Genomic DNA, 115343 nt, shown 5'->3' with positions numbered 1-115343 from the left:
CCTGATCGGGCCGAAAAATAGCCGACACGCACACCGTAGGCACGCCCTGGCGCTTCAGCTCGGCCAAGTGGTGGTACCAGAACTCGTACTTCACAAACACGGCTAGCTGCGGGCGCACGGCCGCCACAAAGGCGCGGGCGTTGGCGGCGGTATCGAGCGGGAGGTAGTAAATGTAATCGGCGCCGGGCCACTGCCTGCGCACCTCGTAGCCCGAGGGCGAAAAGAACGTGAGCACGATTTTGTGGTGCGGGTGCTGCCGGCGCATGGCCTCCATCAGCGGGCGGCCCTGCTCAAACTCGCCCAGCGAAGCGCAGTGCACCCACAGGCGCGGGGCGGTATCGGTACCTAGGTCGGCGGCCATGCGGGCCTGCCAGTTGCGGCGCCCCGCCACCCATTGCCTGGCCTTCGGGATGAAAGGAGCTACTGCGAGCAGCAGCAGGCCGTAGAGGCGAATAGCAAGCGAGTACAGAAAAACCAAAACGGGCAGGGCAGAAGCGCAATAAAAAAGGCCAGCACAACCGTTGCCGGTTGCTGGTGCGAGCGGCAAAGTTAGTCAGGCGGCACCTAGGGTACACGCGGCCGGGCCGCCGCCGGGCACCTAGGGCCAAAAGAAAACAGCCCCGGCACGGCGGCCGGGGCTGTTGCTAAGCTTGCAGGGGTGGGGCGCAATTAGCGCGTAGCCTCTTGCTTGGCCAGGTAGTTGGCCACGCCTTCGCGGGTAGCCGACATGGCCTCTTTGCCTTCTTCCCAGTTGGCGGGGCATACTTCGCCGTTTTTCTCGAAGTACTGCAGGGCATCAACCAGGCGCATGGCTTCGTCGATGGAGCGGCCCAGCGGCCCGTCGTTCACCAGCTGGTGGCGCACGATGCCGTCTTTGTCGATCAGGAACAGACCGCGGTACGCTACCGGCGAGCCAACGAAGGTCATTTCGCCGGCGTCGTTGTAGTCGTAGTGGCCGCCCAGCACGTCGTAGTTGGCCGCAATGGTTTTGGTAGCATCAGCCACCAGCGGGTAGGTTACGCCAGCAATGCCGCCGTTTTCGCGCGGGGTTTGCAACCAGGCAAAGTGCGAGAAGTGCGAGTCGGTGGAGCAGCCCACCACGGCTACGCCTTTGGCCTCAAACTCGGCCAGCTTTTCCTGAAACGCGATGATTTCGGTGGGGCAAACGAAGGTGAAATCGGCGGGGTAGAAGTAAAAGATAACGTGCTTCTTGCCCAGGTAGCGGTCGAGGTTGAAGTCCTCTTCGAAGTCTTCACCGTTTACGACTGCCATTGCCTTGAACGAGGGGGCACGCTTGCCTACGAGAACTGCCATTTTAAAATGGGTTTGTGTGTAAGTGGGTAGTGGTGTGTCTGATGGGGGTGCTGGGGCCTGGGTACCTAGGCTAGCGGGGCTTCACATCCTTGCGGCTGTCGAGCTTGTTGCCGCTGATGTGAAGGGAAAAAGATTGCGGCTGGAAGTTGTCGAAGCCGCGGGCAGCGAAAAACTCCTGCAGCAGCTGATCCAGCTTCGGGTCGCAGTAATCGATGATTTCCTGCGTTTCCTGGCAAAACAGGTGGTGGTGGTTGGAGCAATCCGTGTCGTAGCGGCGGCGGGTGCCATCGGCATCGGCCACGCGCTTGAGCAGCCCGGCGGCCACAAACGAGTCGAGGGCTTTGTACACCGTGCCCAACGATACCGTGGGGTTGGCCGGGCGCACGCTCCGGAATACCTGCTCGGCGGTGGGGTGGCCCGGCAGCACCAGCAACGCCTCCAATATGGCAATGCGCTGCTGCGTAGCGCGCAGCCCCGCCGCGGTAAGGCGCTGGTGCAGTTGGTCGCGGTTCGGGGCAGGCATTAACTCAGTCGGGCTCACAGATAGGAATCATTCTCCAGTGCAAAAGTAGTCCTATAAGCGTATCCCAAGCAAAAAGGTTTAATTCAGGTAACAGGTGATAGGTGACAGGCAACAGGGAAGTAAGCTACAGTGAGACTCGTGAAGCCGTCCCCAAGCTGGTGCTGGCACCCAGATGTCTCGCTGCCGCTCGACATGACAAACGAGGTGTTACCTGTCACCTCATCACCTGTTACTTGTTACCTCCCCTTAAACGCCGGTTTGCGCTTCTCCACGAAAGCCGCCATGCCTTCTTTCTGATCTTCGGAGGCGAAGGTGAGGTAGAAGTTTTTGCGCTCGAAGTGCAAGCCTTCGTCGAGGTGCGTTTCGAAGGCGCGGTTTACCGATTCTTTGGCCAGGCGCGCCGCCACCGGCGACATTTCGGCAATGCTGGCAGCCAGCCGGAAGGCTTCTTCGAGGTACTGGCCCACGGGAACCACGCGGTTTACCAGGCCGGCGCGGTACGCTTCCGCGGCCCCGATGGGCTGGCCCGTCAGCACCATTTCCATGGCGCGGACCTTGCCCACGGCGCGCGTCAGGCGCTGCGTGCCGCCGGCGCCGGGCATAACCCCAATCCGAATTTCGGGCTGGCCAAACTGGGCGGTTTCGGAGGCCACAATCATGTCGCACGTCATGGCCAGCTCGCAGCCGCCCCCTAGGGCAAAGCCCGATACGGCCGCAATCAGGGGCTTCTTGGTTTTCCGAATCTGGTCCCACACCGTAAACTGGTCCACAATCAGCATATCGATGGCCGTGCGGTTGGCCATTTGCTTGATGTCGGCGCCGGCCGCGAAGGCGCGCTCCGAGCCCGTCAGCACAATCACGCGCACCGCGTCGTTGTCGTCGAGCTCCTTCAGGGCCGCGGCTACTTCCTGCATCAGCTGCAGGTTCAGGGCGTTCAGCTCTTTGGGGCGGTTCAGCTCGATCAGGGCAACCTGCGGCCGCGCCTGCGGCGTTACTTTAATGAATTCCATGGAAGGGTAGGTGGTGGGTAGTAAGGCAGAAGGAAAAACCTAGGCGGGTTGCGCCGCGGCCGCGCGCGCCACAAACTGAAACGTTTGGCGGGTGCGCTGCTCCAGCAGCAGCTGGCGGCCGTCGGTAAGCTGGGCAATGGCCTCGGGCGTGTAGTTTTTGATGGTGTACAGCTCCAGCCCGGTGTTGTAGTAAATGGTAAAATGCTCGCGCAGGTGCTCCAGCAGTTTGCGCAGGCGGTACTCGTGCCAATCGGTGCACACCGAAAACGAAATGGCCGAGTTTTGCATCAGGTTGATTTTCAGGCGCACCTGCGCCAGCGCCCCAAAAATCACCTCCAGGTTTTCCTCCGAAATAAAGGTGAGGTCCTTCGACTCGAAGGAAATCAGGCACTGGTTGGTTTTCAGGATCAGCGCCGGGGCCAGCGTGCCGTGCTTGCAGTCGTGGATTTTGGTGCCCTCGGCCTCCGGCTCCACAAACGACTTGACGTAGAGCGGAATGCGCTGCACGGCCAGGGGCTTGATGGTTTTGGGGTGAATCACCGAGGCCCCGTAGTACGCCATTTCAATGGTTTCCTGGTAGCTGATTTCGGGGTAGCGCACCGTGTTCGGAAAGATTTTGGGGTCGGCGTTGAGCAGGCCCGCCACGTCCTTCCAAATCGTTACCGACTCCGCACCTAGGCAATAGGCCAGAATGGCGGCCGTGTAATCGGAGCCCTCGCGCCCCAGGGTGGTGGTTTGGCCGCTGGCCGTGCCGCCCAAAAAACCCTGCGTCAGCACCACGCCCTGCTGCAACAGCGGCGGCACCTGCTCGCGCACGTTGCGCTCGGTGGTGGGCCAATCCACGCGGGCTTCGCGCCACGAGTGGTCGGTGCGGATCAGCGGGCGCACATCGAGCCACCGCGCGCCTACGGCCGCGGCCACAATGCAGGTGGCCAGCAGCTCGCCGTAGCTTACCACCTGGTCGTACTGCCGGTCGTACTCGCCCTTGCTGAGGGTGGCCAACCTGTCGCCGAGCTCCTGCAGCAGGCAGTGCAACGAGCCCGCGCCTTCGCCGCACACCAGGCGGCCCTGCTCGTCGCGCGGGGCCCCGGGCAGCAAGCCCTCGGCTACGCCTAGGTGAAAATCGCGCAGCTGCGCCAACGGCTGGGTATAATCCTGGCCGGTATGCGCCAAATGAAATATGTGTTCGAGCGCGTTGGTGGTTTTGCCCATGGCCGATACCACCACCAGCAACGGCTGGTTGGCCGGGCGGCGCTGCAAAATGGCTTGGAGGTTGCGAATGGCGGCCGCGTCCTTCACGGAGGCCCCACCGAACTTGTAAACGCTAAGCGAATGCGACAGATGCATGCGTCAAAAGTAGAAAGCAGCCGCTAACTAAGGCTGAAATCCCTTAGTTTTGCCTAGCTTACTACATCCCGCCCCGTTTTCTACTTGCTTTTATGGAACACAACTCTGACCGCCTTGCGCTACCCGTCGGCACGACCCTCGACCGCTTTATCATGCGCAAGCAGGAGGACTTCCCGTACGCAACCGGTGAGTTGTCGCAGCTGCTGCGCGACATTGCACTGGCGGCCAAAATCGTAAACCGCGAAATCAACCGCTCGGGCCTGATCGATGTGACGGGCGCGTACGGCCAGCAGAACGTGCAAGGCGAGGAGCAGCAAAAGCTCGACGTAATTGCCAACATCCGCTTTATCCGGGCGTTGCGCAACGGCGGCGAAGTTTGCACGGTGATTTCCGAGGAGGACGAGGACATGATCCAAACCGGCAACAACCAAGGCAAGTACGTGGTGGCCATCGACCCGCTCGACGGCTCGTCGAACATCGACGTGAACGTGTCCATCGGTACCATCTTCTCGATTTACCGTCGCCAGTCGGGCATCGGGCAGGAGGGTACCCTCGCCGACTGCCTGCAGAAAGGTATTCACCAGGTAGCGGCCGGCTACGTTATCTACGGCTCTAGCACCATGCTGGTGTACACCACCGGCGCGGGCGTCAACGGCTTCACCTACGAGGCCTCTTTGGGCGAGTTCTTCCTGTCGCACCCCAACATCACCACGCCCAAAACCGGCAACCTCTATTCCATCAACGAGGGCTCGTCGAACTCCTTCACGGCCGGCGTGCGCGACTTTGTGCAGTACTGCAAGGACCAAAATTTCTCGGCCCGCTACATCGGCTCGCTGGTGGCCGATTTCCACCGCAACCTGCTGAAAGGCGGTATTTACATTTACCCCTCCACGGCCAAAGCGCCCAACGGCAAGCTGCGCCTCATGTACGAGGGCAACGCCCTGGCCTTTATTGTGGAGCAAGCCGGCGGCAAGGCCAGCAACGGCACCAAACGCCTGATGGAAATTGAGCCCACCTCCCTGCACGAGCGTTGCCCGCTCTACATCGGCTCTACCGAACTGGTGAACAAGGCCGAGGAGTTTCTGGCAAAAGAGCGCCAGGCTGTATCGGCAGCCCAAGAGTCCTAGGCCCTAGGTAAGCCCACCAAAAAAGCCCGCGGCAGCAATGCAGCGGGCTTTTTTGTTGGAGCGGCCTGGCCAAACCGGGCCAGGAGCTCCCTAGGCTTTTTCGCCAGCAGCGGCTTCGGGCGAGCCAGCGGCATCGTCGGAGGAGCCCTCTGCGTTTTGGGCCGGAATGGCGCCCGCCGTGCTAAGCGTATCGGTGGTGGCATCCGTTTCCTCGGCGCGGGCCGCGGCCTCGTCACCTAGGGCTGCTTCGGCCGACTGGTAGGGTAGGCGGCTGCTTACGGCGCCGTACCACGTAATCAGCTTGCGGATATCCGACATGTACACGCGCTGACGGTCGTAGTCGGGCAGCACCTCGGCCATAAAGCTGCTGAGCGCAGCCTCGTCGGATTTGCTCGAAACGGGCAGGTTCTGGCCGTACTTCTGGTGAATCTGGTCGAACACCTCCGTCAGCGGCACCGTGCGGTCCGGGTCTTCGGTGTAGATGGAGATTTCGTGCAGCAGCGAAACTTTGTTGCGGGCCGAAGCCACCGAGCGCCGGGCTTGGGCATCCAGGGTCTCAACCAGCACGCCGTTGTTGGCCGGGCGCACCAGGCGGTACAGGCCGCTCATGCCGCTGATGGCAGCAATTTCCCTCAAATCGTAGGGCATAGAAACGGAAAAAGGTTAGAAAATATGCTTAGCTAGGGGTGACTACTCGGCTACGTTGTTGCCGGCCGCGCCCAGCTTAAACGCAATGGGCAAGCTCGTGAGAATGGGGTACTCCGGCTTCTTGAACTTCAGCAGCTTTACTACGCGCAACGCTTCCTCGCCGCAGCCGCCGCCAATTTGCTTTACCAGCTTTACGCCGCTCATGCTGCCGTCGGGGTTCAGCGTGAAGCTCACGATGCAGGTGCCCTGAATGCGGTTGCGGCGCGCCATCAGCGGGTACTTCAGTTCTTTGTAGATGAAGTCGTACATGGCCTCCTGGCCGCCCTCGTAGTAATCGGCTACGGGGATAACGGCCGATTTGGTGTGGGCAGCGGCCGGGGCGGCCGGGGCATCGCCTTCGGTAGCGGGTTTCACTTTCACAGTCTGCTGCGCCAGGGCTGGCGTAGCCGCTAGTGCCAGCAGGGCCAGGGCCAGCGTGAAGGTGTACTTTTTCATGGGGGTAGAAGAGGAAATGAAGAAGAAAGGGTAAGGAAAAAATGGCGGCTTAGGCCCGGCAATTACAGGGCCAATCTACGCATTCCTGCCCGCTTCCTTTACCTGCCGGTTCACGCCGTCGATAAAATTCAGCAGGTCGTCGCGGCCTTCCCGAGCTACTGCCGAACTAATAAACCAAGTGGGCAGCTCATCCCAACTTTCGCGCATCTTCTCCAAAAACACCTCCACATTTTGGCGCGTGCGCGAATTCGATTGCTTATCGGCTTTGGTGAAAACCAGCGCAAACGGTACGCCCATTTCGCCCACCATGTTTATGAACTCCAGGTCGACGGCCTGCGGGGGAAGGCGCGAGTCAATCAGCACAAATAAACAGGTCAGGGTTTCGCGCTTCGCCAAGTAACCCCGAATCATTTTGCCCCATTTCTCGCGCGACTCTTTGCTGACGCGCGCATATCCGTACCCCGGTAAATCCACCAAATACCATTCGTCGTTGATTAAGAAATGGTTGATTAGCTGGGTTTTTCCCGGCAGGGAAGAGGTTTTTGCCAAGGCGCTACGCCCCGTCAGCATATTTATCAACGACGATTTGCCTACGTTGGAGCGGCCGATGAAAGCATATTCGGGCAACGTGCCGCCGGGGCACAGTTCCACGCGGGTATTGCTCATCACGAAGCGGGCATCGCGAATAACCATAGCTGGGGAGCGGGTAATTGAGGAATTAAGGAGCCACAAAAGTAAGGCATCCGGAGTTAGCGCTCAGAAAGTCCTATTTTTTCTGAGTTCGAATTAAATTTTGCCCTTGTGCCATTGCAGTTATTAACCTACTTATATATTTGTGCGGGCCAGACTAGAAAATTTCGGCTTTTTGCATCCGGCAAAATGATTGAAGTCTGCTGCTGGCCTAGCTAAGTAAATAGGATGCGGCTAAGGCCGTATTATATAAATTCTATCTTTGCCCGCAGTTCGCTCACTTTTTGTGCGCTTATATGCAGGATTACCAATACATGGCTTTGTTTTTGAAGCGGTGTGTTTTCTCAATTTCCTTCGCGGCTGACTAACCTTAAACTGGGTTTTAAGTATACAGGGACGCTTTTGCCGCCCTAGGTGCCCCAAAAGGCATTCGGTACGGCCAAAGCTCCTCCCTTCTCTGCAACTCCTTATTCCAAACTCCCCTTCCAATGGACAACTTCGTCAGAAGGTTACTACAGGCCTCTTGCGCAATGGCTCTGGCCGCCGCCGTGGCTCAGCCTTCGATGGCCCAAAGCACGCGAAAGACCTTAAAAACTGCTAACCGATTCTTCGATCAGGAGAACTACCGGGCTGCAATCCCTTTTTACGAGCAAGTGCTGGCCAAAGAGCCCAACAACGCTCAGGCTCTGTTCCGCGCGGGTATCTCGTACATGTCGTTCGACAAAGAGAAAGCCAGCGACTACATCTACAAGTCGCAGCGCATCAAAAAGAACGTTTCGAAGGACGTTGAATACTGGCTGGGCCGTGTCGACCACCTGAACTACAACTTCGACGAAGCCATTGCGCACTTTCAGGCATACAATGCCTCGCTGAAAAAGAAGGACACGCGCAAGGCTGAATTGGGTTTGCTGATTCAGCATTCCAAAAACGCCAAGATTCAGTTCAACAGCCCCAAGGATATCTTCGTGAAGAACCTAGGGCCGTCGATCAATACGGCATACTCGGAGCACAGCCCGGTAATCTCGTCCGACGACAAGCTGCTGCTGTTCACCTCGCGCTCCGAGAACGTAACCGGTGCCAATGCCTCGGGCGATGATGCCAAGAAAGGCAAAGGCAACGTAGCCGCCGACGGCGAGTACTACGAAGACATCTTTGAAGCCAAGCGCATTGGCGACGACGAGTGGGAAAAGCCCCGTTCGCTGTCGGGCGCGCTCAACGGCAAAGGCCACGACGCCTCGATTCAGATCTTCGACAACGACACGAAGATGCTGATGTACCGCCAGGACGAAAACGGCGACATCTTTTACACGGAGCGCACCGGCGGCGACTGGACGGCGCCGAAGAAGCTGAACGGCAACATCAACTCGAAAGGGTTTGAGTCGGATGCTTTCATTACGCCGGACGGCCTGACGATCTACTTCTCGACGAGCAAGCACTCCGAGGACAACACCCTCGACATTTACTACGCTACCCGCAAGCCGGGCGGCGACTGGGGCGAAGCCAAGCCGGTGGCGGGCGTAAACTCGAAGTACGACGACGACAGCCCGTACCTGAGCCGCGACGGCAAGACGCTGTACTTCTCGTCGCGTGGTTACAACACGATGGGCGGTTACGACATCTTCAAGTCGGACTTTGACTCGGTGGCCAACAAGTGGGGCCGCCCCGAGAACATGGGCTACCCCATCAACACCCCCGACGACGATACCTACTACCGTCTGTCGCCCGATGGCTCGTACGCCTACCTCTCGTCGTACCGCATTGGTGGCTACGGCGAAAAGGACATCTACACCATCAACTACATCAAGAACGTAACGATCCGCGGCAAGGTATTCTCGGCCCGCGACAGCGCTACGGTTATTCCGGGTGTGGAGCTGGTGTTCAGCGGCACGCAGGCCGACAAAACGGCCATCAGCTTCCGCGACGTAACCAAGCCCGAAACCGGCGACTACTCGGTAAACGTGCTTTCGGGCCGTACCTACCAGGTAGCCGTATCCAAGGATGGCCAGAACATCACGACGGAAGAGTTTGCCGTGCCGGTAATCACCAACGACACCTCGTCGATCGTGAAGAACTTCTACGTGCCGTACACCGACACCACCAGCGCGTCGATGTTCGCCTTCAAGAAGATCTACTTCGATACCGACAAGTACAACCTGCGCCCCGAGTCGGTGCGTGAGCTGAACAACATCGCCGGCATTCTGAAGGCCAACCCGGGTGTGAACATCTCGATTGAAGGCCACTGCGACTCGCGCAACACCGACGAGTACAACATGGTACTCGGCCAGAACCGCTCGAATTCGGCTTACAACTACCTGAAGAAGAACGGCATTGGCGAAACGCGCATGGTGACGGTAAGCTACGGCGAGCGTCGTCCGTCGGCTCCGAACGATTCGCCGGAGAACATGCAGCTGAACCGCCGCGTGGAGTTCCGCGTGATTCTGAAGGAAGGCCAGACCATGGCTGACCTGAACAAGAGCGCCAACCCCGGTGCTGCCAGCGGCGCTGGCACGGGCACCGGAACGGGTACGGGCACTGGTTCCGGCACCGGCACCTCCAACACCTCGGCTACGGGCACCGGCACGGGTTCTTCTACCCGCACCACGGCTCCGCTGCAACCCGGCAAAACCAAAGTAAAAACCGCCGACGGCACCAAGGTGAAGACCAAGGTTGACGAAGACAGCGACAAGGTGAAAGTGAAAACCGAGTCGGAAACCGGCGAAAAATCCAAGACGGTAACCAAGGAAGGCGAACTGGACTCGAAAGCCAAAGACGAGGCCGGCGACAAAACCAAGGTGAAAACCAAAGTAGAATAGCGCCCTAGGTGCTAGCGCCAAAAACGGGTCGGGCCAGTAGCCCGGCCCGTTTTTTTTAACATTATGCGCGTCGGCCCGTTGTTATTGGGCAATTTGCGGCCTGTTTGGCCGTTTGTACCGCACCCCATGACCGTACTTCCCTACAAAGACGACCCCACCGGCAAGAAGTCGCAAGTGGCCCAGATGTTCAACAGCATCGCGGGCAAGTACGACTTCCTCAACCACTTCCTGAGCGCCGGCACCGATATTTACTGGCGCCGCAAAGCCGTGGGCGAGCTGCGGCAGCTGCGCCCGGCGCGCATTCTGGACATTGCCACCGGCACCGGCGACTTCGCTTTTGAAACCCTACGCCTGGGTGCGCAAGTAAAAGTCACCGGCGTCGACATCTCGGAGGGCATGCTCGAGGTGGGGCGCCGCAAGGTGCGGGAGCGGGGCCTGGGCCACCGCGTGGAGCTGCAGCTCGGCGACTCCGAAAACCTGCCCTTCGACGACAACACGTTTGATGCCGTAACGGCCTCGTTCGGGGTGCGCAACTTCGAGAATCTGCAACAAGGCCTGGCCGAAATGCACCGGGTGCTGAAGCCCGGCGGCAAGGTGGTGATTCTGGAGTTTTCGAAACCCCGGGTTTTTCCGTTTAAGCAGGCATACAATTTTTACTTCCGGCATATTTTGCCGGTATTCGGCAAACTGATTTCCAAAGACCGCGCCGCGTACTCGTACCTCCCCGAATCGGTGCAGGCTTTTCCGGATGGCCCCGCATTCCAGGCCATCCTGAAGCAAGTCGGCTTTAACTCTCCCCAATGGCAACCGCTCACGTTTGGCATAAGCTCCATTTACACCGCCACCAAGTAACCCTGCGCCTCGGCGTGCTGCTGCTGCTGGCCCTGCCCACGGCAGCCCTAGGTCAGAAAAGCAGCTACAGCAAAGCCAGCCGCGGCAAAAACGGCCGCGTAAAGTCGGTTACGGTAAACAACCTGCCCGGCTACGATACCCGCTGGTTTCATCCGGGCTTTTTCGTGGGCGTGAACGGCAGCCGCTACCGCCTCGAGCACTCCCAAGCGTACGTTAATAACCTGCAGAACGGGCAGGGTATTGCGGCCAACGCCAAGTTCAGCCCCGGCTTTGCGGTAGGCTTTATCGGCGATGCCCGCCTGACGGATTATTTGAGCATCCGCTTTACGCCGGGCGTTTCGTTTCTGACGCGGCAGGTGGAGTTCAAGAAAATCGGCAGCGTGGCCGATACCATCGTGGATCAGGAAATCAGCTTCACGCAGCTTGATTTGCCCTTGCTGTTCAAGCTAAAGTCGGAGCGGCGGCGGAATACGCGCGTGTACCTGGTGGGCGGTGTGCGCCCCAGCGTGAACGTGGGCACCCGGCGCCGCGACCCGGTGAGCAGCCAGCTGAAGCTGGGCAACTCCGATCTGGCCATTGAGTATGGCGTGGGGTTGGATTTATTTTACCCCTTCTTCAAGTTTGCGCCCGAGCTGCGCTTCTCGCACGGCTTACCGAACATGCTGCAATCGGGCAACGACGTGTACACCAACAGCTTTCAGCGGGTGCGCAGCAGCACCGTAACGCTGTACCTCAATTTTGAATAACGCCTAGGTGAAATGCTGCGCGGCTTGCCGGCCACCTGCTCCCGCAATGGGGCAGCTGGCGGCAAGCCGCGCAGCATTTCGACTTTATACTACACCCATGAAAACTGCTTTGGTTACCGGCGCTTCGTCGGGGATTGGCCGGGCCACCGCCGTGGCTTTGGCGAAAGTGGGCTACCAACTGGTGGTTACCGGCCGCCGGCGCGAACGGCTCGAAGAGCTGGCCCAGGAGGTAGCGCCTGTGCCGGTGCACATCCTTACGTTCGACGTGCGCAACCGCGCCGAGGTGGAGGCCGCCATCGGCAGCCTGCCCGCCGAGTTTCGGCAGGTGGATGTGCTCATCAACAACGCCGGCAACGCGCACGGCCTGGCGCCTATTCAGCAGGGCGACGCGCACGACTGGGACCTGATGCTGGATACCAACGTGCGCGGGCTGCTGAACGTAACGCGCGCCGTGCTGCCCGCCATGCAGGAGCGCCGCAGCGGTTTCATCATCAACATCGGCTCCATTGCCGGACACGAAGCCTACGCCAATGGCAATGTGTACTGCGCCTCCAAGGCCGCCGTGGCCTCGCTCAGCAAGGGCATGCGCATCGATCTGGTGGCCCTAGGTATCCGGGTGGCCGAGGTAAACCCGGGAGCCGTGGAGACGGAGTTTTCGGAGGTGCGCTTCAAGGGCGACAAAGCCCGCGCCGCCAGCGTGTACCAGGGCTTCGAGCCGTTGCGCGCCGAAGACGTGGCCGACCTCATTCAGTTTATGGTGACGCGCCCGCCGCACGTAAACATTGCCGAAGTGCTCATCTTGCCGAGTGCCCAAGCTGCTGCCACCGTGATAAACAAACAGCCCGCTAATTAAGCGGGCTGTTTTGCTACCTGGGGTCGGGCTCCTGCGTTAGTTGCCGCAGCACGGCGGCGTCAAGCTGATGGCCACCTACGAAGCGCAGCACCCTAGGGCTGGCGCCGAGCTGGGCCAAATGCGCGAGCTGCGCCTGCAAACGGGCCTCGGTAATGTACTCGTCGGCGTCGCCGCACACGTAGCTCAGCTGGGGCAGGCGCCGGAACAGTGCCTGCGCGGTGGCGGGCTCCACGTCTTCGGGAAACGCGCCGGCCCACAGCACCAGCCGGGCCGGGGTGAAGGCGCTGCGCATAAGCCAGCGGCTGAGCGTGGACGCACCCTGCGAAAACCCCAGGAGCGTTACCTCCACGCCGGGCGGGCAAGCGGCTACCAGCTGCGAGAGCAGCAGATCGAGGTACGCCGAGTAATCCTCGATTTCGCTGAGGCGGTCTTCGCGCGTCATCCAAGTGGCGCCCACGCGGCCGCTGGTGCCTTGCAGGTAAAACCGCGAGAGGCCTTCGGGAGCCACCACGGCGGTATCGGGCGCCTGCTCGAGCACCACCCGAAAATGCCGCACAAAAAACGAGGCCAGCTGCCCGTAGCCGTGGCACACTACCCACAGGCGCTTGGCCGTGGCCAGGTTGCCCAGCTGAAAATAGCGGGCCGTGCGCGGCACCACCAGGCTGTGCTGCTGCGCTTCGAGCGGTTCGGCGGCCATTACGCGCGCGGCGGCAGTACGTCGGGCGAAAACTGGAAGGGCAGCAAATCGGCTAGCTGCTTAAAGCGCCAGATGGTGCCATCGGGGCCGGGCAGCAGCAGGGCAATGGGCTCGTGCTGCCGGTTTTCGAACTCAATCATTACCTGGCGGCAGGCCCCGCACGAGGTTACGGGCACAAACTGGCCGTGTTGGGGGCGGGCGGCCACGGCCATGCACCTGATTTGCTGTTTGGAATGCCCGTTCAGGCCAAACAACACGGTGCGCTCGGCGCACAGGCCCGAAGGGTAAGCGGCGTTTTCCTGGTTGGTGTTCCAGACAATGGTGTCATCGTCGAGCAGCAGGGCCGCGCCTACGTGGAAATGCGAGTAGGGGGCGTAGGAGTGCTCGGTAGCGGCTTTGGCAGCCTGCCAGCACTTGGCTTCTTCGGCGGAGAGTTCGGCCTCGGTCAGTACCTCGGCGGAGATGGTCAGGTTAAGGGTTTGTGCCATTGGAGGCGCAAAAACGGCGGGAATGTGTGTAAATCGGCCACCTGACGGTGGCCCCGTTGGGCCACGGGGGACGAAAATAGTACATTTCAGCGGAAAATGGTTGCTGGTAGCCCGTGGGCTGTCGTCGGGGTTGGTAATTACCCATGATGCACGGCCCGGAGGGTACCGCAACTGCTCGCTCACCACCCATCCACCCACCTGCATTCTCCCATGACGCGAATTTTGCTGCTCGGGGCCGGCCGCTCGGCCTCGGCTCTTATTCAGTACCTGCTCCGCCAAACCACCCAGCACCAGTGGCACCTCACCATTGCCGACGTAAACCCTGCGCCGCTGCAGCCCCTGGTGCAGCCCTTTGCCGAGCGGGCTACGGCCGTGCCTTTCGAAATCAGCGAACAAGAGAAGCTAGGGCAGTTGGTAGCCGGGCACGACATTGTTATTTCGATGTTACCGGCGCTGTTTCACCCGCTGGTAGCCCGGGCCTGCCTGCAGCACCGCCGCCACCTGGCCACGGCCAGCTACGCCACCGAAGAAATCAGGGCCTTTGATGCCGAGGCGCGCAGCCTGGGCCTCACGCTGCTGATGGAATGTGGCCTCGACCCGGGGCTGGATCATATGTCGGCTATGCCCATCATCAACGAGATACGCGCGCAGGGCGGGCAGCTTACATCCTTTAAGTCGTACTGCGGTGGCCTGATGGCGCCCGACTCCGAGGGCGACAACCCCTGGCGCTACAAGTTTACCTGGAACCCCCGCAACGTGGTGGTGGCCGGGCAGGGCACCGCGCGCTACATCGAAGGCGGCCACCCTAGGTTTATTCCGTACCAGCAGCTGTTTCGGCGGGTAGAGCAGCTGGAGGTGCCCGGCTACGGCCAGTTCGAGGGCTACGCCAACCGCGACTCGCTGAGCTACCGCCCGCTGTACGGGCTCGAAAATATCCCTACGATGCTGCGCGGCACGCTGCGGCGGCCGGGCTACTGCGCCGCCTGGCAAGCCCTGGTAACCCTGGGCCTCACCGACGACTCGTACCGCTTGGGCAACCGCGCCGAGCTGCCCTGGGCCGAGCTGATTGAATCGTACTTGCCGCAGGCCCCGGCCAACGCTCCTTTGCCCGCGCGGGTGGCCCAGTACCTAGGGCTAAGGGCCAATGGCGAGGAAATGCAGCGCCTGGCCTGGGCCGGGTTGTTTTCGCAGGAGCCGGTGGGCCTGCCCGATGCCACGCCCGCGCAGCTGCTCGAGCGGCTGCTAACGGCCAAGTGGCAGCTGCAACCCACCGACCACGACATGATCGTGATGCAGCACCTGTTCGAGTTCGACCTCGACGGCGAGCGGCGGCAGCGCACGTCGTCGCTGGTAGTAACCGGCGACGATGCCGTGCACACCGCCATGGCCAAAACCGTGGGGCTGCCGCTGGGCATGGCCGTGCGCCGGTTGGCCCTAGGTATGGTACCGCACCAAGGCGTGGTGGTGCCCGTGCACGCCGATTTGTACGAGCCTATTCTGGAAGAGCTGCAGGCCGATTATGGCATCCGATTCGTAGAAACCGAGTACGCGCTGGCCTAGGCGGTGTTCTCAATTAACCAGCGGGCAAGGATGCCGTAGCAGGTTAATTTGAGGCTATGAACGCAGACCGCACCTTGTTGAGTGATGCCGAGTGGGCCCTGTTGGCCCCGTTGCTGCCGGGCCGGGTGGGCACGCGCGGGGTGACAGCCGCGGACAACCGGCGCTTCGTGGAGGCCGTGCTTTGGGTAGGCCGCACCGGGCTGCCCTGGCGCGATTTGCCGCCGCACCTGGGCCAGTGGCACCGGGTGTTCGTGCGCTTCGCGCGCTGGCGGCAGGGCGGCGTGTGGGCGCGGGTCTTGGCCACCTTGCAAGCCCGGGGCCGCGCCGTGGCCAGCCCGCGCAGCCGGCAGGTGCAAGTGGACTCGACCACGGTGCGGGCGCACCAGCACGCGGCCGGAGCGCGCAAAAAACGGCCCGCAGGCGCTGGGGCGTAGCCGCGGCGGCTTCTCCACCAAGCTGCATTTGGCCGGCGACGCCGGCGGCTACCCGCTGGGCTTCGTCCTGACGGCCGGCCAGGCCGGCGACGCGCCGCAAGCCGCCGCCCTGCTGGCCCCGCACCTGGCGCCGGGCCGCCTCGTGCTGGCCGACGCGGCCTACGACGCCGACGCGCTGCGCGCCCAAATCAGCACTTCCGGCGCCGTAGCCGTGATTCCGCCCACGCCCAACCGCCGTCAGCCCCCGCCGCTGGACCGCGCCGCCTACCGCGACCGAAACCAAATCGAGCGCCTTGTCAACCGCCTTAAGCAGCACCGCCGCATCGCCACCCGCTACGACAAACGCGCCGACAGCTACCTCGCCTTTGTCTACGCCAGAGCCATGTTGATGTGGCTTAAATGAGAACACGGCCTAGTGTTCAGCAAGCGCAAAAACGCCGCGGCCCCGCGCATGTAGCTGGGGCCGCGGCGTTTGCGGGTTAAAAAGCCAGGTAAAAGTCGCGCATCAGGCTTCGGAACTCCGCGGAATATTCTTCGGAATCGGCCGCGTGAATGGCCAGCTCGTAGTTGGCCGTGGGTTGGGCCACGAACCCGAATTCGGTGAGGTGCCGCAGGGCCTTGCTGCCGGGCCGGTGGCGCACCACCAGCCGGGTGGTGGGGTAGAGGCCGGTGCGGTTGGCTTCCAGCTCAAATACCTGCATCTCGGGAGGCGGCAGCAACACCGTTAAGCGGCCATCGGCAGTTAAATGCTGCGCGGCAAAAGCGGCCAGCTCCGCAAACGTGAGGGTATCGGGGGCGGTGTGGCGGGCGGTGGTGCGGGCCGCATCGGGCGAGCGAAGCGAGTACCGAAAGAACGGCGGGTTGCAGAGGATATGCTGGTAGGGCGCGGGCTGCGTGGCGGCAAACTGAGCCAGGCTGCCGGCGTAAACGCCGATGCGCCCGGCCCACGGGCTGCCATGGGCGTTCTGCAAGGCTTGCGCCGCAGCCGCAGCATCAATCTCCACCGCTTCGATGCGGGCCGTGGGGTTGCGCTGGGCGGCCATGAGGGCCAGCAGGCCGGTGCCGGTGCCCACATCAAGGATGCGCGGCGCAGCCCCTAGGTTGGCCGAGGCCCCCAGAATGCAGGCATCGGTGCACACCTTCATGGCGCAATGAGCCTGCTCTACGCGGAAGTGTTTGAAGCGGAAGTAGGAATTGGCCACCGACGATGCGAAATCAGGGAGCGAATAAAGCGGTTGGCGGGCTGCTCTACGAGGTAGTACAACCCGATGGAAAGCAGCAACAGCAAAGCAAAGTTGCCGAGGTAGCCCGGCCAGGTTTGCTCGTCGAAAAACGCGAGCAGGCTGTGCGTAAAGCCCATGTGCACGAGGTACAACGCGTACGAGCTTTTGCCCAACACCCCGAAAACGCGGCTGCCCAGCAGGCGCGCCAACCCGCTGCGCTCGGTAAGCAGGCCAGCTATGGTGGCGCAGATGGCCAGCGGCAGAAACACGTTGTTTACCAACACCCCCAGCGGGTGCGCGGTGCCGTAGCTGAGGCGGTAGCGGTGCGTTACCAGCATCAGGCCCGCCACGCCCAGCCCGCACAGCGCCACGCCCAGGTACGTAAGCCAGGGCGTGGCGCGCAACGGCGCCGCGGGGCGCAGCCACAGGGCAAGTACGCAGCCGGCCAGAAACTCGAAAAACCGCCCAAGAAACGTGTAGGAGGCTACAAAAGGCAGGTTCTCGAAGTACGGCCAGCCGGTTTGCCGGCTCAGCACCACCAGCCCCACACCCAGCAGCGGCAGCCCCAGGCAGCAAAGCAACAGCGTTTTAAGCCGCGTGCGGCGGCCGCCTTGCAACGCGGGCAGCAGCACCAGGGCAAACCCGTAGAAACTTTCCTCTACCGTGAGCGACCAGCCCTGCGGCAGCCCCGTGCCGAAGTACCGGTACGAGAAGCCCCGCAGAAAGCTGATGTTCAGCCAGTACTCGTGCAGAAGCCCGCCGGCAAAGCCGCGCTGCCACACCAGGGTGGCGTACAAGGCCGTGGTCAGCAGAAAGTACAGCGGGTAAATGCGGGCAAAGCGTTTGGCCAGGTATTCGGCCACAAACCGCCGCGTTGGTTGCACCCGGCCGTAGTAGCGCGTGGTAATCAGAAAGCCGCTGAGCGTGAAAAACACCGTAACGCCCACGTGCAGCTCGCGACCGAGGGCGTACAGCCACTCGCTGCCCAGCAGCGTGAGGCCGGGGTTGTAGTGGTGCAAGTACACCAACAGCGCCGCCACGGCCCGCAGGCCGGTAAGCGGGTGGTAGTAGGGCTTGGTGGGCATGAGGGGCCGGTCGGGAATAACGGCGCCGCGGGCACCTAGGGCCGCGGCGCGCGGGGCCCAGGTGCCGGCAGGCTACAGCAGCCGCGAGGCCTCGATGCGTTCGTAACCTTCGTCGACGAGCAAGGGGCCTTGCAGGGCGCTGCGCACCGCGAGCTGGTCGCAACGTTCGTTTTCGCGGTGGCCGGCGTGGCCTTTAATCCACTTGAACTGCACGTTGCGCTTGCGGTACACTTTCAGGAAACGGCGCCACAAATCTTCGTTGGCTTTCTTGCCGAAGTCGGGTTTTTTCTCCCAGCCGAACACCCACTTCTTGTCCACGGCTTCCACCACGTATTTCGAGTCCGACACCACCATCACGGGCAGCTCGGGGCGGGTAATGGCCTCCAGGCCGATAATCACGGCCAGCAGCTCCATGCGGTTGTTGGTGGTCAGCCGAAAACCCTGGGTAAGCTCCTTTTCGTGGGGGCCGTAGCGCAAAATGGTGCCGTAGCCGCCGGGCCCCGGGTTGCCGCGCGACGAACCGTCGGTAAACAGGTAAATCAAGTCAGTTTGGGAGTTAAGGAGTTAGGGAGTTTAGGAGTTTTGGGTTTATGAGTTAGTGAGTTAAGGGGTTTAGCTGAATGCGCATTTGGCTGGTGCCATGAGCTAACGCTAGACCCCGTAACTCACTAACTCAAAACTCTTAAACTCCCTAACTATCAAAAGTTTGCTTTAAAGAGTTTGATGGCAATGGCCAGCAGAATCACGCCGAACACGCGGCGCAGAATGTCTTCGCCGGCCTTGCCCAGCTTGCGCTCAATCCAGGCGCTGCTTTTCAGCACCAGGTACACGAACACCAGGTTGGCCACGATGCCCACCAGCACGTTGGGCAACGAGTAAAGGGCCCGCAGCGAGAGCAAGGTTGTCATGGTGCCGGCGCCCACAATCAGCGGAAACGCCAGGGGCACAATGGAGCCGGTGCCGCTGGCCAAGGTGTTGTGCTTGAAAAGCTCGACGCCCAGAATCATTTCGAGGCCCAGCAGAAAAATAATGAGCGAGCCGGCCAGGGCAAACGACGGGATATCGACGCTGAACAAGGCCAGAATGCTTTGCCCCAGAAACAGGAAGGCAATCATGAGCACGCCCGCCACCAGCGTGGCCACCTCGGAGTTGATTTTGCCTTCGCGCTGCCGGATCTGGATGATGATCGGGATGGAACCCAGGATGTCGATGATGGCAAACAACGTCAGGGTTACCGACGTGATTTGTTTCAGCGAAAACATGGCGGCAAAATCGGTCATGGCAGGCAGCAGCGGTGGCGGTAACAATGCAAATGGGCCCGAAGCCCGCGGCGCCGGGGCGCCCGGCGCCGCAAAACTACGGCCCGCGGTGGCTTAGGCCTGCACCGCGGCCAGCATTTGGGTAAGCTGCTCGAAGGCGACATCGGGCAGGGCCGGGAAGTTGGCAATCCGGAACGTGCTCTTGGCCCACTTGCCGTAGCCGCTACCTAGGGTGAGGCCCGCGGCCGCGGCCCGGCGCTTGGTTTCGTCGATGAGGGCCGCGGGGGCCTGCACCGCAATTACGGTGGTGGAGCGGGTTTCGGGGTTTTGCACCAGCGGGCTGAACTGCGGGTTTTCCTCGAAGAACTGGTACAGGCGGGCCGCCCGGTCGCGCAGGTGCTGGTCGATGGCCTTGATGGGGGCGCGGTCGAGCAGCACGCGGCAGAGCAGGTAAATGTTGAGCACGTTGGGCGTGTGCGTGGTCTGGAAGTTGAGCATCTTCTCGTACATGCTCACCAGGCTGTTGTAGTGGCCTTTTTCGCCCAGCTCGCGGGCCCGCGCCACGGCTCGCGGCGAGCAAATCAGCAGCCCTAGGCCGGCGGGCAGGCCAAAGCACTTTTGCACCGAGGCAAACCAGATATCGGCCTTGATGTGCTTGAGCTGAATGCCACCCAGGGACGAGGTAACATCGACGGCCAGCAAGGCACCGAGCTGCTGGCAGCGGTTGTACAGGTTCAGCACGGCGCCGTCGCGCAGCTGGGTGGCGGTGCTGGATTCGTTTTGGGTGATGCAGACCACCTCGGCATCGTCCGGAATCAGCGCGGCATCGGGCACTTCCTCCAGCTCGAAGCGGTGGCCCCGGCTGCCGGGCCGGATGGCGCGGGCGTAGTCGAGCCACTTTTCGCCAAACGACCCGTTGTAGAGGTGGAAGCTGCTGCGCTCGGTGAGGCTCTGGGCAATAATTTCCCAGCACTCCGTGGCCGAGGAGGTGAAGAAAATAAAGTAATCCTGCGGGATGTTCAGCTTGGTTTTGAGCTCGGTTACGGTTTGGCGCACCAGGGCCGTAAACCGGTCGCCGCGGTGCGGCGCCGAAAGCCAGCCTTCGTCGAAAGCCGCCGTGAGGTACTGTCGCACAGCTGGGTATACTTGCGACGGACCCGGATTGAACGTATACATGGTTGGGAAAGGCTAGGTGAGGGGGCGGCCCGGCAAAGGTAGACCGCCCCGGCGTGGAAACGAAGGCAAAAGCCCCGGGCCGTGGGGCCCTAGGTCAGCAAAAAGCCCTACCGTAACGGCAGGGCAGCGGGTTTTCGTGAGCCGCGGGGCACACATTCCCGGAAGCGCATAAGCCTTAGCGGCTTAGTTTCTGCCCGGCTATACCGCCGCCGGTGCTACACCTTAAAGCCCACGCGCTTGGGGCGCATGTTCTGGAAGTACTGCAGGGCCAGGCGGTAGCTCTCGAGCTTAAAGCCGCTGATAGAGCCCGTGCAGTGGCGCCCGATAAGGCTGCGCTGCCGGAACTCCTCGCGCGCGGCCAGGTTGGAGAGGTGTACTTCGATAACGGGCGTGCTGATGGCGGCAATGGCATCGGCCAGGGCCACGCTGGTGTGGGTGTAGCCGCCCGCGTTCAGGATAACGCCGTGGTAGCTGTAGCCTACTTCGTGCAACTTGTCAATCAGTTCGCCTTCGTGGTTCGACTGAAAGTGCTCGATGGCAAAATCGGGGAAGGCGTCTTTGAGTTCGGGGAGGTAGTCGTCGAACGAGCGGGTACCGTAGATGCTGACTTCGCGGCGGCCCAACAGGTTGAGGTTGGGGCCGTTGAGGATAAGGATTTGCATAGCAATAAGGGGTGTGCCGCGGCAAGGTACCCCAATGCGCGGCACAACGGCAAAAGCTAGGCCGCATTTATTGCCCGCTGCCGGGCCACAAACCCCAGGTGCCTGTGGGCCTGCCACCCAACAACCGGTACTTTTGCGGCCGATGAGCTTGAACTGGACCCTCTGCCTAAAACAATTTCAGGGCTACCTGCGCCTCGAAAAGTCGCTTTCGGGCCATTCCGTGGAGGCCTACGTGCGCGACGTGGACAAGCTGCGCCAGTACCTCGACATCAGCAAGCTGCCCGCGCGGCCCGACCAGGTTACCAGCCGCATCATCCGCGACTTTCTGGCCTGGCTGGGCGAGCTGGGCATGACGGCCACCTCGCAGGCGCGCACCTTGTCGGGCCTGCGGGCCTTTTACAAGTTTCTGCTGATCGAAGACCTCGCCACCCAGGACCCCACCGATACCGTCGATTCGCCCAAGCTCGGCCGCAAACTGCCCGATACGCTGGCCTACGAGGAGGTGGTGCAGCTGCTGGAGGCCATTGATTTGAGCACCAACGAGGGCACCCGCAACCGCGCCATGCTGGAAGTACTGTACTCCTCGGGCCTGCGCGTATCGGAGCTGACGGGCCTGCGGTTGTCGAATATCTACGTGGACCAGGGCTTTGTGCGGGTGCTGGGCAAGGGCTCCAAGGAACGCCTGGTGCCCATTGGCCGCGACGCGCTCAAGCACCTAGGGCTTTACCTGGAGGGCGTGCGCTGCCACCTCGATATTCAGCACGGCTCCGAGGACATCGTGTTCCTGAACCGGCGGGGCGGGGCCATGTCGCGGGTGATGGTGTTCAACATTATCAAGGACACGGCGGCCAAAGCGGGCATCCGCAAAACCATCAGCCCGCACACCTTCCGGCACTCGTTTGCCACGCACCTGATTGAGGGCGGCGCCGATTTGCGCGCTGTGCAGGAGATGCTCGGCCACGAAAGCATTACCACCACCGAGATTTACACCCACCTCGACCGCGACTACCTGCGCCAGGTGATTACCTCCTTTCACCCGCGCAGCTAGCCGCGCCGGCAGTTGCCAACCGGGTGCCTGTTGCCGCGACCTTCGGCCCACACCACCTAGGGCGTAAGGCCCCGGCCCCCGACCTTTGCGGCCCCCATGACGACCCGTTCCCGAATCCTAACCGCCGCCCAAGCGCCCTGGCTGTTGGCGCTGCTGGCTTTGCTGCTCCTGTGGCTGCCCTGCGTGTTGCGCGGCCCCGATAGCTACGTGCTGATCGACGATAACCTCGATGCGGAAATCAGCGTGCCGTACCTGCTGCAGCACTTTGGGGTAGCGCTTGACTACCGGCCCGCCGCGCAAGTGCCCGCCGTGATGAACGGCTTGCCCCGCAACGCCCTGCGGCCGGGCCTGAACGCTACCGTGGCTTTGTTTGGGGTGTTCGGGCCGCTTACGGCCTACTGGGTAAATCAGCTGTTGGTGCGCGTGGTGGCGTTGCTGGGCATGTACTGCCTGGTGCGCCGCTATGGGCTGGCTGCCCAGCCGCACCGGCCATTGGCCGCCGCCGTGGCCCTGGCCTGGGCCGTGTTGCCGGCCTACACCATCTACGGGTTGTCGGCGCTGGGCACGCCCTGGCCGGTGCTGGCAGTGCTGGAGCTGCGCCGCGGCAGCCGCGCGTGGTGGCCCTGGCTGGTGCTGGTGGCTTTTCCGCTGTGGTCGATGCTGGTGCTGGGGGGCTTTTTTGTGGTAGCTGCGCTGAGCCTGCTGCTCGCTGCCGACTGGCTGCGGCACCGCCGCTTGGCGCTGGCGGCCTGCGGTGGGGTAGTGGTGCTGGGCCTGGGCTACTGCGTTACCGAGTGGCCGCTGATCAGCTCCGTGCTGCTGCGGCCGCAGTTTGTGCCGCACCGCGTGGAGTTCCGGCTGGCCGAGCTGGCGCCGCAAGGCCTGGCTGCCGGGCTGCGCAGCACCCTGCAGTACCTAGGGTGGGGGCAGTACCACAGCAGCCGGTTTTTTCATGGCGGCGTGGCCCTGGCGCTGGTAGCGGCCGCGTGGCAGCTGCGGCGGGCACCTAGGCCCGCACGGCAAGCCTGGCGGCAGCGGGTAGGAGCGGGGCTGGCGGTGCTGGTGGCACTGTCGGTTTTCTGCGGATTTTACCCGCAAGCCATGGGCCCCATCCAGCGCGTGGCGCCCGCGCTGGGCGCCTTCAACCTCACGCGCTTCCATTTCCTGATGCCGCTGTTGTGGTTTGGCCTGTGGGTACTGGCCCTGCGCCGGTTGGCCGCCGGCCCGCTGCGCACCGGCCTGATCGTGCTGCAGCTTGCCATTGGCCTGGGCAGCAACGCCGAGTGGCTGAACAACCTGCGCTTGTGGGCCGGCCGCCCCGCCCCACACGAGCCCACGTGGCGGCAGTTTGTAGCCCCCGAGCTGTTCGGGCAAGCCCGGCGGCAGCTGGAGCAGCGCAGCGGCCAGCCGGCCGCCGCGTGGCGGGTGGCGTGCCTGGGCCTGCCGCCCGCCGTGGCGCAGCTCAATGATTTTTACACCCTCGATAGCTACCAGAACAATTACCCCTTGCCCTACAAGCACCGGTTTCGCCGCATCATTGCGCCCGAGCTGGCCAAAAGTCCCGAGCTGCGGCGCTATTTCGACGACTGGGGCAACCGCTGCTACCTGTTCGCGGCCGGGCTGGGGCGCAATTTCCGCGTGGGCCGCACCGATGGCGTGGTGGTACAGGACTTCCGGCTCGACACGGCGGCCTTTCGCGCAATGGGCGGGCGTTATGTGCTGTCGGCCGTGCGGTTGGCGCATCCAGCCCGCGCTGGTTTGCAGCTAATTGCGCAGCCCGATAGCCCAACCGCGTACTGGGCCCTCTATATTTACGAAATACGGCCCTAGGTAATAGCCCCTTCAGCGGGCCGTTTCAAGTGTTAGTTCTCGTCGGCTACCGGCGAAAAACCCATAATTTTGGCCCTTTGGCGCGTCAAATGGCAAAGAATACGTACAAACCCGCGAATGCCCCGGCTCCTCGGGCCACCAACGAGCCCCGCCCGCGCAACCAACCCAAGGCGGCCGCGGCCGAGCCGGTGCGCGAACCCAAACGCCCGGCCCCGCCGGCCGCTCCCAAAGCGCCGCGCCAGCCCCTGAAGCTGCCCAACATCGGGCTTTCGTTTGCCTTCCTGCGCGACCGGCGCTTTCAGCTGTTCGTGGGCTTTTTCTTCCTGCTCACCTCGCTGTACCTCACCATTGCCTTCCTCTCGTACCTGTTCACGGGCCACGCCGACCAAAGCGTGGTGGAGGGCCTCGACCAGACCTCGGTAAAAGAAGCCGGGCAGGAGTCGGGCAACTGGCTGGGGCTGCTGGGGGCCTGGGTTTCGCAACTGCTTATTCAGCAAGGCTTTGGCATTGCCGCCTTTGCGCTGATACCGGTGGCCTTTGCGGCCGGCTACAAAGTGGTGTTCCGGCGGGCCGAGGTGTCACTCAGCTTTGTGTCGGCCGTGTGCATGTTTGCCATGCTGTGGCTTAGCATGCTGATGGGCTACCTGGTGCTAAGCATTCAAACGCCCGACGCCGACCCGCGCGTGGCGCACAGCCTCGACTTTTTGAGCGGCGGCGTGGGCTACGAGGCCGCCCTGTGGCTCGATAGCCTGATTGGCTGGGGTACGGTGCTGCTGCTGGCTTTCCTGCTGATTTCCTTTGTGGTAGGCTTCTTCAACGTTACCACCCTCAACCTGCCGCGTCGCCTAGGTGCCGCGGCCGACGACGACGCGGAGGCGCCAGCCAACATGCCCGAGCCGGCCCTGTACGGCCAAACCGGCCTAGGTGTCAACCACGCCGCCAACCCCGGGGCCTCGCTCGATGGCGACGACGCCGACGACGATTCGATGGGCTTTACGCTCCGCCGCGTAGGCCCCCTGGCCGAGCCCGAAAAGCCCGCTCCGGCCAAAGCCGCCAAGCCCGAGCCGAAACCCGAACCCGCCCGCCCCGCCTTGGCCTTCGCCCTCGACGACGACGGCGAGGAGGAGCAAACGCCCGCGGCCATCAGCCTCAGCCCGGCGGCTTCGGCGGCCGGTGTGGCGGCCTCGTTGGCCATGGGCGGCGTGGCGCAGGCCGCAGCCCCGGCCCTAGGGGCGGCAGCAGCCGCTACGGTGGCCAGCAGCGGCCCCAGTTTCTCCTTCGAAGCCCCGGCCGCCGAGCCCGAGCCCGCCCCGGTATTTGCGGCGAGCAGCATTCCTACGCCGCTGTCGTTGGCCGATTTGGCCGATAACGACGCGCCGCTGCCCGCGCCTACCGCTGCCAAAGGCCCGGCGTTTGAGGTAGAGATGCCGCGCGAGCCCGAACCCGCGCCGGTGCTGGCCATCGAAACCGACACGGATGAGCTGGACCCTGCCGCCGGCGCCGCCGTGGCGGCCGTGGTAGAGGAGGACGAGGACGCCATGCCCATGGTGAACTACGACCCCACGCTCGATCTGCCCCGCTACCAGTACCCCACGCTCGAGCTGCTCAACGATTACGGGCAGGCCAAAGCGCAGGTAAGCAAGGAAGAACTGGAGGCCAACAAAGACCGCATCGTGGAGACGCTGGGCCACTACGGCATCAACATCGCCTCCATCAAAGCCACCATCGGCCCCACGGTTACGCTCTACGAAATCGTACCCGATGCCGGCGTGCGCATCAGCAAAATCAAGAGCCTCGAAGACGACATTGCCCTGAGCCTGGCCGCCCTGGGTATCCGCATCATCGCGCCCATTCCGGGCAAAGGCACCATCGGTATCGAGGTGCCGAACACCAAAAAGGAAATGGTGTCGATTCGCTCGGTGCTCAGCACGGAGAAGTTCCGGAACAGCGAGATGAGCCTGCCCATCGCCTTCGGCCGCACCATTACCAACGAGGTGTTTGTGGCCGACCTGGCCAAGATGCCGCACTTGCTGATGGCTGGTGCCACCGGCCAGGGTAAGTCGGTGGGCCTGAACGTGATTCTGGCCTCGCTGCTCTACAAGCGCCACCCCGCCCAGCTGAAGTTTGTGCTCGTCGACCCGAAGAAGGTGGAACTCAGCATCTTCAACAAGATTGAGCGACACTACCTGGCTAAGCTGCCCGATACCGAGGAGGCCATCATCACCGATACCAAAAAAGTGGTGAACACGCTAAACTCGCTGTGCATGGAAATGGACCGCCGCTACGACCTGCTGAAGGACGCCGGCTGCCGCAACCTGAGCGAGTACAACCGCAAGTTCACGGAGCGTCGCCTGAACCCCAAAAAGGGGCACCGCTACATGCCCTTCATTGTGCTGGTAATCGACGAGCTGGCCGACCTGATGATGACCGCCGGCAAGGAGGTTGAAACCCCGATTGCCCGCCTCGCGCAGCTGGCCCGTGCCATTGGTATTCACCTGATTGTGGCTACGCAGCGCCCCTCGGTAAACGTTATTACCGGTATCATCAAGGCCAACTTCCCGTGCCGCATCAGCTTCAAGGTTACCTCCAAGATTGACTCGCGGACCATTCTGGACACGGGCGGCGCCGACCAGCTGATCGGCCAGGGCGACATGCTGTTCTCGGCCGGCTCCGACCTGATTCGCGTGCAGTGCGCATTCATCGACACGCCCGAGGTGGACCGCGTGTGCGACTTTATCGGTGAACAACAAGGCTACTCCGATGCTTATATGCTACCGGAAGTAGCCGGCTCCGACGGCGACGCCGGCGGCGGCAACGAGGACATGGACCCCGCCGACCGCGACTCGATGTTTGAGGAAGCCGCCCGCGTAATCGTGCAGCATCAGCAAGGCAGCACCTCGCTGCTGCAGCGCCGCTTGAAGCTGGGCTACAACCGCGCCGGCCGATTAATCGACCAATTGGAACACGCGGGCATCGTTGGGCCGTTTGAAGGCAGCAAGGCCCGCGAGGTTTTGATACCCGACGAGTACGCTTTGGAACAGTTGTTGAATAGCCTCCCCAAGTAAGAGAACCAACCGAGCCGAAATCAGCGCTTAGACTTTTTTTGGCCCGAAACCACCAACCCGCTTTAAACTAAGTTCTCTGCTTTCGTATCTAAGCGCTGAAACCCCACTCTCCCCCATGAAAAAATTCGTTGCCCTGTTGGCCATTGCCGTTTCGTCATTTCAGTTGGCCGTGGCGCAGCAAGACCCCAAAGCCGCTAAAATCCTGGATCAGATGAGTGCCAAGTACCAGGCGATGAAAGCGTTCCGGGCCTCGTTCACCCAAACGCTGGAAAACCAGTCGGCGAAGGTGAAGGAGAACATGAACGGCGACATCATCGTGAGCGGCCCCAAGTTCCGGCTGAAGCTGAATGGCCAGGAGGTCATCAACAACGGCCAGACGATGTGGACCTACATGAAGGCCGAAAACGAGGTGAATATCTCGGATTACGACCCCGAGGACCAGGAAATTTCGCCTTCGCAGATCTACACGCTCTACAAAAAGGGCTATAAGTATGCCTACGCCGGCGAAACCGTGGAAGGCGGCGTGCCCTGCGACGTAATCGAGCTTTCGCCCGAAGACCACAACAACCAGGTGTACAAAGTGCGCCTGAACGTGAGCAAGAAGGATAAGTCGGTCAAAAGCTGGAAGATGTTCAAGAAGAACGGCAACCGCTACACCTTCGCCATCAAGAAGTTCGAGCCCAACCCGCCCGTTGATGGCGCTACCTTTAACTTCGACAAGGCCAAGTACAAAGGCGTGAAGGTCGTTGACCTGCGCTAAGCTGCCCTAGGTGCCATTGCCCGCGGCCCGCTTCTGCCACCTAGGCAGGGGCGGGCCGCGGTGTTGTGGGCCGAACGCCGTAATTTCGTCGGGTTATCCTTGGGTATAATATCAGGTATGCAGGAAGATTTTATTCACTACGTCTGGCAGCATCAGTACTTCGATAAAACCACGCTTTGCACCGAAGCCGGAGAGCCCATAACCGTGCTGCGGCCCGGCTACCGCAACGCCGATGCTGGCCCCGATTTTTTGAACGCGCGCCTGCTCATTGGCGAGGTGGAGTGGAACGGCGCCGTGGAAATCCACTTGCGCGCCTCCGATTGGCGCCGGCACAACCATCAGACCGACAAGAAGTACGATCAGGTGGTGCTGCACGTGGTGCACACCGCCGACGCCCCCGTGCACCGCACCGATGGCAGCCCCGTGCCCACGCTCCACCTAGGGCCGCGCATCGAGCCGGCGCTGCTGGCTGCCTACGAGGCCCTCACCACGGCCCCGCTGCCCACGCTGTTGCCTTGTGCCGGCGCCCTGCCAGCCGTGCCCGAGCTTACCCGCCTGATGATGGTGGAGCGCGTGCTGCTCGACCGCGTAACCGAGAAGGCCACCGCACTGCAGGCCCTGCACGCCCGCACCGGCCACGACTGGGAAAGCACCGCCTGGCATGCCCTGGCCGCCGGCTTCGGGTTCAAGAAAAACACCGAGCCGCTGACCCGGCTCGCGCAGGCCTTGCCGCTGGCCGTTTTGCGAAAGCACCGCCACGACGCGCGCCAAACCGAGGCCTTGCTCTTCGGGCAGGCCGGCTTGCTGCCTCCGGCCGAGGCGGCGCCCGATGAGTACTGCGCCGCCCTGCGCCGCGAGTACGATTTTCTGGCGCACAAGTACAAACTGGGCCCGGCGGCCATGGCCGCGCACGAGTGGAATTTTCTGCGCCTGCGCCCGGCTAATTTCCCGACGGTTCGTTTGGCGCAATTGGCCGCCTTACTGCACGCGCAGCCCCGGCTGTTTCAGCCCCTGCTCGATGCGCCCGACGTGCGCACGTTGGAGAAGGTGCTGCTGGCCCCCGTTTCGGCGTACTGGCAGCAGCACTACCGGCCCGGCGTGCCGGCGGCCAAGGTGCCGGGCCTGGGCAAAAGCAGCGCCCACCTGCTCATCATCAACGTGGTGGTGCCGCTGCGGGTGGCCCACGCCCGCTCCATCGATAACCAGGCGGGCGTAGAGGCCGCGGTGGATTTGCTGACGCAGCTGCCGCGCGAGCAAAACAGCATTTTGGCCGTGTACGAGGAGCTGCAGTTTCGGCACCGCTCGGCCGCCGACTCGCAAGGGCTGCTAGCTTTGCACCACGGCTACTGTGCCCCCCGGCGCTGCCTGCACTGCGCCATCGGCAGCCGCATTCTCCAACGAAACGTTTCGGCTACGAAGTGAAGTTGCTGCTGGCCATTGCCGGAAACCTTGGGGTAGTTTGGCTGCTCTGGCGTTGGCTGCGCGCCCAGCGCCACGTGGCGGGCTTTCGGTACGCATTGCTGCCCGCACTGGTGCTGCGTTTGCTGGCAGGGGGCATCAGCGTAGTGCGCCCCACCTCCGATGCCAGATACTACCACGAGTGGGCGCAGTGGCTCAACGATCAGCTGTGGCACAGCCCGGCCGCCTGGCTAAGGACATTGGCAGGGGAAGAGTTTCGCTTTGCCGGCAACGAGCTGGTGTTCCACGGGTACTCCAACACGTTTTTCTTTATCAAGCTGCTTTCAGCCCTCAACCTGCTTACGGGCGGCTCCATGTTACTCACGGCCTTGTACTTGTCGCTGATCAGCTTTGCGGGTTGCTGGCTGGCGGTACAAGTGTTTGGCAGGGTGCTGCCCGGCACCAAGGGCGCGGCCATGCTGGGCTTGCTGTTCTGGCCGTCGGCGCTGTATTGGTCGGCAGGCATTACCAAGGAAAGCTTGCTGATGGCCAGCAGCGCGGGGCTGGTGGCTGCCGCAGTAATGCTGCTGTACGGCTCACCTAGGCGGCCTTGGCTTTGGGTGGCAGCGGGGTTGCTTTGCGCTTTCCTGAACTTCAAGATGCGTTTTTTCTACGGCGGGACGCTGTTGGCGGCGCTGTTAGCGTTGGGAGTGGTGCGGGTAGCGCAGCATTTGTTTGCCCTTCGGAAGCTGTGGCAAGTGGCGATTTTTGCCCTTACGCTTGGGGTAGGTGCTTTTGCCGCCGGCGAGGTAAGCCCGGTGTTTCGCTTCAACAAGTTTGCCAGCCAGCTCACGCGCACTTATTCGGCGCTGCAGCAAAAATCGGTGGGGCGCCCGCACATTGCGTTGCCGCACCTTGCGCCCACCGCCGAAAGCATTGCGCGCTACACGCCCAAAGCGGTAGCCAGCGCGCTGCTGCGGCCTTTTGCCTGGGAGGGCGACAGCATGTTCTACGGGTTTGCGGCCCTCGAAAACCTGGGTTTGCTGCTGCTGATGGCATTGGCCAGTTGGGACCTAGGCCGCCGGCACCGCCGCGAGGTGCTGCCGTTTGCGTTGGGGCTGGCGCTGCTTGCCTATTGCTTTGTGCTGGCTGCCTTGCTTGGCCTGAGCACCCCCAACCTGGGCACGCTCAGCCGCTACCGGGCGCCTATGCTGCCCATGCTGGTATTGGTGCTAAGCTGCCAGCCAACGGTTGCCAACGTGCTGCGCCGCTTGCGCGTGTTTGTGCTGCGCTAACCCTGAGGAGGCCCGCGCCGCCGCTTTGCCGGGCCTGGGCAATGACTTTCGGGAGCGGGTGCCGTATCTTTGCGGCTTGTGGCGCCTAGGTGTGGCGCACCCCCAGAAGCTTCGCGCATGGAAAATCCCGTTATCATCCTCGGTGCCCAAAACGTTGGCACCGCCGCCCTCGATGCCTTCAACAGCAACGAAGTGGTGGTGTACTGTCTGCTCGACGACAACCAGAACCTGCAGAACACCGATCTGCACGACATTCCGGTGATGGGCAGCACCGACGACGAGCAGTTTCTGAAGCTGCTGGGCAAAAAATGCGAGGTGTTCGTGGCTACCGAAGACACGGCCAGCCGCCGAGCCCTCACCAACATGCTGCGCCAGGAGTACGAGCAAGTGCCCGTAAACGCCATTCACCGGGCGGCCAGCGTTTCGGAGCACGCTTGGCTGGGCCACGGCAACCTGGTGTCGGCCGGCGCCGTGCTCAGCTCCGATTGCAAAATCGGCAACGGTTGCCTGATTGGCGCCCGGGCCGTGGTAGATGTGCGCGCCCAGCTCGCCGACTACGTGCAAGTTGGCGCCGGGGCCATCATCAACAGCGAAGTCGTGGTGGAGGAGCAAGCCTTTATCGGCTCGGGCGCGGTGGTTGTGTCCGGGGTTAAAATCGGGGCCAAAGCGCGCGTAGGAGCCGGCGCCGTGGTAGTGGCCGATGTGCCCGCCGGCCAAACCGTTTTCGGCAACCCAGCTGCGAAGGTGTAATTCTGAATTCTGAATGCTGAATCTTTTCAGCGCCAGAGGTGTAGCCAAGCAGCCATCCGGTCAATTCATAATTCAGAATTATTAATTCATAATTAACAAGATGGACTACCGCGTACTGCTTTACTACTGCTACACGCCCATCGACGATGTACTGGCGTTTCGCGAAGAGCACCACCGCCTCTGCCTGAAACTCGATTTGCGCGGCCGCATTATTGTGGCCGAGGAAGGCCTGAACGGCACCGTTTCGGGCACGCAGGAAAACTGCGAGGCCTACATGCAGGCCGTGAAGGCCGACGCGCGCTTCGATGCTTTGGAGTTTAAAATCGAGGAGGCGCCAGCCCATGCCTTTCAGAAACTGCACGTGCGCATCAAGCCCGAAATCGTGCACGTGGGCTTGCCCGCCATCAAGCCCTACGAGCGTACCGGGGTGCACTTGTCGCCGAAAGAATTCCGCGACATGAAAGACCGCGACGACGTGGTAATTCTGGACGTGCGCTCCGATTACGAGCACAACCTGGGCCGGTTCAAGAATGCTGTTACCCTCGACATCGGCAACTTCCGGGAGTTTCCGGAGAAGGTGGAGGAGTTGCGGAAGTATCAGGACAAGAAGATTCTGACGTATTGCACCGGCGGTATTAAGTGCGAAAAGGCCTCGGCGTACCTGCTCGAGCAAGGGTTCGAAAACGTATACCAGCTCCACGGCGGCATCATCAAGTACGGCCTCGAAGCGGGCGGCGAAGACTTTGAGGGCAAGTGCTACGTGTTTGATGGTCGGGTGGCCGTGGATGTGAACTCCGTAAACCCCACCGTGCTAGCGCACTGCGTATGCTGCGGCCAGCCCAACGAGCGGATGGTGAACTGCGCCAACCCCCATTGCAACGACCACGTGGTGCAATGCGAAAGCTGCGGCGAAAAGCTCGACGGCGCTTGCTCCGAAGCCTGCCAGCAGCACCCCGACAAACGCCCCTACGACGGCACCGGCAACTACCCCAAGCTGAGCAACCACTACAACCCCGAGCAGGGCCTGCTTTCGTACTGCCCGCCGGTACGGTAACCCCGATGGGTAATCAATAAACAACGCGGAATGCGTTGCCGGCACCCGTGCAAGCGCGGGCTCAGCAACTTACCCGAACAATTGCCCTGCGGCGCGGCGTAAACCTTGTTTACGCCGCGCCGTTTTCAGTTAATCTGCGTACTTCGTCCTTCCTCATTCTTCATTCCCTTCCTGCTATGCCGATTCCTTCGTCGGAGCTCATCCTGAACCGCGATGGTAGCATCTACCACCTGAACCTGCTGCCCGATCACATTTCCGATACCATCATCACCGTGGGCGACCCCGACCGTGTGGCGCTGGTAAGCCAACACTTCGACTCGATTGAAACCGAGGTTGCCAAACGCGAATTTGTGACGCACGTGGGGTACTACCGCGGCAAGCGCCTTACGGTGCTTTCCACAGGTATCGGTACCGATAACATCGACATTGTGCTGAATGAGCTGGACGCGCTGGTAAACATTGATTTTGTAACCCGTGAGCCCCGCCCGCTCGAAGAGCGCATTTCGTTGCGCATCATCCGGGTGGGCACCAGCGGCGCGCTGCAGCCCGATGTGCCGGTAGGGGCGCACTTGGTTACTGAGCACGCCATCGGCCTGGAGTCGTTGGTGCAGTTCTACCCCCTGGTGGAGACGGGCGCGGAAGTGGAGTTTGCCACCACCGTGCAGCAAGCTGTTGGCCTCGATTACCGCCCGTACTGCGTGCTTGGTTCCGACTTGCTGCGTGAGCAACTGGGCGCCGGCATGCTCAACGGCAATACCGTAACGTGCCCGGGCTTCTACGGTCCGCAGGGCCGTTCGCTTCGGCTCGGGCTCCGCTACCCCGATTTGCTCGAGCGTCTGCGCAGCGTGCAGTTCAGCAACCCCGAGGGCACGTTCCGCCTCACCAACTTCGAGATGGAAACGGCCGGCTATTACGCCCTAGGTCGAATGCTGGGCCACGAGGTGGTGTCGTTGAATGCCATTGTGGCCAACCGCGCCACCGGCGAGTTTGCCGAGAACGGCGACCAGATTGTAAACGACCTGATTGCCAAAACGCTGGACCGCGCCTAGACCACGGATTCGAGCGGAGTTTTCGGATTCCGCGGATTTTGGGGACGTTTGTAGCGTGGCGCGATTTCGCCAGACGTTGGTTAATTTTAAGCTGGGCCGCAATTGCGGCCCAGCTTTTTTATGCTATCAGATACCCGATTCAACCCGATAACGCACCGCATCATCGGCTGCGCAATGGCCGTTCACCAGAAGTTAGGCAATGGTTTTCCCGAGAATATTTATCAGCGTTGCTTGGCAATTGAGCTAGAGGAAAACGGGCTGGCTTTTCAGCGAGAAGTTGCGCTTCCGATCTTCTATAAAGGCCAGGAAGTGGGTGCCAGGCGCGTAGATTTCTTGATCGAAGAAAACGTTCTGGTCGAGCTTAAAGCTTCGAAAGAATTAACCCAGGTGCATTTCGCCCAGACGATAAATTATTTGGAAGCGTACAGATTAGAAGTTGGGTTGCTGATCAATTTTGGCGAAGCAAGCCTGAGGTTCAAGCGCTTTCTTAAAAACCAGCCGCGGCAACTTCCTACAAACTCGTAGGAAGTTGCCGCGGCTGGTAACACAACCGAGAAATTAGCCTTCTACCAAATCCGCGGAATCCGAAAAATCCGCTCGAATCCGTGGTTAGTAGAAGTCAAAGCCGATGATGGCGTTCAGCGGAATGGTAATGCCGGCTTTAAGGGTGATGTAATTTTCGTGCACGGCCCACACGGTGGTTTGCACGCGTTTTACACGGCCGTCCTCTGTCTGAAAGTAGATGTCGAGCTTGCCGTGGTAGTTGTTACCTAGGGCACAAGCTCGCTCGGCATCGAAGCGGCGAACTTTTTGTTCGGCAACGGTGGGCAGCACGTCTTCGTGCGGAAAGCGGAGGGTCGGAATCGTTTCTTTCGCAACGGTTTCGGCCGATTGGGTGACGACTTGCATAGGCGTACAAAATCGGTGTAGTGGGTACACACTTAACAAACAACCGTGCTAGAAAGTCTGCAGCAAGTGAATTCCGCGTGAAGAACGACCTTGTGGAGCGCGGCTCCTATAAGTTAAGCTAAAGCCGTCAGAAATGCCATAGTATCTACGCCGTCGGCATAGTCGCTGATGCTGGGTTGCTGGGCCCGCCCGGCCGGCACGCTGCCCGGGTACCAGCCATTTACCGACACTACGATTTGCGTTTTCGGGGCCGCTTCGGCCAATTGCTGGCGCAGGTCGTCTTGGTCCTGGTATTGGCTGTAGTGCACCACCGAAATCGGCGACACCAGCTGCATGCTTTCCGTGAGCATCAGAAAGCCCGAATCGAGGTGCGGTACCCGGTTCACGAGCAGCAGGCTTTTCTGGTAGTCGTAGTTGTTGTTGTACCGGTTATGATCCAGCACGTTGCTCCACGCGTGCATGGCGTTCAGGAAGGGTACGAAGTCATACCCGGCCGGCACCAGCAGTTTAGAAACGTTGCGGCAACCCAGGCCATAGTATTGGAAGATATCGGGCCCGAACTGCGCCAGCTCGGCTTCGGGCTCCAGGCCGGCAATTACGCCAATGCTCGAGCGGTTGCGGCGGATGAGATGGGGCTTTTTGCTGAAATAGAACTCGAAGTACCGGGCCGTGTTGTCGGAGCCGGTGGCGATGAACGCATCGGCCTCGCGCAGCATCTCCACAAAGCGCAGGCTTTCCTGAAACCTAGGCTCGATTTGCAGCAGCTCGTCGGCAGCCCAGCGCAGCAGGATGTTGTCGTCGGCCGAAAGCTTGGCCAGCAGGATGTGGCCGCTGAGCAGCACGCACAGCAAGTCGTGGAAGCCGACCATCGGGATGTTGCCCGCCATTACCACTCCCACGCGGCGCGGCGTGCCCAGGGGCTCGGCCGCGTAGCGGCCTGCCCACTCGCGCAGGGCCTCTTCCTCGAGCAGATGGGCTACGCCCTGTACGGCGGCGCGCACGTTGCCTTCGTCGAACCAGGGGTTGTGGCTGCGGGCGCGCCGGGCCAGCGAGGTCAGTTCATCGTCGGGGAGGGTGCGCAGGCGCTGGCCTAGGCGTACGAAGGCAGCAAGACGTTCGGCTTGGGTCATAGGGGGCATAAGCGGGAATCAGGGCCGAAAGTTCGTAAGAAACCGCGGGCAGTACTACTTTTGCCCGACTGTGTCAGAACCTACCGCCGAGCTTCCGGTTGAATCCAACAACCCCAAGCCCCGGCGGCTGCGTATCAGAAACACTTCCCTTACCAAACCTGACGACCTACGGCCATGGCCATCATGATTACCGACGAGTGCATCAACTGTGGTGCCTGCGAACCCGAGTGCCCCAACAACGCCATCTACGAAGGCGGCGCAAACTGGCGCTGGGCCGACGGTACCACCTTGAAAGGCACCATTGAGGTGGATGGCGGCAAGCAAGTAGATGCCACCAGCCCCCAAGTACCCGTTTCCGACGAGTACTACTACATCGTATCGGACAAATGCACCGAGTGCGTTGGCTTCCACGAGGAACCCCAGTGCGCGGCGGTGTGCCCCGTCGACTGCTGCGTTGACGACCCCGATTACCGCGAGTCGCAGGATCAGCTCCTGAAGAAGAAAGACTGGCTGCACATCGCCTAGAAGACTTTTTTCGGTCATCCTGAGCCCAAGCGAAGGACCTTATCGCGCCTAGGTAGTTTTTACTATCGGTGCAATAAGGTTCTTCGCTTTGCTTACCGCAGATGAGTGAAACAGCTGTTTAAGTGCCGCAGTTGAAATACTTATCGTAAGCCGACTCGGGCAGCAGGCGCAGCTTGCTGGCAATTTTGATGGGCCAGCGCAATAGCCGGATGAGTGCGTAGTTGTTGGGGTAGTCGCGGAAGGTTTTCACCGGCGCGGCCACAATCTGCTCAAACTCCTCGCGCGTGAGGCCCAGGCGTTTGATGCACAGGTTGATGACTTTCTCGTCCTCAATGGCATTTACGTGCTGGCAGCGCTCCAGGGCTTCGGTGCGCGTCATCTGGCCCGAGCGCACCAGCGCCGAGTAGTTGAACAAGCGCCGGTCGATGTTGAACTTGGTGCGGTTGAGGTAGTAAATCACGCTCTGGTAGAGGTCGTCGAAGTAATGGGCGCCGGGGTTTACCCAATCCAGCTCGCGCTGCAGCAACTCATCCACCTCGGCACGCACGTAGGGCACGTGGTACAGCAGCGTTACCGTACGAATACCCCGGATAACTGAGTAGTAGAACATCTCCTTCAGATCCAGATTGAAGCCCGGATCATTGGGCGTCCATTTACGCAGCGGCACGGTACCAAACTGCCGGTGCACAGCCTTCAGGTACTTGCCGTCGAGGTAGTTCCACGACAGGGGGCAGATGCCTTCGGTGCGGAAGCTTTGCCCGATGATGATGCGCGTGAGGCCCTCTTTGGCCGCCACACCGTACAGCGCGGTGGCAATGCCCACATCGGTGCCTTCCTCGATATCCGGCGTCGAAGCTTTCAGGAAAGCAATTTTCAGGTCCTTCGATTCGCGCCAGTCGGAGGTGATGGTACGCAGCTCTACGCCCAGCTTGCGGCAGGCTTTCACCATGTTTTCGCCCGCCACCGGGTTGCCAAAGCCGTCGTTGAAGTGCACGGCCAACGGCCGCAGGCCGAGCTTCACCACGCAGTACCAGAGGGTAAAGCTGCTGTCGCGGCCGCCGCTCACGCCCAGCACGCAGTCGTATTTTTTACCCCGCCCTAGGTGCTTCAGCTCGGCGGCTACCTCCTGCACGTACCGCTCTCCCGCCGGACCTAGGGGATTTTCGCGGTCCATTTTATCGTGCAACGCGCAAAAGTTGCACTCGCCATTGGCCTCAAAGCTAATACCCGGAACGGTGGTATCCATAATGCAACGCGTGCAGCGTTGCCCGGCTACCTGCGAGGTAGCTGATGCCAAAGGGACCGAATGAGTATGAGGCTGTGCGAGGGGTACTTTCATGGAGTAGAACTGTTTCAATAGGCGCAGCTGAAAAGTGAGGGATTACAGAAGTTCGTCGAAGCGGTAGCCCAGTTGCCGCAGTTTGTCGCTGATGGCCGTGCCGCGCTCGGGGCGGTGTGGGCGCGGTAAGTCGGCCACAATCAGCTCGCCGGCAAACTCGTTGAAGGTGCCCTGGGCTTTGATGCCATCGGCCGCTACGGCCAGCGAGCAGCCCACGCTCTTTTTGCCCTCGTAGGGCCCGCCCACGATGTAGCCCACCGAGGTAGTGCCCACTACCACCACGTTGTAGAGCGAGGCCAGAATCTTGTAGGGCTTCACCCATTTTTCCTGGTACGGGTCGTGCTCTTCGGTAAGCGAGTAATCAACCGTCCAGGAAGAGGGCGAGAGGATGATTTCGGCCCCCATGCGCGCCAGCGTGTGCCCAATCGACAAGCCATCGAGGTAGTTGTCGGCGCAGATGTTGACGCCGATTTTACCTAGGGGCGTATCGACGACGTTCAGGGTTTGGCCTACCTGGTAAAACGGCTGCTCTACAGCCAGTAGGTTGATCTTGTGGTATTTAAGCAGGATTTCGCCTTGGGGGCTGATGAGAAGGGCCGCGTTGAAAATGCGGCCGTCGGCGGCGCGTTCGGTCAGGCCGGCGCACACGTAGATATTGTGCGTTGCGGCCTCCTGGCAAAGCCGGTCGGAGTGGGGGCCGGGAATTGGCTGGGCCTCGGCGAGGGCGCTGGGGTGCGTCCAGGCAAAATCAAGGGTTTCGGGCAGGAGTACCAACGCGCAGCCTTGCTGGGCAGCCTGGGCAATCATTTGCGCCGCGCGCTCCAGATTGCGGTGCGGTTCGCCGCCTTCCACCAGCAGCTGCGCCATGCCCACGCGCAGCGTGCCCTGCGTGGGAGCTGCTGCAGCGGGCGCACTTGAAGGAGTAGGAGCCGGTGCCGGGGAGGCGGGCTTCTTCCACCGACTAAAAAGCGAATTCATGAGCAGAGGAAAGCTTCAGATCCGGAGCCTTGCGTTGGGCAACGCGCCAAACCTTAAAAATAGGGGATTGACGCGTTAAACCTTTGAGTAGCTCAGTTGTCGGGGGCGAAAATACGGGCCCTGTGGCACACGTGCGCAGCCGCACCCTTGGCCCGCGCTTCCGCCCCCGGCCCGAAATGCCTACTTTTGCCGCTTCCGAACTGATTCCAGAGCGACTATGTCCATCCCAAAAACCTACCAGCCAGCCGAGGTAGAAGATAAATGGTACCAACGCTGGCAGGAGCAAGGCTTTTTTAACTCGAAGCCCAATCCGCGCAAACCTGCTTACTCGGTGGTGATTCCGCCCCCGAACGTAACCGGCGTGCTGCACATGGGCCACATGCTGAACAACACCATTCAGGATGTGCTGGTGCGCCGCGCCCGCATGCAGGGCAAAGAAGCCTGCTGGGTGCCCGGCACCGACCACGCCTCCATCGCCACCGAAGCCAAAGTGGTGCAGATGCTGAAGGAGCGGGGCATCGAGAAGAAAGACCTCTCGCGGGAGGAGTTTCTGAAGTATGCCTGGGAGTGGAAGGAGAAGTACGGCGGCATTATCCTGGAGCAGCTGAAAAAGCTCGGCGCCTCCTGCGACTGGTCGCGCACGCGCTTCACCATGGAGCCCGACCTGACCGAGGCCGTACTGCGCGTGTTCGTCGATTTGTACCGCAAGGGCCTGATTTACCGCGGCATTCGCATGGTGAACTGGGACCCGCAGGGCCGCACGGCCTTGTCGGATGAGGAAGTAATTCCGAAGGACACCGTGGCCAAGATGTACCACCTGCGGTATGAGGTGGTGACAGGTAACAAGGGACAAGCAACAGGTGAAAATGAAGACGTGTCACTTGTCACCTCATCACCTGTTACCTACCTAACCGTCGCCACCTCGCGCCCCGAAACCATCATGGCCGACGTGGCCGTGGCCGTGAACCCGAACGATGAGCGCTACAAGCACCTGCACGGTGCCAAGGTGCGCATTCCGCTCCTAGGTCGCGAAATTCCGGTTATTCTTGATGAGTACGTAGCCATTGATTTCGGAACGGGGGCGCTGAAGGTAACGCCCGCGCACGACCTGAACGACTACGAGCTGGGCCTGAAGCACAAGCTGCCGGTAATTGATATCCTGGACGACGGCGGCTTCCTGAACGAGAAGGCCGTGCTGTACGTGGGGCAGGACCGCTTTGCCGCGCGCCGCAACATCGTGAAGGACCTAGGCGACGCCGAGCTGCTCGACAAGGTGGAAGAGTACCAGAGCGTGCTGCAGACCTCGGAGCGCACCGGGGCCGTTATCGAGCCGCGCCTGTCGTTGCAGTGGTTCCTGAAAATGGAGCACCTCGCCGGCCCCGCCCTGGAGGTAGTGGAGAACGACGCCGTGAAGCTGCACCCGCCCAAGTTCAAGAACATGTACCGGGTGTGGATGGAGAACGTGCGCGACTGGTGCATCTCGCGTCAGCTGTGGTGGGGCCAGCGCATTCCGGCCTATTACCTGCCCGATGGCACCTTTGTGGTGGCCCTCACCGACGAGGAAGCACTTCAACTGGCGCGTGAGCAAAGCGGCAACAGCGAGCTGCAAGCTAGCGACTTACGCCAGGACGAAGACGTGCTTGATACCTGGTTCTCGTCGTGGCTGTGGCCCATCTCGGTATTCGACGGATTTAAGGATCCGGATAACCCCGACGTCAACTATTACTACCCGACCGACGACCTCGTAACGGCCCCGGAAATCCTGTTCTTCTGGGTAGCGCGCATGATCATGGCCGGCCTGGAGTATCGCAAGGATGTGCCGTTCCGCAACGTGTATCTCACCGGTATTGTGCGAGATGCGCAGGGCCGCAAGATGAGCAAGAGCCTGGGCAACTCGCCCGACCCGCTCGACCTCATTGCGCAGTACGGCGCCGACGGTGTGCGTACCGGCATGCTGTTCTCGTCGCCGGCCGGCAACGACTTGCTGTTCGATATTAAGCTGGTAGAGCAGGGCCGCAACTTCACCAACAAGCTCTGGAACGCCTTCCGCCTCACGCAGGGGTGGGAGGTAAGCGAGGAGCTGCCGTTCGTGAACGAGCGGGCCACGGAGTGGTTTCAGGCGAAGCTGCAGAGCACCCTGGCCGAGCTCGACGAGCACTTCGACAAGTTCCGGATGTCCGACGCGCTCATGACCATCTACAAGCTGGTGTGGGACGACTTCTGCTCGGTGTACCTGGAGATGATCAAGCCGGCTTACCAGGCCCCCATCGATGCCGAAACGCTGCGCCGCACCACCGGCTTCTTCGAGCAACTCCTGAAGCTGCTGCACCCGTTCATGCCGTTCATCACGGAGGAAATATGGCACCACCTGGCCGAGCGCGGCCCCAAGGACTACCTCTGCGTAGCCGCCTGGCCCAAGCAACAGCTCGTTGAGGGCGGCGCCGAGCTGCTGGGCCGGGTGGAAAAGGCACTGGATGTGGTGGCCGGTGTGCGTAACATTCGCAACCAGAAAGGCCTGGGTCCGAACAAGCCCCTCACGCTGGCGGCCAAAACCGAGGACACAGCTCTGCTGCAGGATTTCGATGGCATCATCCGTAAGCTGGCGGCCCTCACCGAAATCAGCGTGGTAGATGCTGCCCCGGCTGCGGCGGTAGGCTTCGTTTCGGGTGGTGCCGAGTTCTTCGTGCCCATGGAAGGCCAGATCGACCTAGGGGCCGAGCGTGAGCGTCTGACCAAGGAGCTGGAGTACGCGCAGGGCTTCCGCGACTCGGTGCTGAAAAAGCTCGCCAATGAGAAGTTTGTGCAGAACGCCAAGGCCGACCTGGTAGAGCGCGAGCGGCAGAAGCTGGCCGATGCCGAGGCTAAAATCGCAGCCCTCGAGCAAAGCCTGGCGGCGCTGTAAGCTGCCAACTGATTTAAAGCAAAGCGGCCACACCCAAAAGGTGTGGCCGCTTTGTTTGTCAGCGCAAGCCCGGCAACGCGGGCTGCTACTCCTGCTCGCCCGGAACCGGCCGACCTGCCTCGCGCGCCTGCATACGGGCTTGCTGGCTTAGCTGGTTTTGCAGCTGAAAGGTTACCTGCTCGCAGTCGGCCATGCGCCGTTGAGCATCGGCCAACTGCCGCTCCGTGGCGGAGAGGCGCACGTACAGGTAGATGATCAGGGCCAGCGAAATTACCAGCGCACCTAGGGTCACAAAATTTTTCATAACCTGAAAGAAATCAAAAAGAAAAGCCCGCCGATCTGACGGGCTTGTTCAAGTACTAAGCCGTGGCAAAAGCGTTTGCAGCTGCCACGGCTTTCGGCTTTTTAGATGGTCGTGTTGGGGTCGAACTGCTCGAGGTAGTCGGCCACGCGGCGCACGAACATGCCACCCAGCGAACCATCAACCACGCGGTGGTCGTAGGAGTGCGACAGGAACATGAAGTGGCGGATACCGATCAAGTCGCCCTGCGGCGTCTCAATCACGGCCGGCTTTTTCTTGATGGCACCTAGGGCCATGATGGCCACCTGCGGCTGCATGATGATGGGCGTGCCCATCACGTTGCCAAACGAGCCCACGTTCGACACGGTGTAGGTGCCGTTGGCCAGGTCTTCGGGCTTCAGCTTGTTCTGGCGGGCGCGGTTAGCGAGGTCGTTCACGCGCTTGCTCAGGCCATTCAGGTTCAGCTGATCGGCGTTGTGAATCACCGGCACAATGAGGTTGCCCGAGGGCAGCGCCACGGCCAGGCCGATGTTGATGTCGCGCTTCTTGATGATGTAGTCGCCATCAACCGACACGTTGATGTTCGGGAAGTCCTGAATGGCTTTCACGATGGCCTGCACCAGAATGGGGGTGTAGGTCAGGTTTTCGCCTTCGCGCTTTTTGTAGGCGTCTTTGTGCTTCTCGCGCCACTGCACGATGTTCGTTACGTCGGCCTCCACAAACGAGGTAACGTGCGGCGAAATGCGCTTCGAGTCGACCATGCGCTGCGCAATCATCTTGCGCATGCGGTCCATCTCGATCAGCTCCTGGTTGCCGCTTACCGAGGGTGCCGGTTTGCTGGCCGATGCTGCAACCGCGGCAGGCTGAGCGGCAGGAGCGGGGGCGGCAACTGCCGCCGTAGCCTGCGGGGCCGGGGCAGCGGCTTGGGCTACCGGAGCAACTGCTGCCGGAGCAGCCTGGGCCGGCTGTTGGCCACGGTTGGCCACGAAATCGAGGATGTCTTTTTTGGTAACGCGGCCGCCCTGGCCGGTGCCGGGCAGGCGCTCCAGGTCAGCCATCGAAATGCCTTCCTCGCGGGCGATGTTGAGCACCAGCGGCGAGTAGAAGCGGCCGGGCTGGGCCTCGCCCAGTTGCGAACCACCCGTTGCGGCGGCTGACGCAGCAGCGGCATTCGGCACGAACGGCACTTGCTCGGCAACCTGGGCAGCTTCGGCCTCAACAGCCACGGGAGCAGCTTCGGCAGCCGGAGCCTGGCCATTGGAGGCAGCAGCGGCGTCGGTTTCGATGATGGCGATGGGGGCGCCTACGGCTACCACCTGGCCTTCTTCCACCAAAATCTGCTGCAACACGCCGGCGTGGATGGCGGGCACCTCGGTGTCCACTTTATCGGTGGCCACTTCCAGCACCGATTCGTCCTGGTCAATGGTGTCGCCCACCTGCTTGAGCCATTTGAGGACGGTGCCTTCCATGATACTTTCGCCCATTTTGGGCATCACCATTTCCACTCGTGCCATGCGGTTTGATTAGAATAATTGGGGTGGGAAAGGAAGCTAGAACGTGAGAAAACAGGCGGTAGCGGCCTGAAATCGGGGCCAAAGGTAGCTGATTTGCGGTATGCTACCTCATGTGCAAGCCTAGGTCGGCGAACAGTCGTTAGGGGAGAAGACCAATCCGCTGATCCACAGCAAGGTAAATCAGTAGTGCGCTGCTATTGCCCAATGGGGGGCAAGTGCTGGCGCACCAGGTTCAGCGCAGCCGTGGTTATGAACTCAATGTTGAGCTGTCGGCCGCGGTTGAACGTGATTTTGCGGGCTACGGTTTGGTGCGCGTCGGCGTAGGCCAGCCAGAATGTGCCCACGGGCTTGTCGTCGGAGCCGCCGCCGGGGCCGGCAATGCCGCTGGTGGCCACGGCTACATCAACGCCCAGGTGGCGGCGGGCACCTTCGGCCATCTGCCGCACGGTTTCCTCGCTTACGGCGCCGTGGGCTTCGAGCGTAGCAGGCTGCACGCCCAGCTGCCTCACTTTTACCTCGTTGGCATATGCTACAACGCTGCCCATGAAGTACGCCGAGCTGCCTGCTACGCCCGTAAGCTTGTGGGCAATGGCGCCGCCGGTGCAGCTTTCGGCCGAGCCGATGGTGAGGCCGCGTTCCTGCAGCATGGCACCTAGGGCGGCCTCCAAGGGCACCTCGCCTTCGGCAAACAAGTAAGGGCCGATGAGGGCGCGCAGCTGCGGAAGCTGAGCTTCGAGCCGCCCGCGCAGATTGGGCTGGCCGTCGTCGGTGGCGGTGAGGCGCAGGCGCACCCCGCCCAGGTAGGGTAGGTAGGCCAATTTCATGTTGGCCGGCAACTGTGCTTCCCAATCGGCAATTTGCTCGGCCAGAAAGGATTCGCCCTGTCCAACCGTTTGCAGCACCGCGTGCTCGATGGGCGGCACCCGAAAGTACTCCTGCAGCTTAGGCAGCACGTGCGTGGTCATCAGATGCTTCATTTCGAAGGGCACCCCGGGCATCGACACGAATACCACGCCGCCCTCCTCGAACCACATGCCGGGCGCGGTGCCCACGGTGTTGCGCAGCGGGGTGCACGATTTGGGCAAGTAGGCCTGCTGGCGGTTTACCTCGAGCATGGGCCGGTTGAAGCGGGCAAAAATGGCCTCCACGTCGCGAAGCGAGGGTTCGTACAGCTCCAGCTTCGAGCTGAAGTAGCGGGCCAGCACGTGTTTGGTCAGGTCGTCTTTGGTAGGGCCCAGGCCGCCGGTCATCAGCACCACCTGGGCGCGCCGGCGGGCTTCGTCGAGGGCGCGCACTATCTCCTCGGCTTTATCTGATACGGAGCTGATCTGGCGGATGCGCAGGCCGATTTTGCCCAGCTCCTGGCCCATCCAGGCCGAGTTGGTATCGATAACTTGGCCGTAGAGCAGTTCGTCGCCAATGGTGATGATTTCGACGGCAGGAATTTGGGACATAGCGAGAGGAGCGTTGAAAGCAGGCAATTTCGGCGCAATTTGTGCACTCGTTTCCTACAGACCACGCCCGGAGCCTTCCGGTTTACACATTTCTGCGCATGTCAGCTTCTCGCTTTACGTTTCTGGCCCTGGCCGTGGGCCTGATGGCCGCCCCGGCCGCTTCGGCCCAAACCAAAACCACTACTACCAAAAAAACGACCACAACCACCAAAAAGCCCGCTGCGAAAACCACCGCAAAGCCGGCAGTTACCAAAACCACCTCTACCAAGGTGGCCGCTACCACCAAGGCTCCGACTGCACCTGCCCCCGCACCGCTAACGGCGGAGGAAGCAACGGCCGGCGTGCGCGAGGCCCTGTCCGTTAGCATTACGCGCGGCCTCGAAGCCGGCGGGCAAGCCGACGGTTTCAATACCAACCCCGATGTGCGGCTGGGTTTTCCGCCTGAGGCCGAGCTGGTAGCCACCACCCTGCGCGGCCTGCGCATGGGGGCGGTCATCGATAAGTTCGAGGTGCTGCTAAACCGCAGCGCCGAAAGCGTAGCCGCCAATCCGCAAACCGCTGCCATCTTCAACAACGCCCTGCAGCGCCTGGCCATTGCCGATGCGCTGGCCCTGGTAAACTCCCGCGAAGGCCGCGCGGCCGCGCAATTGCTCAAGCAGCAAACCGCCGCGCAGGTACAGGAGGAGCTAAAGCCCCTGGTGGCCGCGGCCCTGGAGCAAACCGGCGCCAAGCAACTCTACGGCGAGCTAATGCTGCGCTACAAAAAGGTGCCGCTCGTAACGCCCATCAGCACCGACCTCACCACTTACGCCACGGGCGGCATCACCGAAGGCATTTACACGCTAATTGCCGATGAGGAAAGCCGCATTCGGCTGAACGCATCGGCCCGCACCACGGCCTCATTGCAGCGCGTGTTCGGGTCGCGTTAATCAGCAGGCGTGCCGGCCAATCAACTCGCTTGAACTTTGGTCCGGTTTCTGCCATTACCGCATCCAGAGCCGCTTTACTGGCTATTCCGTTATGAAGACCACTCGCTACGTTACCCTTTTGGCTGCCTGCTTTGCCCTAGGTGCTACCTCGTCGGCCGAAGCACAACTGATTAAGCTGCCCAAGGTTGGCGGTACCACCATTCAGCTGCCCAAGCCTGCTACCACTACCGGCGGTAAAATCGGCGGCTTGTCGCAGGAGGAGGCAGCCCTAGGTCTGAAAGAGGCGCTAACCCAAGGCATCAGCAAAGGAGCCGACCAAGCCTCGAAGCAGGACGGTTTTTACCTGAACAAGCTGATCCGCATTCCCTTCCCGCAGGATGCCCAGCGCGTAGCCACCACCATGCGCCGCCTGGGTTTGGGCTCCGAAGTAGATAGATTTGAGCTGGCCCTCAACCGCGGGGCCGAGCAAGCGGCTACCAGCGCCAAGCCTATTTTCGTTTCGGCCATCAAGAGCCTGACCTTTAAGGATGTGTGGAATATCCTGTCGGGCGAGAAGGACGCGGCCACGCAGTACCTCAAGCGTACCACCACCACGCAGCTGGTAACGGCATTTTCGCCCATTATGCAGCAGGCGCTCGACCAAACCAACGCCACCCGGTACTACTCGGCCTTGGTTACGCGCTACAACCAGATTCCGCTGGTTCAGCCCGTCAATCCCAACCTCAACGAGTACGCCACCGGAAAAGCCGTCGATGGCCTGTTCACGCTGATTGCGCAAGAAGAAGCCAACATCCGCGAAAACCCTGTAGCCCGCACCACCGAGCTGCTCAAGCGCGTATTCGGCAGCAAGCGGAGTTAGAATGTAGCCGTGAGAGCCCAAAAGTTAGAGCTTGCACCTGAGCGGACAGGCGTGGGAGTTCAGCCCGCTTTACCGCAAGCATGTCTCAAAACGAAAAGGCCCGCCGGAACACAGTTCCGGCGGGCCTTTTCGTGTGCCGTAGCACGGCTAGGCGTATGGCTTAAAACTCGTCTTCGTCGTAGTCGCGGTTGCCCCGGCGGCTGCGGCGCTGCGCCTCGTAGCTGTCGTCGTCGTCCAGGTCGCCGGATTCTTCGTCATCGTCGAACCCACCCGAGCCGTACCGGCCCGAGCCTTCGGGGTCTTCCTGGGCTTCGGCAGCGGCAAATTCGTCTTCGGTGAGGCTGGCCAAATCAAGGGCCTCATCGTGCGACGAGCCGGTGTCGCGCCACATCAGGTAATCGGCATATTTCGTCGCCAGCGAGTCTTCCGGGGAAGCGCCTTTGCGGCTGCCCTTGCTGGGGCGGCTGTTGGAGATGGAGCTATCAAGCTCGTCGTCATCATCGAACAGATCGTCGTCGAGGTCGTCGTAGCTTCTCATGAGAGCGGTGAGTTGATGGGGTTGAGCGGGGTAAAAATAAGGGAGCAGCTTTAATTGAGCCGGGAAACGCAGGCTCAGAAGTGCAGGTTACGGGGTTAGCCGAAAGCGGTTGGCAGTTAGCAGAAAAAAGAGTTGAAACGTGCAGGCACTTATCCTAAGATAAGCAGCAAAAGCCGGAAGGACGCCGTAATGGCCGCAAGAAACTACTTGCGCGGGGCGAAGTCCGTTACGTGCAGCCGCGCCTGGCAAAAGGCGTACTCCTCTTCTACGTTCGAGCTTACCAGCACCAAGCGGTTGGGCGTGGTAGCAGCCACGTGCTCGTGGTACCACGCCACCCCCGTCCGGTCGAGGTTGGTAGTGGGCTCGTCGAGGAGCAGCAGCGGGGCAGCGGCATACAAGGCTAAGGCCAGCTTTACCCGTTGCTTCATGCCCGACGAAAAGTCGCGTACCAGCTTGTGGCGGGCGTGCGGCAGCTGCATCAGGTCGATGAGCTGCGCCGGCGACATGCCGGCGCGCAAAGGCCGGAACCGGGTATGAAAATGCACCAGCTCGGCCAGGGTAAGCTCCTCAATCAGCTCCAGGTAGGGGGCGCACAGCCCTAGGTGCCGGGCTACCTCGTCGGCCGGCACCCGGTGGCCTTGCAGGCTAAAGCGCAGCTCGCCGGCCGAGGGCAGGGTATAGGCCGCCAGTACCTGCAAAAGCGTGCTTTTGCCGGCTCCGTTGGGCCCAAGCAATGCCGTGGCAGTGCCGGGGCTGAACGTGTGCGTCAGCTCACGGAAGATCCAATCACGGCCGAAGCGTTTGCCCAGGCCGATGGCCTCAATCTGCACTGTTGCCGTTGCGCGAGTAGCCCTTGATAATGCCGCGGCTCGAGTTGCGCACGAAGTTTACCACCTCGTCGCGCTCGGGCGAGGGCAGCAGCTCCAACTCAATCTTATCGAGCGCATCGCTGGTGTTCAGGCCGCTCATAAAGAGCAAGCGGAAGCACTGCTGAATCTGAAGAATGGCCTCTTCGCTGAACCCGCGGCGACGCAGGCCAACCGAATTCACGCCGGCGTAGGTGAGGGGTTCGCGACCTACTTTGATGAACGGGGGCACATCTTTGCGCACCAACGAGCCGCCACCGATAAAGGCATGCTGCCCGATGTGCACAAACTGGTGCACCGCCGAAGTGCCACCCAGGATGGCCCAATCGCCTACCACCACGTGGCCGGCCAGCTGCGTGGTATTCGATAGGATGCAGTTGTCGCCCACAAAGCAGTCGTGGGCAATGTGCACGTAGGCCTGCAGCAGGCAGTTGCTGCCCACCACCGTTTTCATCCGATCGATGGTGCCGCGGTTAATCGTTACGCACTCGCGGATAACGGTATTATCGCCGATGTGGGCCGTGGTTTTCTCGCCGGCAAACTTCAGGTCTTGCGGAATGGCCGAAATTACTGCGCCCGGAAAAATCTTTACGTTTTTGCCGATGCGCGCCCCCGGCATAATCGTGACGTTGGGGCCAATCCAGGTGCCTTCCCCAATTTCTACGTCTTGCGCGATGGTGGAAAACGGTTCGACCACCACGTTCTGCGCAATGCGCGCGTCGGGGTGTATGTAGGCGAGCGGTTGATTCATTTATGCAATGAACAATTAGCAATGAGCAATGATCAGCGAACAACGATTAGGCCGGATTTCCGGGCTTCTGCGTTCGGTGAAAATTGTTCATTGATCATTGATAATTGGTTTAAGCGTCTTTCCGAACAATGCTGGCCGACATTTCTGCCTCCATTACCACTTTGCCATTTACAAAAGCCTGGCCGCGCATTTTGGCGATACCACGCTTAACCGGCGAAACCAGCTGACACTTGAAAATGATGGTGTCGCCGGGGATAACCTTGCGGCGGAAGCGGCAGTTTTCGATGCCCAGGAAATACGTCCAGTAGTTCTCGGGGTCGGGCACGGTGTTCAGCACCAGAATACCGCCCGTTTGGGCCATGGCCTCAATTTGTAGCACGCCCGGCATCACGGGGTTGCCCGGGAAGTGCCCCGTGAAGAACTGTTCGTTCATCGTCACGTTCTTCACGCCCGTTACCGTAGTGCCATCCAGGTGGATGATCTTGTCGATGAGCAGGAAAGGGTAACGGTGCGGCAGCGTTTGGGCAATCTGGTTGATGTCCATTACCGGCGGGCGCGACGGATCGTACTGCGGCACCGGCGAGGTATCCACCTCCTGCATTTTCTTCTTGATCTTCTTGGCAAAGGCCACGTTGGCCGCGTGGCCGGGCCGGGCAGCCAGAATTTGGCCTTTGATGGGGCGGCCTACCAACGCCAGGTCGCCCACTACGTCGAGCAGCTTGTGGCGGGCAGGCTCGTTTTTGTGGCGCAGGTCTACGTTGTTCAGGATGCCTTCCTTCTTGACGGCCACTTTGGGCTTGCCCAGCATGGTAGCCAGGTCGCCCAGCTCTTCTTCGCTCACCACGCGGTCGACCACCACAATGGCGTTGCTCAGGTCGCCGCCCTTAATCAGGTTCGACTTATAAAGGGCTTCGAGCTCGTGCAGAAAGCAGAAGGTGCGCGATGCCGCAATTTCTTCGGAAAACTGCTCGATGTTGGTGAGCGAAGCGTGCTGCGAGCCCAGTACCGGCGAGTTGTAGTCAACCATTACCGTTACGCGGTAATCGTTCAGCGGCAGGGCGGCAATTTCCACGCCGCGGGCATTGTCGACAAAGCGGATTTCGTCGGGAATCTCGAAGTAGTTGCGCAGGGCGTTCTGCTCTTCGAGGCCCACGGCCTGCAAGGCTTCCACAAACGGCAGCGACGAACCATCCATGATGGGCGGCTCGGGGCCATCGAGTTGAATCAGTACATTGTCGATTTGCAAACCAACCAGGGCAGCCAGCGTGTGCTCCACGGTGTTTACGCGGGCACCGTTCTGCTCGATGGTGGTGCCGCGCGAAAGGTCAACCACGTTGTCCACGTCGGCATCCACGATGGGCTGGCCCTCTAGGTCGATGCGCTGGAACTTGTAGCCGTGGTTTACGGGAGCAGGGCAGAAGGTCATGGTAGCCTGCACGCCCGTATGCAGCCCCACACCGCTCACGGTAACCGGGGCCTTAATCGTATGCTGTTTGTCGAACATGGGTTAGCTGTTAGCTGACAGCCGTTAGCTGTGAGCTGAAGGGCTAGGGAAATCAGATTGTGCGAAAACCGAAAAACGCTAACAGCTAACCGCTGTCAGCTAACAGCTCCGACGCTGCAAAGCTATGACTTTTCCGCCTCGTCTGGCTTTGCCTGGGCGCGTTCCAGCGCCAGGAGGCGGCGCTCCAGCTCGGGCAGGTGCCTGAAAACCGCATTGGCCCGCAGGCTGTCGCGCAAATTGAAGGCGGGGGAACCCTGCAGAAACTGCCCTTCTTCTTTGATGGATTTGCCCACGCCCGACTGCGCCGTAACCGTGGTGCGGTTGGCCAGCGTAAGGTGCCCGGCCAGGCCGGTTTGCCCGGCCAGCACGCAGAAGTCGCCGATTTTAGTGGAGCCCGAAATGCCTGTTTGCGAGGCAATAACGGTGTGGCGGCCCACCTCCACGTTGTGCGCAATTTGCACGAGGTTATCGATTTTGCTGCCTTCGCGGATGATGGTCGAACCCATGGTGGCGCAGTCGATGGTGGCGTTGGCACCTACGCTCACGTTGTCTTCGAGTACCACGTTGCCGATCTGCGGAATAGGGCGGTACGAGCCATCGGGTTGGGGGGCAAAGCCAAAACCATCGGAGCCGATAACGGCCCCGGCATGAATTACACAGCGCGCCCCGATAACGGTGTCGGCGTAGATTTTGGCACCGGCGTAGATGATGGTGCCCTCGCCAATGCGCACCCGGTCGCCAATGGTAGCGTGCGGGAAAATCAGCACACCTTTGGCAATCTGGCAGTTTTCGCCCACGTAGGAGAAAGCACCGCGGTAGCCCTCGTCGCCTAGCTCACAGCCCTGGCCCACAAACGAGGGTTGCTCTACGCCGCGCTTGCCAGCCCTCGTGAACTGCTGGTAAAACTCGAGCAGCATCGTGAACCCTAGGTAAGGGTCATCAACCCGAATGAGGGCCGCGTGCACGGGCTGCTTGAGCTCGAGGGTTTTGCTTACGATAACCGCCGAGGCTTCGGTGGTGTACAGATGGGGCTCGTACTTGGAGTTGGCCAGAAAGGCCACGGCGCCCGTGCGGGCCTCTTCGATTTTTGCCAGCCGGTCGACGCGCAGGGCAGAATCACCTTCTACCGTGCCGTTCAAAATGCCCGCAATCTGGCCTACCGTGAATTCCATAGGCGGCAAAAGTAGGGAATTATCTACTTGGCCCGGTTTGGGGCGGCTCGGCCCGCTGCGAAAATGGTCACCTCCGCGTCGGTGTATACGGGGCGGTAGGCGGGGGCGCGCACCCAGCGCGGGGCGGGCGGCTGATCGTGCGCTACCACCAAAAAATCGTACTGCTGGCCCTGCGCCGAGGCGGCCTCGAACAGCTGCAGCGGGTACTGCTCGATGGTGGCGTAGTGATGGAAATATAGTTTGTGGAACGGTGCGGCAAAGTACACCCGCTGCGGCTGCCGGGGCCGCAGCCAGGCATAGGCGCGGCGCAGGTAGGCATCGGTGTGGGCAGCACGGCCGATATGGTGCCGGAAATGCACCACCTGAAACCACGCGTAGCCCGCCAGCAACAGCAGCCCTAGCGCCCAGCCGGTACGGGCGGCCAGGCGCAACCGAAGCAGCACCCACTCACCAGCCAGCACCGCCGCCACGAAGAAAAACAACGAGGCGTAGAGCAGCACCCGCGAGGGCGCGTACACGCGCTGCAGCGGCATCAGCACGAAGGGCAGCAGTACCACGAACAGGCATGGCGCCCCCACGCGGCGCCACCGGGCGGGCAACCAGCGCAACGAGAGCAGGCACGCCAGCACTGCCCCAATAAACAGCTCGTCGGCGAGGGTGTCGTGGCCGAACAGCTCGCGCGCGGGCTTCAGCAGAAAAGCCCCGTACGCGCCCCAAAACTCGGCCTGGGTTTGCGGGGCAATGTACTGGTTGGCCGTGAGGGCCGGCAGCCCCGATACGCACACAATGGGCGCGTAGGCCAGCGCGGCTCCGGCGCCGATCAGGCCGGCCGCCGTGGCCAAAGCACCTAGGGCCCGCCACCGGCGCGCAGCCCCGAAGCTCAGCGCCAGCCAGCCTCCCACCGACACCAGCACATAGGCGTAGGTAGGAATGGTGTAGAGGCCCAGCACGCCCAGCATCACAAACGCCAGCCAGCCCAGCCGCTGGTAATGCGAGTAATGCAGCACGGCCAGCATGGCAAAAAACTGCCCGGCCGCCAGGTTCACCAGCAAAAAATAGCCGCGGCCCGCTACCGAATAGTACAGCGCCAACGGGGCCAGGCAAAACAGCCCCACGGCCAGCGTAGCCACCCGAAAGGTGAGCACCCGCGCCAGCATGGCGTACAGCAGCACGGTGCCGGCACTGCTGATCAGCAAGGTGGGCAAGCGCAGCACCAGCACATCGTGCCGGATGCCGAGCCCCACGAGCGGGTAGCTGAGCAGGCTGAACAGCACGTGGTTGTTGGGGATGGGATAGAAGCCCGTAATGGCCAGCGGGCCGCCCCGTACAAAGTAGTCGTAGGTGGCTATTTCGTCGGTGCCTAGGGCGTGCACGCGCAGGTAATGGATGCGCAATGCCAGCAGGCCCGCGAGCAGCAGCGCAGCCACCAGCCGCTCGGCGCCCGATAGCGCCCGTACGGTTTCGGCCAGGCCCGCGAGCAACCGGCGCAGCGCCAGCCCTAGGTGCCTAAGCTCGGGCAGAAGCCGGCCCGCCCGCCCGCACTGCAGCAACACGCCAGCGGCCAACGCAGTGGCCCCGGCCAACACGGCGCGCAGCACAGCCAGCCGCGCGGGCGTAGCCTGCAGCACAAACTCGGGCATTTCGTTGCGGCCGTATAGCACGCTGCGCAATGCCTGCAGCTCGGCGCCCGAGGTGGGGCCATACAGCAGCAAAAGGCCCGCGCTAAGCAGCAAAAAAAACAACGCCAGCGCCCCCGGCGAATGCAGGCCTGGCTGCGCACCGGGGGCAATGGTAGGGGCCGAAGCCGTGTCGGGTTTGGGGAAAGCGAAACGCATAGGTTTTGGGCACGGCGGCGCCAAATAGGCGCTCCGAGGAGCGACCAAAGCTAGCCACGCGCGGCTTACCCGCCGCGCGGCGGCGCTACGAGGTTATTTCCTTGGGGTAGCAGACGTAGTACTTTTCGACGCGCTTGCTGAGCGAGCGGATGTTTGGCAAATCCGATGCCTCGGCTACGTCAATCACATGGCCGCGCTTGGTAAGCACATTAATGGTGTCGCCGCCGGCGTCGTAGGCGTTGTTGCTGATGCGCCCTTCTATCATGAGCTGGGCGGCCTCGTTCATGGGCAGCCGGAAATGCTCGGCAATCAGCTCCACCACACCTAGGCGCAAATCCTCATCAATGGGCTCCGAGGACAAGGTGATTTTAAACAAATGCCGCTCGAGCAGGCTGTGCGCCAGGAAGGACAGCACGAAATCGGGATGGGATGCCCATACTTTCACCGCGGCCCAAATATCCACGTCATCAAGGCGTACGAAGCGCTGAATGATGCTGGCATCCTGCTCGAAGTCGAGCATCTGCACAGGGCTGGCCAAAAAATACCCCAGCTCGGGCGAGGCCGGTACCTGCACCCCGGCGCGGGCCAGGTCGCGGGCCCGCTCCATGATGCGAATAACCATTTGCTCGGCCGACGTGACGGCTTTGTGCATGTACACCTGCCAGTACATCACGCGGCGGCTCACCAGGAAATTTTCGATGCTGTACACGGCTTTTTCCTCCAGCACCAAACGCTCGTCGGGGCTCACGGTGAGCATCTTGATGAGGCGGTCGGCCCCGGGCTGGCCCTCTTTTACGCCGGAGTAAAACGAGTCGCGGTTGAGGTAGTCGAGGCGGTCCATATCGAGCTGGCTGCTTACCAGCTGATGGAAGAACGGCCGCGGGTAGGTACCCCGGAAGATATCGATGGCCAGCTGCAGACGCCCCTCAAACTCCACGTTCAGCAGCTCCATAAGGTGCAAGGAAATCTGCTCGTGCGGCACATCCTCGAACAGGGCGTGCTCGAGGGCGTGGGAGAGGGGGCCGTGGCCAATGTCGTGCAGCAGAATGGCTATTTGGGCTGCCTCGCCCTCCTGCGCCGTGATGCGTACGCCTTTGTCTTTGAGGGTGCGCAGGGCCAGCGACATCAGGTGCATGGCACCCAGGGCGTGGTGAAAGCGCGTATGCAGGGCGCCGGGGTACACAAAATCGGTCAGGCCCAGCTGCTTAATGCGGCGTAACCGCTGGAAATAGCGGTGTTCGATAAGGTCGAAGATCAGGTCGGTGGGTACCGATACAAACCCGTAAACGGGGTCGTTGAGAATTTTACGCTTGTTCACGCAGCAGGAGGAAGGACCGGAATAGCCGGCGAAAAGTACGGCATACCTAACGCAAATACGCGGCGAAGGGCTGCGCTCATTCATTTTTCAGGAACGCTGCTGCTCGTTGCAAGCGGCCATTGCCTACGCAACCCTAGGTGGCAAAAGCCCCCAGGGCTTGCCGGAGCCAAGCCCTTGCCGAAGCACCTAGGGCCCTTGGCAAGCATATGGCAAGGCTAATTTTCGAGGCAGCTGCCGAGTAAACTTTGGGCTTGGCTGTTGGTCCAACACATTGGCAATGCAACCCTTAGGCGCCAATCGTGGTTAGCTAAGCTTAGAGCAACCCACTGCAGCGCCTCAGCGACTGTATCATTAATACGCCACTATGCGTTAGGTTGCGCGGTGCAAGCTGCCCTAGGGGCTTTGCGCATTCGTGCCGCACCGGGCCGGCTGGCCCTCACAAACCACACTTGAAAACAACTGCATGCAACGCTACAATATCCTCTGGGCCGACGACGAAATCGATCTGTTAAAACCGCACATCCTGTTTCTGAAGGAGCGCGGCTACGACGTAACCGGGGTGAACTCCGGCGCCGATGCCATTGAAGAGGTGCAGGCGCAGAACTACGACCTGGTGTTCCTCGACGAGAACATGCCCGGCATTACGGGCCTCGAAGCGCTGTCGGAGATTAAAGCGGCGCGGCCCACCTTGCCGGTAATCATGATTACCAAAAGCGAGGAGGAGCACATCATGGAGGAGGCCATCGGCTCGAAGATTGCCGATTACCTGATCAAGCCCGTGAACCCGAACCAGATTCTGCTGTCGGTGAAAAAGGTGCTCGATTACAACCGCCTGGTATCGGAGAAAACCAACAGCTCGTACCAGCGCGATTTCCGCCAGCTGGGCATGCAGCTTTCCGACCGCCTCTCGCCCTCGGAGTGGGCCGATGTGTACAAGAAGCTGGTATACTGGGAGCTGGAAATAAACGAGACGGAGGGCAAGAGCATGGCCGACGTCTTCAACATGCAGAAAGACGAGGCCAACACCTACTTCGGGCGCTTCATCACGGAGAACTACGAGGAGTGGGTAAACAACGAGTCGGACGACGCGCCGCTGATGTCGCACCAGCTCTTTAAAGAGCGCGTGTTTCCGCTGCTCAAGGAAACCGGCGACCAGCCCGTGTACTTCGTGCTCATCGACAACCTGCGCTACGACCAGTGGAAGGTGCTCGAGCCTATTATCGCTGAAATGTTCACGGTAGATCAGGAGGAGATGTACTACTCCATTCTGCCTACCACCACGGCGTACGCTCGCAACGCCATTTTCTCGGGCATGATGCCGGGCGAAATCCAGAAGAAGTACCCCAACCTGTGGGTGTGGGACGACGACGACGAGGGCAAGAACCTGCACGAGGCCGAGTTCATGGAAATCATGTTTCAGCGGGCCAACCAGAAGCACAAGTACAGCTACAACAAGGTAACCAACCTGCAGGCCGGCAAGGATTTGCTGGGCAAAATGGCCAACCTGCACAACAATTATAAGCTGAACGTCATCGTCTACAATTTCGTGGACATGCTTTCGCACGCCCGCACCGACATGGCCATGATCCGGGAGCTAGCCGCCGACGAATCGGCGTACCGCAGCATTACCCGCTCGTGGTTCCTGCACTCGCCGCTGTACGAGATGCTGCAGCAGATTGCCGACAAAAAAGGCAAGCTCATCATCACCACCGACCACGGCACCATCCGCTGCAAGCGCCCCTACAAGATTGTGGGCGACCGGAACACCAACACCAACCTGCGCTACAAGCACGGCAAAAACCTGGGCTTCGATGAGTCGCGCGACGTGTACGTGGTGCGCAAGCCCGAGCGCGTGTTTCTGCCCCGCGAAAACGTGTCGACGGCGTACGTATTTACCCTGGGCGACTACTTCTTCGCCTACCCCAACAACTACAACTACTACGTCAACTTCTACAAGGATACCTTCCAGCACGGCGGTATCTCGCTGGAGGAAGTTATCATTCCGTACATCACGCTTTCGCCGAAGGGCGCGTAAGGCAAAACGTGTTTCAAGCAAAAGGGCCGGCTACGTATGTAGCCGGCCCTTTTTGTTGGCGTCAGTATTATCGCATTCTTAAATGCCTTTGCTTTTTAGAAGTAACCAGCACGGCTCCGTTGATGGCACGGGTGCCGTAAAGGGCTGTTGCGCTGGGTCCGTGCAGTACACGTATACGCTTGAATCCGTCGGGGTTGAGGAGCTTGAATTTTTCGGCTGAAATAGTGCGGCCGTCGAGGATATACAAAGGCTCTGTACCCGGGTTGATTGTGCTGGCGCTGATCATTTTAAGACCAGCTTTTCGGACTGAGTCCTGCTGAGGTGCCGCAATGAGGCGCTGTGCAGTTGCTGATCCGGATAAGCTGAGAGTTGCCGCTAACAGCAGGTGTATTTTGGAACGGAGAGTACTCCGTGCGGTTGAAATTTTCATTACACTGGCTGATAGGTTGATTTAACCAATGGATGCATCGGGAGACATAATTGCATAAGCTGGCCACTGGCTTTAATTGAAATGAGGGCTGTATTGTTGCCTGGAAGGAATAACTCAATTGATAACCCGAAGCCTTCTTTAGTGCACCGTTGCATATCAATTGGGGCTTTTTCCGATCATATGACTTGCCCATGTGCGGCAGCCGCATTCAGCACCTAGGAGCTAGCTTCTTATGAAGAAACCTTTACACCTGTTTTGGCCTGTAGCCGCAGCTTGCTTGCTGGCGCCTTGGCCTTTACGAGTTGCTGAAGCGCAAACAGTAGAGCCAGCCAAAGGCACCGCACCCGACACCACCCGCCGGCACATTGCCCTAGGTGAAGTGGTGGTAGCGGCGTCGAGGGTAGAGGAGAGCCTGCTGAAGTCGCCGGTGACGGTGGAGAAGCTTGGCGCCCGCGACCTGCGCCTGGCGCCGGCTCCGTCGTTTTTCGAGGCCATAGAGAATGTGAAGAGCGTGCAGGTGATTACGCCCAGCCTTGGGTTTAAGGTGATAAACGCCCGGGGCTTTGCCAACACCACCAACGTGCGGTTTGCGCAACTGGTAGATGGCATCGACAACCAGGCACCACACATCGGCGGACCTATCGGCAACGCCCTAGGTCCGAGCGACCTGGATGTGGCTAGCGTGGAAATTGTGCCCGGCACGGCTGCGGCGCTTTACGGGCTGAACGCCATCAACGGGCTGGCCAACTTCAGCACCAAAAATCCTTTCACCTCCGAAGGACTGAGCCTACAGCAGAAAACCGGCGTCAACCATCTAGGCGATGCCAGCAGCGCGGCCAAGCTGTACTCCGAAACTAGCCTGCGCTACGCCCGGGCCCTAGGTGCCCGGTGGGCCTTTAAGCTTAACGGCACCTATACCCGCGGCTACGATTGGATAGCCAACGATCAAACCGACCTGTACCCGCAGGGCAACGCCACGGCCGGGCTGTCCGGCGGCCCCACCAACCCCGCCTACGACCCCGTGAACGGCTACGGCAACGAGTCGTCGAATAGGAACACCTTGAGCCTAGGCGGCAAAAGCTACGCGGTGGCGCGCACTGGCTACCTCGAAAAAGACGTGGTGGACTACCGCCTGCGCAACCTGAAAGCCGACGCGGCGCTGCACTTTCGGCCAAACGCCCGCACCGAGCTGGCCTATACCTACCGCGTAGCCGAGCTGGACAATGTGTACCAACGCTCGAACCGCTTTCGGCTGCAGGATTACGTACTGCAGCAACACGCGCTGGTCCTCACAACGCCCATTGTGCAAGCCCGGGCTTACCTGACGCGCGAAAACACCGGCCGTAGCTACAACCTGCGCAGCATGGCCGAAAACCTCGACCGCAGCTACAAGCCCGATGCCCAGTGGAACCGCGACTACACCGCTGCCTGGAACGCGGCCGTGCAAACCGGCCAATCGGTAGCCGAAGCCCACGCCACGGCCCGCGCCGAGGCCGATGCCGGCCGCTTGCAACCGGGCACCGAGGCCTTTCGGCAAAAGCTGCGCGAGCTGCAAGACATTAACAACTGGGACCAAGGCGCGGCCCTCCGCGTGCGGGCCGATCTGCTGCACGCCGAAGCCCAAGCCGACCTAGGGCGCGCCTTGCACAACAACCTGCTGCCGCGCCTGCCAGCATTCCTTGACCTGCGCGCCGGGCTCGACCACCGCACCTACATTATCGTGCCCGATAGCAATTACTTCATCAACCCCGATCCAAAAAAAGATCAGTTCAGCAACCTCACTTACCGCAAAACGGGTGGCTTTGTGCAAGGCGGCGCCCGGTTGTGGCGCGATGCCGTGCGGCTAACGGCCACACTGCGCGTCGACAAAAACGACTACTTCAGCTTGCGCCTGAACCCGCGATTTACGGCGGTAATGTCGCCCACGCAGCAGCACAACTTCCGGGTAAGCTACCAGAGCGGCTACCGTTTTCCGAGTTTGTTCGAGGGGTTTTCGAACGTAAACAGCGGGCAGGTGAAGCGCATTGGCGGGTTGCGCGTAATGTCGGATGGCGTGTTTGAGAACAGCTACCTGCGCAGCAGCATCGATGCATTCAACGCCGCCGTTACGGCCGCGGTAAATGCTAACACCAGCCCGGCGCCGGCCGCCGAAAAGCGCCGCGTAGCCATCGAAAACAACAAAGGGTTGCTGCGCCGCAACCCGTACACGTACCTGCGGCCCGAGCATATCCGTTCGCTCGAGCTGGGCTACAAAGCTGCGCTGCTGCCCCAAGGCCGGCTGCTGCTCGATGTCGACTTTTACTACAACCGCTACCGCGATTTTATTGCGCAAGTGGAGGCCTACGTGCCCAAAACCAACAACCCCGATTCGGCCGCGATTTACCTCAGCAACCGCGCGACCCAAAACCGCTACCGCCTCTGGACCAACTCGCAAACCCAAGTGTACAACTACGGCGGCTCGGCGGGCGGGCGCTACGAGCTGCCGGGCGGCTACCTGGCCGGTGCCAACCTTACCTACGCCCGCCTCGACCGCATTGAATCGGGCGACGGGCTGGAGGACGGCTTCAACACCCCGCGCTGGATTTACAACCTGAGCTTGGGCAACGAAAACGCCTACCGCGGCCTAGGCTTCGGCCTGAACTACCGCTGGCAGGCGAGCTACTACTCGCAAACTTTTCTGGTAACCGGCACGGTGCCGGCTTACGCCACTCTTGATGCGCAGCTAACCTACCAAGCACAAAAACCCAACGTACGCCTGAAGGTAGGCGCCACCAATTTGCTTAATCGGTACTACGTGTCGTTTTTGGGCGGGCCAAGCGTGGGCGGCTTGTACTACGCTGCCATCAGCTACGGAATCAACTAAGCACCTAGCGCAGGGCCAGGCTTTGCCGCTGCTGCTTGCGTTGGTTTAGCTCGTGCTGGCGGTAGAGGTGCTTCACCAGCTTGGCGCGGTAGTGCGGCGTAGTGCTGGCGTAAAAAGCCGTTTCGTAGTCGAACAGCGCCTCGGTGCTGGTTGCGGGCGGTACCGGGGCCTGCAGGTAGTTCACCATCAGCTCGAGCACCCGCGGGCTGGCGCCCTCCACGCACACTACCTCCACGCCCGTAGCGCCAATTTTTTTGCGGGCCTGCGCGGGGTTGAGCGTGCGCGTGCGCAGCACATCGGTGGGCTGCAGGGCGGCCGCGGCGGCAGGCTGCAGCAGCACCCCGTTGTAGAACACCAGCGGAGGCTTGTTGCTGCTTGGCGCGGTAGTTTGGGCGCCAAATGCCTGGCTGATGTGCGCATTGGCATTAGGCGAAATAGTGAGGCTTTGGGCCGAAGCCGTGCCGAAGCACAAGCTGCAGAGCACAGCGCCTAGGTAGGTGCGGGCGAGGTGAGGCATAGGGCGGGCAGTAAAAAACCGTGCCCGGTGCGGCGCTGCAACGTGGGCTGCAGCTGCCGGCTCAGGCACGGTTTCCTATACGCAAGGGCGCTGGCTTAGGCCAAAGCCCAGCCTTGCCGCGGCGGCTTAGCTGCCCCCGCCAGCGCGGCGCTTTTCGTCTTCGGCGCCACCCGAGCGGCGCTTGGTGGGCGCCACTTTATCGTTGCCGAAGCGGTAGGTAAACGACAGCGTAGCCTGGCGCGAGTCCTGCCGCTGGTAGAAGTTCTCGACGTAGTTGGCGTAGGTAGAGGTAGCCCGCACCGGCGAGGTGAAGAAGATATCCGAAACGCTCAGCTTCACATTCGCCTTCTTATCCCACAGGCTCTTCTGAACACCGGCCGCTACCTGACCTAGGGGCTGCACATCCAGGAAGCCGTACAGCTCGCGCGCCTGGTAGTTGCCATTCAGCTCGGCGCTCCAGCCTTTGCCAATCAGGAAGTTGTGGTTCGAGCTCAGGGTGTACGTCATGCGGCCGGCGTTCAGGTTGGTGCCCACCAGGTTGCCCTTGAAGCGCGAGTAGTAGAACACGGCGTTGTTGTACATATTCCACCACTTGGCAATTTCCACGGGCGCCGTTAGCGTCAGGGCGTAGTAGAACTGCTTATCTAGGTTGTTGGTGGTCGAAACCACGTTCACGCTCGTAGCCGACTCGGGCCGCACCACGCCCACCATGGGGTTATCGGTGATGCTGTAGCTCAGCCCTACGCTGTACTTCTGCTTGAAGGTGTGGGTCAGCTCCGTGTTGTAGCTGGTTTGGGGCAACAGCTCGGGGTTGCCTTCGCCGCGGGTATTGGCGTCGATGATAACCCGGAAGGGGTTGAGCTGCCCGTACGAAGGTCGGTCGATGCGGCGACTAAGCGAAAGCGAAGTCTCGTGCTTGTCGGAAAACTTGCGCTTGAGGGCCGCGCTTGGAAACAGCTGGAAGTAGTTGCGCTCGAAATCGGGGTCAACGCCTTCCTGAATCACTTCCTGCTTGCCTTCGGCATCAGTGCCCTCGGCGCGCAGGCCGCCCTGCAGGGTGTACTTATCGGCGGTGTAGTTGAAGTTGACGTAGCCGGCATAAATCTTCTCGTCGTAGCGGAAACGGTTGGTGCGCCCTAGGTCGATGTTGCCCTCGCCGTCGGTAAACACCACGTTGTTGTCGCTGTACACGTGGCTGATTTTGCCGCCGCCCTCGAAGCGCAGCGCCTTGCTCAGCGGCTGCACGTAGTCCACCTTCGCCGACTGAATGGTGAGGCGGCCGTCCTGGTCACCTAGGGTTACTTCGCCCAGTTGGTTGTCGCGGAAGATGCGCAGCTCCTGGCGGCGGTCGGTAATGTAGCGGGCGAAGTCGGCGTCGGCCGTCAGTTCGCGCACGCCCAACGAGTCCTTAAAGGTGTGGCGGAAGTTGAGGTTACCGGCGAAGTTGGGGCTCGTGGAATTGCGGTAGTTATCGGCCCGGAACCGGTCGGTTTGCTGGGCGCGCGTCGAGCCGTAGATGGTGGTCAGGTTGCTGCCATCCTGAATTACACGGTTGGTGAGGCCGCTTACCACGCCGCCAATTACTGTACGCTCGCCTAGGTTGTAATCGAGGCCGCCTTTCCAGCTCAGCGAGCGGAGGTCGAGGGGGCTGCGGTTTTGCTGCTCCGTGATGCGGAAGGGCAGCGCGCCGGGCGTCAGCCGGTCACCTTCGCGGTAGAAGTTGCGAGTGATGTCGAGCTTGGCAATGCCTTCGCGGTCGGAGGCGTTCAGCGAGCCGAACACGTTTGCGCCCTTGCGGCGGTGGTTCAGGCTTAGGCCTGTGTTGAACTTGTTGTAGATGCTGCGGCCGTAGCTGCCCGTAAAAGTGCCGTTGGTACCTAGGCGCTGGTCTTTCTTGAGGTTGATGCTGATGATGCCCGCCGAACCAGCCGCCTCGTATTTGGCCGGCGGGTTGGTAATCAGCTCGATGTTCTTCACTTGCTCGGCTGGCAGGGCGCGCAGGTAGTCGGCCAACTCTTGGCCCGTCATGGGCATGCGGCGGCCATCAATGAGCACCATCACGCCTTGGCGGCCGCGCAGGGCAATGTTGTCGCTGTTATCAACGGTTACGTTGGGCGAGCGGCGCAGCACCTCCAGGGCGGTGTTGCCAGCAGCGAGGGTGCTGCCTTCCACGTTCACAATGGTGCGGTCGGCTTCGCGCTCAAACGTGGGGCGCTGGCCCGTTACTTTCACCTCCTTCAGCTGGGTAGTGGCGCTGGCTGGCAACGTAAGAGCAGGCACTTGCACGCTTTCGCCAGCTACCTCAAACGGCTGCGACCATTGCCGCACAAAACCCAGCTGCGAAGCCGAAATCAGGTACTTGCCCGCTGCCGCCTGCTCGAACCGGAAGGCTCCTTTGTCGTCGCTGAATTCGGTTTTTACCACCGTGGAGTCGGCGGCGCGGTGCAGCGTAACGGTGGCGTAGTCGATGGCCGGGCCGGCCGCCGCACGCACGCTGCCGCTTACGCTAGCTGCGTTTTGGGCCTGAACCGAACGGTGGCTGGCCAGGCCGGCGAGTAGCAGCAAAGCCACGCGCGGACCTAGGGCCGTGGCATAGGGTAGCGGAAGGTTCATAGCTGAAAGGGGTTGGCTGTTGAGCTGAGGAGAAGGTGTGTGTTGCAATACGAATTATTTCGTAGTAAACGTACGAAGGTGTTCGTATTTCTTGTATTCGATGCGGCAAGAAAATTTCAGGAGGCCGCTAACTGATTCATGGTCAATGAATCAGGCGCTCAGGTAGGAGAGTGGCAGTTTTGGGTAATGCGCTCGAGCAGGCTGCGCAGCTGGCCCAGTTCATCTTCAGAAATACCGGCCAGGGCGGTTTTGCGGTTCTCGTTCACGATGGGCTGCACCGCGTCCAGAATGCGGTGCCCTTCTTCGGTTACCCGCAGCTGGGTGCGGCGGCCATCGTGCGGCAGGGGCACGGCGGAGAGCAGGCCGCGCTGGGTGAGCAGCGCCAGAATGCGGGCTACCGAGGCCTGGTCCTTGAAAACGCGCTCCGCAATTTCGTTTTGCGTGAGGTCGTCGTGCTCCAGCAGCACCCGCAACACCAGCCACTGATCGATGGTGATGTTGATGCCCGCCCGATCGATGTTGGCCTGCGCCATGCGGCGGTAGCTCCGGATGGCTTTGTCGAGCGAGTAGAAAACGATGTTGGAGAGCATGGCGGCGGTGTTCTGAGGTCGGCTGGTGCAAAGACTATGACATATCATAGAAGTTGCATCGATGAAGCGCTTTGCTTAAGGTAAGTATCTGGCTACAAAGTGTAAACGCAAACGGCTGTTCGGTTTTATCGCGCCGGGCGGCGGCGTGCTGCTATGTGGCCAATAAGAATGCCATATTGGTAAATGATTGTTAGTCAGATTATTGCTGGTAATTGACTTGCTTGTGCTGCAAATAATCTGTCCGTTTCCGGACGCAGTGTTCGAAAACGAACCCTCGGGGTGGCCGTATCTGCAGCGTTAGCGTTCTTTGTAGCACAATGGCATACATCAATTACTCCGAGGTACGCGAAGACAACGGGTACCTCGTGCGCGAGCTGCACGGCGTTACGCTCGTGCAGATACTGGATTATCTTTTGGCGCACTACAGCTGGGCGGAGCTGGACGACCGCATCCGCATCAACTGCTTCGCCAACAACCCCACCAAAAAGTCAAGCCTCAACTTTTTGCGCCGCACGCCCTGGGCCCGCGAGAAAGTGGAGCAGCTCTACATCGATACCCGCGCCCGCGAATTGGTGCGCCAGCGCCGCGCCGATAACCAAAAAGCCGCCGATGCCGGCACCGCCCCGCAGTAAATCCTAGGTCCTCTGTTGCTTTATCCCCTAGGTGCACCTAGGCTTGCAAACGACAACAGCCCAGGCACGGCCCGGGCTGTTGTCGTTTGCGTTTGCTCGCTCTCAGAGCTATAAATACCTTATTGCAGCTTGTCCAGGGCGGCTTGCAGGCGCGGCAGGGCGGCCTGAATAGCTTCGAGCGAGGCCCCGCCAACCGAGGCCCGGAACCACGGCGCCGTGTCTTCGGAGCCAAACGCGCTGAACGGCACCAGCGCCACGCGCGCTTCGCTGATGAGGTACGAGGTAAGTTCCTTGGTGGAGCTGAGCACCTGCCCGGCGGGCGTACGCTTGCCCAGTACATCGAGCTTGATGGTGAGGTAGATAGCACCCATGGGCACAATGGCATCAACGGCGTAGCCCTGCTGCTGCAGCTCCTTCAGGCCTTGGTAAAGCGCATCCAGGCTCTGCTGAATTTTCTCGCGGAAGCTGCCCACGTAGCTATCGACGGCGGCTTGCTGGGGCAGGTAGTGCGCCGTGGCCATTTGTTCGGCCTTGGGTGCCCAGGCCCCGATATGACCTAGGATGGCCTTCATCTTATCGATGACGTTGCTGGGGCCGAAGGCGTAGCCCACGCGCACGCCGGTAGCCGCCAGCGCCTTCGAAATGCCGTCGATGTAAATAACATAGTCGCGCAGCTCGGGGCGCAGGTTCACGGGGTCGTAGTGCGCGGTGTTGCCGAAGGTGAGCAGCCAGTAAATCTGGTCGTACATGATGTACAGCGGCTTCTCGTGGGGGCCGCGGCGCTTGTTTTCGGCAATTACCAGGTCGCAAATTTCCTCCAGGTCTTTCTGCGCGAACATGGTGCCCGTGGGGTTCAGCGGCGAGCAAAGGGCCAGCAGCGTAGCCCCCGGCAGGTGCGGCGCTACCTCGGCCGCGGTGGGCATAAAGTTGTTTTCGGGCGAGGTTTCTACCAGCACGCCCTCGGCGCCCGAGAGGTGGCAGTAGTGGTTGTTGTTCCAGGAGGGTACCGGAAACACCACCTTGTCGCCGGGGTCGACGAGGGCCATGTAGGTGGCGTAGATGAGCGGACGCGAGCCGCCGGCCACCAGAATATCGTTGGGGGAGTAATCGAGACCTAGGCGGCTCCGCAGAAACTCGGCCGCGCTCTGGCGCAGCTCGGCCACGCCGTTGGCGGGCGGGTAGTTGGTGTTGCCCGCTTGGTAGGCCTGGGTTATTTCAGTGGCCAGCTCAGCCGGAATCGGGTAAATGCTCGGGTCGAAGTCGCCGATGGTGAGGTTGCAGATTTGCTCCCCCTTCCGGATCATGTCGTTTACTTCGTTGCCGATTTTGATGATTTCGGAGCCGATCAGGCTGCCGGCCATTTTGGAAACTTGCATGGAGTTGGAGTTCAGCAGGTGCAGAGATGCGGCGCCCCGGCCGGGCTGCGGCGCTGCAAGTTAGGTGGGTGGTTGGTTTTTGCCGCCGCGCTACCTAGGGCCAGCGCCGGGCCGTACTTTTGCCCTATGCCGATTACTATCGAGATACCCACGCTGCAGGCGTTGCCCGCTGCCGCCGCGCAGCTGCAGGCCGCCCTGGAGGCTGAGCGCTGCCCCATTGTACTGCTGGAAGGGGAGATGGGCGCCGGCAAAACCACCCTGATCCGGGCCTTGTGCAAAGCTCTGGGAGTGTCCGATGAGGTGAGCAGCCCCACCTTCTCGCTCGTGAACGAGTACCGCGACGCCCGCAACCGCCCCGTCTATCACTTCGATTTTTACCGCATCGATTCGGTTGAAGAAGCCGAACGAATTGGGGCACAGGAGTACTTCGATTCTGGTTATCTTTGCCTGATAGAGTGGCCGAGTCGCGTCGGGCCGCTGCTACCGCCGGATCGGCTGCTTGTTACCGTGGAGGTAACCGGGCCCGAGTCGCGCCGGGTGCAGGTGCAGCGCGAAACGACCTAGGCCACCCGCATCTGCCCACTCCGCCTAACCGAGCTACCACTCCCCCGCAAGAATGCCCGAACAGCTACCACCCGGCTTTTCGTCGTTGGCGACGAACCCTGGCCGCGCCTACGTGCCCCAGGAATCCATGCTGGCAATTGAAACCCGCCGCCGCAAGCTGTTCATTGGGTTACCCCGCGAAACCTCCCTGCAGGAAAACCGCCTCGGCCTCACGCCCGAGGCCGTAAAGCACCTCGTAAACGAGGGCCACGAGGTAGTAATGGAGAGCGGGGCCGGCGAACCAAGCAAGTACTCCGACCACGACTACTCCGAAGCCGGCGCCAGCGTGGTGTACACCGCCAAGGAGGTGTACGAGGCCGATGTGGTGCTAAAAATTGCCCCGCCCACGCTCGACGAAATGGAGCACATGCACGCCGGGCAAACCCTGATTTCGGCGCTGCAGTTTGGCTCGCTCACGGTGGAGTACCTCACGGCCCTGCAGCGCAAAAAGATCAACGCCATCAGCTTCGAGCTCATCAAGGACCCCTCGGGCGCCAAGCCGGTGGTGCGGGCCATGAGCGAAATTGCCGGCTCAACGGTGATGCTGATTGCGGCCGAATACCTGGCCCGCTCCAACGAAGGCAAAGGCATTATCCTGGGTGGCATTACGGGCGTGCCGCCCTCGCAGGTGGTAATCCTGGGCGCCGGCACCGTGGCCGAATATGCTGCCCGCGCCGCCATTGGCCTGGGGGCCGATGTGAAGGTGTTCGATAACCACCTCTACAAACTGCGTCGCCTCAAGCAAAACCTGGGCGCGCCCCAGCTGTTCACCAGCACGTTCGACGGCTTCACGCTCAACCAGCAAATTCGCCGCGCCGACGTGGTAATCGGCGCCCTGAACGCCGAGGAAGGCCGCGTGCCTTTTATGGTGTCGGAGGACGTGGTGAGCACCATGGCGCCGGGCTCCGTCATCATCGACGTGAGCATCGACCAGGGCGGCTGCTTTATGACAAGCGAAATCACGACGCACAGCAAGCCCGTGTTCCGCAAGTACGACGTGATTCACTACTGCGTGCCCAACATTGCCTCGCGCGTGCCCCGCACCGCAACCAATGCCCTGAGCAATATTTTCATGCCCATTTTGCAGGAAATCAGCCAGCACGGCGGCATCAACGAAGCCCTGTTTGCCGACGAGCATTTCCGCTCGGGCGTGTACCTCTACAAAGGCTCGCTCACCAACGCCACCATTGCCCGCCGCTTCAACCTGCGCTATAAGGAGCTGGGGCTGATGATTGCCGTGCGGAATTAGGCTTACAGCTATGCTTTACAAACGGCCCGGCCCGGATGCACCTGTGCATCCGGGCCGGGCCGTTTGTGCGCGGCAGGTAAAGTTCTTTGAAAAAATATTAGCGCAATATGCTATTTGATCAAAAGGGTAAGTATCAGAAATGCAGAGTTTTATAAAAATTGGTTGTGAGGTAGCGCCCATAAACCATACTCCAGCTTGAAGCGGGACGAGCTTGGTAAGCAACAGGATCATTTATAGATTAACTATTACTCCTCCAATGAGCCCCCTGCGCCTTAAGTGGTGAGATTGGTACTCCGCCTGCCGAAAACGTGATTTCGATTGCACGCACATCACCTCACTTCACACCTATCACATGAAACATTACGGTATCACCTTGCTGGCTACCAGCTTGTTGCTGGTTACAAGCTGCCAGAAAAACGATTTGGAGCCCAGCCGAACGCCGGCCGCCAACATTGCCGCCAGCGACATTACCACCGTCTGCGTCGAAGACAAGGTTACTTTCAACAACGTGTCGGCGGGTACGCTGCTGGGGGCCGCCGGCAGCACCATCAGCAGCACCAACGGCGTTTCGGTGGGCGTGCGGGCCGACAACCCGCACTACTCGCAGGCCAACGAGGCCATTGTGTTCAGCACCAACCCGCTTTCGAGCTCCGAAGACAACGACCTGGGCACCCCGAACTGGGAGAATGGCGGCACCGGCACCGGCGACGCGGGCATCAGCGGGCCTTACATTAACGACAAACCGCTGGGCAACATCCTGGTGTTGCACAACTACCGGGAGTACCCGGTTTCGCAGCCCAACGACGACGATTTCAACGGCACCGCTTCGGATTACGGTACCATTACGTTCGACTTCAGCAGCGTGGGCTCGGTTACGGCTAAGTCCATCACGGTAATCGACATCGAAGCCGCGGAAAGCGAGTACGGCCGTGCGCTGCTCTACAACGGGGCTACTTTGCTCAGCACCGTTGTGTTCCCGAGCACCGGCTCGAACGGGGTGGCCGTCGTCGACCTAGGGAACGTGCCGAATGTTACCTCCATTCGGGTAATTGTAGGCGGCTCCATGGGCATCGACGACCTCACCTTCTGCCGCACGGCCCCGCCCAGCAACTGCTGCACCTATACCCAAGGCTACTGGAAAAACCACCCCGAGGCCTGGCCGGTGAGCAGCCTGACCCTGGGCAGCCGCACCTACACCAAAGCCCAACTGCTCGAAATCCTGAACACCCCCGTACGCGGCAACGGCCTGATTTCGCTGGCGCACCAGCTGATTGCGGCCAAGCTGAACGCGGCCAACTGCAACGGCGTTTCGCCCGTGGCCAACACGATTTCGCAGGCCGATGCGCTGATCGGTGGGCTTATAGTCGGCGGCTCGGGCTCCCTGGCGCCGTCGGCTACCAGCACCCTCACCAGCCGCCTCGATAGCTACAACAACGGCAACCTAGGCACGCGGCACTGCGGCTAGCTGCCCCACTGCCACACAAAAGCGGCGCCCGGATTGCTCCGGGCGCCGCTTTGCGTGAGGGCCCTAGGTGGCGCGGCCTATTAGCCGGCCAGCAGCAGCACTTTCCAGGCGTCCAGCAGGCGGCCTTCTTCCAACATCGTTTTGCCGAGCAGCACCAGCTGCTGTCGTTGTGCGGCGGGGTTGTCGCGGTACTTGTTGAGGGTGTAGGCCACCAACGGCTCGTCGCGGAACGCAGCCACGGCCTCGGGCGTGGGCAGGGCCTCTTGCTCGATGTTGCCGAGGCGCCCTAGGTTGTTGCCGGTAAGCACGTCGCTGGTGCGGATGTGCGCGGGCAGCTGGTCGATGCCGATGCCTTTGTTGCGGTTGGGCTTGGGCACTTCAAACAAGCTTTCGGGGATAACGCGCGAGTACCAGTCGCCGCCGAGGCGCGCCACCGCATCGAACTTGTGCGGATCGACGCCTCCGTTGCCGGGCAGCAGAATATCCTCGCGGAAGTGCGACTGCACCACGCGGCACACCACCAGGTTGCCGCCGCCGTGCTCGTTGCCAATGGCAATTACCTGCTCCACCACGCACTCAAACGACACCGGGCACTCGGCCACGCGCGGCGGCCGCACCATATCGGATTTCAGCTCCGTAAGCCCCGCTTTTCGGAATTCGTTGACGCTGCGCTCGTACTCCGTTGAGGCCAGCGACATTTGCTCGACCAGCGGGTAGTCGCAGATGTTGATGACGCACTCGGGCACCTCGTCGCGCACGTTGTAGAGGGTGTGCTTCTGGGTGTTGTCGCGCACGCGGTTGGCCGGCGAGAAGATGAGCGTGGCCGGGTTGGAGCTGAACACGTTGAAAAAAGAGAACGGGCTCAGGTTCACGTTGCCTTCGCGGTCAATGGTGCTCACGAAAGCAATGGGCCTGGGTGCCACGGCGCCCAGCATAAACTGGTGCCACTCGGGGCCTTTAAGCGTGCCGGGCGTGATGGTGCGAAACGAAGCGGTGGGAGCAGAGTTGGGCATGAACGGCAGTCAGTATTTGCGCCCGAAGTTCTGGCTTTGCGGGGAATTCATTGCTGCTAGTCCTCCGAATGCCACTCGCGGGTGGTGCTGCTGTAAGTGGCATCGACCATCGTGCCGGCGTAATATCCCAGCGAATAGCTGGTAGCACGGGGTTTCGCTTCGCCCGGAAACGAGGAGTTGGGCGGCACACGGTATACAAACGGCCGAGCGTTTAGCAAGCCTTCCGCCGTGCTCGGTACTTTGGGCAGATATGCAGGTACCAGCGTGGCCAGCGAATCGGGGTAGTAGCCGCGCTCCTTGCGGAACAGCTCCAGCTGATCGATAATGAGGTTAGCCCGCTGCTTCGTGATGTACGACTGTACACTACAAATTGGGAGCATCAACGGAATACTTATGAACAGAGCGCTGAGCAAAGGCCAAAAAAGACGTCGGATTGCAAGGGAGTACCTTGGTAGGGTGAGGTCAAGCAGCGCGTACACCGCGGCTACTGGCAAACTGGCTAGCAGCTGAAACCAGATCAGCATTGGTTCGCTTGCTTCGGTGTGGAAGTAAACAAGCACTGCGAGTAGCACAAGGAAAATACGCGTCATGGATGCGCGCCGAATGGATAACTTCAAAGCCGAATTCTTTAGCAATAATAGCTTCGCAGTTTATGCATTTTCGGGCATTGGTGCTTACCGGCATGCTGGTTAGCGGATTTGTGGTAGATACCATGGGCATGTCGGCCGACTCGGCCCGGCTACGCAAGCACCTCGCGTACCTCATTAGCACACCCCAGCCCCGCAACCACGAGCAGGTGCCTGTGCTCGACAGCGTAGCCGCGTACCTAGGGCGGCAGTTGCAAGCGGCCGGGGCCCGCGTGAGCGAGCAGCCTTACCAGGTGGCCGGCAACACCTACCGCAACGTTGTCGGCTCCTTTGGGCCCGCCGATGCCCCTAGGATAATTGTTGGTGCCCACTACGATGTGTGCGGTACCCAACCCGGCGCCGACGACAACGGCTCGGGCGTGGCGAGCTTGCTTGAATTGGCTCGCCTGCTCGGCCAGCAAAGCCAACTCCGCCACCGCATCGATCTGGTAGCCTACACCCTCGAAGAGCCGCCTTACTTCCGCACCAAGCACATGGGCAGCTACGTGCACGCCAAGTCGTTGCATGATGCGAAGGTGCCGGTACTCGGTATGGTTTCGTTGGAGATGCTGGGGTATTTCGATGAGCGCAAAGGCTCGCAGCACTACCCGTTTGGCCCGCTAAAGCTGGTGTACGGCAGCCGCGGCAACTACGTAACCACCGTGCGCAAATTTGGCAACGGTAGCTTCAGCAGGCCTTTTGCCCGCACCTACAAACGCATGGCCCAGCTGCCGGTGCGCCGCTTTCAGGCGCCAGCCGCGCTGCCCGGCATCGACTTCTCCGACCACCTGAACTACTGGCAATTCGGCTACTCGGCGCTGATGCTCACGGACACGGCTTTCTTCCGCAACCGCAACTATCACCACGCCACCGACAGCATTGAGAAGCTGGATTTCGGCCGCATGGCCCTGGCCGTTGATGCCGTGTTGGCTACGCTGCTGCGGATGTAAGCGGCAGTAAATGAGCAACTGGATGCTGCGAACAAATGCGATTTCAGCTATACTTTGCTAATTAACTATATGTTTGCTAACTAGGTATAGCAAGCCAACCTCAGCTGCTATACTTACCATGAACAAGCCGCCTTGTCCTAAATGCGACTCCACGGATGCTACCAAAAGCGGCGTTATCGGCGACAGGCAGCGGTATAAGTGCAAAAACTGCGGGTACCATTTCACGGTGGCGAAGGTAGGACGGGAGATTAACTCGTACTACGTTATCAAGGCCCTGCAATTGTACATCGAGGGCGTGAGCTACCGCGAAATTGAACGTTTGCTGGGAGTCAGCCACGTATCGGTGATGAACTGGGTGAAAAAGTACGGCGTGAAGGCGCCCAGGCAAACTGAGTACCACCCAACCTACCAGATTCTCAATCAGAAAGAGCTGACCGTGTTTTTTCAGGACCCCAAAAACCTAAAAGGGGCGGGGCTGGTGGTAACCGAGCTGGGCGACAAATTCATGCTGATTAGGTGGGAGCGGTTTAAGCACGCCTAGGTGCCGAGCTATATAATTAGCAGAACGATAGCACGGGCGTGACTTAGCCCGCTGGATTTGCCTACTTGGTTGGGCCGCGCCGTGAGTGTCACCCCGGTGTGCGGTTTGTGTGTATCCCATCCCACATCAGCCAACCAAAACGTTATGCAGAAAGCTCGCTACGCATTGGTATTGAGTGCCTTGCTTGCCAGTGCAGGTGCTTCGGCACAGGTTACGCCGCCGGCGCAGCCTACCACGCCCACGACACCTACGCCGCCGGTGCCTGCAAGCCCCACCGAAACTGCGCCGGCACCCGCACCGCAGTCGGTTCCGGCCGGCGTGCCCGCGCCGGCTGCGCAGTCGCAGCAGCCGGTAGCGCCGCCACCGCCCCCGGCCGAGTCGGTGCCGTACGGCGCGGGTATGAAGGTGAACCTCTCGCCCGATGGCTCGAAGTACCTGCGGTTTATTACCTGGCACCAGATCTGGACGCGCTATACCCAAAACAACACCGGCACGCTGCGGGCCCCGGGCAAACCCCAGGCCGAGCAGGTTGACTTTGCCGTTCGCCGCTCCCGCCTCATCATTCTGTCGCAGCTGAACCCGCGCTTCCTGATTTACACCCACATCGGCATCAACAACCAAACAGCCGTGAGCGGGGGCGTAAACCCCACCGCCGACGGCAAAAAGCCGCAGTTGTTTGTACACGAGGCCGTGGTAGAATTTAAAGTGAACAAGTACCTGAGCCTGGGCTCGGGCATGCACTACCAAAACGGCCTTTCGCGCCTCACGCGCTCCAGCACCCTCAACTTCCTCACGCTGGATGCCCCGCTGACCAACTGGCCCATCATCGAAACCGCCGACCAGTTTGCGCGCGGCATCGGGGCCTACGCCAAAGGCCGCGTGAAAAAGCTCGATTACGCTTTTTCGGTCAACGAAACCTTCCTGACGAACCAGGCCAGCACGCCGCTATCGTTGGGCGTGACGACGGGCACCGGCCCGGCGGCCATCAGTACCGGCACCAACGTAGCGCAGTACAACCCCCAGAGCACCAAGCACATCTTTCAGGGGTACCTGAGCTGGGAGTTTCTGGATCAGGAATCGAACCTGCTGCCCTTTAACGTGGGCACCTACCTGGGCACCAAGCGCGTGTTTAACCTAGGCGGGGGCTTTTTGTACAACGCCGACGGCATGTACTCGCGGGCTACCTCCAGCGTGGTAAACGGCCCCGTGATGACCGCGGCCGGGCAGCCGGGCGCCAACGTTTTCGATCTGATTCCGACGCGCAAGCACGACATCGCGCTGCTCTCGGCCGACGTGTTTTTCGACACGCCCCTCAACAAGGACAAAGGCACGGCCTTTACCGTGTACGGCGTGTACTACAAATACAACTTCGGGCCGAACCACGTGCGCTACATCGGGGCCTCCAACCCGGGCTACGGCGCCAGCGCGCTACGCGGCAACGCGGTGCCGCACTCCGGCACGGGCAACATCGGCTTCGTGGAAACGGGCTACCTGCTGCCCAAAAACACCCTGGGCCCCAAGGTGCGCTTGCAGCCCTATGCCTCGTACCTGCTGGCCAGCTACGAGGGCCTGCGCAAGCCCAACGGCAACATCCAGAACGTGAACATCCTCGACGCGGGCGCCAACTTTTACCTCGACGGGCACAACGCCAAGTTCACCCTCAACTACCGCCACCGGCCCGACTTCAGCAACCAAACCGCCACGCCCGATGGGCCCGCCCGCGTGAACGGCGTGAAGTACCGCCCCGAAATCACCCTGCAAACCCAGGTTTTCTTGTAAGCCTCTCAACCGAAACGCCTTTTCAACCTCTCTACTTCCCGAAACCTCATGGCACAGAACCTTCCTAACCGCGACGCCGCTGCCACGGCCGCCCTGGCGGGCAACCCGGGCGGCGTGGCCGCCGAGCCCCTGGCCCACGATAACAACACGGTGTCGAAAAGCAAGATCTGGCAGGTCATCACGGCCTCGTCGGTGGGTACCGTTATCGAGTGGTACGACTTCTACATCTTCGGCTCGCTGGCGGCCATTATCGGGCCGGTGCTGTTCGGCTCGTCCGGCAAAATCGAGGATACTATTCTGGGGGCGCTGGCCGTGTTTGGGGCCGGCTTTGTGGTGCGCCCGTTCGGCGCGCTCGTGTTCGGCCGCATCGGCGACATGATCGGCCGCAAGTACACCTTCCTGCTTACGCTGCTGATTATGGGCGGCGCCACCTTCGTAACGGGCCTCATCCCGAGCCACGACCAGATTGGCCTGGCCGCCCCGCTTATCGTGCTGGTGCTGCGCCTGTTGCAGGGCTTGGCCCTGGGCGGCGAGTACGGCGGCGCCACCACCTACGTGGCCGAGCACTCGCCCGATAAGCAGCGCGGTTTCTACACCTCGTTTATTCAGATTACGGCCACAGCGGGTTTGTTCCTGAGCATTCTGGTAATCATTGCCACCCGCAAGATTATGGGCGAGGTGGAGTTTAAGGAGTGGGGCTGGCGCATTCCGTTTCTGCTGTCGGGCTTCCTGGTAGTGGCCTCGTACTACATCCGCCGCAAGCTGCACGAGTCGCCGCTGTTCGCCAAGGCCAAAGCCGAGGGCAAAACCACCCAAAACCCGCTGAAGGAGTCGTTCCTGAACCCCGTAAACCGCCGCCTGGTGCTCATTTCGCTGTTTGGCGCCACCATGGGGCAGGGGGTAGTGTGGTACACGGGCCAGTTCTACGCCTATTCCTTCATGCAGAACACCCTGAAGATGGACATCGTGGATGCCAGCCTGGTGCTGTGCATGGCTTTGCTGCTGGCCACGCCGTTCTTTGTGTACTTCGGCTCGCTGTCGGACCGCATTGGCCGCAAAAAGATCATCATGATGGGTTTGCTGTGCGGCGCGCTCTTCACCATGCCCATCTTCTACGGCCTCAAGGAGTTTGCCGGGCCCATTACCGAGGTTACGCCCGCTACCGTTGATGCCGCCGGCAAAGCCGTACCGGCCGTGATGAAAGCCCTCTCGCCGCAGATTATTCCGATGACGGCGCTGGTGTTCTGCCTGGTGCTGTTCGTGACGATGGCCTACGGCCCGATTGCGGCTTACCTCGTAGAGCTGTTCCCCACCAAAGTGCGCTACACCTCGCTGTCGTTGCCCTACCACATCGGCAACGGCGTATTTGGGGGCTTTGTGCCGCTGATTGCCACGGCCCTTACGCTGCGTGCCGCCGCCGCCGATGCGCCTTTCATCAAGGAGCACAGCTTCCTGGCCGGCCTGGTGTACCCCGTGGGCATTGCCCTCATCTGCTGGCTGATTGGCATGGCCCTGATGAAGGACGTGCGCAACGTGAAGCTGATGGAAGAGCAGCCCGAAAACGCCTAGGTCGCAACAGCCCACCGCGGCGGCGGGCAGGCTCGCTCACAGGCCAAAAGCCGCCGCAACGCTCATTTTAAAGTTGGTTTGGAAACAATGTCCGCCGTTCCGTTGGGGCGGCGGACTTTCCCTTACCTCGAAATTTCGGTAGCTTTTGTCAGCGCGATTATCGCCCTAGGTATGCAACATCCCTCAGCCCCCTCGGAGCAAGCCGAACAACGCCGCGGCCAGCGCCTGCTGTTTGTAGCCGTGCTGTGCACGGTGCTGCTCACGTTTCCGCTCTTGGCCATCGTCGACAGGCCCCTGCGCGTGGCCGGGGTGCCGGTGCTATACCTCTACGTGCTGGCCGTGTGGGTGCTGGTGGTGCTGCTAACCGGCTGGCTGGTTCGGCGAAGGGGGAATGATGAATGAGGAAGGAAGCAGGCCTTTGGGCCTGGATCCGGCCGCCGCGCCAGGCCTTTTCCATTTGTCCCGTTGCGCTTCAAGCTTCCCTGTTAATCATCCTTCTTCGATCTTCCTTCTTCCTTAACTCCCGATGTCCAAGTTGCTTGTTATAGGCTGTTCGCTGGGCTACCTGCTGCTTTTGTTTGCAGTGGCCTACGCCGCGGAGCACCGCTCGGCGCGGCGGCGCAGCCTTGTGAGCAACCCCTACGTGTACGCCCTGAGCATGGCCGTGTACTGCACCGCCTGGACGTACTACGGCTCGGTGGGGCGGGCCGTGCACTCGGGGCTGGAGTTTGTCACGATTTACCTGGGGCCCACCTTGCTGGCCCCGGTGTGGTGGCTGGTGCTGCGCAAAATCATCCGCATTTGCCGGCAGCAAAGCCTCACTTCGCTGGCCGATTTTGTGTCGGCGCGTTACGGCAAAAGCGCTTCGCTGGGTGCCTTGGTTACGGTGCTGTGCGTGCTGGGGGTAGTGCCTTATATCGCGCTGCAGATCAAGGCCATTGCGCAGTCGTTTGACATCCTGACGCAGGGTGCCGCCTCGCTTTCCGCGCTGCCGCCGGCAGGCGGCGCGCTGGCGCAAAGCACTGCCTTTTATACTACTGCCGCACTGGCCTTTTTCACCATCATATTTGGCGTGCGCTCGGTAGAGGCTACCGAGCGGCACGAGGGCATTGTGCTGGCTATTGCGTTGGAGTCGCTGATCAAGCTTGTGGCGTTCCTTGCGGTGGGGGCCTTTGTGACGTTCGGCTTGTTCGGCGGCTTCACCGACGTGTTTAACCAAGCCGAGGCCGTACCGGCGTTGCAGCGCCTGTTTACCCTGCAGGGCGCCGGTACCAGCCCCTCGCAGTGGCTTACGCTGCTGTTGCTCAGCGGCGCCGCCATTTTGCTGCTGCCGAGGCAGTTTCAGGTGGCCGTGGTAGAAAATGCCAGCGAAGACCACCTGCGCAAAGCCATGTGGCTGTTTCCGCTCTACCTCATTGTCATCAACGTGTTTGTGCTGCCGGTGGCCCTAGGTGGCGCCTTGCGCTTTGGCCTGGGGGTAGGCGGCCCCGATGCCGACACCTTTGTGCTGGCCCTGCCCCTGAGCAGCGGGCACACGGGCCTGGCGCTGCTCACCTACCTGGGCGGCGTGTCGGCGGCCAGCTCCATGATTATCGTGGAAACCATTGCCTTGGGCGTGATGATCAGCAACCACCTGCTCATGCCGCTGCTGGTGCGCATACCCGCCTCGCGGCCCCAGCTGCAGCCGCGGTGGTTTGCCTACCTAGGGCGCGTGGTGCTGCACAGCCGCCGCGCGGCGGTGGTGCTGGTGCTGCTGCTGGCCTACGTGTACTACGCCACCGTGGGGCGGCAGCTGCCGCTCGTCAACATCGGCTTGGTGTCGTTTGCGGCGGTGGCGCAGCTGGCGCCGGCCGTGCTGGGCGGCTTGTACTGGAAGGGCGGCACCCGCATGGGCGCCACGGCCGGCCTAATTGGCGGCTTCGCGGCGTGGTTTTTTACCTTGGTGCTGCCCACGGTTGGCGGTACCCACATGGTGCCCGCCTCGGTGCTTACCCAAGGGGCTGGTGCTGTGGCCGAGTTGCGGCCCGAAGCCTTTATGGGCCTCGAAGGGCTCGATCCGCTGCCGCACGGCTTGTTTTGGAGCTGGCTGCTGAACATTGGCCTGTACGTGGGGGTGTCGCTGGCCGGCCGGCCCACGGCTACCGAGCAGCGCCAGGCCGATGCCTTTGTGGATGTGTTTCGGGTGGGCAGCCCGGCCGATGCGCCCGCCACCTGGAAGGGCGCCGCACCCATGCCCGATTTGCGCGCGTTGCTGGTGGGCTTCCTGGGTCGTAAGCGAGCCAACCAAGCCCTGCGGCAGTTTGAGGAGCGCTACCCCGATGCCGCGGTGCACGCCGCCGACGGCACCCCCGTAGCCCACGCCGACCCTAGGTTGCTGGCCTACGCCGAAACCCTGCTGGCAGGCACTATTGGGCCCGCGTCGGCGCGGTTGCTGCTGGCTACTTCGGTAGGCGTGGAGGAAATGAGTTTCGACAACGTGGTGGGCGTGCTGCGCGAGTCGCAGCAGCTGCTTGAGGCCAACCGCAAGCTGCGCAAACAATCGCAGCAGCTGCAGCGCCTCACCGAGGAGCTGCAAGGCGCCTACGACCGCCTGCGCGAGCTGGATCAGCAGAAAGACGAGTTTCTGTACACCGTAACGCACGAGCTGCGCACGCCGCTTACCAGCATTCGGGCCCTATCGGAAATCCTGGCCGACAACCCCGACATCGACGAGGAAGAACGCTTCCGTTTTCAGAGCACCATCACCAAAGAAGCCGAGCGCCTCAGCCGCCTGATTACGCTGGTGCTCGATCTGGAGAAGTTTGAATCGGGCAAGGCTACCCTGGAGCGCACGCCCGAGGATGTAGCCGAAATCATTAACGACGCCACCGAAGCTGTGGGGCAGCTGGTGCGCGACAAGCAGCTTACCCTCGATGTGGTGGTGCCGCCTGGCTTGCCGCCCGTACCCGCCGACCGCGACCGGCTGATGCAGGTACTCGTGAACCTGTTGTCCAACGCCGTGAAATCGTGCAAGCCCGGCGAAGGGCGCATCGGCATTGCCGCCGAAGCCGCGGCCGGTGGGGTAGTGCGCATCACCGTCAGCGACAACGGCAAGGGCATCGACCCGGCTTATCACGAACTCATTTTCGACAAGTTCTTTCAGGCCAAAAACCAAACCATGCGCAAGCCCGAAGGCTCGGGCCTGGGCCTCGCCATTACCAAGAAAATTGTGGAGCTGCACGCCGGCCGCATTGGGGTGGTAAGCGCGCCGCAGCAGGGCGCCCGCTTTTGGGTGGAGCTGCCCGCCGCGCCGCCGCTCGTTAGTACCTAGGGCGCACGCCCTGCTTTACGGTAGGGGTGCACCACACATCGTTTTTCGCGTCATTGCTCTTGCTCCACTACCGCTTACCCCACACCCATGAAAACAACCGAAGCTGCTCATAAAGTACTGGTGGTCGACGACGAACCGAACATCGTGATGTCGCTGGAATTTTTGCTGCGCAAAGCCGGCTATGTCGTGAGCATTGCCCGCAACGGCACCGAGGCCCTCGAGGCCATCGAGCGGGAGCCGTTCGGCGTGGTGCTGCTCGATATCATGATGCCCGACGTGGATGGCTACCACGTGTGCCGCCACCTGCGCCAGCTGCCCGCGCACCAGGATACCAAAGTCATCTTTTTGTCGGCCAAAAGCCGCGAAGCCGATATCCAGAAGGGTTACGAAGCCGGCGCCGATTTGTACCTCACCAAACCCTTCTCTACGCGCCAGCTGCTCGATAAAGTTCGGGAGCTGGCACCCATTACCACCTAGGGCTGCGCCCCAACTGCCGCTTACCCGCCAACCCTCTTTCCCACAACCTACGCCATGAAACCAGCTCCCGCCCCAACCTATGCCGCGGCGCATGCCGCCAGTCTTGCCACCCCGGCCGGTTTTTGGGCGGAGCAAGCCCAGGCCATTCAGTGGTTCGAGCAGCCCACGCAAGTGCTGGCTCAGCAAGGTGGCTTGTACCGCTGGTTTATTGGTGGCCAACTGAATACGTGCTACTTGTGCCTCGATTACCACGTAGCCAACGGCCGGGCCGAGCAAGTGGCGCTGATTCAGGATTCGCCGGTAACCAACACGGTGCGGCGGTTTACCTACCGCGAGCTGCTCGAGCTTACGGCCCGCTTTGCTGGCGGCCTGCGCGACCTAGGCGTGGCCAAAGGCGACCGGGTTATCATCTACATGCCCAACGTGCCCGAGGCGGTAATAGCCATGCTGGCCTGTGCCCGCCTAGGTGCCGTGCACTCGGTGGTGTTTGGGGGCTTTGCGCCGCACGAGCTGGCCGTGCGCATCAACGATGCCCAGCCGAAGGTGATAGTATCAGCCTCGGGCGGCATCGAAATCGATAAAATAATCCCGTACAAACCGCTGGTTGATGCCGCTATTGAGCAGGCCAACCACAAGCCCAAGCACGTGGTGGTGCTGCAGCGCGAAGCCATTGCCCACAGCGTGCACGCCCACATGCAACCCGGTCGCGACGTGGACTACCAAACGCTGCTCCAAGTCGCGCCGGCCGATTGCGTGCCCGTGGCGGCCACCGACCCGTTGTACATTCTGTATACCAGCGGCACCACCGGCAAGCCCAAAGGCGTAGTGCGCGACAACGGCGGCCATGCCGTGGCCCTTAAGTATAGCATGAGCGCCATTTACGGCGTGCAGCCCGGCGAAACGTTTTGGGCCGCCTCCGACATTGGCTGGGCCGTGGGGCACAGCTATATTGTGTACGGGCCGTTGCTGCACGGCTGCAGCTCGGTGCTCTACGAGGGCAAGCCCGTGCGCACTCCCGATGCCGGGGCCTTCTGGCGCGTAATTCAGCAACACGGAGTAAGCGTGCTGTTCACGGCGCCCACGGCCATTCGGGCCATCAAGAAAGAAGACCCCGAAGGCTTATTGCTAAAGCAGTACAAATTGCCCACGCTGCGCCACCTGTTTCTGGCCGGCGAGCGGTGCGACCCTGCCACCTACGAGTGGGCCGGTGCGCACCTGGGCGTGCCGGTAATCGACCACTGGTGGCAAACCGAATCGGGCTGGCCCATGCTGGCTACCATGGTAGGCCTGGCCGACATGCCCGCGCCGCGTGCCGGCTCGGCCGGCCACCCGGTGCCGGGCTACGATGTGCAGATCCTCGACGAGGCCGGCCAGCCCGTGCCTGCCGGTACTACCGGCTTGGTGGCCGTGCGCCTGCCGCTACCGCCCGGCTGCCTGCCCACGCTCTGGAACGACGACGAACGGTTTCGGCAATCCTACCTGAGCACCTTCCCGGGGTACTACCTTTCCGGCGACGGCGGCTACCAGGATGCCGAAGGCTACCTCTACATCATGGGCCGCGTCGATGACGTGATTAACGTGGCGGGCCACCGGCTGAGCACCGGCGAAATGGAAGAGCTGCTGGCCGCGCATCCCGCCGTGGCCGAGTGCGCCGTGCTGGGCATTGCCTGCGAGCTGCGCGGGCAGCGGCCCGTGGGCCTGGTGGTGCTGAAGGATGGCCAAACCATCGGCGAAGCCCAGCTCGAAACCGAGCTGGTGCAGCGCATCCGCGAGCAGATTGGGGCGGTAGCGTGCTTCCGGCAGGTGCTGGTGGTGAAGCGCCTGCCCAAAACCCGCTCGGGCAAAATCCTGCGCAAAACCATGCGCCAACTGGCCGATGGCGAAGCGTTCAGCACGCCTTCCACCATCGACGACCCGCTGATCCTGGACGAAATAAAGGCCGCTATGGCCGCCCGGGGCATTGGCCGGGCCTTCGAGCCTGCGGCCGATTTGCTGCCCGTGCCGGCTCCGCAGGCCTAGGTCGGCTTACCAGCCATTGGGTGCCACCGCCAACGCGCAGCTAGTCTGCCTCTTCTTAGAATTCTCTTCAACTCCAAACACCCTACTTCGATGCTCACTTCGCCCGCTGCGCGTACTTCCGAAAACGGTACGCTTCCCACCAATCCGGCTCCGCCCGCCATGCCAGCCACCATTCCGAGCCACGCCCGCATTCGCTCCCTCGAAGACTACCACGAGGCATACCGCAAAAGCGTAGAAGACCCCGACGCGTTTTGGGCCGAAGTAGCCGAGCCGTTTACCTGGCGCCGCAAGTGGAACAAGGTGCGCGGCGGCGCCTTTTCGCCCGCGGGCCAATCGACGTGGTTTGAGGGGGCCAAGCTGAACATCACCGAAAACTGCCTCGACCGCCACCTGGCCGCCCGCGGCAACAAGCTGGCCATCATCTGGGAGCCCAACGACCCGAAGGAGCGCCACTTGCGCCTCACGTACCGCGAGCTGTACAACGAAGTGTGCAAGTTCGCGAACGTGCTGCACAACCTAGGCGTGGAGAAGGGCGACCGGGTGTGCCTCTACATGCCCATGATTCCGTCGTTGGCTATTGCCGTGCTGGCCTGTGCGCGCATCGGGGCCATTCACTCCGTCATCTTTGCTGGCTTCTCGGCCACAGCCATTGCCGACCGCGTGAACGATGCCGAGGCCGCCTTCGTGATTACCGCCGATGGCCTGAACCGCGGCCCCAAGCAAATACCCGTGAAGCGCGTGGTAGACGAGGCCCTGGAGCACTGCCCCTCGGTGCGCAAGGTGCTGGTGATTGAGCACCTGGGCTGGCCCGTGCACATGCATGAAGGCCGCGACGTGTGGTACCACGAGGAGGTAAAAGAAGCCGGCAAAACCTGCACCGCCGAGGAGATGGACGCCGAAGACCCGCTGTTCATCCTCTACACCTCGGGCTCTACGGGCAAGCCCAAAGGCGTGGTGCACAGCACCGCCGGCTACATGGTGTGGGCCGATTACACCTACCGCAACGTGTTTCAGGTAGAGGAAAACGACGTGTACTGGTGCACCGCCGACGTGGGTTGGGTTACCGGCCACTCGTACCTGCTCTACGGGCCGCTGCTGGCCGGTGCCACCACGCTTATGTTCGAGGGCGTGCCCACGTACCCCGATGCGGGCCGCTTCTGGCAGGTGTGCGATAAGCACTCGGTTACCATCTTCTACACCGCGCCCACGGCCATTCGCTCGCTCATGGCCGCCCCGCTCGATAACGTGCTCAGCTACTCGCTCGACTCACTGCGCGTGCTAGGTTCGGTAGGGGAGCCCATCAACGAGGAGGCTTGGTATTGGTACTACCAGCACGTGGGCAAGGAGCGTTGCCCGGTGGTAGATACCTGGTGGCAGACGGAAACCGGCGGCATCATGATTTCGGCGCTGGCGGGCATTACGCCCAGCAAACCCGCCCACGCCGGCTTGCCGTTGCCGGGCGTGCAGCCCGTGCTGCTTACGCAGGAAGGCCAGGAGATTGAGGGCAACGACCAGGAAGGCTACCTTGCCCTGAAGGCCTCGTGGCCAGGCGTAATCCGCACCACTTACGGCGACCATGAGCGCGCCCGCCAGACGTACTTTGCGCCGTACCCCGGCTACTACTTTACCGGCGACGGCGCCCGCCGCGACGAGAACGGCCTCTACCGCATCATCGGCCGCGTGGATGACGTGATTAACGTATCGGGCCACCGCTTCGGCACCGCCGAAATCGAAAACGCCATCAACCAGAACCCGCACGTGGTGGAGTCGGCCGTGGTGGGCTACCCGCACGATGTGAAAGGCCAGGGCATCTACGCCTACGTGATTTGCCATCAGGGCGAAGGCAACACCGAAGCGGAGCGCCACCACCTGGAGGCCAGCATCATCGAAACCGTAGTGGCCGAAATCGGCAAAATCGCCAAGCCCGATAAAATTCAGATTGTATCGGGCCTGCCCAAAACGCGCTCCGGCAAAATCATGCGCCGCATCCTGCGCAAAGTAGCCGAAGGCGAAACCAGCAACCTAGGCGACACCACCACGCTGCTCGACCCCGCTGTGGTGGATGAAATCATTGGCGGGCGGAAGTAGCCTATTCGCAACTCTGACAAAGCAAAAGCGCCGGCCCAATTGGGCCGGCGCTTTTCTGTGGTTGCGTACCTAGGGCGCGCCTAGTACTGGTTCTCGTCGTAGTAACGGTCGTCGGCGTAGTACTCGTTTTCATCGTAGTACCGCGCTTTCTTCTTGTTCTTTTTCTTTTTGCGCGAGCCTTTGTTGTCGTCGCCCGAGGTGAGCCAGAGTACCAGGCCGGCCGATACGGCGGCAAAGGCCGAAAGGCGCAAAATCAGGCTGGTGCGGTCGTGCTTCCAGGAGGCGTTGTAGCCTTTTTCCTTCCAGATGTTCGGGAACTTGCCGTGGGCAATGTCCTCCAGTACGCCTTCCACCACGTTCACGCGGTCGGCCAGCACCAGCGGCAGCCAGTGGTTGTACTCGTTTTCGCTCCACCGGAATGCCCAGCGCCGAATCATGCCGCTCAGGCCCATGGGCGGCGAGGCGGTGCCGAACACGGCCGTCAGGTTGGGCCGCTCGTTGGAGTGCAGCACCTCAACCTCAGCGGGCTGCTGCGGGGGCCGCTGCCAGTTGTAGCCCTGCATCTCCAGGTCGGTGCGGTTGGGCTTCATGGGGTAGGTGGGGTCGTTGTTCGGGTCGGCGTCGATGCCCCAGCCCGGAACGCTCTTGGGGTCAATTACGTGCTTTTGCATGGGTCAGTAGGCTAGGGGGTTAGCGGGCATTCGGCATGATGAGCACCGGTTTGATGCAGTTGTCGAGCTTGTCGGAGAAAATGCGGTAGCCATCGGCAATATCCTCCAGCGGAATGCGGTGCGTAATGATTTCCTTGGGCTTGATGACGCCGTTCATCACGTGCTCGATCAGGCGCGGCAGGTGGCGCTTCACGGCGGTTTGGTTGGCCCGGATGGTCAGGCCCTTGTTCAGCACGTTGCCCATCGGAATGAGGTTGTCGGTGGGGCCGTACACGCCCACGCACGACACAACGCCGCCCTTTTTAACGGAGTTGATGGCCCAGTGCATGGCCGTAGCCGAGCCGGCCTGAATCAGCAGCTTGCGCCCGGTAATGGTTTGCAGCACGTCGCCGGCCGCCTCGGCCCCCACGGCGTCAATCACGCAGTCGGCGCCCATCCAGTCGGTTTGCTTTTTGATGAACAGCACCGGGTCGTCCATGTCCTTCTCGAAGTTGTAGGCCTCGCAGGGGGCGTAGTTGCGCACGAACTCCAGGCGGTAGTCTTCCTTATCGAGCACGATTACGCGGCCCGCGCCAAACAGCCACGCCGATTTGGCGGCCATAATGCCCACCGGGCCAGCCCCAAAAACTACAACGGTATTGCCGGGCTGAATACCGGCCATTTCGGCGGCCTGGTAGCCCGTGGGCACCACGTCGGTGAGGAGCACGGCGTCGTCGAGGTCCATGCCGGGCGGAATCACGGTGGGGTTGAGGTTGGCGTAGGGCACGCGCACGTACTCGGCCTGGCCGCCGTGGTAGCCGCCGGCCGTGTGCGAGTAGCCGTAGATGCCGCCCACGGCCGTGGCCATCGGGTTCGACTCGTGGCAGTTGCCGTAGAGGCCCTGCTGGCAGAAGTGGCAGCGGCCGCAGGAGATGTTGAAGGGCACCAGCACCTGGTCGCCTACCTTTAGCTTGGTTACCTCGGAGCCGATTTCCACTACTTCGCCCACAAACTCGTGCCCGAACGTGGTGCCCACGCGGGTGTCGGGCACGTTGCCGTTGTAGAGGTGCAAATCGGAGCCGCAGATGCAGGAGCGCGTTACGCGCACGATGGCATCCTCGGGGTGCTCGATTTCCGGCATGGGTTTTTGCGTGGCGCGGACCCTTTTCGGGCCCCGGTAGTCCATAGCTAACATACGAATCGGGTTTTTAGGTGCATGGAATGCATGGGTGAGCAAGGCGCCCGCCGCGGGGTTTTGCACCCACGCTATTTCAAATAGAACTTCAGCGGACAAGCATAGAGTACTGTCCTGCGCCGTTTAGGTTGCGGATTAATCCAGATCCGGTCGGTAAATCTGCTGTCAATCACGGCAGTAGCCACGCGTGCCGGAGCGTTGCGCCGTTTGCCCGGTTGCTTGTCACTAAAGCCCGCTTTTCACCTAGGGCAAGCCCGAATCAACCGAGGCGAGGCCGAATAGATCGATAGTAAAAGCGTATATCAATGGTGCTGCCTGACTCAGCTGAATGATGCTAACCAGGTTTACTAATCCTGGCATTCTTGGTTGAATAAGATTTTCAGGTTTGGTCATCAGGTTTACTTTCGAACCGAATACTTGTGGCTTCCGGTTTTCCTGTGGGTATTGGCTTGACGGACGGTAACCGCAGTTACCTCGCGGCCCAGCTTTGCCTTGGCCGATAGGAAAGCTCAGCGGGCATTGCGAACTTCAGCACCCACTCAAATTACTTGCCCCGCGATGCCCACTGCAGCCGCATTCAGCCGAGAGGCCCAACTCCGGCAACTGGCCGCCACTACGCGTTGGGATGTGGTGGTGGTAGGCGGCGGGGCCACCGGCCTGGGCGTCGCGCTCGATGCCGTAAGTCGGGGCTTTTCGGTGTTGGTGCTCGAGCAAGTCGATTTTGCCAAAGGCACCTCCAGCCGCAGCACCAAGCTGGTGCACGGCGGCGTGCGCTACCTGGCGCAAGGCGACCTAGGCCTCGTGCGCGAAGCGCTGCGCGAGCGGGGCCTGCTGCTGCGCAACGCCCCGCACCTCGTGCACAACCAAACCTTCGTTATTCCGGCCTACAACCGGCTTAGCCGCCCGTATTACGCGCTGGGCCTGAAGCTTTACGACGTGCTGGCCGGCCGGCTCGGCCTGGGCTCCTCGCAGATGCTGACCGCCGCGCAAGCCCTCGGCTACCTCGGCAGCAACCTGCGCGCCGAGGGCCTGCGCGGCGGTGTGCTGTACCACGACGGCCAGTTCGACGACGCCCGCCTGGCCCTGAACCTCGCCCAAACCTGCGCCGAGCGCGGTGCCACCGTGCTGAACTACGCCCCCGTAACGGCCCTGCTGAAAAACGACCTAGGCCAGGTAATAGGCGTGGAGCTGGTGGATGCCGAAACCGGCGCCCGGCACCAGGCCTTGGGCCACGTAGTGGTAAACGCCACCGGGGTGTTTGTGGACGAAGTTCTGCGCCTCGACGAGCCTTCCCAGGTCCCGTTGGTAAGGCCCAGCCAGGGCGTGCACCTGGTGCTGCCGCGCCGGTTTCTGCCGGGTTCGGCAGCCCTGCTCATTCCGCGTACCGACGATGGCCGGGTGCTGTTTGCCGTGCCGTGGTATGGCCGCGTAGTGCTAGGCACCACCGATACCCCGCTGCCCCAGGCCAGCCCCGAACCCAGGGCGCTCGAGCAGGAGGTCAACTTTATTCTGAACACCGCCGCCCGCTACCTGCAGGAGGCGCCCACCCGCGCCGACGTGCTCAGCGTATTTGCCGGGCTTCGGCCGTTGGCAGCCACCAGCAAAGGGAACAACGCCACCAAAAACATTTCGCGCCGGCACTACATCCGCGTTTCGGCCTCGGGGCTGCTCACGATTACCGGTGGCAAATGGACGACCTTCCGGCAGATGGGCGAAGACGTGCTCGACCAAGCCGTTGCCCTCGGCAAATTGCCCGACCGCCCCAGCCGAAGCGCCGAGCTTCCCATTCACGGCGCGCAGTCGGCTCCTTATCATAGCCAGGAGCCCGGGCACCTAGGCGTTTACGGCAGCGACCTGCCCGCCCTGCGCCGGTTAATTGCCGAAAACCCCGCCTGGGCCAAGCCCTTGGATGCAACTTTCGAATACGTGCAGGGCGAGGTAGTGTGGGCGGCCCGCCACGAAATGGCCCGCACCGTGGAAGACGTGCTGGCCCGCCGCCTGCGCGTGCTGTTCCTCGATGCCCGCGCTGCCCAACGCATGGCACCCCAAGTGGCGGAGTTGCTGGCCCAGGAATTAGGCCGCTCCGCGGAATGGCAACGCGAGCAAGTGCGCAGCTTTACGGCCTTGGCACAAGGCTACCTGCTGACCTAAAGATGTAGCGCGGAAATCCGTTGGCTACGCCGACCTTCGGTTCCGCGACGCGCCTAAAGCGCGTATTCGGTACCGCGCAGCACCACATACGCGCTTTAGGCGCGTCGCGGAACGGATTTCCGCGCTACAAGCCCAACGGCTACTCTGCCGCCGGCAGCACGGTGCCGCGCACTTCGCCAAAGCCGATGCGCAGGCCGTTCTGCTCGCAGAAACCGCGCATAATCACGGTGTCGCCGTCCTGGATAAACTTGCGCTGCGTGCCATCCGACAAGGTCAGGGGCTTGGTACCGCGCCAGCTCAGCTCCAGCATCGAGCCGTACGAATCGGGCGTGGCACCCGAAATGGTGCCCGAGGCGTACAGGTCGCCTACCTCCAGCGGGCAGCCGTTGGAGGCGTGGTGCGTGAGCTGCTGCGCCATGCTCCAGTACATGTACTTGAAGTTGGAGCGGCAGATGACGTTTTCGTCGCCGCCCTGCGGCTGCAGGCTTACCTCCAGCTGAATATCAAAGTTGTGGGCGCCCACCTGGTGCAGGTAGGGCAGGGGCTCGGGTTCTTGCTCGGGGCCGGTTACCCGGAAAGGCTCCAGCGCATCCAGCGTAACCACCCACGGCGACACGCTGCTGCCGAAGTTCTTGCCCAAAAACGGACCTAGGGGCACGTACTCCCAGCTTTGCAGGTCGCGGGCGCTCCAGTCGTTGAACAACAGCAGGCCAAAAATGTGCTCTTCGGCTTGCTCCAGCGGCACGGTTTCGCCCAGCGCGGTGCCCTGGCCCACCACCATCGATACTTCCAGCTCAAAGTCGAGCTGCTGCGAGGGGCCGAAGGTGGGCACCTGGGCATCGGGCGCCTTCCGTTGGCCTAGGGGCCGGCGAATATCGGTGCCGCTGACCACGATGCTGCTCGTGCGGCCGTGGTAGCCAATGGGTATCCACTTCCAGTTGGGCAGCAGGGCGTTGGCCGGGTCGCGGAACATGGTGCCCACGTTGGTGGCGTGCTCGATGCTGCTGTAAAAGTCGGTGTAATTGTTGGGCTTTACGGGGCGCAGCATGCGCACGTCGCGCTGGCGTACCAGGCAGGTGCGCATGGCCTCCTCGTTGTCGCGCAGCTCGGTATTGTCGTGGCGCAGCAGCTGGCTTACGCGCTGCCGCACGGCCCGCCACACCGGCCGGCCCAGCTTAATAAAGGCGTTGAGCGAACGACGGCGGAATACCCGCGGCTCCGAAGGCAGATCGAGCCCGCGGAAGAAGCCGAATTGGCTTACGGCGTACAAATCGAGCACGTACTCGCCAATGGCCACGCCCACCCGCGTACCGCGCTCCTCCGTTTCGAACACGCCAAACGGCAGGTTCTGGATAGGAAAGTCGCTGTTGGGCGCAATGTCAATCCAGGAGTGCAGGGAGGGGTCGTTTGGGTTGGCCATATGTTTGAAAACAGGGTGGATTGCGGGCAAAGGTAGAAGCCGAAGCGGAAAAGCAGGGTATCTAAGCAGTTTGCCTGCTTACACTGTGTTGGCTACCTTCAGGTTCCCAATCCAGATAAAATCATGAGTAAATTAGAATACAGTGGATTTGCTGATCAATGCCTGCACGACTTGCAATTATTACAAGAACAATTCATAACAGACTATGACATTAATTCTTATGAGAACTGGTTTTATGATAATGTCACAGGTTTATTAACCTTTTCGACGGGAGAGGAAGAAATCAATTTCCGATTCGTGTTGGCAGGTACTTATTCTAGAAACACTAATACTTGGCAATGGGCGTGGGACAAAGAATCCGTTTTTTCAAAGGGCGAGGAAGAGATTGAAGCTATAAAAGACTTTGGAGAGCAAGCCGCGTTTGATAAGCTTATTACTGGATACTTTGAAAGCTCCGAAGAGGAAGCATGGCAACTAAGTGCAATAGCAGTCTATTTGCTTAATGGCATAGGAATATACAGGCCAGTATGCGAGCATTTGTTAAGTTTTTTGGTAGTGCTAGATGTGGTCGATAATGAAACTGCTCAGGAAATTAAAAATAAGTACGTCGAGTGTGGGTTACACGAATGCCGAAGAAGAGCGTTTGTGTGCCAACACCTGAATCGTGATTCAAAAGTTGGGTTTGAGGAGGCTTTTGAAACGTATGAAAACATGGAATTAGACCTTGAAGATGATCTTCAAGCATGGTGTGATGAATGCGAGAAAGTTAGGGAGCGAGAAGGTGAGTGGAATGACAGTTCTATGGCTTTTGCTAACATCAGACCGGTATGTGAGCAGTGCTATTTCGATATGAAAGAAATTAACCTAAGACGTAAATAAATCTTACGGCTACGAAACCAAAAACCACCGCGCCCCGCCTCCGCCGAAATCGGCAGAAGCGGGGCGCGCTGCTGTTGGTGCTTCCGAAAAACGAAAAACCAACAACAAAAAACGAATCTTAATTAGGCGTAGGCACCGGGTTCGGCTGCACAGGGCGGCCAACCTGGCCGGCCGGCTGCGGCGCCGTAATACCGTTTACGGCCTCTACGGCCAAAATCTCGGGCACCGCCTTCTTCACCGATTCTTCAACGCCGGCTTTCAGCGTCATCGGCGACATGGGGCAGGTACCGCAGGCACCCATCAGCTCCAGGCGGAGCACCATATCGTCGGTAATCTCGAGCACGCGCACGTTGCCGCCGTCGGCTTCCAGGTACGGACGAATGCTGTCGAGAGCTTTCTCGATGCGAGGCAGCAAGGGGTGTTCGAGGAGAGTGGCAGACGCTGACATAGTTACTAGACACTTGACCTTAGGGCGAAGTTCGCACTTTCGCCGCAAACGGGTCGGCTTTACTTCACTTCCACCACCTGCGTGCGCGGCGCGATGTTGTTGCGGATCGACACCTGCTGGGCCAGGTTCTCGGCCAATTGCTCGAAGGCCGGGGCCACCGCCGCGGTGCTTTGCAGCACCACCGGAATGCCGGCGTCGCCGTTTTCGCGGATGCCCTGCACCAGCGGAATTTCGCCCAGCAGCGGCACCTGGTGCTTGCGCGCCAGCTCGTGGCCACCGCCCTGCCCGAAGATGTAGTACTTGTTTTCGGGCAGCTCGGCGGGCGTAAACCACGCCATGTTCTCGATTACGCCCAGCACCGGCACGTTAATCTGCGGCTGGCGGAACATCTGCAAGCCTTTCTGCGCGTCGGCCAAGGCTACTTTTTGCGGCGTGGTTACAATTACGGCGCCGGTTACGGGCACCGTTTGCACCATCGTCAGGTGAATATCCGAGGTGCCGGGGGGCATGTCGAGCAGCAGGTAGTCCAGCTCACCCCAGTCGACTTCGGTAATAAACTGCTTCAGGGCCGACGAAGCCATGGGGCCGCGCCACACAATGGCCGATTCGGCCGGGGCCAAAAAGCCTATGCTCATGATTTTCACGCCGAACCGCTCGATGGGCTCGATGAGGTTGCGGCCGTCGGGCGTCTGGAATACGTGCGGGCGGGCATCCTCTACGCCAAACATCACGGGCATGGAGGGGCCCGAAATGTCGGCATCCACAATGCCTACTTTGGCACCCGAGCGGGCCAGCGCCACGGCCAGGTTGGCCGTAACGGTGCTTTTGCCCACGCCGCCTTTGCCCGAGGCAATGGCCACGATGTTCTTCACGCCGGGCAGGATGTCGCGGTTCTGGCGCATGGTCGTCACGCGCGAGGTCATGTTCACGGTCACCTCGGCGTCTTTGTCTACCATCGTCTGGATGGCGCGCACGCAGGCGTTGCGGATGAGGTCTTTGAGCGGGCAGGCGGGCGTGGTCAGAATCACGGTGAAGGAAACCTTCAGTCCGTCAATCTGCACGTCCTCAATCATATTGAGCGTCACGAGGTCTTTCCCTAGGTCGGGTTCCTCCACGTAGCTCAGGGCTTTCAGTACAGCTTCTTGGGTAATGCTCATAGGGGTAGAAGGGCGGGCTTGGCCGCTGCGTTGGCAAAGGTAATTGTGATTCGGTGGCCGAAGCTGAAAACCCGCAAAACGCAGTCGGAGTTTGCTCGACGGCCCAGAACCGCAAACTCCCCTCCTCAGCTGAGGAGGGGACGCGGCAGTTTACTGCCGCTGGGGTGGTTGACAATCGTTGCTGATGTTGTTGGACTGAGTCCGTTGCTCGCGTCTGGCATCCTGACACAGGACCTTCGCACGTCTGCTCGACGGATAAATGAACGTCATGCTGAGCGAAGTCGAAGCATCTCTACCGCGAACCTCACCCCCAGCCCCTCTCCAAAAGATAGGGGAGCGGTTCGTATTTGGGGTCAGCACGCGAGATGCCTCGACCAGCTCGGCATGACAACGACCTAGGGCCGACGTTCCCGCGTGATAAGGTTCTTCGGCTGGCGCCTCAGAATGACAGTTTACACAACGGTAACCAACGACGGTCAACTTTAGCCTACACCCCGCCCAACGCCCGCAACGGCGGTCAACCACCCCTGTTGCGCCGAAGGCGCAACATCCCCTCCTCATCTGAGGAGGGGAGTTCGTACCTTCGCGGGCCAAATTGCTCAGCTCCGCCGTGGCTCTTATTCCGAAGGAAACCATCGACCAGGTATTGCACTACGCCGACATTGTGGAGGTAGTAGGCGACTTCGTCACGCTCAAGAAAAAAGGCCAGAACCTGTGGGCCTGCTGCCCATTTCACCACGAAAAGTCCCCCTCGTTTTCGGTAGCGCCGGCCAAGGGCATATACAAGTGCTTTGGCTGCGGCAAGGCCGGCGACGTGGTGCGCTTCGTGATGGACGTGGAATCGGTGAGCTACCCCGAGGCCATTAAGTGGCTGGCCAAGAAGTACGGCATCGAGATTAAGGAAGAGGAGAAGACGCCGGAGCAGCAGCTGGCCCAGAATGAGCGCGACTCGCAGTACATCGTATCGGATTGGGCGAAAAACCGCTACAAAAAGCTGCTGCAGGAGTCGGAAGAAGGGGAGAGCATTGGCTGGGCCTACCTCAAGGAGCGCGGCCTGAACCAAGCCACCATCGAAACTTTCGAGCTGGGCTACTCGCTCGACAAGTGGGACGACGTGCTGAACGAGGCCCAAAAGGCGGGCTTCGACGTGAAGTACCTCGAGAAAACCGGCCTCGTGATTAAGCGCGAGGAAGACGGCCGCCGCTACGACCGGTTCCGGGGCCGCGTGATGTTCCCGATTCATAACATATCGGGCCGCGTAGTGGGCTTTGGCGCCCGCACCCTGCGCCGCGACGAAAAGGCCGGGGCCAAGTACCTGAACTCGCCCGAATCGGAGATATACCACAAATCGGATGTATTGTACGGCCTGTACCAGGCCAAGCAGGCCATTCGGCAGGAGGAGCTGTGCTACCTCGTGGAGGGCTACCTCGATGTGATCAGCCTGCACCAGGGCGGCATCAAAAACGTGGTGGCTTCGTCGGGTACGTCGCTGACGGAAGGCCAGATACGGCTGATTGCCCGCTACACCGACAACGTAACGGTGCTCTACGATGGCGACGCGGCCGGTATTCGGGCGGCGTTGCGCGGGCTTGATATCATCCTGGAAAACGGCCTGAACGTGCGCGTGGTGCTGTTTCCCGACGGCGACGACCCCGACAGTTACATCCGCAAGGTGGGCGACAAGCGCTTCCAGGAGTTTGTAGAGGCCAACAGCCAGGATTTCATTTCCTTTAAAACCAAGCTCGCCGCCCGCGAAGCCGCCAACGACCCGGTAAAGAAAGCCGAGGCCATTCGCGACGTGCTGCAGAGCATTGCCAAAGTGCCCGACCCGCTGAAGCGGCAGGTGTTTCTGCAGCAAACCGCTGCCACTTTCCACATCGACGAGCAGGTGCTCATTTCGGAGTACAACAAGCTCGTGAAGCAGGGCGCCCCTAGGTCGTCGGGCAGCGGTGGCAGTGGGGGCGGAGCGGCCGGCAGCACCCGCGGCCACAGCAGCACCGCGGCCGTGCAGCCCGGCGGCCAGCTCACGGGCCTGGGCCAGCAACCGCCGCGCCCACAGCCCCAGTACGACGACGCCATCCCCGACGAGGCCTACGGCTTTATGGGCGACGAGCCCACCGAAGACGGAACGGAGGACGAACCGGTGCCCGACGTGCAGCAGGCCTGCGAAAAAGAAGTGGTGCGCCTGATCCTGAACTACCCGGCGCAGCAGCTGGCCAACGAGCACACCGTGGCCGAATACCTGCTGAGCCAAACCGACGAAACGCCTTTCCGCACGCCCATCTACGCCGACCTCCTGCACCTGTGCCGCGAGGCCCTAGGTGCCGGCCGCTTCCCCGATGCCCGGGAGCTGGTGCGCCACGAGCGCAGCGACATCCGGGCCGTGATTACTGACCTGGTAACGGAGCCGCACGAGCTCAGCCCGAACTGGATTACGCACAGCATTTACGTGCCCCGCGAGCTGGATATGCTGCAGGAAGCCTGCGACAACGCCATTCTGCGCCTGAACAAGTGCAACGTGGAGCGCGAGCTGACCGACTGCCTGAACGCCATGAACGCCCTCGACCCGAACAACGTGGAGGAGTACCTGGCGCAGATGGCCATTTTCAAAAGCCTGAAGCAGCTGGATATGCAGCTGGCCGGGCTGCTGGGCACGATTGTTTCGCGGTAACCGAACCGCGCGCGCCACCCTCGGCGCACCTCAGCGAGAACCCGCTGCTGGTGCCTACAACGCCTGCTTGCGCCCTAGGTTGTCGACGACCGAAAACTTCCCGCCTTCAACCCACAGCGCCTGCATGAAGCCTTGCTTCGTGTGCTCCTGGTGCGGTAAGTCGATGGCAACGACCTGCCCGTCGTAAAGCGGCGTAATTTTCTCGACGGGCGTGTGGGCAATAACCATTCGGGTGGCGCTGTATTGCCGCAGCACCGCCGCTACGTGCGCCGCCGGGGCTTCTTCCTGCGCAATGCCGCGGTACCAATCGGGGCTGAGCTTGGGGTTGCGCACCAGCTGCTCGGCGGGGCTGGGCGCGGCGGGTTGGGGGGCATCGAGGCTACGGCGCGTCAGCGCATTGAGCTGCGCAAGGGGCAGGCGTAGCGCGGCTACCTCGGGGCTGATGCCGCCGTGCACGAACAGCGTGGGGCCGATGCGCTCCACCACGTTTTTGGAGCGCAGCCAGCGGCCCAGCTCGGTATCGGGGGCGTACCAGCGGGCGTAGTCGAGGCCCAGCGAATCGGCGTTGTGGCGGTACTTGCGGCGCAGGTACTTGTGGTGGCCCGTGAGGTTCATTACCTCGTGGTTGCCCAAAATGAAGTGGACCTTGCCACCGGCTTGCGCGGCCTCGTGCTCCAGCTTGTACAGCAGCCACAGGCACTCGGTAACCTGCAGGCCGCGGTCGAACATATCGCCCACAAACACCAGGTGGCCGGTGCCAAAACGCCAGCGGGTTTGCGCATCCATCACGCCGGCGCCCTGCAGCAACTGTTGCAAGCCCCGGAAGTTGCCTTCGATGTCCGACAGCACCAGCATGCGGGCGGGCGCGGGGTACTCGGCCGGCTCGACGGCCGGAAACGGGTGCCGCGGAAACCGGAACGTAAGGCCGGTTTCCTGCACAAAGCAGCTAAGCGAATCGGTGGCGCGGCGGAGCGTATCGGTTTGCAGCGCATGGCCTAGGTGGCCGGGCACGATGCGGCGGCTGAGGGCCGTGCCATCGGGCAGGTACTGCACCACCGGCCCGTCGGGCGAAAAGCCCGAGTTGTCGGGAATCGGGCGTTTGATGGAGAAACCGGGGAAAAAGTAAACGCGGTCGATAACGGCTTGCGAGGCCAGCGCGAGCCCGCCGGCCAGGTACAGGAAATAAGCCGCAGCCAGCGCAAGCAGCGCACGTTTGGGTTTAAAGGCCATTCAGGTAACGTATCGGTATAGATAAGGAGCTTGGCTGCGAGATAAGCATAAATGCGGCAAGTGCGCGGCCCCGCCTCGGCGCAAGCCTTAGCCAGAACCGATCAGCCGGGCGTGTGCATAAGCGCCTCCGCCCGCTACCTTCGTGCCACGCATTATGTGGAAACGCGCCAACCTCCGCCGCCTCATGCTGGCCATTGTGTTGTCGGTGCTCAGTTTGGGCATTGGCATGGCGGGCTTCATGTACATCGAGCAGTACAACTGGCTCGAGGCGTTTTACATGACCATCATCACCATCTCCACCACGGGTTTCGGGGAGGTGCGGCCGCTTTCCGATGCCGGCCGGCTGTTCGTGTCGGGCTACATCATGTACAACCTGCTGATGGTGGCGTACCTGGTGTCGGTGCTGACGCAGTATTTGTTTGATGGCGAGCTGCGCAACTTGTTCAAGATGTTTATGACCGATCAGGAAATCCGCGCTTTTCAGGACCACGTGATTGTGTGCGGCTTTGGGCGCAACGGCAGCAAGGCGTTTCATGAGCTGCGCGCCAGCGGGGCCAAAGTGGTGGTGGTGGAGCAAAACCAGGAGCTGATGCGCCTCGCGGCCGAAACCCTGGGCGATAACGCCGTGCCCGTGGTGTTCGGCGACGCCACCCTCGACGAAACCCTGCGCCAAGCCGGCATCGAGCGGGCCCGCGCCCTTATTTCGGCCCTGCCCAAGGATGCCGACAACGTGTTCGTTACGCTTACGGCCCGCGAGCTGAACCCGCGCCTGAAAATCATTTCGCGGGCTTCGCTGAAAACCTCCGAAAGCAAGCTGATGCGCGCCGGCGCCGACTCGGTGGTGATGCCCGACGAGATTGGCGGCTCGCACATGGCCAACCTGGTGATGCGCCCCGAGGTCATTCGCTTCCTCGACATGATCAACGGCTTGGGCCCGAACCGCCTGCGCCTGGAGGAGCTGACGTTTACCGACTTACGGCATGAGCTGCGCGGCCGCTCCATCCGCGAGCTGGACATCCGCTCGCGCACCGGCGCCACCGTTATCGGCCTGAAAGACGCCGCCGGGCATTTCCTCGTCAGCCCCAGCGCCGACACGCGCCCCGGCCCCGGCGACGTGCTGCTGCTGCTCGGCACCGACGAGCAAATCCGGCGCTCCGTTATTGAGTACCGCGGGTAAGCGGCGCGGTGCCGGTGGCGGCATTGGCTGGCCTCTGGAATAATGCCGGAGGCCCGTTGCGCGTTATCAGCCGTGTTTTCGGAAATGGTTGCCTAGGTAGGGCGTGGCGCATTCGTTCGCTTGGGCTCGTTACCTTTGGCATCTGAACAGCTGTGCCTAGTCTTGAATATCCTGCAAATCTGTCCGCGAGTGCCCTTTCCGCCTACCGATGGCGGCGCCATTGCCATGTACGACGTGGCGGCGGGCCTAACGCGGGCGGGGCACCGCGTAACGGTGCTGGCAGCCAACACCCCCAAGCATCACCAGTCCGATAACGTGCTGGCGCACCTAGGGCCCAACGTGCGCCTGGTAACGGTGGACGTGGACACGCGCCTGTCGCCGTTTGCGGCGCTGCGCAACCTGCTGTTCAGCCGCAAGCCCTACAACGTGGAGCGGTTTATTTCGCCCGATCTGGAAGCGCGTCTGGCGGAGCTGCTGCAGCAGGAGGTGTTTGATGTGGTGCAGATCGAAGGCACGTTCGTGTCGTGGTACGTGGAGGCCGTGCGGCGCGTGGCGCCGCAGGTGCCGGTGGTGCTCCGGGCCCACAACGTGGAGCACGAAATCTGGCACCAGCTGGCCGCCAACGAGCGTTCGACGCTGAAGGCCGGCTACCTGCGCCACCTGGCCCGCCGCCTGCGCCGCTTCGAGCAAAACTACCTGCCGCGCTTTTCGGCCATTGCCTCCATCACCGAGCCCGACCGCCAGCGCCTGCTGCAGCTGGGCTGCCCCGAGCCGGTGGTGTTTGTGCCCGCGGGCGTAAACCTGTTGCGCCTTAACCCCGATGCCAGCCTGCAGCCCCAGCCCAAAACCCTGTTCTTCCTGGGTTCGCTCGATTGGATGCCCAACCAGGAGGGGCTGCTGTGGTTTCTGGAGCAGGTGTGGCCCGAGGTGCAGCGCCGCTACCCCGCGCTGCAGCTGCACGTGGCCGGCAAAAACGCCCCCGAGCCGCTGATGCGCCGGCAGCTGCCGGGCGTGCACATGCGCGGCTTCGTGGAGTCGGCCCCGCAGTTTATGCAAGCGCACGAGCTGATGATTGTGCCGCTGCTGTCGGGCGGCGGCATGCGCGTGAAAATCATCGAGGGCATGGCCATGGGCAAGTGCATCCTGAGCACCGCCCTAGGTGCCGAGGGCATTGCCTGCCAGCCCGAGCACGACATTGTGCTGGCCGATACGCCCGCGCAGTGGATTGAGGCCATCGGCCGCTACGCCGAGGGCAGCCTCGACCACCAGCGCATCGGGGCCGAAGCCCGCCGCACCGCCACCACCATTTACGACAACGACCGCGTGGTGCAGCGCTTTGTGGAGCTGTACCAACGCGTGCTGGCGCCCGCCACCCCCCTGGCATGAACCTAGCCCTGGCCATCCTGTTGTGGGTGAGCATTGTGCTGGTAGCGCACACCTACGTGCTGTTTCCGGTGTTGCTGAGCCGCCTGGCCCGGGGCCGCAGGCAAAACCAGCAAGTGTATGCGCCGCAAAGTGCTGAACTGCCGGCGGTGGATGTGCTGCTGGCCGTGCACAACGAGGAGCAAGTAATTGAGGAAAAAATCCGCAGCACTTTCCGTACCACGTACCCGCTCGATCGGCTTACGTTCTTCATCGGCTCCGATTGCTCCTCCGACGGCACCAACGCCCTAGTAACCAAGCTGCAGGCCGAGTTTCCGCAGTTGCGCTTCGAGGCCTACACGCAGCGGCAGGGCAAGCCCGGTGTAATTGATGCGTTGTCGCGGCAGGCCACCGCCCCGGTGCTGGTGCTAACCGATGCCAACGTGTTTTTTGCACCCGATACGCTGTACCACCTCGTCAAGCACTTCCAAAACCCGCGAATCGGGCTGGTGGGCGGCAACATCATCAACCCCGAGCACCGGGCCGAGGGCATTTCGGGCCAGGAAAAAGCCTACCTCGAGCGCGAAAACCTGATTAAATACCAGGAGGGCGTAGTGTGGGGCGGCATGATGGGCGCGTTCGGCGGCTGTTTTGCCGTGCGCCGCGCCTGCTACCACCCCGCGCCGCAGGCTTTCCTGGTCGATGACTTCTACATTACCATGGCCGTGCTGCGCGATGGGTACCAGGCCATTAACGAGCTGGAGGCGGTGTGCTACGAGGACGTATCGGACCACCTGCCCGAGGAGTTCCGGCGCAAAGCCCGCATTGCGGCCGGCAACTTCCAGAACCTGCGCGCGTTTGCCGGCCTGCTGTGGCCGGTGTGGCGCGGCATTCCGTTCGCGTTCTGGTCGCATAAGGTACTGCGCTGGCTTACGCCGCTGCTGCTGCTGCTGGCCCTAGGTGCCAACGCGCTGCTGGTGGCGCGGGGCGCGCATTGGTTTTATGGCCTGATGCTGGCCGGCCAGCTGGCGCTGCCCTTGCTGCTGCTGCTCGATAAGGCCCTGAAGCAAGCGGGCGTGCACTTGCGGCTGTTGCGCTTCATCACGCACTTCTACAGCATGAACGCGGCGCTGGCCCTGGGTTTCTGGCGCTACGTGCGCGGCATTCGGACAACGGTGTGGCAGCCCACGCAGCGCTTTCAGCAGGCGAGGTAGGGCAGGGCTTTGCGGCTGATTTTCGGCGCGTAGCCTTGGTCGGGCCCGCGTCCCTAGGTGCCCGGCCGCAACATAAGCCCGGGCACCTAGGCCGCAGGGCGCAGTTTTCGGGAACCGAAACGCCCGCCCAAACGATGACAAAGGCGGCGCCTGTGTAACTTCGCCCGGCCGCTGATGGTTGTCAGCCCGAAAACCACTTCCGACCGGTTCCCCGGGGCCGGCCGCTCATATCCTGCAAGCCATGCTTGACCCCATCGAAGACGCCATTGCCGACATCCGCGCCGGTAAAGTGGTAGTAGTTGTGGACGACGAAGACCGCGAGAATGAAGGCGACTTTATTTGCGCAGCCCGTTGCGCCACGCCCGAAGTCATCAACTTTATGGCCACCCACGGCCGCGGCCTGGTGTGTGCCCCGCTAATTGAAGACCGTTGCGAGGAGCTGGGGCTGGAGCTGATGGTAGGCCGCAACACGGCGCTGCACGCCACGCCCTTCACGGTATCCGTGGATTTGCTGAAAAACGGCGTAACCACCGGCATTTCGGCCTCCGACCGCAGCAAAACCATCCTGGCCCTCATCGACCCCGACACCAAGCCCGAGGAGCTGGGCAAGCCGGGGCACATTTTTCCGCTGAAAGCCCGCAAAGAAGGCGTGCTGCGCCGCGCCGGCCACACCGAAGCCGCCATCGACCTGGCCCGCCTGGCGGGTTTCGAGCCGGCCGGGGTGCTGGTGGAAATCCTGAAGGAGGACGGCGAAATGGCCCGCCTGGCCGAGCTGCGCGAAATTGCCAACCGCTGGGGGCTGAAGCTGATTTCGGTGCAAGACCTGATTCAGTACCGCCTCAAGCAGGAAAGCCTCATCGACCGCGAAATTTCGGTGAAGATGCCCACCCAGTGGGGCGACTTCGACCTGATTGCCTACACCCAGCGCAGCACCGGCGCCCAGCACCTGGCCCTGGTAAAAGGCGACATTTCGGGCGACGAGCCGGTGCTCGTGCGCGTGCACTCCTCGTGCGTAACCGGCGACATCTTCGGCTCGTGCCGCTGCGACTGCGGCCCGCAGCTGCACCACGCCATGGAGCAGATTGAGCGCGAAGGCCGCGGCGTGTTGCTGTACATGAACCAGGAGGGCCGCGGCATTGGCTTGCTCAACAAGCTGCGCGCCTACAAGCTGCAGGAGCAAGGCCGCGACACCGTGGAGGCCAACCTGGAGCTGGGCTTCGGCATGGATGAGCGTGACTACGGCGTGGGCGCCCAAATCCTGCGCGACCTGGGCCTGCACAAGCTGCACCTGCTCACCAACAACCCCCGCAAGCGCACCGGCCTCATCGGCTACGGCCTCGAAATCGTGGACACGGTGGCCATTGAAGTAACGCCCAACGAACACAACGAGCGGTACCTGACCACCAAGCGCGACAAGCTGGGCCATACCATCCTGACCAAGGACCGCGGCCCGCACCCGGCCCAGGCGGCCGCCGAAGCGCTGCCGGCCGAGTAATTCCATATCCAACTCACCCCAGCGCGGGTAGGCGGAGCGTTTTCTTTGTTGTATATTAATACTGCTATGAAAACGCTCCGCCTACCCGCGCGCCTTTTGGGGGTGCTCTGTTTAGCTGGCTGGTTGGCTGCGCCCCGTGCCCTAGGTCAGCGCAACCTGGTGCAGCAGTTTGATGCCGCTACGGTAGTGCTTACCTCCGGCGACACTTTGCGCGGCCCCGCCGCCCTGCACACCGACCGCGACGTGCTGCTGATGAGTATGCCCGACAACTCGGTACGCACGGTGGCGGCGCTGGCCGTAACCAGCTTTGCTACCCGCGGCGAGCAAGCCCAGCCGGCTAACTACTTCGATCAGTACTACGACTTTTACGACGCCCGGCGCGGGTATTTCTACGGCAACCCGGGCTGGGGGCCACTGCCCGTGCAAGCCCGCCACCAACGGCCCGATACGGCCCGGGTACGGGTGTTCCGGACCTTCCGCTGGAACCGCGGCAACGATTACTCCGATTTCCGTTCGCCGGCCTTTTTCGAGCAGCTGAGCCGCGGCCCGGTGCTGCTCCTGCGCCGCGAGTCCCTCATCGAACGCCCCGTTTCCGCCGCCGACCCCATGTTTCGGCCCTACTACGCTTACGCGCCCATAGCGGCGTTGCCGCGGGGCACCATGGGCTACTACACCACCATCCGCGACCAGTTTTTCCTGGGCACGCCCGAGGGTAACGTGGTGATGCTGCGCAACCCCCGGCGCGATTTGCTGGCCTATTTTCGGCCCGAAGCCGACCGCATCGAGCGTTACGCCAAACAACACCGCCTCAGCTTTAGCGAGGCCCACGAGCTGGCGTTTATCGTGAACTACGCCAACTCGCTGCGCCACCCGGCGCCCTAGGTGACGAGCGTTTAACTCCGGATGAGCAGCTGCGGCGGGCCCATTAGCGAAACCAATGCGGTACGCATGGCACTATTGTTGAGCTTAGTTTAATTACGTTTTTACCTTCAATACCTCAATACTAAGCTCGCTTATGCGTCAAACGTTTACTTTTCTATTGCTTAGCGGGTTGGCTTTATGCAGCGCCAGGGTTTGTGCCCAAACGCAGCTGATTCAGCACTTTGCCGGCTCAACGGTTATCACCACCACTGGCGACACCCTGCGCGGGCCACTGGTGCTGCACGTTGATAAAAACGTGCTGATGGTAACCATGCCGGACGGGGCCATCAAAACCTTTCCAGCTTCGTCAATAGCGGTGTTTGCCGTAAAAGGTAGCCTGTCGCATTACAATGCTGATCCTCAATCCAAGCAGCTTAACCGGCAGATGCGTGGCGGCTCGCCTTGGGAAATGACGGCCGATCATCCGGCATTCATTCCCAAACACCACATAGGTAAGTTTGATACAACCGAAGTTCGCGTTTACCGGACGTATTTGTGGCAGAAAAAGCGGGCATACACGCGGCCAACGCCGGTCTTTTTCGAAGAACTGGTAACCGGCCCTGTTAGCCTGTTGCAACGCGAGATGTTGGTGTTGGGCAACCCGAATGGCCTTTACTCCGTCGCGCGTGCCAAGATGCCGATGGCCGGCGAAACCAGGCCGAAATTGTACCTGTACACCAAGGATAAATTTGTGCAGCTGGTGCACCCCAAAAGTCAACTAAAAAAACACTACGGCCAGCAGGCCAAGCAATTGATTCAGTACGCCCGGGCAAACAACCTCACTTTTGTATTCCCGCACCACCTAGCGCAGATCATTGCCTATTCGAACTCGCTGGCGGCAAGCGCCAAAAACGAATAGCCGGGCACAAACGGCTTCGTTGCCTGCTCCAAACACAAAGCCCTAGGTGAACAACCTAGGGCTTTGTGTTTGGGGTTACTTGCTGTTGCACCCGCACGACCAACGCTGCGGGCCTTTATCGGTGCTGAACTCGATGTTCAGCTGCGACACTTTCTCGCCCGGCGCGAAGGTGGTTTTGGGCTTGCCGGCTTCGGCGAAGTAGCCGGTAATCCAGATGAGCTGGCGAGTTTGGGCGTTGTAGGTGTAGCGGCCGCTGGCGCTGCCATCGAGGTAGCGGTAGGTACCGTTGGCATTCAGCTCGAACGCGCCTTTGGGTACGGAGGTAAAGCGTTGGCTGGCGGCGTCCCAGTTGTCGAAAGAGCAGGTATACACGCCGTACACCAGCGGCGCGGCGGCCACGGGCGCGCTGAAGGCGGTGTTTCTGGCCGCGGCTTCGGCCTCGGCGCGGGCGCGGAGGGCGGCGGCCGCACGTGCGCGCACGGCCGCCGCCTCGGCCTCGGCCTTGCTGCGGGCACCATCGGCGCCTTTTTCGCGGGTGTCAATCAGGGCCAGGTACTCGGTAGCGCGGGGTTTCAGGCCGGCGTCGAGCTCGGTAGCTTTGGCCAGGGCGGTGCGGGCTTCGGCATAGCGGCCCAGCTCGGTGTAGCACTGGCCCAGGAGCAGCTGCGCCTCGGCATGGTTGGGTGCGCTGCGGCTTACGGCCTCGAAGCGGCGGGCGGCGTTGTCGAAGTTTTTGGCAGCAAATAATTCGCGGCCTGCTTTCAGGTCGGCCTCGGGCGTGCCGGGGGCCTGCGCAGCCGCTGCGAGCGAAACAGTGAGCAAGGTGCCCGTGAGTAAAGCTGCTAAACGCATACCAGCAAGAAGGAAAAAGTGAGGCCGTAAAGGTAGGGGCTAAAGGTCGCGGGTGCGCAGTAAATATGCCCCCAGCAGCCAGCAAAGCCCCACATAACCGAGGGCAACTACCGCTGCCTGCGCCGGAGGCAAAGCGCCCGTGGGCCCAAGCATGGTATCGAGGGCTTGCGCAAACGGCGAGGGCGTGAGCATATCCAGCGCCTTAATGGGCAGAAAGCGGTCGATGGCATCGGGCAAAAAGTATCGGATAAGCCGCTCCACCACCCACACGTACAGCAGCAGCGCCACAATTGCCGGCGTGCTTTTGCGGATAAGCAAGGCCAGCAAAGCCGCAATCGAAAGGTAGCCCAGTAGCTGGATGGCGTAGAGCGCCAAGGGCTCGGCCGCGCCCACCAACACGTTGGCCATAGTGGCATCGGGGTTGCGCGTGAGGCCGAAAAACACGCCCGCACCGAGTACCGAAAGCATACCCCACAGCGTGAGCAGCAGGGCTACCAGCAGCTTATCGAGCAGTAACTGCCCGCGCGACGTGCCATCGATAAGCTGCTGCCGGAAGGTGCGGTACTGAAACTCGTCGGTTATCAGCATAATCAGCAAAAAGGCCGGCAACAAGGAGAAGTAGCCGGCTATGTAGGCCAGCTTGGCCCACATGCCGGGCAAGGCGTACAGGGCGGCACCTAGGGTTTGGCCGTTTACCATAACGCCGCCCGCGCCGGCCACGGTGGCGGCCAGCAAAGCGCTGAACAGCAACAAAATAACCCACGCCGTGCGGTAGGGCAGCAGCTTGCGAAGTTCGGTTCGGAGCATAAAAAGCAAGGCCGGGTTAGGATTTCTGGATGATCTGCAGGAACTCGGCTTCGAGGCTGCGGCGCTCGGTGCTGAGGTGGGCCAGCACCAGGCCTTGCGTAAAGAGCGCCTGGTTGAGGTCGGCGGCGGAGTAGCCGTTGGCAAGGGCAAGGCTGCAGGCGCCGTTGGGCAGGGTTTGCACATCGTGCACAAAGGGCAGGCTGGCCAGGGCTTGGGCCAAGGCTCCGGACGCGGCCTCGGCACCTAAGCGCAGGTGCACGCGGTCGGTAGCGGCCAGGATATTGCCCACCGGGCCCGAGGCACGTAGCTGGCCTTGGTGCATCACGCCTACGTGGGTACACACTTTTTGCACCTCATCGAGCAAGTGGCTGGCCAGGATAATGGTTTTGCCCTCGGCGGCCAGGCGCAGGATAAGCGCGCGTACATCGGCAATGCCCTGCGGATCGAGGCCGTTGGTGGGCTCGTCGAGCACCAGCACCTCGGGGTGGCCTAGCAATGCCGAGGCCAAAGCCAGGCGCTGTTTCATGCCCAGCGAAAACCCGCGCACCGGCTCGTGCTGGCGGTTGGCCAGCTCCACGGTTTCCAGCGCTGCCTGAATGGCTGCCGCACCGGCTCGCTTGATATCGGCGGCGATTTGCAGGTTTTGCCGGGCGCTCAGGTACGGGAAAAAGTTAGGTGTTTCGAGCAGCGCCCCCACGCGCCGGCGGGCTGCCGCCGTGGGTGCCTGCCCAAACCAGCTTACGGTGCCAGCCGAGGCATGCAGCACACCTAGGGCAATGCCCAGGGTAGTGGTTTTGCCGCTGCCGTTGGGCCCGAGCAAGCCAAAAACGCTGCCCCGCGGTACGGCCAGCGTTAGATCGTGCAGGGCTTTGGTGCGGCCGTAATGCTTGGAGAGGTGCTGCAAGTCGAGAACAGATTCGGCAACCACTGGCGGGGAATTGAGGTGATGGGAATTATATGGCGGTGCTCGGCGCCAAACGCGGCAGTGCGGTACCGCGCTGTTTTGCATGGCCGGCTGCTTCGGGCGCACCACGCTTAGCGCTGCACGCGGTTACTCCACGGGCAGGCTGCCGCCCTGCCAACGGGCCACGGGGTAGCGCAGGTGGGTGGGCTCGTAATTGGCGGACTGGCGGTATACCCAGTCGAGCTGCGCGGCCGCACTTTGGGCAAACGCCGGATCGGCTTTTTTGCGGGCTTCCAGCTGCTGGCGCAGCTCGGGCTTTTGGCGCAGCAGCTCGGCGGCTACATCCTCAAACACATAGTCGGAGAAGTACTCCTTCTGCTGCAGAATGCTGTCGAAGAAGCCCCACGCGAAGTACGAGTCGGTGGCTTGCGGCTCCAGGGTTTCCACGGCCAGGCGGTTCTGGGGCTGGTTCAGCCACACCACGTAGTCGCCGCGGCGGAAGGCTACGCTGCGCTGCGCGGGCCGCACGCGCACCTGGTTGTGCACGTAGTGGCCCTCGTAGGGGCGCTGACCGGTTTTATAATCCTCAATAAAGTACACCTCCGTGGTAAGGGTGGTGTCGCGGGTGAGGCGCTGCAACTGCAGGCCGCCGCGTTGGAGCCGCTCAATTACTTCGCCCCAGGCCTGCGGCACCAGGTAGGCCCTAGGTGCCGTGGCTTGCACCGTGGGGCGGAAGGTGTTGTAGTAAGGTATGGCCTTCGTGAACGGGGCTTTGCGGTCGTAGTACAAGCGGGGCTGGCCGCTTACCTCGCTGGGCTTGGTTTTGCCTTCGTAACCCCGGAAGCTGAGGGTTTCGGCCTGGGTAGTATCGAGCTGCCAGGCCAGGGCAAACTGCCGTTGCGCGGCGGTTTGGCGGTCGGCTTCGGCGCGGGCCGTGGCAATGGCGGCCGCATCGGTGTTTACCTGGCCGAGCAGCACCTGCAGAAAGTCGTACGTGGCCTGCACGCGCGGCTTGTAGGCCTTCAGCATGTGGGTTTCGGTAACGAAACCAACCGTGTTGAAAAGCGTGGCGTAGCCGGTGGAGTAGCGCGGTGTTTCCAGGAAGCCCTGCAAGCCGCGGGCATCGGGCGTGCGGCCTTCAAAGTCGACGTAGGGCGTGAGGGGCCACTTTTTCTTTTCCATGCCGCCGTACAGCGCGGGCAACAGGCGCTTGGTCAGGTACTCGCTCAGGGCCGGGTGCAGCTTGTCTTTCTGCGTGGCAATCAGCGTCATGGTGTACTGATAGTCGGCGCCGTTGGAGGTGTGGGTGTCCACGAACACCTCGGGCTGCCATTTCCGGAACAGCTCGGCAAACGTGCGGGCATTGCGCGAATCCTGCTTGATGTAGTCGCGGTTCAGATCGAGGTTGCGGGCATTGCCCCGGAAACCGTACTCCCTAGGTCCGTTTTGGTTGGCCCGGGTGGTGGAGTTGCGGCTGAGCGCGCCATCGACGTTGTAGATGGGAATGATGACCACCGTTACGTTTCGCAGCAGCGGGCGCAGCTTTTTCAGCTGCACCAGGTCGCGGGCCAGCATCATGGAGGCATCAATGCCCTCCGGCTCGCCCGGGTGAATGCCGTTCTGGATGAGCAGCACGCGCCGGTTTTTCTGGCGGGTGCTGGCGGGGTCGGCGTCGCCGTCGGCCGAAATCACCACCTCGTGCAGGGGCAGGCCCACGTCGGTCGAGCCGGTTTCGCGCACCTTTATTTCGGGGTAAGCCGCGGCCAGCCGCTGGTAGTAGGCAATGCACTCGGCGTAGGTAGCGGTGGTGTTGCCGTCGCCTTTTTCGAAAGGCGTACGCCAGTCGGGTTTGGGGTCGGCAGCAGGGGAGGAGGCCAGCAGGCCCGCGGCCAGGAGCAGCGTGGTGAGCATGGAGCAGTGGAGGTTGGAAGCGGCAAGATGCCAAGGTTGCAGCAAACCAGCGGCCGCGCGCAGCCCTAGGTAGGCCATGGCCGGGCAGAAGCCGGGAGGCGTCAAAAACAAAGCCCACGCTAGGCGCAGGCTTTGGCTTTAGTTATAACCTTAGTAGTAAACTGTTTGCTGGGCAGGAGCTGAAGCTTTAGTACAGGCGGCGGCGCGGCGGAAACAGCATCTGATCGGCGCTGTATTTGCCCGGCCCGATCAGCAGCAGCCCCAGAAACACGATGCCCGACTCCACGGCGTGCGAGTAGCCGGCGAAGCCCTCGCCCATAGCAATGTGCGAGAAAGCGGCCACCACCATCGTGAGCAGCAGCATTGCGCACGCCACCCGAAACAACAGCCCCAGCGCCAGCAGCTGCCCGCCGATGGTTTCGGCTACGGCGGCAGCAAAGCCCCAGGCGGCGGGGGCCACGGTAATGCCAAAGTGTTTCATGGCGCTGCCCACGGCAACCCATTTTTCGGGGCCGCCCATCAGCTTGGGGTAGCCATGCAGGGTGAACATTACGCCCAGGCCAACGCGCAGGATCAGCAGGCCTATATCGGCGTAGCGGTAACGGTTTTCGAACAGCGGCATCAGGTGAAAAAAGCGGTGTGGTAAACGCCCGGCGCTGCCCGACTGTGCGTGCTTCTGGCAGGGCCTTCGCCGCCAAAGTACATAATCGTTTGCTGATTCTCACGCCCAGGCCTAGCACCCTAGCGGAAAAGTATAACCCCAACGATTGGCGTGGCGGGCGGAATGTCTTCTTTGCGCAATTGGCCCGTGGCGGGCAGGTTGCGGGCGTCGAGCACCCAGCTGGCGTTCAGCCGCTCCGAAACGGCCACCACGCCCGCTTCCGTCCGCTCGATCGTCTGGATGCCGTAGGCCCGGCGGGCTTCGCCGTAGGTGCCGCCCACGCCAATGGCCTCGGCGGTGCGGTAGCGCGCGTCGCGCACCTGCACGCGCCACAGGCGGTAGCCTTCCTCGTCGTCGCCCACCATTTCGAGCAGCAGCGGGGCACTACCGGCCGGGGTGCCGGCAGCGCGGTATTCGTACACCGGGTAGGTAATGCCCTCGAGCGTGCGGGTGGTTTTGTGCAGGCTGCTGCCGGGTACAGCTGCCAGCAAAGCGCCCTCTTTCATGTTCAGGCGCAAGGGGCCTACGTAGCCGCGCCGAATCAGAAAGGCGCTGTCGGTGGGGGCGGTGTTGGGCCGAATGGCAGCAGAAGCGACGGCCGAATCCGAGGCAGGGCTTGGGGTAGGTTGTTGGGCGGGGGCAGCGGTTTGTTGGGTGGTGGGTTGGCGGTCGGGCTGGCAGGCGGCGAGCAACAGCGCTGCCGTCGCCAAGGTGGAGGTACGTAGCATGCCGCAAACCTACGTAACCGAGCGAGTTTGGCTGCCTGCAGCTCCCCTTGGCGCCGGCACCTAGGCGCTTAATAAAGCCGTAACCAGGCGGTATGGTAGCCGCGCCTACCTTTGCCGCCGTATTTAGTGCCGACCAACCAAGCTTTTGCCGTGAGTAACGCTGCCCCTTCCATACCGCTTATTCTGATTTCCAACGACGACAGCATTGCGGCGCCGGGCATTGCCGTGCTGGTGCGCGTGATGCAGCGCCTGGGCGAAGTGGTGGTGGTGGCGCCGTCTTCGCCGCAATCGGGCATGGGCCACGCCATTACGCTGGCCGAGCCGCTGCGCCTCGACCGCAGCCACCTCTTCGCAGGGCTGGAGGCGTACACTTGCTCGGGCACGCCCGCCGACTGCGTAAAAATTGCCAAACACATGGTGCTGAAGGACCGCCGCCCCGACCTCGTAGTATCGGGCGTGAACCACGGCTCGAACGCCTCGGTGAACGTAATTTACTCCGGAACCATGTCGGCGGCTATTGAAGCGGCCATTGAAGGCCTGCCGGCTATCGGCTTCTCGTTGTGCGACTTTTCGCACCAGGCCGACTTCTCGCACGCCGAGCCCTGGATTGAGCACATTGCCCGCGAGGCCCTGGCCAAAGGCATTCCGGCGGGTACGGCCCTGAACGTAAACATTCCCAAAAAATCGGACGACCCGATTGTGGGTGCCCGCCTGTGCCGGCAAGCCAAAGCCAAGTGGCAGGAGGAGTTCGACACCCGCCAGGACCCCTACAACCGGCCGTACTACTGGGTACTGGGCAACTTCCTGAACGAAGACCACGGCGAGGACACCGACGAGTGGGCACTGGCCCACAACTACATCAGCATTGTGCCCTGCCAGTTCGACCTGACGGCCCACCACCACCTGCAAAGCCTGCACGCCGCCTGGCAAATGCAGCTGCCGGGCCGCCCCACGCCGGCCGAGCCTGCCCAGCCGCACCCCGTAAGCCCCGGCGACTACGGCCCCGCCAACCCGCAGGGCTAATGGGCACCTAGGGCCACGGGCCCCCTTTACGCTACACGCGCTTGCTCCCGAGGCAGGCGCGTGTTTTGGTTTGGCGCGGGCAGTAGCCCGGGCGTGTAGTTGCCGATGCCCGCCTGGCTTCTATCTTCAGCCCGGCATTTGGTGCCATTTCACCTTCCCATTCTCCCATCAGTCACTGCACATGTTCCACCGCGGCATATTCACGTTTTTTAGCTTGCTGCTGCTGAGCCTTACCGGTTACGCCCAGCAGGTTTTTTCGAAGCAAGAGCCCTTTGCGCATACCTATTCCATTGTGGCCCGCGACCCCAAAACCGGCGACCTGGCCGTGGCGGTGCAAAGCCACTGGTTTTCGGTGGGCACAGCTGTGTCGTGGGCCGAGGCCGGGGTAGGCGCCGTGGCCACGCAGTCGTTCACCAACAAGTCGTTTGGCATGCGCGGGTTGGCCTTGCTGAAAAGCGGCAAAACGGCCCAGCAAGCCCTCGACGAACTGCTTTCGACCGATGAAGGCCGCGACGTGCGCCAGGTAGCCATCGTCGATAACAAAGGCAACGTGGCCACGCACACCGGCAAAAAATGCGTTGATATGGCCGGCCACCAGCAGGGCAAGCAATTTTCGGTGCAGGCCAACATGATGCTCTCCGACAAAGTATGGCCGGCCATGGCCAAGGCTTTTGAGCAGAGCGAAGGCCAGCCGCTGGCCGAGCGGATGCTGGCCGCCCTGGATGCCGCCCAGGCGCAAGGCGGCGACATTCGGGGCCGGCAATCGGCGGCTTTGCTGGTGGTGCGCGGCCAGGCCAGCCAAACGCCCTGGGACGACCGCCTCGTGGATTTGCGCGTCGACGACAACCCCGAGCCGCTGAAAGAGCTGCGCCGCCTGCTGAGGCTGCAACGGGCCTACGACCACATGAACGCCGGCGACCTGGCCGTGGAAAAAAACGACATGCCTACGGCCGTGCGCGAGTACCAAACCGCCGAGCAGGCCTTTCCGCAGAACCTCGAAATGCGCTACTGGCACGCCATTACCCTGGCCAACAAAGGCCAGGTAGCCGAAGCCAAAAAGATGCTGCAGCCCATCTTTAAGCAAGATGCCAACTGGCGCACCCTCACCGAGCGCCTGCCCAAAGTAGGCCTGCTGACAGTGTCGGCGCAGGAACTGCAGCAAATTTTGCGCTTGAAATGATGCGTCCTGGCCCAGGCGGCTGCGTCTGTTGAGTTCCATACCCCAAAAAAACTGACCGCTATGTTTTCTGCGCTCCGCACCATGTGCCTGTTGCCGCTGCTGTTTGGCACCGTAGCCTCTACGGCCCCCGAGCCCGCCAAACCCAAAATTACCACCGTGTACGTGGTGCGCCACGCCGAAAAAGCCACCGAGCAAAACCCCCAAGACCCGCCCCTGACGCCCGCCGGCCAGGCCCGCGCCCGGGCTCTGGCCGAGGTGCTGCGCAAGGCGCCCATCGTGGCGGTGTACTCCACCAACACCCGCCGCACCAAGGATACTGCCACGCCGCTGGCCGAGGCTAAAAAGCGCACCATCGAGCCCTACGAAGGCAACGCGCCCGGTTTAGCCGCTTTGGCCGCCCGCATCCGGCAAACGCCGCAAGGCAAGGCCGTGCTGGTGGTGGGGCACTCCAATACCATTCTGGAAACCGTGGAGGCCCTAGGTGCGCCGCGCCCCGTACCCACCATCGGCGACGATGAGTTCAGCTACCTGCTGGAGGTGAAGCTGCCCGCCAGCGGCGGCCCGGCCACGGCCACGGCCCGGCACTATGGCGGCGGCAAGTAGGCACCGGGGCACCTAGGGAAAGCCTGCCGAACCATAGCATGTGCAGAGGCCGCGAATCAGACCAACTGATTCGCGGCCTTTCCATTTTTAGGTGATTTAGCTTGGGCGAAGAGCCGTTGCCCCAAGGCAGCCGAAAGCCAATGTGCTGTCTGTCTGGCAAGAATATTTCCGGGCTGAGATATGTCATGCCCGGGGCTGATATCCATCATGGAGTAAGCTGGGCGGGGGCTGCACCTTTGGGGCATACCTGAAACCAGGAATTACCCCGCCATGGACACCATCGTTGTTCTTACCGATTTGTCGCCGGCCGCCGAGCAGGCCCGCCGTTATGCCGCCCAGGTTGCTGCCCCGCTGGGCGCCCGCGTAGTGTTGCTACACCTCAGCCAGGAGCTGACCCTGCCGAGCAACGCCACCGAAACCTCGGCCGAAATACGCCGCACGCTGCCCGCCAAACTGCAAGCCCTGGCCGACGAAATGCTGGTGCCCACCACCGCCGAGGTGGTAGAGGGCAACTTCGACGAAGACATCGATGCGATTATCGAGCGCTACAACCCCATGCTGCTGGTGCTGGGCCTCACGCAGGCCAACAGCTACTTTGAAGCGCTGCTCTCGAACCGCGCCCTGAACATGCTACGCTACGGGGCTTGCCCCGTGGTGCTGGTGCCCGCATCGGCGGCCCTTACGCCGCCCTATCGTGTGGTGCTGGCCGTTGATGGCGAGGCGTTTACCGTGCCCCAGGCAGCCGCAGCCGTGCTCGATGAGGTGTTTACCACCTGGGCCGTTAGCCCCACGGTGGTAAACACGGTTGGCTCGGCGGCCAAGGCCAGCATTGCGGCCTTGCAGCAGGTGCAGGCCAGCGGCTTGCTGCGCGGCGAGCAGCAGCTCAACTACCAGCAGCCCGTGGTAAAAGCACCCGAAGAAGGCATTTTGCGCGTGGTAGCCGAGCAGCGCGCCAACCTGCTGGTGATGATTGCCCGCCGGCGCAGCCTGTTGGGGCAGCTGTTCCACCGCAGCGTTACCTCGCGGGTGCTGCGCAGCACCAACGTGCCGGTGCTGCTGCTGCCCGGCGACGAGGTGCCCGTGGCCGCTGAGCCTAAAACCGCCGATACCTACTTCGTGCCGCTGGTATAATTTCAATGCGGTTTTGCAACGCGCCCGGCGCGGTACCCAACGGTTTGGTTGGGCGCCGCGCCGGGCGTTTATTTGCCGCCGCCGCTGCCACCGATTCAGCTGCGCAACTCCGGTGGTACAACGTGTGTCTGTGCCCGTGGCGCCCGGTTGGCGTTTCCATCCACAGTTTCCTCAATGCTCCACCGTTTTCTTACCGCGGCTACGACCATGCTGCTCACGGCCGGCCTGGCTGCGCCGGCAATGGCCCAAACCACCGATGCTAAAACCGATTCGGTTAACATCCGCAAAATTTACGACGAGGCCCTGCTGCGGGGCCAGAGCTACGAAAACCTGCGTTACCTCTGCACCCGTATCGGCAGCCGCCTAAGCGGTTCGCCGCAGGCCGAGCAAGCCGTGCAGTGGGGCAAGCAAACCATGGAGAAGCTGGGCTTCGACCGCGTGTACCTGCAGGAGGTGATGGTGCCCCACTGGGTGCGCGGCCCCAAGGAAAAGGGCAGTTTTAAGGTCGGCAAAGGCAAAGCCCAAAGCGTAGCCGTGTGCGCCCTAGGTGGTTCGGTGGGCACCAAAGGCAAATTGAAGGCCGAGGTGGTAGAGGTACGCAGCCTGCAGGAGCTGCGCGACCTGCCCGCCGAAAAGGTAAAAGGCAAATTCGTGTTCTTCAACCGCCCGTTCGACGACCGGCTCATCGAGCCCGGTGCCGCCTACAGCGGCGCCGGCGACCAGCGCCGCAGCGGTGCCGTGGAGGCTGCCAAGCGCGGCGCGGTAGGGGCCCTGGTTCGCTCGCTCACCAGCGCCATCGACGACAACCCCCACACCGGCACCATGCGCTACGAAGAGGGTGTAACCCAGGTGCCGGCCGCGGCCCTGAGCACCCTGGCGGCCAACCGCCTGAGCGAGCAGCTGAAGCAGGAGCCCGGCCTGACATTTGAGCTGGAAATGGGCTGCCAAACCCTGCCCGACGTGAAATCCTACAACGTGGTGGGCGAAATCAAGGGCAGCAAGCAGCCCGATGAAATCATAACCGTGGGCGGCCACCTCGACTCCTGGGACCTGGCCCAGGGCGCCCACGACGACGGCACCGGCTGCGTGCAAAGCATCGAGGCTTTGCGCCTGCTGCTGGCCTCGGGCCTGAGGCCCGAGCGCACGGTGCGGGCGGTGCTCTTCATGAACGAGGAAAACGGCAACCGCGGCGGCATTAAGTACGCCGAACTGGCCAAAGCCGCCGGCGAAAAGCACTTAGCGGCCATTGAGTCGGATGGCGGCGGCTTTACCCCGCGCGGCTTTGGCCTCGAAACCAACAACACAGCCACTATTGCGCAAATGCAGAAGTGGAGCCCGCTGCTGCAGCCCTACAACGCGGGCAACCTGCAGCCCGGCCACGGCGGCACCGATATCGGCCCCCTGAAAGACCAGGCCAAGGTGCTGATCGGCTACGACTGCGACTCGCAGCGCTACTTCGACATCCACCACACCGCCGCCGATACCTTCGATAAGGTGCACAAGCGCGAGCTGGAGCTGGGCGGCGCGGCCATGGCCAGCATGATTTACCTGCTGAGCAAATACGGCCTGTAGTACCTAGGGCTGTAACCCCGAAGCCGGCGGCGTGCGTTGGAGTAGCTGTGAACGAACAGCCAACCTCCACTCGCACGCCGCCTTCGCTTTACCTGTTGGCTACCTTGCCGCCCGAGCCCGTGTTTTCGGAGGTGTGGGCCCTGAAGCAGGAAGTAAACCGCCGCACCGGCTCATGCAACGCCGTGCGCCTGCCGCCGCACATCACCCTGATTCCGCCTTTTCGGCTGGTGCCCGCCGAGTTCGAGCCGCAGGCACTGCCGGCGCTGGCCCGCTTTGCGGCCGCGCACGCCGCGGTGGAGGTGGGGCTGCACGATTTTGCCTGGTTTGGCAACCGCACCTTGTTTGTGCACGTGGCGGGGGCCGAGCCACTTAAGCACCTGCACGCCGAGCTGGTGCGCTACTGCAAGGCCGAGCTGCCCGCCATTCCGCACGAAAAGCGCCCCTTTACGCCCCACATGACGCTGGCCACCCGCGACTTGCCGCCCGAGCAAGTGCCCGCGCTAAAGCAGGACTTCGCCCAGCGCAGCTACGCGGCCACGTTCCCAGTAACCTCGCTGGTGCTGTTCCGCCACGATGGGCGGCAGTGGCAACCCGTGCAGGAGTTTCACCTAGGGCGCGAGTAGCGGCAGCTTGCCATCACTAAAAAAAACGCCGCGCACCCATTTGGGCACGCGGCGTTTTTGCTGAAGCCGCCTAGGTTAGTTCTGCTCCAGAATCTGGAACAGCTCGTCGAGCTTGGGCGTGAGAATGATTTCGGTGCGGCGGTTCAGGGATTTGTTTTGCGGGGTATCGTTTTGGGCTACCGGCACGTACTGCGAGCGGCCCGAGGGCGTAACCTGGCCCGGCGCCATGCCGGCTTCGGTGAGAATGCGCGTGATTTCGGTGGCGCGCAGCACGCTCAAATCCCAGTTGTCGCGAATGCCGGCGGTACCCTTCAGGATGGGCACGTTGTCGGTGTGGCCTTCCACGAGCACGTTCACGTCCTGGTTGCCTTTGAGGGCCGTTGCCAGCTTGCGCAGGGCTTCCTGGCCGCGCGGGTCTACCTTCGTCGAGCCCGATTTAAACAGCAGTTGCTCCGACAACGACACGTACACTTTGCCGTTGCGCAGGTTCACTTGCAAATCCTGGGCGTTGAACCCCAGGAGCGCATCGGCCACGCGCTTGCGCAAAGCCTGCACGGCGCGGTCTTTTTCGGCCAGTTTGGTTTGCAGCTCGGCCAGGCGCTGCTCGCGCTCCTTCAAATCGGCCGAAAGCTGCGTGTTTTCCTTTTCGGCGCCGCTCAGGGTTTCGTTGAGGCGGTTTACTTGCTGGCTGCGCGAAAGCAGACGTTGGCGCAGCTCTTCCTCGGAGCGGTTTTTTTCCTGCTCCAGGGCGTTCTTTTCGGCTTGCAGCTGGTCGCGCGAGCGGGTCAGCTCGGAGTTCTGGCTTTGCAGGGCCGAGTATTTTTTCTGCGAAACGCAGCCTGGAGTAAAGGCCAGCGCGGCTACCAAAGCGGTGGCCGGCAATAGGTTGCGAAGGGTGGTTTTCATGGTGCGGTGGGTTGATACCGGCGCGCAACCCGAGGGTTGCGCACTTGCCGCACCGTACGCAGCCTGCCCGGGCCAAGTTGTAGGTGCCCGGGTAGCAAGGCTTGCCCGTGGCCGCTATCTGCTGTATTTTTCGGGGCCCATTTACTGCTTTTCCGTTGCTGCTACTACCTCTGCTTCCTGCCCTGCTTTCTGCCGCATCAATGGGCTACCTGGGTGCAGCGGTTTCGGCCACGGCAGTACCGAAAGCCGTGCCGCCCCAGCCGACCAAGTATTGGGTGTTTCTGCGCGATAAGCACGGCGTCAATTTTAAGCCCGACGCGTACTTTACGCCCCAGGCCATGGAGCGCCGCCGCCGCCAGGGTTTGCCGCTGGCCGATACCTCCGATTTTCCGCTGCGCCCCGATTACCTGGGGCAGGTGCGGCAAGCCGTGGACTCGGTAGCCGGCACGAGCCGTTGGTTTAACGCGGTAGCCTGCTGGGCCAAACCCAGCCAGGTAGCCGCGCTGCGCCGCCTGCCGGGCGTGCGCGCCGTTGAGCCGATGACCGCGCAGGAACTGCTGCCCGCCGCGCACCGCGCTCCCAACCTTGCGCCCGCCACCGACGAGCTAACCGCTGCGGAGCGGCAGCTGGCCCACCGCCAAACCAGCTCCCTAGGTGCCGAGACCCTGCGCCGGGCCGGGCTCGATGGCAAAGGAATCCGCATTGCTATTCTGGATGTGGGCTTTACCGGCGCCAGCCGCCACCCCGGCCTGGCGCATCTGCAGGAGGGGCAGCGCGTGGTGGCCACCTACGA

100 protein-coding genes and 2 pseudogenes (2 of these 102 cut by a window edge) are annotated in these 115343 nt (G+C 61.7%); 52 read left to right on the top strand and 50 right to left on the bottom strand.

The genetic code is table 11. The features are described from left to right. The 5 genes from OIS50_RS06580 to OIS50_RS06560 form a co-directional block, all read right to left on the bottom strand. Positions 1-478: the beginning of a 3-deoxy-D-manno-octulosonic acid transferase gene (locus OIS50_RS06580; RefSeq protein WP_264693525.1), read on the bottom strand. It extends 773 nt beyond the left edge of the window; the window shows 478 of its 1251 coding nt (coding positions 1-478); the start codon lies at positions 476-478; the stop codon falls past the left edge of the window. 191 nt (positions 479-669) lie between these two features. Next, positions 670-1314: a peroxiredoxin gene (locus tag OIS50_RS06575; RefSeq protein WP_264693524.1), complete on the bottom strand. Its 645-nt coding sequence runs from the start codon at positions 1312-1314 to the stop codon at positions 670-672. Positions 1315-1384: 70 nt separating this feature from the next. Continuing rightward, positions 1385-1837: a Fur family transcriptional regulator gene (locus OIS50_RS06570; RefSeq protein WP_264693523.1), complete on the bottom strand. Its 453-nt coding sequence runs from the start codon at positions 1835-1837 to the stop codon at positions 1385-1387. A 236-nt stretch (positions 1838-2073) separates the two neighbouring features. Further along, the gene (locus OIS50_RS06565; protein WP_264693522.1) at positions 2074-2847 is read right to left on the bottom strand and encodes an enoyl-CoA hydratase-related protein; all 774 of its coding nucleotides are present in this window, start codon (positions 2845-2847) and stop codon (positions 2074-2076) included. A gap of 39 nt (positions 2848-2886) precedes the next feature. Beyond that, positions 2887-4194, bottom strand: a complete 1308-nt coding sequence (locus tag OIS50_RS06560) for an aspartate kinase (protein WP_264693521.1) — start codon at positions 4192-4194, stop codon at positions 2887-2889. Between the two features lie 92 nt (positions 4195-4286). Between OIS50_RS06560 and fbp the strand changes: the two genes are divergently transcribed. After that, positions 4287-5321, top strand: a complete 1035-nt coding sequence (gene fbp / locus OIS50_RS06555) for a class 1 fructose-bisphosphatase (protein ID WP_264693520.1) — start codon at positions 4287-4289, stop codon at positions 5319-5321. 90 nt (positions 5322-5411) lie between these two features. On the opposite strand, the gene OIS50_RS06550 is transcribed toward fbp, so the two are convergent. The 3 genes from OIS50_RS06550 to yihA form a co-directional block, all read right to left on the bottom strand. Further along, entirely contained in the window at positions 5412-5969 is a 558-nt protein-coding gene (locus OIS50_RS06550) for a DUF5606 family protein (protein WP_264693519.1), read from the bottom strand. A 42-nt stretch (positions 5970-6011) separates the two neighbouring features. Continuing rightward, the gene (locus OIS50_RS06545) at positions 6012-6464 is read right to left on the bottom strand and encodes an energy transducer TonB (protein ID WP_264693518.1); all 453 of its coding nucleotides are present in this window, start codon (positions 6462-6464) and stop codon (positions 6012-6014) included. A 75-nt stretch (positions 6465-6539) separates the two neighbouring features. Beyond that, a complete protein-coding gene (gene yihA / locus OIS50_RS06540; RefSeq protein WP_264693517.1) occupies positions 6540-7157 on the bottom strand; it encodes a ribosome biogenesis GTP-binding protein YihA/YsxC in 618 nt (205 codons plus the stop codon). A gap of 527 nt (positions 7158-7684) precedes the next feature. Here yihA and OIS50_RS06535 point away from each other — a divergent pair. From OIS50_RS06535 to OIS50_RS06520, 4 genes are all read left to right on the top strand, one after another. Next, a complete protein-coding gene (locus OIS50_RS06535) occupies positions 7685-9967 on the top strand; it encodes an OmpA family protein (protein WP_264693516.1) in 2283 nt (760 codons plus the stop codon). A 126-nt stretch (positions 9968-10093) separates the two neighbouring features. Next, positions 10094-10819 (top strand): bifunctional demethylmenaquinone methyltransferase/2-methoxy-6-polyprenyl-1,4-benzoquinol methylase UbiE, encoded by a 726-nt coding sequence (ubiE, locus tag OIS50_RS06530; RefSeq protein ID WP_264693515.1) that lies wholly within the window; start codon positions 10094-10096, stop codon positions 10817-10819. Beyond that, the gene (porT, locus tag OIS50_RS06525) at positions 10768-11565 is read left to right on the top strand and encodes a type IX secretion/gliding motility protein PorT/SprT (RefSeq protein WP_264693514.1); all 798 of its coding nucleotides are present in this window, start codon (positions 10768-10770) and stop codon (positions 11563-11565) included. Before ubiE ends, porT begins: the two co-directional genes overlap by 52 nt. Before the next feature lie 97 nt (positions 11566-11662). Beyond that, positions 11663-12418, top strand: coding sequence for an SDR family NAD(P)-dependent oxidoreductase (locus tag OIS50_RS06520; protein ID WP_264693513.1), 756 nt, complete (start codon positions 11663-11665; stop codon positions 12416-12418). Positions 12419-12431: 13 nt separating this feature from the next. Here the strand turns inward: OIS50_RS06520 and OIS50_RS06515 are convergent, their stop codons facing one another. Next, positions 12432-13115, bottom strand: a complete 684-nt coding sequence (locus OIS50_RS06515; protein ID WP_264693512.1) for an alpha/beta hydrolase — start codon at positions 13113-13115, stop codon at positions 12432-12434. Then, positions 13115-13603, bottom strand: coding sequence for a cytidine deaminase (locus OIS50_RS06510; RefSeq protein ID WP_264693511.1), 489 nt, complete (start codon positions 13601-13603; stop codon positions 13115-13117). Before OIS50_RS06510 ends, OIS50_RS06515 begins: the two co-directional genes overlap by 1 nt. Positions 13604-13813: 210 nt before the next feature. On the opposite strand from OIS50_RS06510, the gene OIS50_RS06505 reads away from it, so the two are divergent. Both OIS50_RS06505 and OIS50_RS06500 read left to right on the top strand, forming a co-directional pair. Then, positions 13814-15163, top strand: a complete 1350-nt coding sequence (locus tag OIS50_RS06505) for a saccharopine dehydrogenase family protein (RefSeq protein ID WP_264693510.1) — start codon at positions 13814-13816, stop codon at positions 15161-15163. Between the two features lie 56 nt (positions 15164-15219). Further along, positions 15220-16000, top strand: a pseudogene (locus OIS50_RS06500) (IS5 family transposase). A gap of 76 nt (positions 16001-16076) precedes the next feature. Here OIS50_RS06500 and OIS50_RS06495 read toward each other — a convergent pair. The 6 genes from OIS50_RS06495 to aroQ all read right to left on the bottom strand — a co-directional run bounded on the left by OIS50_RS06495 (position 16077) and on the right by aroQ (position 21002). Continuing rightward, positions 16077-16799: a tRNA1(Val) (adenine(37)-N6)-methyltransferase gene (locus OIS50_RS06495; RefSeq protein ID WP_264693509.1), complete on the bottom strand. Its 723-nt coding sequence runs from the start codon at positions 16797-16799 to the stop codon at positions 16077-16079. Next, the gene (locus OIS50_RS06490; RefSeq protein ID WP_264693508.1) at positions 16760-17905 is read right to left on the bottom strand and encodes an acyltransferase family protein; all 1146 of its coding nucleotides are present in this window, start codon (positions 17903-17905) and stop codon (positions 16760-16762) included. Before OIS50_RS06490 ends, OIS50_RS06495 begins: the two co-directional genes overlap by 40 nt. Positions 17906-17977: 72 nt before the next feature. Beyond that, on the bottom strand, positions 17978-18448 hold the full coding sequence (gene rnhA / locus OIS50_RS06485) for a ribonuclease HI (RefSeq protein WP_264693507.1): 471 nt from the start codon (positions 18446-18448) through the stop codon (positions 17978-17980). A gap of 155 nt (positions 18449-18603) precedes the next feature. Further along, positions 18604-19167, bottom strand: a complete 564-nt coding sequence (locus tag OIS50_RS06480) for a MarC family protein (protein ID WP_059071479.1) — start codon at positions 19165-19167, stop codon at positions 18604-18606. A gap of 111 nt (positions 19168-19278) precedes the next feature. Further along, positions 19279-20340 carry an aminotransferase class V-fold PLP-dependent enzyme gene (locus tag OIS50_RS06475; protein ID WP_264693506.1) on the bottom strand — a complete coding sequence of 354 codons (1062 nt, stop codon included), beginning with the start codon at positions 20338-20340 and terminating at the stop codon, positions 19279-19281. Positions 20341-20555: 215 nt separating this feature from the next. Next, positions 20556-21002 carry a type II 3-dehydroquinate dehydratase gene (gene aroQ / locus OIS50_RS06470; RefSeq protein WP_264693505.1) on the bottom strand — a complete coding sequence of 149 codons (447 nt, stop codon included), beginning with the start codon at positions 21000-21002 and terminating at the stop codon, positions 20556-20558. Between the two features lie 142 nt (positions 21003-21144). On the opposite strand from aroQ, the gene xerD reads away from it, so the two are divergent. The 10 genes from xerD to OIS50_RS06420 all read left to right on the top strand — a co-directional run bounded on the left by xerD (position 21145) and on the right by OIS50_RS06420 (position 33776). Further along, complete coding sequence (xerD, locus tag OIS50_RS06465) at positions 21145-22050, top strand: site-specific tyrosine recombinase XerD (protein ID WP_264693504.1); 906 nt, start codon at positions 21145-21147, stop codon at positions 22048-22050. A gap of 96 nt (positions 22051-22146) precedes the next feature. Continuing rightward, a complete protein-coding gene (locus OIS50_RS06460) occupies positions 22147-23880 on the top strand; it encodes a DUF6044 family protein (RefSeq protein ID WP_264693503.1) in 1734 nt (577 codons plus the stop codon). A gap of 89 nt (positions 23881-23969) precedes the next feature. Further along, the gene (locus tag OIS50_RS06455) at positions 23970-26945 is read left to right on the top strand and encodes an FtsK/SpoIIIE family DNA translocase (RefSeq protein ID WP_264693502.1); all 2976 of its coding nucleotides are present in this window, start codon (positions 23970-23972) and stop codon (positions 26943-26945) included. A gap of 115 nt (positions 26946-27060) precedes the next feature. Beyond that, positions 27061-27705: an outer membrane lipoprotein periplasmic chaperone LolA1 gene (gene lolA1, locus OIS50_RS06450; RefSeq protein WP_264693501.1), complete on the top strand. Its 645-nt coding sequence runs from the start codon at positions 27061-27063 to the stop codon at positions 27703-27705. A 117-nt stretch (positions 27706-27822) separates the two neighbouring features. Beyond that, positions 27823-29127 carry a DUF2851 family protein gene (locus tag OIS50_RS06445; RefSeq protein ID WP_264693500.1) on the top strand — a complete coding sequence of 435 codons (1305 nt, stop codon included), beginning with the start codon at positions 27823-27825 and terminating at the stop codon, positions 29125-29127. Continuing rightward, complete coding sequence (locus OIS50_RS06440) at positions 29124-30398, top strand: hypothetical protein (RefSeq protein ID WP_264693499.1); 1275 nt, start codon at positions 29124-29126, stop codon at positions 30396-30398. The genes OIS50_RS06445 and OIS50_RS06440 overlap by 4 nt, the downstream gene beginning before the upstream one ends. A gap of 117 nt (positions 30399-30515) precedes the next feature. Next, positions 30516-31148 (top strand): NeuD/PglB/VioB family sugar acetyltransferase, encoded by a 633-nt coding sequence (locus OIS50_RS06435; protein ID WP_264693498.1) that lies wholly within the window; start codon positions 30516-30518, stop codon positions 31146-31148. A gap of 100 nt (positions 31149-31248) precedes the next feature. After that, the gene (gene trhO / locus OIS50_RS06430; RefSeq protein WP_264693497.1) at positions 31249-32202 is read left to right on the top strand and encodes an oxygen-dependent tRNA uridine(34) hydroxylase TrhO; all 954 of its coding nucleotides are present in this window, start codon (positions 31249-31251) and stop codon (positions 32200-32202) included. 176 nt (positions 32203-32378) lie between these two features. After that, positions 32379-33251, top strand: coding sequence for a nucleoside phosphorylase (locus tag OIS50_RS06425; protein ID WP_264693496.1), 873 nt, complete (start codon positions 32379-32381; stop codon positions 33249-33251). Positions 33252-33371: 120 nt separating this feature from the next. Further along, entirely contained in the window at positions 33372-33776 is a 405-nt protein-coding gene (locus OIS50_RS06420; RefSeq protein ID WP_264693495.1) for a GxxExxY protein, read from the top strand. 84 nt (positions 33777-33860) lie between these two features. On the opposite strand, the gene OIS50_RS06415 is transcribed toward OIS50_RS06420, so the two are convergent. Next, the gene (locus tag OIS50_RS06415; RefSeq protein WP_264693494.1) at positions 33861-34160 is read right to left on the bottom strand and encodes a hypothetical protein; all 300 of its coding nucleotides are present in this window, start codon (positions 34158-34160) and stop codon (positions 33861-33863) included. A 113-nt stretch (positions 34161-34273) separates the two neighbouring features. Beyond that, positions 34274-35290: an aldehyde dehydrogenase family protein gene (locus OIS50_RS06410; protein ID WP_264693493.1), complete on the bottom strand. Its 1017-nt coding sequence runs from the start codon at positions 35288-35290 to the stop codon at positions 34274-34276. A gap of 174 nt (positions 35291-35464) precedes the next feature. Between OIS50_RS06410 and OIS50_RS20585 the strand changes: the two are divergent. Continuing rightward, positions 35465-35680: pseudogene (locus tag OIS50_RS20585) on the top strand (4Fe-4S binding protein); the annotation flags it as partial. Between the two features lie 253 nt (positions 35681-35933). Here OIS50_RS20585 and OIS50_RS06400 read toward each other — a convergent pair. Continuing rightward, positions 35934-37154, bottom strand: coding sequence for an N-acetyl sugar amidotransferase (locus OIS50_RS06400; RefSeq protein WP_264693491.1), 1221 nt, complete (start codon positions 37152-37154; stop codon positions 35934-35936). A gap of 42 nt (positions 37155-37196) precedes the next feature. Continuing rightward, positions 37197-38132, bottom strand: coding sequence for a carbon-nitrogen hydrolase family protein (locus OIS50_RS06395; protein WP_264693490.1), 936 nt, complete (start codon positions 38130-38132; stop codon positions 37197-37199). Positions 38133-38349: 217 nt separating this feature from the next. Here OIS50_RS06395 and OIS50_RS06390 point away from each other — a divergent pair, with 217 nt between their 5' ends. Continuing rightward, a complete protein-coding gene (locus OIS50_RS06390) occupies positions 38350-41034 on the top strand; it encodes a valine--tRNA ligase (RefSeq protein ID WP_264693489.1) in 2685 nt (894 codons plus the stop codon). Positions 41035-41119: 85 nt separating this feature from the next. Here the strand turns inward: OIS50_RS06390 and OIS50_RS06385 are convergent, their stop codons facing one another. The 3 genes from OIS50_RS06385 to OIS50_RS06375 all read right to left on the bottom strand — a co-directional run bounded on the left by OIS50_RS06385 (position 41120) and on the right by OIS50_RS06375 (position 44303). Further along, on the bottom strand, positions 41120-41338 hold the full coding sequence (locus tag OIS50_RS06385; protein ID WP_264693488.1) for a hypothetical protein: 219 nt from the start codon (positions 41336-41338) through the stop codon (positions 41120-41122). Between the two features lie 101 nt (positions 41339-41439). Continuing rightward, on the bottom strand, positions 41440-42849 hold the full coding sequence (locus OIS50_RS06380; protein WP_264693487.1) for a dihydrolipoamide acetyltransferase family protein: 1410 nt from the start codon (positions 42847-42849) through the stop codon (positions 41440-41442). A 194-nt stretch (positions 42850-43043) separates the two neighbouring features. After that, entirely contained in the window at positions 43044-44303 is a 1260-nt protein-coding gene (locus OIS50_RS06375) for a competence/damage-inducible protein A (RefSeq protein WP_264693486.1), read from the bottom strand. Positions 44304-44401: 98 nt separating this feature from the next. Here OIS50_RS06375 and OIS50_RS06370 point away from each other — a divergent pair, with 98 nt between their 5' ends. Beyond that, positions 44402-45232 (top strand): DUF4197 domain-containing protein, encoded by an 831-nt coding sequence (locus OIS50_RS06370; RefSeq protein WP_264693485.1) that lies wholly within the window; start codon positions 44402-44404, stop codon positions 45230-45232. Positions 45233-45323: 91 nt separating this feature from the next. Beyond that, positions 45324-46091: a DUF4197 domain-containing protein gene (locus OIS50_RS06365; RefSeq protein WP_264693484.1), complete on the top strand. Its 768-nt coding sequence runs from the start codon at positions 45324-45326 to the stop codon at positions 46089-46091. Between the two features lie 160 nt (positions 46092-46251). Here OIS50_RS06365 and OIS50_RS06360 read toward each other — a convergent pair whose 3' ends face one another. The 7 genes from OIS50_RS06360 to OIS50_RS06330 form a co-directional block, all read right to left on the bottom strand. Then, positions 46252-46629 (bottom strand): hypothetical protein, encoded by a 378-nt coding sequence (locus tag OIS50_RS06360; protein ID WP_264693483.1) that lies wholly within the window; start codon positions 46627-46629, stop codon positions 46252-46254. 203 nt (positions 46630-46832) lie between these two features. Further along, positions 46833-47459 (bottom strand): ABC transporter ATP-binding protein, encoded by a 627-nt coding sequence (locus OIS50_RS06355; protein ID WP_264693482.1) that lies wholly within the window; start codon positions 47457-47459, stop codon positions 46833-46835. Further along, on the bottom strand, positions 47449-48246 hold the full coding sequence (gene lpxA / locus OIS50_RS06350) for an acyl-ACP--UDP-N-acetylglucosamine O-acyltransferase (RefSeq protein ID WP_264693481.1): 798 nt from the start codon (positions 48244-48246) through the stop codon (positions 47449-47451). The genes OIS50_RS06355 and lpxA overlap by 11 nt, the downstream gene beginning before the upstream one ends. 109 nt (positions 48247-48355) lie before the next feature. Beyond that, the gene (locus OIS50_RS06345) at positions 48356-49750 is read right to left on the bottom strand and encodes a bifunctional UDP-3-O-[3-hydroxymyristoyl] N-acetylglucosamine deacetylase/3-hydroxyacyl-ACP dehydratase (RefSeq protein WP_264693480.1); all 1395 of its coding nucleotides are present in this window, start codon (positions 49748-49750) and stop codon (positions 48356-48358) included. 122 nt (positions 49751-49872) lie between these two features. Next, positions 49873-50922, bottom strand: coding sequence for a UDP-3-O-(3-hydroxymyristoyl)glucosamine N-acyltransferase (gene lpxD, locus OIS50_RS06340; RefSeq protein WP_264693479.1), 1050 nt, complete (start codon positions 50920-50922; stop codon positions 49873-49875). Between the two features lie 23 nt (positions 50923-50945). Then, positions 50946-52757 (bottom strand): hypothetical protein, encoded by a 1812-nt coding sequence (locus OIS50_RS06335; RefSeq protein WP_264693478.1) that lies wholly within the window; start codon positions 52755-52757, stop codon positions 50946-50948. 85 nt (positions 52758-52842) lie between these two features. Beyond that, a complete protein-coding gene (locus OIS50_RS06330) occupies positions 52843-54075 on the bottom strand; it encodes an HD domain-containing protein (protein ID WP_264693477.1) in 1233 nt (410 codons plus the stop codon). Positions 54076-54538: 463 nt separating this feature from the next. On the opposite strand from OIS50_RS06330, the gene porX reads away from it, so the two are divergent. Further along, the gene (porX, locus tag OIS50_RS06325) at positions 54539-56110 is read left to right on the top strand and encodes a T9SS response regulator signal transducer PorX (RefSeq protein WP_264693476.1); all 1572 of its coding nucleotides are present in this window, start codon (positions 54539-54541) and stop codon (positions 56108-56110) included. A gap of 67 nt (positions 56111-56177) precedes the next feature. On the opposite strand, the gene OIS50_RS06320 is transcribed toward porX, so the two are convergent. Continuing rightward, the gene (locus OIS50_RS06320; RefSeq protein ID WP_264693475.1) at positions 56178-56540 is read right to left on the bottom strand and encodes a Plug domain-containing protein; all 363 of its coding nucleotides are present in this window, start codon (positions 56538-56540) and stop codon (positions 56178-56180) included. A gap of 232 nt (positions 56541-56772) precedes the next feature. On the opposite strand from OIS50_RS06320, the gene OIS50_RS06315 reads away from it, so the two are divergent. Next, entirely contained in the window at positions 56773-59403 is a 2631-nt protein-coding gene (locus OIS50_RS06315; protein ID WP_264693474.1) for a TonB-dependent receptor, read from the top strand. A gap of 4 nt (positions 59404-59407) precedes the next feature. Here OIS50_RS06315 and OIS50_RS06310 read toward each other — a convergent pair whose 3' ends face one another. The 3 genes from OIS50_RS06310 to OIS50_RS06300 form a co-directional block, all read right to left on the bottom strand. Continuing rightward, positions 59408-59920 (bottom strand): hypothetical protein, encoded by a 513-nt coding sequence (locus tag OIS50_RS06310; protein ID WP_264693473.1) that lies wholly within the window; start codon positions 59918-59920, stop codon positions 59408-59410. Positions 59921-60046: 126 nt separating this feature from the next. Further along, positions 60047-62533, bottom strand: coding sequence for a TonB-dependent receptor (locus OIS50_RS06305; RefSeq protein ID WP_264693472.1), 2487 nt, complete (start codon positions 62531-62533; stop codon positions 60047-60049). A gap of 158 nt (positions 62534-62691) precedes the next feature. After that, positions 62692-63123 carry a MarR family winged helix-turn-helix transcriptional regulator gene (locus OIS50_RS06300; protein ID WP_264693471.1) on the bottom strand — a complete coding sequence of 144 codons (432 nt, stop codon included), beginning with the start codon at positions 63121-63123 and terminating at the stop codon, positions 62692-62694. Between the two features lie 317 nt (positions 63124-63440). Here OIS50_RS06300 and OIS50_RS06295 point away from each other — a divergent pair, with 317 nt between their 5' ends. Continuing rightward, positions 63441-63755 carry a VF530 family protein gene (locus OIS50_RS06295; protein ID WP_264693470.1) on the top strand — a complete coding sequence of 105 codons (315 nt, stop codon included), beginning with the start codon at positions 63441-63443 and terminating at the stop codon, positions 63753-63755. Positions 63756-63874: 119 nt separating this feature from the next. On the opposite strand, the gene OIS50_RS06290 is transcribed toward OIS50_RS06295, so the two are convergent. Next, complete coding sequence (locus tag OIS50_RS06290) at positions 63875-65131, bottom strand: pyridoxal phosphate-dependent aminotransferase (protein WP_264693469.1); 1257 nt, start codon at positions 65129-65131, stop codon at positions 63875-63877. A 126-nt stretch (positions 65132-65257) separates the two neighbouring features. On the opposite strand from OIS50_RS06290, the gene tsaE reads away from it, so the two are divergent. From tsaE to OIS50_RS06275, 3 genes are all read left to right on the top strand, one after another. Further along, the gene (gene tsaE / locus OIS50_RS06285) at positions 65258-65695 is read left to right on the top strand and encodes a tRNA (adenosine(37)-N6)-threonylcarbamoyltransferase complex ATPase subunit type 1 TsaE (protein WP_264693468.1); all 438 of its coding nucleotides are present in this window, start codon (positions 65258-65260) and stop codon (positions 65693-65695) included. A gap of 52 nt (positions 65696-65747) precedes the next feature. Further along, a complete protein-coding gene (locus OIS50_RS06280) occupies positions 65748-66983 on the top strand; it encodes an alanine dehydrogenase (RefSeq protein ID WP_264693467.1) in 1236 nt (411 codons plus the stop codon). 352 nt (positions 66984-67335) lie between these two features. Then, positions 67336-68448: a hypothetical protein gene (locus OIS50_RS06275; RefSeq protein ID WP_264693466.1), complete on the top strand. Its 1113-nt coding sequence runs from the start codon at positions 67336-67338 to the stop codon at positions 68446-68448. Positions 68449-68528: 80 nt separating this feature from the next. Here the strand turns inward: OIS50_RS06275 and OIS50_RS06270 are convergent, their stop codons facing one another. Both OIS50_RS06270 and OIS50_RS06265 read right to left on the bottom strand, forming a co-directional pair. Then, positions 68529-69461: a flavin reductase family protein gene (locus OIS50_RS06270; protein WP_264693465.1), complete on the bottom strand. Its 933-nt coding sequence runs from the start codon at positions 69459-69461 to the stop codon at positions 68529-68531. A gap of 56 nt (positions 69462-69517) precedes the next feature. Continuing rightward, on the bottom strand, positions 69518-69841 hold the full coding sequence (locus OIS50_RS06265) for a hypothetical protein (RefSeq protein WP_264693464.1): 324 nt from the start codon (positions 69839-69841) through the stop codon (positions 69518-69520). A 272-nt stretch (positions 69842-70113) separates the two neighbouring features. Here OIS50_RS06265 and OIS50_RS06260 point away from each other — a divergent pair, with 272 nt between their 5' ends. From OIS50_RS06260 to acs, 9 genes are all read left to right on the top strand, one after another. Next, positions 70114-71037, top strand: a complete 924-nt coding sequence (locus OIS50_RS06260; RefSeq protein ID WP_264693463.1) for a M28 family peptidase — start codon at positions 70114-70116, stop codon at positions 71035-71037. 118 nt (positions 71038-71155) lie between these two features. Continuing rightward, positions 71156-71578 carry an IS1/IS1595 family N-terminal zinc-binding domain-containing protein gene (locus OIS50_RS06255; RefSeq protein ID WP_264693462.1) on the top strand — a complete coding sequence of 141 codons (423 nt, stop codon included), beginning with the start codon at positions 71156-71158 and terminating at the stop codon, positions 71576-71578. Positions 71579-71722: 144 nt separating this feature from the next. Further along, entirely contained in the window at positions 71723-73357 is a 1635-nt protein-coding gene (locus tag OIS50_RS06250; protein WP_264693461.1) for a hypothetical protein, read from the top strand. 48 nt (positions 73358-73405) lie between these two features. Next, positions 73406-74926: an MFS transporter gene (locus tag OIS50_RS06245; RefSeq protein WP_264693460.1), complete on the top strand. Its 1521-nt coding sequence runs from the start codon at positions 73406-73408 to the stop codon at positions 74924-74926. A gap of 171 nt (positions 74927-75097) precedes the next feature. Next, complete coding sequence (locus OIS50_RS06240; RefSeq protein ID WP_264693459.1) at positions 75098-75328, top strand: hypothetical protein; 231 nt, start codon at positions 75098-75100, stop codon at positions 75326-75328. Between the two features lie 124 nt (positions 75329-75452). Further along, on the top strand, positions 75453-78236 hold the full coding sequence (locus tag OIS50_RS06235; RefSeq protein ID WP_264693458.1) for a sensor histidine kinase: 2784 nt from the start codon (positions 75453-75455) through the stop codon (positions 78234-78236). 87 nt (positions 78237-78323) lie between these two features. Further along, entirely contained in the window at positions 78324-78713 is a 390-nt protein-coding gene (locus tag OIS50_RS06230; protein WP_264693457.1) for a response regulator transcription factor, read from the top strand. A gap of 54 nt (positions 78714-78767) precedes the next feature. After that, on the top strand, positions 78768-80732 hold the full coding sequence (locus OIS50_RS06225; RefSeq protein ID WP_264693456.1) for a propionyl-CoA synthetase: 1965 nt from the start codon (positions 78768-78770) through the stop codon (positions 80730-80732). A 159-nt stretch (positions 80733-80891) separates the two neighbouring features. Next, the gene (gene acs / locus OIS50_RS06220) at positions 80892-82820 is read left to right on the top strand and encodes an acetate--CoA ligase (protein ID WP_264694341.1); all 1929 of its coding nucleotides are present in this window, start codon (positions 80892-80894) and stop codon (positions 82818-82820) included. An 80-nt stretch (positions 82821-82900) separates the two neighbouring features. On the opposite strand, the gene OIS50_RS06215 is transcribed toward acs, so the two are convergent. After that, positions 82901-83491, bottom strand: coding sequence for a hypothetical protein (locus tag OIS50_RS06215; protein WP_264693455.1), 591 nt, complete (start codon positions 83489-83491; stop codon positions 82901-82903). A 19-nt stretch (positions 83492-83510) separates the two neighbouring features. Then, positions 83511-84665 carry a zinc-dependent alcohol dehydrogenase gene (locus OIS50_RS06210; RefSeq protein ID WP_264693454.1) on the bottom strand — a complete coding sequence of 385 codons (1155 nt, stop codon included), beginning with the start codon at positions 84663-84665 and terminating at the stop codon, positions 83511-83513. Positions 84666-85223: 558 nt separating this feature from the next. On the opposite strand from OIS50_RS06210, the gene OIS50_RS06205 reads away from it, so the two are divergent. Further along, positions 85224-86816 (top strand): glycerol-3-phosphate dehydrogenase/oxidase, encoded by a 1593-nt coding sequence (locus OIS50_RS06205; protein WP_264693453.1) that lies wholly within the window; start codon positions 85224-85226, stop codon positions 86814-86816. Positions 86817-86955: 139 nt separating this feature from the next. Here OIS50_RS06205 and fahA read toward each other — a convergent pair whose 3' ends face one another. Beyond that, entirely contained in the window at positions 86956-88236 is a 1281-nt protein-coding gene (fahA, locus tag OIS50_RS06200) for a fumarylacetoacetase (RefSeq protein ID WP_264693452.1), read from the bottom strand. Positions 88237-88359: 123 nt separating this feature from the next. On the opposite strand from fahA, the gene OIS50_RS06195 reads away from it, so the two are divergent. Further along, a complete protein-coding gene (locus OIS50_RS06195; protein WP_264693451.1) occupies positions 88360-89115 on the top strand; it encodes a DUF6882 domain-containing protein in 756 nt (251 codons plus the stop codon). A gap of 118 nt (positions 89116-89233) precedes the next feature. Here OIS50_RS06195 and OIS50_RS06190 read toward each other — a convergent pair whose 3' ends face one another. Next, a complete protein-coding gene (locus tag OIS50_RS06190) occupies positions 89234-89563 on the bottom strand; it encodes a NifU family protein (protein ID WP_264693450.1) in 330 nt (109 codons plus the stop codon). A 59-nt stretch (positions 89564-89622) separates the two neighbouring features. Then, on the bottom strand, positions 89623-90720 hold the full coding sequence (locus tag OIS50_RS06185) for an Mrp/NBP35 family ATP-binding protein (protein ID WP_264693449.1): 1098 nt from the start codon (positions 90718-90720) through the stop codon (positions 89623-89625). Positions 90721-91315: 595 nt separating this feature from the next. Here OIS50_RS06185 and dnaG point away from each other — a divergent pair. Further along, positions 91316-93391 (top strand): DNA primase, encoded by a 2076-nt coding sequence (gene dnaG, locus OIS50_RS06180; RefSeq protein WP_319805323.1) that lies wholly within the window; start codon positions 91316-91318, stop codon positions 93389-93391. 54 nt (positions 93392-93445) lie between these two features. On the opposite strand, the gene OIS50_RS06175 is transcribed toward dnaG, so the two are convergent. Then, entirely contained in the window at positions 93446-94621 is a 1176-nt protein-coding gene (locus OIS50_RS06175) for a metallophosphoesterase (RefSeq protein WP_264693448.1), read from the bottom strand. Positions 94622-94775: 154 nt separating this feature from the next. Between OIS50_RS06175 and OIS50_RS06170 the strand changes: the two genes are divergently transcribed. The 6 genes from OIS50_RS06170 to OIS50_RS06145 all read left to right on the top strand — a co-directional run bounded on the left by OIS50_RS06170 (position 94776) and on the right by OIS50_RS06145 (position 101649). Next, entirely contained in the window at positions 94776-95798 is a 1023-nt protein-coding gene (locus OIS50_RS06170; RefSeq protein ID WP_264693447.1) for a potassium channel family protein, read from the top strand. Between the two features lie 189 nt (positions 95799-95987). After that, on the top strand, positions 95988-97184 hold the full coding sequence (locus tag OIS50_RS06165; RefSeq protein ID WP_264693446.1) for a glycosyltransferase family 4 protein: 1197 nt from the start codon (positions 95988-95990) through the stop codon (positions 97182-97184). Beyond that, on the top strand, positions 97181-98374 hold the full coding sequence (locus OIS50_RS06160) for a glycosyltransferase (RefSeq protein WP_264693445.1): 1194 nt from the start codon (positions 97181-97183) through the stop codon (positions 98372-98374). The genes OIS50_RS06165 and OIS50_RS06160 overlap by 4 nt, the downstream gene beginning before the upstream one ends. A 229-nt stretch (positions 98375-98603) precedes the next feature. Continuing rightward, complete coding sequence (locus OIS50_RS06155; protein ID WP_264694339.1) at positions 98604-99869, top strand: bifunctional 3,4-dihydroxy-2-butanone-4-phosphate synthase/GTP cyclohydrolase II; 1266 nt, start codon at positions 98604-98606, stop codon at positions 99867-99869. 66 nt (positions 99870-99935) lie between these two features. Continuing rightward, positions 99936-100751 (top strand): hypothetical protein, encoded by an 816-nt coding sequence (locus tag OIS50_RS06150; RefSeq protein ID WP_264693444.1) that lies wholly within the window; start codon positions 99936-99938, stop codon positions 100749-100751. Positions 100752-100884: 133 nt separating this feature from the next. Then, a complete protein-coding gene (locus tag OIS50_RS06145) occupies positions 100885-101649 on the top strand; it encodes a hypothetical protein (RefSeq protein ID WP_264693443.1) in 765 nt (254 codons plus the stop codon). A 75-nt stretch (positions 101650-101724) separates the two neighbouring features. On the opposite strand, the gene OIS50_RS06140 is transcribed toward OIS50_RS06145, so the two are convergent. The 6 genes from OIS50_RS06140 to OIS50_RS06115 form a co-directional block, all read right to left on the bottom strand. Beyond that, a complete protein-coding gene (locus OIS50_RS06140) occupies positions 101725-102501 on the bottom strand; it encodes a tetratricopeptide repeat protein (protein ID WP_264693442.1) in 777 nt (258 codons plus the stop codon). A 39-nt stretch (positions 102502-102540) separates the two neighbouring features. Then, entirely contained in the window at positions 102541-103308 is a 768-nt protein-coding gene (locus OIS50_RS06135; protein ID WP_264693441.1) for an ABC transporter permease, read from the bottom strand. Between the two features lie 16 nt (positions 103309-103324). Beyond that, positions 103325-104236, bottom strand: coding sequence for an ABC transporter ATP-binding protein (locus OIS50_RS06130; protein WP_264693440.1), 912 nt, complete (start codon positions 104234-104236; stop codon positions 103325-103327). Positions 104237-104359: 123 nt separating this feature from the next. Beyond that, positions 104360-106123, bottom strand: a complete 1764-nt coding sequence (locus tag OIS50_RS06125) for a M14 family metallopeptidase (protein ID WP_264693439.1) — start codon at positions 106121-106123, stop codon at positions 104360-104362. A gap of 187 nt (positions 106124-106310) precedes the next feature. Continuing rightward, a complete protein-coding gene (locus OIS50_RS06120) occupies positions 106311-106745 on the bottom strand; it encodes a DoxX family protein (protein ID WP_264693438.1) in 435 nt (144 codons plus the stop codon). Positions 106746-106864: 119 nt separating this feature from the next. Beyond that, positions 106865-107512: a hypothetical protein gene (locus OIS50_RS06115; RefSeq protein WP_264693437.1), complete on the bottom strand. Its 648-nt coding sequence runs from the start codon at positions 107510-107512 to the stop codon at positions 106865-106867. Between the two features lie 150 nt (positions 107513-107662). On the opposite strand from OIS50_RS06115, the gene surE reads away from it, so the two are divergent. The 6 genes from surE to OIS50_RS06085 all read left to right on the top strand — a co-directional run bounded on the left by surE (position 107663) and on the right by OIS50_RS06085 (position 113644). After that, complete coding sequence (gene surE / locus OIS50_RS06110; RefSeq protein ID WP_264693436.1) at positions 107663-108535, top strand: 5'/3'-nucleotidase SurE; 873 nt, start codon at positions 107663-107665, stop codon at positions 108533-108535. Positions 108536-108716: 181 nt separating this feature from the next. Beyond that, the gene (locus OIS50_RS06105) at positions 108717-109715 is read left to right on the top strand and encodes a DUF1028 domain-containing protein (RefSeq protein WP_264693435.1); all 999 of its coding nucleotides are present in this window, start codon (positions 108717-108719) and stop codon (positions 109713-109715) included. Positions 109716-109775: 60 nt separating this feature from the next. Continuing rightward, entirely contained in the window at positions 109776-110318 is a 543-nt protein-coding gene (locus tag OIS50_RS06100; protein WP_264693434.1) for a SixA phosphatase family protein, read from the top strand. Between the two features lie 270 nt (positions 110319-110588). After that, positions 110589-111449 (top strand): universal stress protein, encoded by an 861-nt coding sequence (locus OIS50_RS06095; RefSeq protein ID WP_264693433.1) that lies wholly within the window; start codon positions 110589-110591, stop codon positions 111447-111449. Between the two features lie 174 nt (positions 111450-111623). Further along, positions 111624-113021, top strand: a complete 1398-nt coding sequence (locus tag OIS50_RS06090; RefSeq protein WP_264693432.1) for a M28 family peptidase — start codon at positions 111624-111626, stop codon at positions 113019-113021. Between the two features lie 47 nt (positions 113022-113068). Then, positions 113069-113644, top strand: coding sequence for a 2'-5' RNA ligase family protein (locus OIS50_RS06085; protein ID WP_264693431.1), 576 nt, complete (start codon positions 113069-113071; stop codon positions 113642-113644). A 75-nt stretch (positions 113645-113719) separates the two neighbouring features. Here the strand turns inward: OIS50_RS06085 and OIS50_RS06080 are convergent, their stop codons facing one another. Continuing rightward, positions 113720-114550 (bottom strand): OmpA family protein, encoded by an 831-nt coding sequence (locus OIS50_RS06080; protein ID WP_264693430.1) that lies wholly within the window; start codon positions 114548-114550, stop codon positions 113720-113722. Between the two features lie 155 nt (positions 114551-114705). On the opposite strand from OIS50_RS06080, the gene OIS50_RS06075 reads away from it, so the two are divergent. Beyond that, positions 114706-115343, top strand: partial view of a S8 family serine peptidase gene (locus tag OIS50_RS06075; RefSeq protein WP_264693429.1) — the start only. Its footprint extends 1153 nt past the window's final position; the window shows 638 of its 1791 coding nt (coding positions 1-638); the start codon lies at positions 114706-114708; its stop codon lies off the right edge, out of view.

Source organism: Hymenobacter sp. YIM 151858-1 (assembly GCF_025979705.1).
Taxonomy (GTDB): Bacteria; Bacteroidota; Bacteroidia; order Cytophagales; family Hymenobacteraceae; genus Solirubrum.
Note: the sequence above shows the minus strand (reverse complement) of the source record. Positions and strands in the feature narration are given on the sequence as shown.

Excerpts from the sequence above, each read along its gene's own strand:
- OIS50_RS06575 (WP_264693524.1), bottom strand. The coding sequence starts at position 1,314 with ATGGCAGTTCTCGTAGGCAAGCGTGCCCCCTCGTTCAAGGCAATGGCA.
- OIS50_RS06570 (WP_264693523.1), bottom strand. The coding sequence starts at position 1,837 with ATGCCTGCCCCGAACCGCGACCAACTGCACCAGCGCCTTACCGCGGCG.
- OIS50_RS06565 (WP_264693522.1), bottom strand. The coding sequence starts at position 2,847 with ATGGAATTCATTAAAGTAACGCCGCAGGCGCGGCCGCAGGTTGCCCTG.
- OIS50_RS06560 (WP_264693521.1), bottom strand. The coding sequence starts at position 4,194 with ATGCATCTGTCGCATTCGCTTAGCGTTTACAAGTTCGGTGGGGCCTCC.
- fbp (WP_264693520.1), top strand. The coding sequence starts at position 4,287 with ATGGAACACAACTCTGACCGCCTTGCGCTACCCGTCGGCACGACCCTC.
- OIS50_RS06550 (WP_264693519.1), bottom strand. The coding sequence starts at position 5,969 with ATGCCCTACGATTTGAGGGAAATTGCTGCCATCAGCGGCATGAGCGGC.
- OIS50_RS06545 (WP_264693518.1), bottom strand. The coding sequence starts at position 6,464 with ATGAAAAAGTACACCTTCACGCTGGCCCTGGCCCTGCTGGCACTAGCG.
- yihA (WP_264693517.1), bottom strand. The coding sequence starts at position 7,157 with ATGGTTATTCGCGATGCCCGCTTCGTGATGAGCAATACCCGCGTGGAA.
- OIS50_RS06535 (WP_264693516.1), top strand. The coding sequence starts at position 7,685 with ATGGCTCTGGCCGCCGCCGTGGCTCAGCCTTCGATGGCCCAAAGCACG.
- ubiE (WP_264693515.1), top strand. The coding sequence starts at position 10,094 with ATGACCGTACTTCCCTACAAAGACGACCCCACCGGCAAGAAGTCGCAA.
- porT (WP_264693514.1), top strand. The coding sequence starts at position 10,768 with ATGGCAACCGCTCACGTTTGGCATAAGCTCCATTTACACCGCCACCAA.
- OIS50_RS06520 (WP_264693513.1), top strand. The coding sequence starts at position 11,663 with ATGAAAACTGCTTTGGTTACCGGCGCTTCGTCGGGGATTGGCCGGGCC.
- OIS50_RS06515 (WP_264693512.1), bottom strand. The coding sequence starts at position 13,115 with ATGGCCGCCGAACCGCTCGAAGCGCAGCAGCACAGCCTGGTGGTGCCG.
- OIS50_RS06510 (WP_264693511.1), bottom strand. The coding sequence starts at position 13,603 with ATGGCACAAACCCTTAACCTGACCATCTCCGCCGAGGTACTGACCGAG.
- OIS50_RS06505 (WP_264693510.1), top strand. The coding sequence starts at position 13,814 with ATGACGCGAATTTTGCTGCTCGGGGCCGGCCGCTCGGCCTCGGCTCTT.
- OIS50_RS06490 (WP_264693508.1), bottom strand. The coding sequence starts at position 17,905 with ATGCCCACCAAGCCCTACTACCACCCGCTTACCGGCCTGCGGGCCGTG.
- OIS50_RS06480 (WP_059071479.1), bottom strand. The coding sequence starts at position 19,167 with ATGTTTTCGCTGAAACAAATCACGTCGGTAACCCTGACGTTGTTTGCC.
- OIS50_RS06475 (WP_264693506.1), bottom strand. The coding sequence starts at position 20,340 with ATGTATACGTTCAATCCGGGTCCGTCGCAAGTATACCCAGCTGTGCGA.
- aroQ (WP_264693505.1), bottom strand. The coding sequence starts at position 21,002 with ATGCAAATCCTTATCCTCAACGGCCCCAACCTCAACCTGTTGGGCCGC.
- xerD (WP_264693504.1), top strand. The coding sequence starts at position 21,145 with ATGAGCTTGAACTGGACCCTCTGCCTAAAACAATTTCAGGGCTACCTG.
- OIS50_RS06460 (WP_264693503.1), top strand. The coding sequence starts at position 22,147 with ATGACGACCCGTTCCCGAATCCTAACCGCCGCCCAAGCGCCCTGGCTG.
- OIS50_RS06455 (WP_264693502.1), top strand. The coding sequence starts at position 23,970 with ATGGCAAAGAATACGTACAAACCCGCGAATGCCCCGGCTCCTCGGGCC.
- lolA1 (WP_264693501.1), top strand. The coding sequence starts at position 27,061 with ATGAAAAAATTCGTTGCCCTGTTGGCCATTGCCGTTTCGTCATTTCAG.
- OIS50_RS06445 (WP_264693500.1), top strand. The coding sequence starts at position 27,823 with ATGCAGGAAGATTTTATTCACTACGTCTGGCAGCATCAGTACTTCGAT.
- OIS50_RS06435 (WP_264693498.1), top strand. The coding sequence starts at position 30,516 with ATGGAAAATCCCGTTATCATCCTCGGTGCCCAAAACGTTGGCACCGCC.
- trhO (WP_264693497.1), top strand. The coding sequence starts at position 31,249 with ATGGACTACCGCGTACTGCTTTACTACTGCTACACGCCCATCGACGAT.
- OIS50_RS06425 (WP_264693496.1), top strand. The coding sequence starts at position 32,379 with ATGCCGATTCCTTCGTCGGAGCTCATCCTGAACCGCGATGGTAGCATC.
- OIS50_RS06420 (WP_264693495.1), top strand. The coding sequence starts at position 33,372 with ATGCTATCAGATACCCGATTCAACCCGATAACGCACCGCATCATCGGC.
- OIS50_RS06415 (WP_264693494.1), bottom strand. The coding sequence starts at position 34,160 with ATGCAAGTCGTCACCCAATCGGCCGAAACCGTTGCGAAAGAAACGATT.
- OIS50_RS06410 (WP_264693493.1), bottom strand. The coding sequence starts at position 35,290 with ATGACCCAAGCCGAACGTCTTGCTGCCTTCGTACGCCTAGGCCAGCGC.
- OIS50_RS06400 (WP_264693491.1), bottom strand. The coding sequence starts at position 37,154 with ATGAAAGTACCCCTCGCACAGCCTCATACTCATTCGGTCCCTTTGGCA.
- OIS50_RS06395 (WP_264693490.1), bottom strand. The coding sequence starts at position 38,132 with ATGAATTCGCTTTTTAGTCGGTGGAAGAAGCCCGCCTCCCCGGCACCG.
- OIS50_RS06390 (WP_264693489.1), top strand. The coding sequence starts at position 38,350 with ATGTCCATCCCAAAAACCTACCAGCCAGCCGAGGTAGAAGATAAATGG.
- OIS50_RS06385 (WP_264693488.1), bottom strand. The coding sequence starts at position 41,338 with ATGAAAAATTTTGTGACCCTAGGTGCGCTGGTAATTTCGCTGGCCCTG.
- OIS50_RS06380 (WP_264693487.1), bottom strand. The coding sequence starts at position 42,849 with ATGGCACGAGTGGAAATGGTGATGCCCAAAATGGGCGAAAGTATCATG.
- OIS50_RS06375 (WP_264693486.1), bottom strand. The coding sequence starts at position 44,303 with ATGTCCCAAATTCCTGCCGTCGAAATCATCACCATTGGCGACGAACTG.
- OIS50_RS06370 (WP_264693485.1), top strand. The coding sequence starts at position 44,402 with ATGTCAGCTTCTCGCTTTACGTTTCTGGCCCTGGCCGTGGGCCTGATG.
- OIS50_RS06365 (WP_264693484.1), top strand. The coding sequence starts at position 45,324 with ATGAAGACCACTCGCTACGTTACCCTTTTGGCTGCCTGCTTTGCCCTA.
- OIS50_RS06360 (WP_264693483.1), bottom strand. The coding sequence starts at position 46,629 with ATGAGAAGCTACGACGACCTCGACGACGATCTGTTCGATGATGACGAC.
- lpxA (WP_264693481.1), bottom strand. The coding sequence starts at position 48,246 with ATGAATCAACCGCTCGCCTACATACACCCCGACGCGCGCATTGCGCAG.
- OIS50_RS06345 (WP_264693480.1), bottom strand. The coding sequence starts at position 49,750 with ATGTTCGACAAACAGCATACGATTAAGGCCCCGGTTACCGTGAGCGGT.
- lpxD (WP_264693479.1), bottom strand. The coding sequence starts at position 50,922 with ATGGAATTCACGGTAGGCCAGATTGCGGGCATTTTGAACGGCACGGTA.
- OIS50_RS06335 (WP_264693478.1), bottom strand. The coding sequence starts at position 52,757 with ATGCGTTTCGCTTTCCCCAAACCCGACACGGCTTCGGCCCCTACCATT.
- porX (WP_264693476.1), top strand. The coding sequence starts at position 54,539 with ATGCAACGCTACAATATCCTCTGGGCCGACGACGAAATCGATCTGTTA.
- OIS50_RS06320 (WP_264693475.1), bottom strand. The coding sequence starts at position 56,540 with ATGAAAATTTCAACCGCACGGAGTACTCTCCGTTCCAAAATACACCTG.
- OIS50_RS06315 (WP_264693474.1), top strand. The coding sequence starts at position 56,773 with ATGAAGAAACCTTTACACCTGTTTTGGCCTGTAGCCGCAGCTTGCTTG.
- OIS50_RS06310 (WP_264693473.1), bottom strand. The coding sequence starts at position 59,920 with ATGCCTCACCTCGCCCGCACCTACCTAGGCGCTGTGCTCTGCAGCTTG.
- OIS50_RS06305 (WP_264693472.1), bottom strand. The coding sequence starts at position 62,533 with ATGAACCTTCCGCTACCCTATGCCACGGCCCTAGGTCCGCGCGTGGCT.
- OIS50_RS06300 (WP_264693471.1), bottom strand. The coding sequence starts at position 63,123 with ATGCTCTCCAACATCGTTTTCTACTCGCTCGACAAAGCCATCCGGAGC.
- OIS50_RS06295 (WP_264693470.1), top strand. The coding sequence starts at position 63,441 with ATGGCATACATCAATTACTCCGAGGTACGCGAAGACAACGGGTACCTC.
- OIS50_RS06290 (WP_264693469.1), bottom strand. The coding sequence starts at position 65,131 with ATGCAAGTTTCCAAAATGGCCGGCAGCCTGATCGGCTCCGAAATCATC.
- tsaE (WP_264693468.1), top strand. The coding sequence starts at position 65,258 with ATGCCGATTACTATCGAGATACCCACGCTGCAGGCGTTGCCCGCTGCC.
- OIS50_RS06280 (WP_264693467.1), top strand. The coding sequence starts at position 65,748 with ATGCCCGAACAGCTACCACCCGGCTTTTCGTCGTTGGCGACGAACCCT.
- OIS50_RS06275 (WP_264693466.1), top strand. The coding sequence starts at position 67,336 with ATGAAACATTACGGTATCACCTTGCTGGCTACCAGCTTGTTGCTGGTT.
- OIS50_RS06270 (WP_264693465.1), bottom strand. The coding sequence starts at position 69,461 with ATGCCCAACTCTGCTCCCACCGCTTCGTTTCGCACCATCACGCCCGGC.
- OIS50_RS06265 (WP_264693464.1), bottom strand. The coding sequence starts at position 69,841 with ATGCTCCCAATTTGTAGTGTACAGTCGTACATCACGAAGCAGCGGGCT.
- OIS50_RS06260 (WP_264693463.1), top strand. The coding sequence starts at position 70,114 with ATGCATTTTCGGGCATTGGTGCTTACCGGCATGCTGGTTAGCGGATTT.
- OIS50_RS06255 (WP_264693462.1), top strand. The coding sequence starts at position 71,156 with ATGAACAAGCCGCCTTGTCCTAAATGCGACTCCACGGATGCTACCAAA.
- OIS50_RS06250 (WP_264693461.1), top strand. The coding sequence starts at position 71,723 with ATGCAGAAAGCTCGCTACGCATTGGTATTGAGTGCCTTGCTTGCCAGT.
- OIS50_RS06245 (WP_264693460.1), top strand. The coding sequence starts at position 73,406 with ATGGCACAGAACCTTCCTAACCGCGACGCCGCTGCCACGGCCGCCCTG.
- OIS50_RS06240 (WP_264693459.1), top strand. The coding sequence starts at position 75,098 with ATGCAACATCCCTCAGCCCCCTCGGAGCAAGCCGAACAACGCCGCGGC.
- OIS50_RS06235 (WP_264693458.1), top strand. The coding sequence starts at position 75,453 with ATGTCCAAGTTGCTTGTTATAGGCTGTTCGCTGGGCTACCTGCTGCTT.
- OIS50_RS06230 (WP_264693457.1), top strand. The coding sequence starts at position 78,324 with ATGAAAACAACCGAAGCTGCTCATAAAGTACTGGTGGTCGACGACGAA.
- OIS50_RS06225 (WP_264693456.1), top strand. The coding sequence starts at position 78,768 with ATGAAACCAGCTCCCGCCCCAACCTATGCCGCGGCGCATGCCGCCAGT.
- acs (WP_264694341.1), top strand. The coding sequence starts at position 80,892 with ATGCCAGCCACCATTCCGAGCCACGCCCGCATTCGCTCCCTCGAAGAC.
- OIS50_RS06215 (WP_264693455.1), bottom strand. The coding sequence starts at position 83,491 with ATGCAAAAGCACGTAATTGACCCCAAGAGCGTTCCGGGCTGGGGCATC.
- OIS50_RS06210 (WP_264693454.1), bottom strand. The coding sequence starts at position 84,665 with ATGTTAGCTATGGACTACCGGGGCCCGAAAAGGGTCCGCGCCACGCAA.
- OIS50_RS06205 (WP_264693453.1), top strand. The coding sequence starts at position 85,224 with ATGCCCACTGCAGCCGCATTCAGCCGAGAGGCCCAACTCCGGCAACTG.
- fahA (WP_264693452.1), bottom strand. The coding sequence starts at position 88,236 with ATGGCCAACCCAAACGACCCCTCCCTGCACTCCTGGATTGACATTGCG.
- OIS50_RS06195 (WP_264693451.1), top strand. The coding sequence starts at position 88,360 with ATGAGTAAATTAGAATACAGTGGATTTGCTGATCAATGCCTGCACGAC.
- OIS50_RS06190 (WP_264693450.1), bottom strand. The coding sequence starts at position 89,563 with ATGTCAGCGTCTGCCACTCTCCTCGAACACCCCTTGCTGCCTCGCATC.
- OIS50_RS06185 (WP_264693449.1), bottom strand. The coding sequence starts at position 90,720 with ATGAGCATTACCCAAGAAGCTGTACTGAAAGCCCTGAGCTACGTGGAG.
- OIS50_RS06175 (WP_264693448.1), bottom strand. The coding sequence starts at position 94,621 with ATGGCCTTTAAACCCAAACGTGCGCTGCTTGCGCTGGCTGCGGCTTAT.
- OIS50_RS06170 (WP_264693447.1), top strand. The coding sequence starts at position 94,776 with ATGTGGAAACGCGCCAACCTCCGCCGCCTCATGCTGGCCATTGTGTTG.
- OIS50_RS06160 (WP_264693445.1), top strand. The coding sequence starts at position 97,181 with ATGAACCTAGCCCTGGCCATCCTGTTGTGGGTGAGCATTGTGCTGGTA.
- OIS50_RS06150 (WP_264693444.1), top strand. The coding sequence starts at position 99,936 with ATGAAAACGCTCCGCCTACCCGCGCGCCTTTTGGGGGTGCTCTGTTTA.
- OIS50_RS06145 (WP_264693443.1), top strand. The coding sequence starts at position 100,885 with ATGCGTCAAACGTTTACTTTTCTATTGCTTAGCGGGTTGGCTTTATGC.
- OIS50_RS06140 (WP_264693442.1), bottom strand. The coding sequence starts at position 102,501 with ATGCGTTTAGCAGCTTTACTCACGGGCACCTTGCTCACTGTTTCGCTC.
- OIS50_RS06135 (WP_264693441.1), bottom strand. The coding sequence starts at position 103,308 with ATGCTCCGAACCGAACTTCGCAAGCTGCTGCCCTACCGCACGGCGTGG.
- OIS50_RS06125 (WP_264693439.1), bottom strand. The coding sequence starts at position 106,123 with ATGCTCACCACGCTGCTCCTGGCCGCGGGCCTGCTGGCCTCCTCCCCT.
- OIS50_RS06120 (WP_264693438.1), bottom strand. The coding sequence starts at position 106,745 with ATGCCGCTGTTCGAAAACCGTTACCGCTACGCCGATATAGGCCTGCTG.
- OIS50_RS06115 (WP_264693437.1), bottom strand. The coding sequence starts at position 107,512 with ATGCTACGTACCTCCACCTTGGCGACGGCAGCGCTGTTGCTCGCCGCC.
- OIS50_RS06105 (WP_264693435.1), top strand. The coding sequence starts at position 108,717 with ATGTTCCACCGCGGCATATTCACGTTTTTTAGCTTGCTGCTGCTGAGC.
- OIS50_RS06100 (WP_264693434.1), top strand. The coding sequence starts at position 109,776 with ATGTTTTCTGCGCTCCGCACCATGTGCCTGTTGCCGCTGCTGTTTGGC.
- OIS50_RS06095 (WP_264693433.1), top strand. The coding sequence starts at position 110,589 with ATGGACACCATCGTTGTTCTTACCGATTTGTCGCCGGCCGCCGAGCAG.
- OIS50_RS06090 (WP_264693432.1), top strand. The coding sequence starts at position 111,624 with ATGCTCCACCGTTTTCTTACCGCGGCTACGACCATGCTGCTCACGGCC.
- OIS50_RS06080 (WP_264693430.1), bottom strand. The coding sequence starts at position 114,550 with ATGAAAACCACCCTTCGCAACCTATTGCCGGCCACCGCTTTGGTAGCC.